The sequence below is a fragment of the Streptomyces sp. A 4/2 genome, from assembly GCF_940670765.1.
Classification (GTDB): domain Bacteria; phylum Actinomycetota; class Actinomycetes; order Streptomycetales; family Streptomycetaceae; genus Streptomyces.
The window spans coordinates 1-114385 of record NZ_CALNVW010000017.1 but is presented as its reverse complement, the minus strand read 5'-3'; the positions used below and the strand labels follow the sequence as shown (position 1 = coordinate 114385).

Annotated in this window: 102 protein-coding genes and 3 pseudogenes (1 of these 105 cut by a window edge); 58 read left to right on the top strand and 47 right to left on the bottom strand. The window is 71.1% G+C overall.

Going from position 1 to position 114385, the window contains the following annotated elements; translation table 11 throughout:
* The 10 genes from NBY69_RS11385 to NBY69_RS11340 all read left to right on the top strand — a co-directional run.
* Nucleotides 1-405, top strand: the 3' portion of a protein-coding gene (locus NBY69_RS11385; protein ID WP_250300604.1) for a phage tail protein. It extends 36 nt beyond the left edge of the window; only the last 405 of its 441 coding nucleotides appear in the window; the start codon falls outside the window, past its left edge; its stop codon occupies nucleotides 403-405.
* A 5-nt stretch (nucleotides 406-410) separates the two neighbouring features.
* Entirely contained in the window at nucleotides 411-1208 is a 798-nt protein-coding gene (locus tag NBY69_RS11380; protein ID WP_250300603.1) for a LysM peptidoglycan-binding domain-containing protein, read from the top strand.
* Complete coding sequence (locus tag NBY69_RS11375; protein WP_250300602.1) at nucleotides 1208-3133, top strand: VgrG-related protein; 1926 nt, start codon at nucleotides 1208-1210, stop codon at nucleotides 3131-3133. Before NBY69_RS11380 ends, NBY69_RS11375 begins: the two co-directional genes overlap by 1 nt.
* A 90-nt stretch (nucleotides 3134-3223) precedes the next feature.
* Nucleotides 3224-3502: a PAAR domain-containing protein gene (locus NBY69_RS11370; RefSeq protein ID WP_250300601.1), complete on the top strand. Its 279-nt coding sequence runs from the start codon at nucleotides 3224-3226 to the stop codon at nucleotides 3500-3502.
* A gap of 6 nt (nucleotides 3503-3508) precedes the next feature.
* Nucleotides 3509-3967, top strand: coding sequence for a GPW/gp25 family protein (locus NBY69_RS11365; RefSeq protein ID WP_250300600.1), 459 nt, complete (start codon nucleotides 3509-3511; stop codon nucleotides 3965-3967).
* Nucleotides 3964-5919, top strand: a complete 1956-nt coding sequence (locus NBY69_RS11360) for a putative baseplate assembly protein (RefSeq protein WP_250300599.1) — start codon at nucleotides 3964-3966, stop codon at nucleotides 5917-5919. Before NBY69_RS11365 ends, NBY69_RS11360 begins: the two co-directional genes overlap by 4 nt.
* Before the next feature lie 5 nt (nucleotides 5920-5924).
* On the top strand, nucleotides 5925-6521 hold the full coding sequence (locus tag NBY69_RS11355; protein WP_250300598.1) for a phage tail protein: 597 nt from the start codon (nucleotides 5925-5927) through the stop codon (nucleotides 6519-6521).
* A gap of 401 nt (nucleotides 6522-6922) precedes the next feature.
* On the top strand, nucleotides 6923-7717 hold the full coding sequence (locus NBY69_RS11350; protein ID WP_250300865.1) for a discoidin domain-containing protein: 795 nt from the start codon (nucleotides 6923-6925) through the stop codon (nucleotides 7715-7717).
* A gap of 117 nt (nucleotides 7718-7834) precedes the next feature.
* On the top strand, nucleotides 7835-10054 hold the full coding sequence (locus NBY69_RS11345) for an NADP-dependent isocitrate dehydrogenase (protein ID WP_250300597.1): 2220 nt from the start codon (nucleotides 7835-7837) through the stop codon (nucleotides 10052-10054).
* Nucleotides 10055-10217: 163 nt separating this feature from the next.
* Nucleotides 10218-11264 (top strand): lactonase family protein, encoded by a 1047-nt coding sequence (locus NBY69_RS11340; protein ID WP_250300596.1) that lies wholly within the window; start codon nucleotides 10218-10220, stop codon nucleotides 11262-11264.
* A 119-nt stretch (nucleotides 11265-11383) separates the two neighbouring features.
* On the opposite strand, the gene NBY69_RS11335 is transcribed toward NBY69_RS11340, so the two are convergent.
* From NBY69_RS11335 to NBY69_RS11320, 4 genes are all read right to left on the bottom strand, one after another.
* Nucleotides 11384-12310: a sirohydrochlorin chelatase gene (locus NBY69_RS11335; protein ID WP_250300595.1), complete on the bottom strand. Its 927-nt coding sequence runs from the start codon at nucleotides 12308-12310 to the stop codon at nucleotides 11384-11386.
* 86 nt (nucleotides 12311-12396) lie between these two features.
* Nucleotides 12397-13404 carry an N-acetylglucosamine kinase gene (locus NBY69_RS11330; protein WP_250300594.1) on the bottom strand — a complete coding sequence of 336 codons (1008 nt, stop codon included), beginning with the start codon at nucleotides 13402-13404 and terminating at the stop codon, nucleotides 12397-12399.
* Entirely contained in the window at nucleotides 13401-14078 is a 678-nt protein-coding gene (locus NBY69_RS11325) for a uracil-DNA glycosylase (RefSeq protein ID WP_250300593.1), read from the bottom strand. Before NBY69_RS11325 ends, NBY69_RS11330 begins: the two co-directional genes overlap by 4 nt.
* A gap of 48 nt (nucleotides 14079-14126) precedes the next feature.
* Entirely contained in the window at nucleotides 14127-15248 is a 1122-nt protein-coding gene (locus NBY69_RS11320) for a VPS10 domain-containing protein (RefSeq protein ID WP_250300592.1), read from the bottom strand.
* A gap of 208 nt (nucleotides 15249-15456) precedes the next feature.
* Between NBY69_RS11320 and NBY69_RS11315 the strand changes: the two genes are divergently transcribed.
* Both NBY69_RS11315 and NBY69_RS11310 read left to right on the top strand, forming a co-directional pair.
* Nucleotides 15457-17289, top strand: coding sequence for an ABC transporter ATP-binding protein (locus tag NBY69_RS11315; RefSeq protein WP_250300591.1), 1833 nt, complete (start codon nucleotides 15457-15459; stop codon nucleotides 17287-17289).
* Nucleotides 17286-19112 (top strand): ABC transporter ATP-binding protein, encoded by a 1827-nt coding sequence (locus tag NBY69_RS11310; RefSeq protein ID WP_250300590.1) that lies wholly within the window; start codon nucleotides 17286-17288, stop codon nucleotides 19110-19112. Before NBY69_RS11315 ends, NBY69_RS11310 begins: the two co-directional genes overlap by 4 nt.
* Before the next feature lie 42 nt (nucleotides 19113-19154).
* Here NBY69_RS11310 and NBY69_RS11305 read toward each other — a convergent pair whose 3' ends face one another.
* The 3 genes from NBY69_RS11305 to NBY69_RS11295 form a co-directional block, all read right to left on the bottom strand.
* Nucleotides 19155-19838: a GntR family transcriptional regulator gene (locus tag NBY69_RS11305; RefSeq protein ID WP_250300589.1), complete on the bottom strand. Its 684-nt coding sequence runs from the start codon at nucleotides 19836-19838 to the stop codon at nucleotides 19155-19157.
* Between the two features lie 118 nt (nucleotides 19839-19956).
* On the bottom strand, nucleotides 19957-20280 hold the full coding sequence (locus NBY69_RS11300) for an L-rhamnose mutarotase (protein ID WP_250300588.1): 324 nt from the start codon (nucleotides 20278-20280) through the stop codon (nucleotides 19957-19959).
* Nucleotides 20280-21143 (bottom strand): fumarylacetoacetate hydrolase family protein, encoded by an 864-nt coding sequence (locus NBY69_RS11295; protein ID WP_250300587.1) that lies wholly within the window; start codon nucleotides 21141-21143, stop codon nucleotides 20280-20282. The genes NBY69_RS11300 and NBY69_RS11295 overlap by 1 nt, the downstream gene beginning before the upstream one ends.
* Before the next feature lie 345 nt (nucleotides 21144-21488).
* On the opposite strand from NBY69_RS11295, the gene NBY69_RS11290 reads away from it, so the two are divergent.
* The 3 genes from NBY69_RS11290 to NBY69_RS11280 are packed head-to-tail and all read left to right on the top strand — an operon-like array spanning nucleotide 21489 to nucleotide 24294.
* The gene (locus tag NBY69_RS11290) at nucleotides 21489-22244 is read left to right on the top strand and encodes a (Fe-S)-binding protein (RefSeq protein ID WP_250300586.1); all 756 of its coding nucleotides are present in this window, start codon (nucleotides 21489-21491) and stop codon (nucleotides 22242-22244) included.
* Nucleotides 22241-23665 carry a LutB/LldF family L-lactate oxidation iron-sulfur protein gene (locus NBY69_RS11285; protein WP_250300585.1) on the top strand — a complete coding sequence of 475 codons (1425 nt, stop codon included), beginning with the start codon at nucleotides 22241-22243 and terminating at the stop codon, nucleotides 23663-23665. Before NBY69_RS11290 ends, NBY69_RS11285 begins: the two co-directional genes overlap by 4 nt.
* The gene (locus tag NBY69_RS11280) at nucleotides 23662-24294 is read left to right on the top strand and encodes a lactate utilization protein C (RefSeq protein WP_250300584.1); all 633 of its coding nucleotides are present in this window, start codon (nucleotides 23662-23664) and stop codon (nucleotides 24292-24294) included. Before NBY69_RS11285 ends, NBY69_RS11280 begins: the two co-directional genes overlap by 4 nt.
* A 161-nt stretch (nucleotides 24295-24455) precedes the next feature.
* Here the strand turns inward: NBY69_RS11280 and NBY69_RS11275 are convergent, their stop codons facing one another.
* Nucleotides 24456-25535 carry an NADH:flavin oxidoreductase/NADH oxidase gene (locus tag NBY69_RS11275; protein WP_250300583.1) on the bottom strand — a complete coding sequence of 360 codons (1080 nt, stop codon included), beginning with the start codon at nucleotides 25533-25535 and terminating at the stop codon, nucleotides 24456-24458.
* A 184-nt stretch (nucleotides 25536-25719) separates the two neighbouring features.
* Between NBY69_RS11275 and NBY69_RS11270 the strand changes: the two genes are divergently transcribed.
* The gene (locus NBY69_RS11270) at nucleotides 25720-26064 is read left to right on the top strand and encodes a helix-turn-helix transcriptional regulator (protein ID WP_250300581.1); all 345 of its coding nucleotides are present in this window, start codon (nucleotides 25720-25722) and stop codon (nucleotides 26062-26064) included.
* Between the two features lie 69 nt (nucleotides 26065-26133).
* Here NBY69_RS11270 and NBY69_RS11265 read toward each other — a convergent pair whose 3' ends face one another.
* The 4 genes from NBY69_RS11265 to NBY69_RS11250 form a co-directional block, all read right to left on the bottom strand.
* Nucleotides 26134-26772 carry a TetR/AcrR family transcriptional regulator gene (locus NBY69_RS11265; RefSeq protein ID WP_250300578.1) on the bottom strand — a complete coding sequence of 213 codons (639 nt, stop codon included), beginning with the start codon at nucleotides 26770-26772 and terminating at the stop codon, nucleotides 26134-26136.
* A 289-nt stretch (nucleotides 26773-27061) separates the two neighbouring features.
* Nucleotides 27062-27757, bottom strand: a complete 696-nt coding sequence (locus NBY69_RS11260; protein ID WP_250300576.1) for an HAD family hydrolase — start codon at nucleotides 27755-27757, stop codon at nucleotides 27062-27064.
* A gap of 60 nt (nucleotides 27758-27817) precedes the next feature.
* Entirely contained in the window at nucleotides 27818-28753 is a 936-nt protein-coding gene (locus tag NBY69_RS11255; protein WP_250300574.1) for a M56 family metallopeptidase, read from the bottom strand.
* A gap of 153 nt (nucleotides 28754-28906) precedes the next feature.
* Nucleotides 28907-29491: a DUF5134 domain-containing protein gene (locus NBY69_RS11250; protein WP_250300573.1), complete on the bottom strand. Its 585-nt coding sequence runs from the start codon at nucleotides 29489-29491 to the stop codon at nucleotides 28907-28909.
* A 155-nt stretch (nucleotides 29492-29646) separates the two neighbouring features.
* Between NBY69_RS11250 and NBY69_RS11245 the strand changes: the two genes are divergently transcribed.
* Nucleotides 29647-30207 (top strand): GNAT family N-acetyltransferase, encoded by a 561-nt coding sequence (locus tag NBY69_RS11245; RefSeq protein WP_250300570.1) that lies wholly within the window; start codon nucleotides 29647-29649, stop codon nucleotides 30205-30207.
* Between the two features lie 90 nt (nucleotides 30208-30297).
* Here the strand turns inward: NBY69_RS11245 and NBY69_RS11240 are convergent, their stop codons facing one another.
* Both NBY69_RS11240 and NBY69_RS37325 read right to left on the bottom strand, forming a co-directional pair.
* A complete protein-coding gene (locus tag NBY69_RS11240; protein WP_250300864.1) occupies nucleotides 30298-30948 on the bottom strand; it encodes a glycerophosphodiester phosphodiesterase family protein in 651 nt (216 codons plus the stop codon).
* 114 nt (nucleotides 30949-31062) lie between these two features.
* Complete coding sequence (locus NBY69_RS37325; protein WP_266644287.1) at nucleotides 31063-31188, bottom strand: hypothetical protein; 126 nt, start codon at nucleotides 31186-31188, stop codon at nucleotides 31063-31065.
* A gap of 299 nt (nucleotides 31189-31487) precedes the next feature.
* Here NBY69_RS37325 and NBY69_RS11235 point away from each other — a divergent pair, with 299 nt between their 5' ends.
* The 4 genes from NBY69_RS11235 (at nucleotide 31488) to NBY69_RS11220 (ending at nucleotide 35406) form a co-directional block, all read left to right on the top strand.
* Nucleotides 31488-32888 carry a DUF6421 family protein gene (locus NBY69_RS11235; protein WP_250300569.1) on the top strand — a complete coding sequence of 467 codons (1401 nt, stop codon included), beginning with the start codon at nucleotides 31488-31490 and terminating at the stop codon, nucleotides 32886-32888.
* A 26-nt stretch (nucleotides 32889-32914) separates the two neighbouring features.
* Nucleotides 32915-33661 (top strand): SDR family NAD(P)-dependent oxidoreductase, encoded by a 747-nt coding sequence (locus NBY69_RS11230; protein WP_250300566.1) that lies wholly within the window; start codon nucleotides 32915-32917, stop codon nucleotides 33659-33661.
* Entirely contained in the window at nucleotides 33658-34719 is a 1062-nt protein-coding gene (locus tag NBY69_RS11225; protein ID WP_250300863.1) for a low specificity L-threonine aldolase, read from the top strand. The genes NBY69_RS11230 and NBY69_RS11225 overlap by 4 nt, the downstream gene beginning before the upstream one ends.
* 87 nt (nucleotides 34720-34806) lie before the next feature.
* Nucleotides 34807-35406, top strand: a complete 600-nt coding sequence (locus NBY69_RS11220) for a transglutaminase family protein (RefSeq protein ID WP_250300564.1) — start codon at nucleotides 34807-34809, stop codon at nucleotides 35404-35406.
* Between the two features lie 46 nt (nucleotides 35407-35452).
* Here the strand turns inward: NBY69_RS11220 and NBY69_RS11215 are convergent, their stop codons facing one another.
* Nucleotides 35453-36175 (bottom strand): 1-acyl-sn-glycerol-3-phosphate acyltransferase, encoded by a 723-nt coding sequence (locus NBY69_RS11215; protein WP_250300562.1) that lies wholly within the window; start codon nucleotides 36173-36175, stop codon nucleotides 35453-35455.
* A gap of 255 nt (nucleotides 36176-36430) precedes the next feature.
* On the opposite strand from NBY69_RS11215, the gene NBY69_RS11210 reads away from it, so the two are divergent.
* From NBY69_RS11210 to NBY69_RS11190, 5 genes are all read left to right on the top strand, one after another.
* On the top strand, nucleotides 36431-36850 hold the full coding sequence (locus tag NBY69_RS11210; RefSeq protein WP_250300560.1) for a thioredoxin family protein: 420 nt from the start codon (nucleotides 36431-36433) through the stop codon (nucleotides 36848-36850).
* Between the two features lie 214 nt (nucleotides 36851-37064).
* Entirely contained in the window at nucleotides 37065-37586 is a 522-nt protein-coding gene (locus tag NBY69_RS11205; RefSeq protein WP_250300559.1) for a flavin reductase family protein, read from the top strand.
* A gap of 199 nt (nucleotides 37587-37785) precedes the next feature.
* Nucleotides 37786-38571, top strand: a complete 786-nt coding sequence (locus NBY69_RS11200; protein WP_250300557.1) for an electron transfer flavoprotein subunit beta/FixA family protein — start codon at nucleotides 37786-37788, stop codon at nucleotides 38569-38571.
* A gap of 71 nt (nucleotides 38572-38642) precedes the next feature.
* Nucleotides 38643-39605 (top strand): electron transfer flavoprotein subunit alpha/FixB family protein, encoded by a 963-nt coding sequence (locus NBY69_RS11195; protein ID WP_250300555.1) that lies wholly within the window; start codon nucleotides 38643-38645, stop codon nucleotides 39603-39605.
* A 152-nt stretch (nucleotides 39606-39757) separates the two neighbouring features.
* Nucleotides 39758-41056: a DUF6986 family protein gene (locus NBY69_RS11190; protein ID WP_250300553.1), complete on the top strand. Its 1299-nt coding sequence runs from the start codon at nucleotides 39758-39760 to the stop codon at nucleotides 41054-41056.
* A gap of 70 nt (nucleotides 41057-41126) precedes the next feature.
* Here NBY69_RS11190 and NBY69_RS11185 read toward each other — a convergent pair whose 3' ends face one another.
* Nucleotides 41127-42104, bottom strand: a complete 978-nt coding sequence (locus NBY69_RS11185; protein WP_250300862.1) for a LacI family DNA-binding transcriptional regulator — start codon at nucleotides 42102-42104, stop codon at nucleotides 41127-41129.
* Nucleotides 42105-42293: 189 nt separating this feature from the next.
* Here NBY69_RS11185 and NBY69_RS11180 point away from each other — a divergent pair, with 189 nt between their 5' ends.
* Nucleotides 42294-43253, top strand: coding sequence for an ROK family protein (locus NBY69_RS11180; RefSeq protein WP_250300551.1), 960 nt, complete (start codon nucleotides 42294-42296; stop codon nucleotides 43251-43253).
* Here the strand turns inward: NBY69_RS11180 and NBY69_RS11175 are convergent.
* Nucleotides 43243-45273, bottom strand: coding sequence for an NPCBM/NEW2 domain-containing protein (locus tag NBY69_RS11175; protein ID WP_250300549.1), 2031 nt, complete (start codon nucleotides 45271-45273; stop codon nucleotides 43243-43245). The two genes, NBY69_RS11180 and NBY69_RS11175, sit on opposite strands and share 11 nt — an antisense overlap.
* A 268-nt stretch (nucleotides 45274-45541) precedes the next feature.
* Between NBY69_RS11175 and NBY69_RS11170 the strand changes: the two genes are divergently transcribed.
* The 5 genes from NBY69_RS11170 to NBY69_RS11150 all read left to right on the top strand — a co-directional run bounded on the left by NBY69_RS11170 (nucleotide 45542) and on the right by NBY69_RS11150 (nucleotide 51643).
* Nucleotides 45542-46834 carry an ABC transporter substrate-binding protein gene (locus NBY69_RS11170; RefSeq protein WP_250300548.1) on the top strand — a complete coding sequence of 431 codons (1293 nt, stop codon included), beginning with the start codon at nucleotides 45542-45544 and terminating at the stop codon, nucleotides 46832-46834.
* Between the two features lie 23 nt (nucleotides 46835-46857).
* Complete coding sequence (locus NBY69_RS11165) at nucleotides 46858-47772, top strand: carbohydrate ABC transporter permease (RefSeq protein ID WP_250300546.1); 915 nt, start codon at nucleotides 46858-46860, stop codon at nucleotides 47770-47772.
* Nucleotides 47769-48686, top strand: a complete 918-nt coding sequence (locus tag NBY69_RS11160; RefSeq protein ID WP_250300544.1) for a carbohydrate ABC transporter permease — start codon at nucleotides 47769-47771, stop codon at nucleotides 48684-48686. Before NBY69_RS11165 ends, NBY69_RS11160 begins: the two co-directional genes overlap by 4 nt.
* A 111-nt stretch (nucleotides 48687-48797) precedes the next feature.
* Nucleotides 48798-50276, top strand: coding sequence for an FG-GAP-like repeat-containing protein (locus tag NBY69_RS11155; RefSeq protein WP_250300542.1), 1479 nt, complete (start codon nucleotides 48798-48800; stop codon nucleotides 50274-50276).
* Between the two features lie 329 nt (nucleotides 50277-50605).
* A complete protein-coding gene (locus NBY69_RS11150) occupies nucleotides 50606-51643 on the top strand; it encodes an NUDIX hydrolase (protein WP_250300540.1) in 1038 nt (345 codons plus the stop codon).
* A gap of 115 nt (nucleotides 51644-51758) precedes the next feature.
* On the opposite strand, the gene NBY69_RS11145 is transcribed toward NBY69_RS11150, so the two are convergent.
* Nucleotides 51759-53123, bottom strand: coding sequence for a dipeptidase (locus NBY69_RS11145; RefSeq protein ID WP_250300538.1), 1365 nt, complete (start codon nucleotides 53121-53123; stop codon nucleotides 51759-51761).
* A gap of 155 nt (nucleotides 53124-53278) precedes the next feature.
* Between NBY69_RS11145 and NBY69_RS11140 the strand changes: the two genes are divergently transcribed.
* A complete protein-coding gene (locus NBY69_RS11140; protein ID WP_250300537.1) occupies nucleotides 53279-54589 on the top strand; it encodes a geranylgeranyl reductase family protein in 1311 nt (436 codons plus the stop codon).
* 93 nt (nucleotides 54590-54682) lie between these two features.
* Here NBY69_RS11140 and NBY69_RS11135 read toward each other — a convergent pair whose 3' ends face one another.
* The gene (locus NBY69_RS11135) at nucleotides 54683-55144 is read right to left on the bottom strand and encodes a nitroreductase family deazaflavin-dependent oxidoreductase (RefSeq protein WP_250300534.1); all 462 of its coding nucleotides are present in this window, start codon (nucleotides 55142-55144) and stop codon (nucleotides 54683-54685) included.
* A gap of 131 nt (nucleotides 55145-55275) precedes the next feature.
* On the opposite strand from NBY69_RS11135, the gene NBY69_RS11130 reads away from it, so the two are divergent.
* From NBY69_RS11130 to NBY69_RS11120, 3 genes are read left to right on the top strand one after another with little or no spacing between them, the layout of a single operon-like run.
* A complete protein-coding gene (locus NBY69_RS11130; RefSeq protein ID WP_250300532.1) occupies nucleotides 55276-55971 on the top strand; it encodes a TetR/AcrR family transcriptional regulator in 696 nt (231 codons plus the stop codon).
* Nucleotides 55972-56030: 59 nt separating this feature from the next.
* A complete protein-coding gene (locus NBY69_RS11125) occupies nucleotides 56031-57377 on the top strand; it encodes a sensor histidine kinase (RefSeq protein ID WP_250300530.1) in 1347 nt (448 codons plus the stop codon).
* Nucleotides 57374-58039, top strand: a complete 666-nt coding sequence (locus NBY69_RS11120) for a response regulator transcription factor (protein WP_250300528.1) — start codon at nucleotides 57374-57376, stop codon at nucleotides 58037-58039. The genes NBY69_RS11125 and NBY69_RS11120 overlap by 4 nt, the downstream gene beginning before the upstream one ends.
* Here the strand turns inward: NBY69_RS11120 and NBY69_RS11115 are convergent.
* The 3 genes from NBY69_RS11115 to NBY69_RS11105 form a co-directional block, all read right to left on the bottom strand.
* Nucleotides 58000-58272 carry a DUF6332 family protein gene (locus NBY69_RS11115; RefSeq protein WP_250300526.1) on the bottom strand — a complete coding sequence of 91 codons (273 nt, stop codon included), beginning with the start codon at nucleotides 58270-58272 and terminating at the stop codon, nucleotides 58000-58002. The two genes, NBY69_RS11120 and NBY69_RS11115, sit on opposite strands and share 40 nt — an antisense overlap.
* A gap of 85 nt (nucleotides 58273-58357) precedes the next feature.
* Nucleotides 58358-59095 carry a maleylpyruvate isomerase family mycothiol-dependent enzyme gene (locus tag NBY69_RS11110; protein WP_250300861.1) on the bottom strand — a complete coding sequence of 246 codons (738 nt, stop codon included), beginning with the start codon at nucleotides 59093-59095 and terminating at the stop codon, nucleotides 58358-58360.
* Between the two features lie 40 nt (nucleotides 59096-59135).
* Nucleotides 59136-60401 carry an MFS transporter gene (locus NBY69_RS11105; RefSeq protein ID WP_250300524.1) on the bottom strand — a complete coding sequence of 422 codons (1266 nt, stop codon included), beginning with the start codon at nucleotides 60399-60401 and terminating at the stop codon, nucleotides 59136-59138.
* Nucleotides 60402-60488: 87 nt separating this feature from the next.
* Between NBY69_RS11105 and NBY69_RS11100 the strand changes: the two genes are divergently transcribed.
* Nucleotides 60489-61703 (top strand): ROK family protein, encoded by a 1215-nt coding sequence (locus NBY69_RS11100; protein ID WP_250300522.1) that lies wholly within the window; start codon nucleotides 60489-60491, stop codon nucleotides 61701-61703.
* Between the two features lie 275 nt (nucleotides 61704-61978).
* On the top strand, nucleotides 61979-62269 hold the full coding sequence (locus tag NBY69_RS11095; RefSeq protein WP_250300520.1) for an SHOCT domain-containing protein: 291 nt from the start codon (nucleotides 61979-61981) through the stop codon (nucleotides 62267-62269).
* An 85-nt stretch (nucleotides 62270-62354) separates the two neighbouring features.
* Here NBY69_RS11095 and NBY69_RS11090 read toward each other — a convergent pair whose 3' ends face one another.
* Together NBY69_RS11090 and NBY69_RS11085 are read right to left on the bottom strand one after the other, a co-directional pair.
* Nucleotides 62355-62849 carry an ATP-binding protein gene (locus NBY69_RS11090; RefSeq protein WP_250300518.1) on the bottom strand — a complete coding sequence of 165 codons (495 nt, stop codon included), beginning with the start codon at nucleotides 62847-62849 and terminating at the stop codon, nucleotides 62355-62357.
* A gap of 140 nt (nucleotides 62850-62989) precedes the next feature.
* The gene (locus NBY69_RS11085) at nucleotides 62990-63298 is read right to left on the bottom strand and encodes a hypothetical protein (RefSeq protein ID WP_250300515.1); all 309 of its coding nucleotides are present in this window, start codon (nucleotides 63296-63298) and stop codon (nucleotides 62990-62992) included.
* A 222-nt stretch (nucleotides 63299-63520) separates the two neighbouring features.
* On the opposite strand from NBY69_RS11085, the gene NBY69_RS11080 reads away from it, so the two are divergent.
* Entirely contained in the window at nucleotides 63521-64654 is a 1134-nt protein-coding gene (locus NBY69_RS11080) for a PLP-dependent cysteine synthase family protein (protein ID WP_284347920.1), read from the top strand.
* Nucleotides 64655-64708: 54 nt separating this feature from the next.
* Here the strand turns inward: NBY69_RS11080 and NBY69_RS11075 are convergent, their stop codons facing one another.
* Together NBY69_RS11075 and NBY69_RS11065 are read right to left on the bottom strand one after the other, a co-directional pair.
* Nucleotides 64709-65182, bottom strand: a complete 474-nt coding sequence (locus NBY69_RS11075; protein WP_250300512.1) for an SRPBCC family protein — start codon at nucleotides 65180-65182, stop codon at nucleotides 64709-64711.
* Nucleotides 65183-65487: 305 nt separating this feature from the next.
* Complete coding sequence (locus NBY69_RS11065; RefSeq protein WP_250300510.1) at nucleotides 65488-66324, bottom strand: DeoR/GlpR family DNA-binding transcription regulator; 837 nt, start codon at nucleotides 66322-66324, stop codon at nucleotides 65488-65490.
* Between the two features lie 207 nt (nucleotides 66325-66531).
* Between NBY69_RS11065 and NBY69_RS11060 the strand changes: the two are divergent.
* Nucleotides 66532-68876 (top strand): annotated as a pseudogene (locus tag NBY69_RS11060) (hypothetical protein); the annotation flags it as partial.
* Here NBY69_RS11060 and NBY69_RS11055 read toward each other — a convergent pair.
* The 4 genes from NBY69_RS11055 to NBY69_RS11040 form a co-directional block, all read right to left on the bottom strand.
* Entirely contained in the window at nucleotides 68849-71284 is a 2436-nt protein-coding gene (locus tag NBY69_RS11055) for a right-handed parallel beta-helix repeat-containing protein (protein WP_250300508.1), read from the bottom strand. The pseudogene NBY69_RS11060 and the gene NBY69_RS11055 overlap by 28 nt on opposite strands.
* Nucleotides 71285-71374: 90 nt before the next feature.
* On the bottom strand, nucleotides 71375-71980 hold the full coding sequence (locus NBY69_RS11050; RefSeq protein WP_250300506.1) for a hypothetical protein: 606 nt from the start codon (nucleotides 71978-71980) through the stop codon (nucleotides 71375-71377).
* Nucleotides 71981-72112: 132 nt separating this feature from the next.
* Nucleotides 72113-72946 carry an MOSC domain-containing protein gene (locus NBY69_RS11045; RefSeq protein ID WP_250300504.1) on the bottom strand — a complete coding sequence of 278 codons (834 nt, stop codon included), beginning with the start codon at nucleotides 72944-72946 and terminating at the stop codon, nucleotides 72113-72115.
* A 43-nt stretch (nucleotides 72947-72989) separates the two neighbouring features.
* Nucleotides 72990-73427, bottom strand: coding sequence for a DUF6643 family protein (locus tag NBY69_RS11040; protein ID WP_250300502.1), 438 nt, complete (start codon nucleotides 73425-73427; stop codon nucleotides 72990-72992).
* Nucleotides 73428-73710: 283 nt separating this feature from the next.
* Between NBY69_RS11040 and NBY69_RS11035 the strand changes: the two genes are divergently transcribed.
* Nucleotides 73711-75030, top strand: a complete 1320-nt coding sequence (locus tag NBY69_RS11035) for a TerD family protein (protein WP_250300500.1) — start codon at nucleotides 73711-73713, stop codon at nucleotides 75028-75030.
* A 4-nt stretch (nucleotides 75031-75034) separates the two neighbouring features.
* Here NBY69_RS11035 and NBY69_RS11030 read toward each other — a convergent pair whose 3' ends face one another.
* The gene (locus NBY69_RS11030) at nucleotides 75035-76261 is read right to left on the bottom strand and encodes a glycosyltransferase (RefSeq protein ID WP_250300498.1); all 1227 of its coding nucleotides are present in this window, start codon (nucleotides 76259-76261) and stop codon (nucleotides 75035-75037) included.
* Between the two features lie 58 nt (nucleotides 76262-76319).
* Here NBY69_RS11030 and NBY69_RS11025 point away from each other — a divergent pair, with 58 nt between their 5' ends.
* From NBY69_RS11025 to NBY69_RS11005, 5 genes are all read left to right on the top strand, one after another.
* Nucleotides 76320-77105 (top strand): glutamate racemase, encoded by a 786-nt coding sequence (locus NBY69_RS11025; RefSeq protein ID WP_250300495.1) that lies wholly within the window; start codon nucleotides 76320-76322, stop codon nucleotides 77103-77105.
* Between the two features lie 59 nt (nucleotides 77106-77164).
* Complete coding sequence (locus tag NBY69_RS11020; protein WP_250300493.1) at nucleotides 77165-77710, top strand: hypothetical protein; 546 nt, start codon at nucleotides 77165-77167, stop codon at nucleotides 77708-77710.
* 103 nt (nucleotides 77711-77813) lie between these two features.
* The gene (lnt, locus tag NBY69_RS11015) at nucleotides 77814-79427 is read left to right on the top strand and encodes an apolipoprotein N-acyltransferase (RefSeq protein WP_250300491.1); all 1614 of its coding nucleotides are present in this window, start codon (nucleotides 77814-77816) and stop codon (nucleotides 79425-79427) included.
* A gap of 20 nt (nucleotides 79428-79447) precedes the next feature.
* Nucleotides 79448-79927, top strand: coding sequence for an NUDIX domain-containing protein (locus NBY69_RS11010; RefSeq protein ID WP_250300489.1), 480 nt, complete (start codon nucleotides 79448-79450; stop codon nucleotides 79925-79927).
* An 80-nt stretch (nucleotides 79928-80007) separates the two neighbouring features.
* On the top strand, nucleotides 80008-80802 hold the full coding sequence (locus NBY69_RS11005; RefSeq protein ID WP_250300487.1) for a 3-hydroxybutyrate dehydrogenase: 795 nt from the start codon (nucleotides 80008-80010) through the stop codon (nucleotides 80800-80802).
* A 187-nt stretch (nucleotides 80803-80989) separates the two neighbouring features.
* Here the strand turns inward: NBY69_RS11005 and NBY69_RS11000 are convergent, their stop codons facing one another.
* The gene (locus NBY69_RS11000; RefSeq protein WP_374211261.1) at nucleotides 80990-81889 is read right to left on the bottom strand and encodes a PaaX family transcriptional regulator C-terminal domain-containing protein; all 900 of its coding nucleotides are present in this window, start codon (nucleotides 81887-81889) and stop codon (nucleotides 80990-80992) included.
* 199 nt (nucleotides 81890-82088) lie between these two features.
* On the opposite strand from NBY69_RS11000, the gene NBY69_RS10995 reads away from it, so the two are divergent.
* From NBY69_RS10995 to NBY69_RS10985, 3 genes are all read left to right on the top strand, one after another.
* Nucleotides 82089-82802, top strand: a complete 714-nt coding sequence (locus NBY69_RS10995) for a helix-turn-helix domain-containing protein (RefSeq protein WP_250300482.1) — start codon at nucleotides 82089-82091, stop codon at nucleotides 82800-82802.
* Between the two features lie 204 nt (nucleotides 82803-83006).
* Complete coding sequence (locus tag NBY69_RS10990; RefSeq protein ID WP_250300480.1) at nucleotides 83007-84233, top strand: EfeM/EfeO family lipoprotein; 1227 nt, start codon at nucleotides 83007-83009, stop codon at nucleotides 84231-84233.
* Nucleotides 84234-84448: 215 nt separating this feature from the next.
* Nucleotides 84449-86302: a phospholipase C gene (locus NBY69_RS10985; protein WP_250300479.1), complete on the top strand. Its 1854-nt coding sequence runs from the start codon at nucleotides 84449-84451 to the stop codon at nucleotides 86300-86302.
* A 64-nt stretch (nucleotides 86303-86366) separates the two neighbouring features.
* Here NBY69_RS10985 and NBY69_RS10980 read toward each other — a convergent pair whose 3' ends face one another.
* From NBY69_RS10980 to NBY69_RS10920, 13 genes are all read right to left on the bottom strand, one after another.
* Nucleotides 86367-87095: a hypothetical protein gene (locus NBY69_RS10980; RefSeq protein ID WP_250300477.1), complete on the bottom strand. Its 729-nt coding sequence runs from the start codon at nucleotides 87093-87095 to the stop codon at nucleotides 86367-86369.
* A gap of 170 nt (nucleotides 87096-87265) precedes the next feature.
* Nucleotides 87266-89173 (bottom strand): glycosyl hydrolase family 28-related protein, encoded by a 1908-nt coding sequence (locus NBY69_RS10975; protein WP_374211257.1) that lies wholly within the window; start codon nucleotides 89171-89173, stop codon nucleotides 87266-87268.
* A 127-nt stretch (nucleotides 89174-89300) separates the two neighbouring features.
* Nucleotides 89301-90275: an acetylxylan esterase gene (locus tag NBY69_RS10970; RefSeq protein WP_284347919.1), complete on the bottom strand. Its 975-nt coding sequence runs from the start codon at nucleotides 90273-90275 to the stop codon at nucleotides 89301-89303.
* A 4-nt stretch (nucleotides 90276-90279) separates the two neighbouring features.
* Nucleotides 90280-92676 (bottom strand): polysaccharide lyase 8 family protein, encoded by a 2397-nt coding sequence (locus NBY69_RS10965; RefSeq protein ID WP_250300474.1) that lies wholly within the window; start codon nucleotides 92674-92676, stop codon nucleotides 90280-90282.
* Nucleotides 92677-92684: 8 nt separating this feature from the next.
* A complete protein-coding gene (locus NBY69_RS10960) occupies nucleotides 92685-93836 on the bottom strand; it encodes an SGNH/GDSL hydrolase family protein (protein WP_250300472.1) in 1152 nt (383 codons plus the stop codon).
* The gene (locus tag NBY69_RS10955; RefSeq protein ID WP_250300470.1) at nucleotides 93824-94903 is read right to left on the bottom strand and encodes a right-handed parallel beta-helix repeat-containing protein; all 1080 of its coding nucleotides are present in this window, start codon (nucleotides 94901-94903) and stop codon (nucleotides 93824-93826) included. The genes NBY69_RS10960 and NBY69_RS10955 overlap by 13 nt, the downstream gene beginning before the upstream one ends.
* Nucleotides 94903-95538 carry a DUF624 domain-containing protein gene (locus NBY69_RS10950; protein ID WP_250300468.1) on the bottom strand — a complete coding sequence of 212 codons (636 nt, stop codon included), beginning with the start codon at nucleotides 95536-95538 and terminating at the stop codon, nucleotides 94903-94905. The genes NBY69_RS10955 and NBY69_RS10950 overlap by 1 nt, the downstream gene beginning before the upstream one ends.
* Before the next feature lie 3 nt (nucleotides 95539-95541).
* Nucleotides 95542-97518: a hypothetical protein gene (locus NBY69_RS10945; protein ID WP_250300465.1), complete on the bottom strand. Its 1977-nt coding sequence runs from the start codon at nucleotides 97516-97518 to the stop codon at nucleotides 95542-95544.
* Between the two features lie 3 nt (nucleotides 97519-97521).
* Nucleotides 97522-99309 (bottom strand): heparinase II/III family protein, encoded by a 1788-nt coding sequence (locus NBY69_RS10940; protein WP_250300463.1) that lies wholly within the window; start codon nucleotides 99307-99309, stop codon nucleotides 97522-97524.
* Nucleotides 99297-100061, bottom strand: coding sequence for an SDR family NAD(P)-dependent oxidoreductase (locus NBY69_RS10935; protein ID WP_250300461.1), 765 nt, complete (start codon nucleotides 100059-100061; stop codon nucleotides 99297-99299). Before NBY69_RS10935 ends, NBY69_RS10940 begins: the two co-directional genes overlap by 13 nt.
* Before the next feature lie 24 nt (nucleotides 100062-100085).
* The gene (locus tag NBY69_RS10930) at nucleotides 100086-100988 is read right to left on the bottom strand and encodes a carbohydrate ABC transporter permease (protein WP_250300459.1); all 903 of its coding nucleotides are present in this window, start codon (nucleotides 100986-100988) and stop codon (nucleotides 100086-100088) included.
* Nucleotides 100975-101949, bottom strand: a complete 975-nt coding sequence (locus NBY69_RS10925; protein ID WP_250300457.1) for a carbohydrate ABC transporter permease — start codon at nucleotides 101947-101949, stop codon at nucleotides 100975-100977. The genes NBY69_RS10930 and NBY69_RS10925 overlap by 14 nt, the downstream gene beginning before the upstream one ends.
* A gap of 12 nt (nucleotides 101950-101961) precedes the next feature.
* Complete coding sequence (locus NBY69_RS10920) at nucleotides 101962-103227, bottom strand: ABC transporter substrate-binding protein (RefSeq protein ID WP_250300455.1); 1266 nt, start codon at nucleotides 103225-103227, stop codon at nucleotides 101962-101964.
* A 226-nt stretch (nucleotides 103228-103453) separates the two neighbouring features.
* Here NBY69_RS10920 and NBY69_RS10915 point away from each other — a divergent pair, with 226 nt between their 5' ends.
* Nucleotides 103454-104584 (top strand): LacI family DNA-binding transcriptional regulator, encoded by a 1131-nt coding sequence (locus NBY69_RS10915; protein WP_250300453.1) that lies wholly within the window; start codon nucleotides 103454-103456, stop codon nucleotides 104582-104584.
* Nucleotides 104585-104599: 15 nt separating this feature from the next.
* On the opposite strand, the gene NBY69_RS10910 is transcribed toward NBY69_RS10915, so the two are convergent.
* Nucleotides 104600-106261, bottom strand: coding sequence for an IclR family transcriptional regulator C-terminal domain-containing protein (locus NBY69_RS10910; protein WP_250300451.1), 1662 nt, complete (start codon nucleotides 106259-106261; stop codon nucleotides 104600-104602).
* A gap of 139 nt (nucleotides 106262-106400) precedes the next feature.
* Between NBY69_RS10910 and NBY69_RS10905 the strand changes: the two genes are divergently transcribed.
* From NBY69_RS10905 to NBY69_RS10870, 8 genes and pseudogenes are all read left to right on the top strand, one after another.
* Nucleotides 106401-107156 carry a CoA transferase subunit A gene (locus NBY69_RS10905; RefSeq protein ID WP_250300449.1) on the top strand — a complete coding sequence of 252 codons (756 nt, stop codon included), beginning with the start codon at nucleotides 106401-106403 and terminating at the stop codon, nucleotides 107154-107156.
* Nucleotides 107156-107791: a CoA transferase subunit B gene (locus tag NBY69_RS10900; RefSeq protein ID WP_250300447.1), complete on the top strand. Its 636-nt coding sequence runs from the start codon at nucleotides 107156-107158 to the stop codon at nucleotides 107789-107791. Before NBY69_RS10905 ends, NBY69_RS10900 begins: the two co-directional genes overlap by 1 nt.
* A gap of 182 nt (nucleotides 107792-107973) precedes the next feature.
* Nucleotides 107974-108705, top strand: a complete 732-nt coding sequence (gene pcaH / locus NBY69_RS10895; protein ID WP_250300445.1) for a protocatechuate 3,4-dioxygenase subunit beta — start codon at nucleotides 107974-107976, stop codon at nucleotides 108703-108705.
* A complete protein-coding gene (pcaG, locus tag NBY69_RS10890; RefSeq protein WP_250300444.1) occupies nucleotides 108702-109277 on the top strand; it encodes a protocatechuate 3,4-dioxygenase subunit alpha in 576 nt (191 codons plus the stop codon). The genes pcaH and pcaG overlap by 4 nt, the downstream gene beginning before the upstream one ends.
* Nucleotides 109264-110607 (top strand): annotated as a pseudogene (gene pcaB / locus NBY69_RS10885) (3-carboxy-cis,cis-muconate cycloisomerase); the annotation flags it as partial. The gene pcaG and the pseudogene pcaB, both read left to right, overlap by 14 nt.
* Nucleotides 110608-110816: 209 nt before the next feature.
* Nucleotides 110817-111995, top strand: a complete 1179-nt coding sequence (gene pcaD, locus NBY69_RS10880) for a 3-oxoadipate enol-lactonase (RefSeq protein WP_250300442.1) — start codon at nucleotides 110817-110819, stop codon at nucleotides 111993-111995.
* Nucleotides 111992-113203, top strand: coding sequence for a 4-hydroxybenzoate 3-monooxygenase (locus NBY69_RS10875; protein WP_250300440.1), 1212 nt, complete (start codon nucleotides 111992-111994; stop codon nucleotides 113201-113203). Before pcaD ends, NBY69_RS10875 begins: the two co-directional genes overlap by 4 nt.
* Nucleotides 113204-113343: 140 nt before the next feature.
* Complete coding sequence (locus NBY69_RS10870) at nucleotides 113344-114111, top strand: class I SAM-dependent methyltransferase (protein WP_250300438.1); 768 nt, start codon at nucleotides 113344-113346, stop codon at nucleotides 114109-114111.
* 75 nt (nucleotides 114112-114186) lie between these two features.
* On the opposite strand, the pseudogene NBY69_RS10865 reads toward NBY69_RS10870, so the two are convergent.
* Nucleotides 114187-114385: pseudogene (locus NBY69_RS10865) on the bottom strand (chitinase); the annotation flags it as partial.

The following is a 114385-nucleotide window of genomic DNA, read 5'->3' as shown; positions in this document are numbered from 1 at the left end:
AGTGTCTGTTTCGTCGTGACGATCGACGACATCGAACTCGGGTCGTTCAACACATGTGACGGGCTGGGCTGCGAAGTGGTCCTCGAAACGCGTGAGGAGGGCGGCAACAACGGTCATCTGTGGCAGCTCCCGACCCGGCTGAAGTACTCGAACGTCAAGCTGTCCAGGCCGCTCACCCAGGAGACCGAGAAGGTCGCCCGCTGGTTCGCCACGATGACGACCGGCTTCAGCCGCAAGACCGCTCACATCGAGGCACGCACCGGCGACGGCCGCAAAGTGGCCCAGTGGGGGCTGCTCGAAGTCGTGCCCGTGCGCTGGACCGGTCCCTCGTTCACGCCCGAGTCGCCCAAGGTCGCGACGGAGACGATCGAGATCGCCCACCACGGCTACGTGATGGAGGGCTGAGCGGCATGAGCGGTGCGGGACCCATCGCCTTCAGCGCCGCCGGTACGTCCGGTGTGTCATCGGGTGCGAAGGGCGGATCGGCGCGGCCCAAGCTGGAGCACGCGTACCTGGAGCTGCGGACACCCCCGACCGGCGGTGGCCTCACTCCGGGCGGTCCCTGCGGGCGTATCGAATTCCAGTTCAATCCCAAGGAGTTGAGCCTCACCAAGGCCGCTTCCTGGAAGCGGAGTCCGGCCAAGGGTGCCAAGAGCTCGGGGCCGCCCGAGTACCAGGGGTCGCAGCCCAGCAAACTCACCGTCGAGATGTTCTTCGACGCCAGCGACACCCAGGACACCCGGGTGGTGACATCCGTCGAGCAGCTCTTCGCGTGCTGTGTGCCGACGAGCGAGACCCGGCAGCAGCAGCGCTCCTCGCCGCCCTGGGTCGTCTTCCACTGGGGAGGGCTCACCGGATTTCCCGGCTACGTCAGCCAAGTCCAGGCCAAATACACCCTGTTCACCACCTCCGGAGTGCCGATCCGGGCGGTCTGCCAGGTCACCATGGAGGAGATCAGCGGGGAGACACCGGGACAGAACCCGACCTCCGGCGCGCTGGCTGCCCGCCGGATCCACCAGGTGGACGCCGGGGACTCGCTGCCGTCCCTCGCGCAGCGCGAGTACGGGGACCCGGCCGCCTGGCGGGTGATAGCCGAGGCGAACGGCATCGACGACCCGATGCGGCTGGCGCCCGGCAGCCAGCTCCTCCTCCCCGCCCTCGACGAGCTGAGCCGGATCGAAGAGGCGCCGGACCGGGGGCGGTTCTGATGGCTCAGCAGGGCGTCGCCACCGCGCTGGTCGTGGAGTTCGACGGGACTCCGCTGCCGCCGAAGTTCGTGAACACCCTCGTCGAAGGCTATGTCGACGACAGTCGCACGCTCCCCGACCTCTTCGTCCTGCGCTTCCGCGACCCCGACCGGGTGCTCCTCGGCCAGGCCGGGATCAAGATCGGGAAGGAGATCCGGCTGCTGGCCCGCGCCGGCGGCGACACGGCACCGAAACCACTGCTCACCGGGGTGGTCACCGCGCTGGAAGTGGAGCTGGACGAGACCGGAACCTTCACCGTGCTGCGCGGACTCGACGAGTCGTACCGGCTGTTCCGGGGGCGCCGGGTGGCCAGCTACCAGAACATGACCCTCGCCGACATCTGCGCACAGGTCGCCCAGCGGGCAGGTCTGAAACCCGGCACCGTGGACGTGGCCGGGCCGGTCATCGAACACATCGCCCAGCCCAACGTCACCGACTGGGAGTTCGTCCGCGGCCTCGCGGAGGAGGCGGGCGCCCAGGCGTACGTGCGCGACGGGCAGTTGCACGTCACCAGGCCCGCCGAGGCGAGTGGCGCCCCGGACGGGTCGGCGCGCGCCGACCGGAACCCCCTGGTCCTGGAGATGGGCAGCAATCTGCTCCGCTGCCGCGCCGGGGTGTCGGCGGCCGAGCAGGTCTCCGAGGTCGAGGTGCGCGGCTGGGACATCCAGGGCAAGAAGTCGCTGGTCGGGCGGGCCCCGGCCGGAAAGTCGGCGACGCTGGAGCTGGGGGTGACCGCGGCGGACGTGAGCGCGCCGTTCGGCGAGGCACGGTTCGTCGTCACGGACACGGCGTACGGGAACCAGGCACAGGTGGACCAGGCGGCCAAGGCGCTGGCGGAGCGGATCGCCGGGTCGTTCGCGGAGCTGGAGGCGGTGATCCGCGGCAACCCGGAGGTGAGGGCGGGTACCGCGGTGGCGCTGAACGCCGTCGGGCCCCCCTTCGAGGGGCGGTACACGGTCACCTCGTCGCGCCATGTCTTCGACGCCGTACGCGGTTACGAAACGTGGATCACGGTCTCCGGGCAGCAGGAACGCTCGCTGTTCGGCCTGACCGGCGGCGGCGCCGGCGGGGCGGCCGGGCCCGGCAGCGGATCGCGCTGCCACGGACTGGTCAGCGGGACCGTCACGGACACCCAGGACCCGGAGGGCTCGGGGCGGGTGAAGGTCCGCTTCCCGTGGCTGTCCGACGAGTACGCGAGCGACTGGGCCCGCACCGCACAGTCCGGCGGGACGGGCGGGGGCGAGGCGTTCATCCCGGAGAACGGCGACGAGGTGCTGGTCGGCTTCGAGCACGGCCATCTGGACCGGCCGTACGTGCTCGCCGGTCTGTACAACGGGAAGGACCGGCCCTCGAAGGGCGGTGCGGGGGGCGCCGCCTCCGGTGCCGGGGCGGGGACTGCAGGCTCTCCGGCGGCCCCGGGCGGCGATCTCGTCGACCCCACCAGCGGGGCGGTCAACCGCCGCGCCTTCGCCTCCAAGGGCGGGAACCAGCTGGAACTGCTGGACGCCGCGAACGGGCCGCAGGGCGTCCGCCTCCTCACCGGCGACGGAAAACTGAAGATCGAACTCGACCGCAAGGACACGGTGATCGTGATCAACAGCGACGGCAGCGTGCACATCGAGGCCACCGAGCAGGTCTCCGTCAAGGCCGCCAAGGGGGTGGCCCTGGACGCCGGACAGGGAACGCTCGAACTCGCCGGGGAGAGCGTCACGTTGACCTCCAGGTCCGGCGTCCAGGTCGACGGCGGGACCGGGAAACTCAAGTTGTCGACGGGCGGCGCCGTCGACCTCCAGGGCGCCCAGGTGGCGGTCAACGGAACCCAGCGCACCGACATCAAGGGCGGCAGCTCGCTGTCCGTCAACGCCCCGATGGTCACGATCAATTGATGGCCGCGCCGATGGCCGTGCCGACCCGACAGACGGCTCCGCTGATGTTTCCGCGCACCCCGACGTGCTGACCGAGAGGAACGTACATCCATGTCTGCCGCAGCCGCACGGGTCGGCGACCCCACCGGCCACCCCGGGACGATCGGCCCGCCCGGCGTCCCGACGGTCCTCATCGGAGGCCAACCCGCAGCCACGGTCGGCACGGTGCACCACTGCACGTCCCCGGCCGCCCATCCGCCGTCCACGATCGCGCCGCCCGGCAGTTCCTCCGTGCTGATCGGGGGCCATCCCGCCGCCCGCGCCGGGGACCTGTCCGGGTGCGGTTCACCGATCGTGTCCGGCTGCGCGACGGTGCTGATCGGGGGCTGAACGGACATGGGCCAGGAGTTCATCGGCGCGGGCTGGGCCTTTCCGCCGCGTACCGACGCCACCGGTTCGATCGCCCTGGTGCGCGGCGAGCACGAACTGGAGGAATCCATCCGGCTGATCCTGGCGACCTCACCGGGGGAGCGGCCCATGCGGCCGGAGTTCGGCTGCGCCGTCAACGACTACGTCTTCGCGCCCGCCGACGCGGGAACGGCGGGGCAACTCGCGTACGAGGTACGGCTCGCGCTCGACCGGTGGGAGCCCCGCATCGAGGTGACCGAGGTGGCGGTCCGGTTCGACGAGGCGGACAACGGCGTGCTCTACATCGACATCGGCTACACGGTGCGCGGCGCCAACGACCCCCGGAACCTGGTCTTCCCGTTCTACGTCATCCCGCAGCACGACGAGCAGGCGCCCCACCACGGACAGGCGCCCCAGCACGAACAGGCCAAGGGAGACGGCGCGTGACACTGCCCAGTCCGCATCTGGACGACCGCCGCTTCCAGGGGCTGGTGGACGAGGCCAAGCGCCTCGTCCAGCAGCGCTGCCCGGAGTGGACCGACCACAATGTGTCGGACCCCGGAGTGACCCTCATCGAGGCGTTCGCGACCATGGTCGACCAGCTCGTCTACCGGGTGAACCGGGTGCCGGAGAAGAGCTATCTGACCTTCCTGGACCTGATCGGCGTCCAGCTCCACCCGCCGACGGCCGCCCACACCCGGGTGACGTTCCGGCTCTCCGCGCCGCAGCCGGAAGCCGTGGTCGTACGGGCCGGAACGGAGGTCGCCACCGTCCGCACCGAGACGGAGGAAGCGGTGGTCTTCACCACCAGCAGCGAACTCTCCGTCGAACCCTGCGAGTTCGCGCACCTCGCCACCTGGCCGGCGTCCGGGGACGCCGTCGACCGCACCGAGGAACTGTCGATCGGCCGGGACGTCCCGTGCTTCGGGACCACCCCCGCGCCCGGCGACGCCCTGTACATCGGACTCAGCTCGCCGGTTCCGGCCGGTGTGGTCGTGCTGCGGCTGGAGTGCCGGGTCGAGGGCGTCGGCGTGGACCCCTCGCGGCCCCCGCTGATCTGGGAAGCCTGGGACGGCAGCGCCTGGGCGGTCTGCGAGATCGAGAAGGACACCACCGGCGGGTTCAACCGGTCCGGCGAACTGATCCTCCACCTCCCCGGCACGCACACCGCGGCGCGGGTGGTGCGCCGGACCGGCGGCTGGCTGCGCTGTCGGCTGATCGAGGCCGCCGCCGACCAGCCGACCTACGTGGCCCCGCCCGTCGTCCGCCGGATCAGCGCGTTCACCATCGGAGCGACCGTCGACGCCGAGCACGCCGAGACGGTCACCGACGAGGTGCTCGGGCATGCCGAGGGCGTACCGGGCCAGACGCTCCGGGTCGCCCGGCCGCCCGTCGTCCCCGGCGACTTCGTCGTCGAGGTGGCGGACCCGGCCGCCGGACCCGAAGGCACCCACTGGACGCGGGTCGACGACTTCGCGCACTCGGGCCCCGAGGACCGGCACATCACCCTGGATCCCAACTCGGGACGCGTCGAATTCGGTCCCGCGGTCCGCGAACGGGACGGCAGCGTCCGGTACTACGGGGCGGTGCCGCCGAAGGGGGCCGCTGTCCGGGTGCGCTCGTACCGCACGGGCGGCGGCCTGCGCGGAAACGTCGCCCGCTCCACGCTCCGGGTGCTGCGCAGCGCCCTCCCGTACGTCGCCCGGGTGGAGAACCGCAGCCCGGCGCTGGGCGGGGTGGACGGTGAGACCGTCGAGAGCGCGCGGGTACGCGGCCCGATGACGCTGCGGACGCTGCACCGGGCCGTCGTCCCGCAGGACTACGAACTGCTCGCGCGCGAGGTCGCCCCGGACGCCGCCAGGGTCCACTGCATCCCCGGGGGAGACACGGACGCCGAGGCGGGCGGGGTGCGGCTGCTCGTCGTACCGTCCGGGCGCAGCGACGAGCAGGGCCGGATCGAGTTCGACGAGCTGATCCCGCCGCAGCACACCCTGGCCCTCATCGCGGGCCACCTCGACGAGCGGCGCCCGATCGGGGCCAGGCTGGTGGTGGAACCGCCTTTCTACCAGGGCGTCACCGTCGTCGCCTCGGCCCAGGCGCGGCGGGGGGCGGACGCCGAACGGGTGCAGGAGACGGCCCTGGCCGCGCTGTACGGGTACTTCAACGCGCTGACCGGTGGTCCGGGCGGGCAGGGCTGGCCGTTCGGCCGGCCGATCCAGTCGGGCGAGGCGTTCGCCGTGCTGCAGCAGGTGCCCGGCGTGGACCTGGTGGAGGACGTACGGCTCTACCCGGCGGACCCGGTGACCGGGGAGCGCACCGCGGCGACCACCCGCATCACCCTCGACCGGCACGCGCTGGTCTTCAGCTACGAACACCAGCTCCGGATCCGGGAGGCCTGAGCCCCATGTCCTCGCGCACCGGCGTTCCCGGGCTCCCGACCCCGCACCCGCTGATCGACCAGCTGCCCGCCGTCTACCTGGAGCAGGACTTCCTCCAGCGGTTCCTCGCCGCGCTCGACGACGTACTCGCTCCCGTCCTCCTCACCATCGACAACCTCCCGGCCCACCTCGATCCGCGCAGCGCCCCCGACGACTTCCTCGGCTGGCTGGCCCAGTGGGTCGCGGTCGAACCGTACGAGGACAGCCCCCTCCCGCAGCGCCGTGCGGCCGTACGCGGAGCGGTGTCCCGGCACAGCAGGCGGGGGACCCTGCGCGGGCTGGCGGACGCGGTGCGGCTGGAGACCGGCGCCGAGCCGGAGATCTCCGAGAGCGGCGGCACGGTGTGGTCGTCGCACCCCGGCACCGCACTGCCCGGCCGCCCCCGCCCCGGGGTGACGATCCGGGTCCGGGTGCCGGAACCGCACCGGATCGACCGGGTACGGCTGGAGGAACTGATCCTCACCGAGGTCCCCGCGCACGTGGGGTACGAGCTGGAGATCCTCGCGGGCGGTACCGGGCAGGGCGCCGGACCGCAGCCGCCGGAAGCGGGGGGTGGACGGTGATCTGTGAAGCCTGTGGGCATCGGAACGCGCCGGGGACGGCGTTCTGCGTGGCGTGTGCGGCGTTCCTGGAGTGGGAGGAACCGGAGGCGGAAGAGGGGGACCGGACGACGGCGCCCGCGCCCGGTCCGGGGCCCGTGCCTGCCCCGCCTCCGCAGTCGCCGACGCCTGTACGAGCCCAGCAGCAGCCGGGTCCGGGGCCTGCGCCTGTACCGCCTCCGCAGCTGCCCCCACCCGGCCCGGGTCCTGCACCTGTACCTGTACCGTCCCCGCCTGGCCCGGGGCCCGCGCCCGTACCGCCACCGCAGCCGCCCGTACCCCCGGTACCGGCGCCCCCGGCACCCGTCACGGCCGCTCCACGCCGCCCCGGGGACCTGCCCGACGCGCACGTTCCGGGCCCCGAGGTGCTGCCCGACCCCGCACCGGACCCGGCGCCCACCGCACCGGCCCGCACGGTCACCGGCACCGTCCGCTGCCCCAACTGCCGTACCGAGAACAGCCCGGACCGTACGCTGTGCTTCCACTGCGCCCTGCTCCTGAACCCCGGTCCGCCACCCGGGATCCCGCTCCCCTGGTGGCGCCGGATCTTCCGTCGCCGTCCCCGGCAGGCGCTCACCGCCGGGACCAGGCCACGCCGCCGTCTCTGGCGCCGCCCCAGCCTGGCGCTGCCCCTCACCCTCGTCGTGCTGGCCTGTGCGGTCTGGTTCGCGCTGCCGCATCTGCGGGCGGTGTTCGGATTCGCCGAGGACGAGACCGGGACCCCGGAGTCGATGCCGCCCGCGGCCTACCGCAGCTCCAGCGCCGAACGCGGACACCCGGCGGCTGCCGCGTTCGACGGATTCAACAACCGGTACTGGGCGCCGAAAGCCGTCGGCCCCGGCACCGGCGAATTCGTGGAGTGCGACTTCGACCAGCCGGTCCGGCTGCTCAAGGTGATCATCTTCTCCGGCACCTCGGCCAAACAGGACGAGTTCCTGGAGCAGGCCCGCCCGGCGAAGATCACTGTGCTGCTGACCACCCGGGAGGGGAAGCAGATCACCAAGAAGATCACCCTTGCCGACCAGCCGGGCCAGCAGACCTTCGACGTACACGGTTCGAAGATCGTCCGGGCCCGGCTGACCACCGACGCGGCCTACGGCACCGCGAAAGGCCACCGGCTGGCCATCGCGGAGATCGAATTCTTCGGCCACCGGTCCTGAGGCCCAGGCCCCGGCAAGACGTTTCGGCCTCAGGTGACGCGGGGCCCTGTCGAGAGGGGGCCGCTCAGGAGATATCTTGATGTCAAGCAATGTTGCAGACGTGGAGCGGAGCACCCGGTGACTGACTCGACCATCATCTATACACATACCGACGAAGCCCCGGCCCTGGCGACGTATTCGTTCTTGCCCGTGATCCAGGCGTACGCCTCCACGGCGGGTGTCACGGTGGAGAGCCGTGACATCTCCCTGGCAGGGCGCATCATCGCCAGTTTTCCCGACCGTCTCGACGAGAACCTGCGTGTCGACGACGCACTCGCCGAGCTCGGTGAGCTGGCCAGGACGCCCGGCGCGAACATCATCAAGCTGCCGAACATCTCGGCGTCGATTCCGCAGCTGAAGGCCGCGATCGCCGAGCTGCAGGCGCAGGGCTACGCGCTGCCGGACTACCCGGACGACCCGAAGTCCGACGAGGACAAGGACGTCCGCGCCCGGTACGACAAGGTCAAGGGCAGCGCGGTCAACCCGGTTCTGCGCGAGGGCAACTCCGACCGCCGGGCCCCCGCCTCGGTCAAGAACTACGCGAAGGCGCACCCGCACCGCATGGGTGCCTGGACCGCCGAGTCGAAGACGAACGTCGCCCACATGGACGCCGACGACTTCCGCTCCACCGAGAAGTCCGTGGTCATCGCCGAAGCCGGCACGCTCCGCATCGAGCTGGCGGGCGACGACGGCAGCACCACCGTGCTGCGCGAGTCGGTGCCCGTACTGGTCGGCGAGGTCATCGACGCCTCGGTGATGCGGGTCGCCGCGCTCCGTGAGTTCTTCACGGCGCAGATCGCCCGCGCCAAGGCCGAGGGCGTGCTGTTCTCGGTCCACCTCAAGGCCACGATGATGAAGGTCTCCGACCCGATCATCTTCGGTCACGTGGTGCGCGCCTTCTTCCCGAAGACGTTCGCCGAGCACGGTGCCGCGCTCGCGGCGGCCGGACTGACCCCGAACGACGGTCTCGGCGGCATCCTCAAGGGCCTGGACTCGCTGTCCGACGGCGCGAAGATCCAGGCGTCCTTCGAGGCCGAGCTCGCCGAGGGCCCCGCGCTGGCGATGGTCGACTCCGACCGCGGCATCACCAACCTGCACGTACCGAGCGATGTCATCGTCGACGCCTCCATGCCGGCGATGATCCGCACCTCCGGTCACATGTGGGGCCCGGACGGCCAGGAGGCCGACACCCTCGCGACCATCCCGGACAGCAGCTACGCCGGTATCTACCAGGTCGTCATCGACGACTGCCGTGCGCACGGTGCCTACGACCCGTCGACGATGGGCTCCGTCCCGAACGTCGGCCTGATGGCGCAGAAGGCCGAGGAGTACGGCAGCCACGACAAGACCTTCGAGATCCCCACCACGGGTACGGTGCGGGTCGTCGACGGTCAGGGCAACGCCGTGCTGGAGCACGCGGTGAGCGCCGGTGACATCTGGCGCATGTGCCAGACCAAGGACCTGCCGATCCAGGACTGGGTCAAGCTCGCCGTCACCCGCGCCCGCGCGACCGGTGTCCCGGCCGTGTTCTGGCTCGACGAGAGCCGGGCGCACGACGCCAGCCTGATCGCGAAGGTCAAGGCGTACCTCCCGGAGCACGACACCACCGGCCTGCAGATCGAGATCATGACGCCGGAGGACGCGATCGCGTTCTCGCTGGAGCGCATCCGCCGCGGCGAGGACACCATCTCGGTCACCGGCAATGTGCTGCGTGACTACCTGACCGACCTGTTCCCGATCCTTGAGCTGGGCACGAGCGCGAAGATGCTCTCGGTCGTCCCGCTCATGAACGGCGGCGGGCTGTTCGAGACCGGCGCCGGCGGCTCCGCGCCGAAGCACGTCCAGCAGCTCATCAAGGAGAACTACCTCCGCTGGGACAGCCTGGGCGAGTTCCTCGCCCTCGCGGTCAGCTTCGAGCACCTCGCTCAGACGACGGGCAACGCGCGCGCACAGGTGCTCGCCGACACCCTCGACCGCGCGACCGGCACGTTCCTCAACGAGGACAAGTCGCCGAGCCGCAAGCTGGGCGGCATCGACAACCGCGGCAGCCACTTCTACCTGGCGCTGTACTGGGCCCAGGAGCTGGCTGCGCAGACCGACGACGCGCAGCTCGCGGAGGCGTTCGCCGCGCTCGCCAAGACGCTGGGCGAGCAGGAGCAGACCATCGTCGACGAGCTGATCGCGGTGCAGGGTTCGCCCGTCGACATCGGCAGCTACTACCAGCCCGACGCCGCCAAGGCCTCGGCCGTCATGCGCCCGTCGGCGACCTTCAACCAGGCCATCGCCAGCCTGGGCTGAGGTTCCTGATCCCGTAACAGCTCCGCCCCGGCCGGTCGTCGACCAGCCGGGGCGGAGCTGCATCTGCCCCGGTGCCGGTCGGAAAAAGGTCTAGACCCCCTGCTAGCGTCTGCCCCGACACCGGCCAGGTACTGGCCGGGCACCAGCGGAGAGGGGTCGCACCGTGGGCACGACAGGCGCCGGGCGGGCATTCATAGGGTCGTTCACGTCGGGTGGGGGGCCGGGCCTCGTCGCCGCCTCCCTGGACCCGGAGACGGGGGCTCTGACCGTCCTGGGGGCGACCGATGCCGTGCCGAACCCCTCGTTCCTCGCCCCGTCCCCGGACGGCACGGTCCTCTACGCGGTCTCCGAGACGCCCGACGGCGCGGCGGCGGCCTTCGACGTGACCGGCGCCCAGCCCCGGCTGATCGGGACCGCGGTGCGGGTGGACGGTGCGGACCCCACCCATCTCGCCCTCACGGGCGGCCGTCTCGTCACGGCCAACTACAGCTCGGGAAGCGTCAGCGTGCTGCCCGTCCGCGCCCAGGACGGCGGCCTGGACGCGCTGTCGTCGGTACTGCACCACGAGGGCAGCGGTCCGCACCCGGAGCGCCAGGAGAGCGCGCACGCCCACCAGGTGAAGCAGGACCCCTCCGGACGCTGGGTGCTGAGCGTCGACCTCGGCACCGACTCCGTACGGATCTGCGCACTCGACGCGGCGACCGGCACGCTGCGGCTGCACGGGGAGACCGCGTTGCGGCCGGGGAGCGGACCGCGCCACCTGGCCTTCCACCCCGCGGGCACCCACGCGTACGTAGTCAACGAACTGGAGCCGACGCTCACGGTCTGCCGCTGGGACGCCGGAACCGGCACGCTCGAGCCGGTCGGTGAGACGGCGCTGCTGCCCGAGGGCACGGAGGGGGAGACCTATGCCTCCGCGGTCGTCGTCGCGGCGGACGGGCGGTTCGTCTGGGCGGCGAACCGGGGACACGACAGCATCTCGGTCCTCGCGCTCGACGAGAGCGGGGAGAAGCCCGTTCTGATCACCACGGTGGGCTGCGGCGGCCGGTGGCCGCGCGATCTCGCCCTGGACCCCTCGGGGCAGCGGTTGTACGCGGCCAACGAGCGCTCCGGGGACGTCACCTGGTTCGACATCGACGCCGCGACGGGCATCCCCGGCCGCGCGGGGGCCGTCGCGGTGGCTGCCGCCTCGTGCGTGGTCTTTGCCTGACGGGCTGACGGGCTGACGGGCTGACGACTGCGGGGCCGGTGGACCGCCTCCGCGTGAAGGGGCTCGCACCGGAACGCCGGTGCGAGCCCCTTCACACGCGCATCACGAGGCCCGCGCGGTCAGCCGACCGGAGCCCCCTGGGACGGCTGCTGCGGGGTGATGCCCAGCGCGGCCGTGTACTTCGAGAGGACCAGCTTGCCGACCGCCGGGTAGGCGCCGAGGGCCTCGGCAGCGGCGCAGCCCGCCTCCTTGGCGGCGCTGTCCAGCAACTCCTCCGTCACCTCGGGGCCGATCAGGTACGGCGCGAGCGCGAGCTGGAGCGAGCCCGAGCCACGCAGCTGCTCGGCGACCGACGTGATGGAACCGTCGACGTCCAGCGCGGCGGCCATCACCGGTACGGCCAGCCGGGCGGCCAGCAGCATCCCGGTGATCCCGGCGGCCTGCACGGCCTCCTCGCCGCCGACCGTCGCCAGGATGATGCCGTCGGCCGCGGTGGCGACCGTGAACAGCCTGGCCCGGTCGGCGCGGGACAGCCCGGCCTCCGACAGGCGGACGTGCAGCCCCTCCGCGAGCAGCGGGTGCGGGCCGAGCACCTCGGTCAGCTCCGCCGACGTGGTGCTGTCCATGACGGCCTGCCGTATGCGCCGCTCGGTGGCCGCGTCCGGACCCGCCAGCAGGGGCACCACGACGGCGGTCGGGCCGGTGGGCTCGGCGACCTCACGGCCGACCGCCTTCGCCTGCTCGTAGCGCGCCACGCGCTCCGTCGCGGTGTGGGAGAGGACGGTCTCCAGGGCGGGGAACTCGTCGTCGGCGCCGTCCAGGTAACCGATCCGGGCGTCCAGGCCGGGCAGCTCGGAACGGGCGATGGAGATGACTTCTTCCGCCAGACCGCGCACAGCGGCGGAAGGCGTGCCGGGAACAGCGAGAACCAGCGCGGGCGCGCCCTCAGGGGCCACCGCGGGTTCCGGGCGGCGGTGCCGTCCCGTCTGGCGAGGTCGCGGCATTCGTACGGGCAGGCCGGATGCGGGCCCATTGGGGGAGCTCATGGCGCCGCATGCTACTGGCTTTGCAGGCCGGACCGTTCGGGGAGGGTGCTTTCGTGCGACGTCTGTCCCCATTTATCCGTTGCAGGTCAACCGGATCCCTTATCCTGTTCCGCCACCACGCGCAAGAGCTTTGGGTGGTGCGGCAGTCGCAGACTTTCCGTGGCGAGTGCGGAAGCGATGAGCAGGGCCCCCGCCAACGGGTCCCCGACCGCGGGCACGGGCCGCGTGTACGGCAACTGCCCGGCGAACTCTTCACCCGTGGGTGTGAGAAGGGCATTCCCCATCTTGAACAGGCCACCGGTGAGGGCGACTTCGCAGGCTCCGTCCGACTCCGGCGGGCAGACCGCGGCGGCGGCCTCGACGATCTGCCGGGCCGCGTTCCGCAGAATCGTGCGCGCCACCGGATCACCGTCCCCGGCGCACCGAGCCACCTCCGGGGCGAACGACGCGAGGACCGCGGGCCGGTCCGAGCGGGGGTAGAGCCGGCCGGGCAGACCGGCTGCCGGACCGAACACCGCCTCGGCCCGCTCCAGCAGTGCCGTGGAGCCGCCGCGCCGTCCGTCGTACGCACGCATCGCCGCTTCCAGCCCCGCCCGGCCGATCCAGGCTCCGCCGCCGCAGTCGCCGAGCAGATGGCCCCACCCGTCGGCCCTGCGCCAGTCGGTGAGATCGGTACCCAGCGCGATCATCCCGGTGCCTGCCGCGACCACCGCACCGGGCCGCTGTCCCAGCGCCCCGGCATAGGCCGTCACCGCGTCGGCGGCCAGGGCCAGGCGCCGGACGCCGAGCGAACTCTCCAGCGCGGCCGGCAGTTCGGCGCGCAGGTCATCACCGAGCGTCGCCATCCCGGCGGCGCCGATCGCCACGGCCGACACCTCGACACCCCCGGCGCGGCCGAGCAGTTCACGGGCCATCGGCAGCAACTGGCCGAGCAGGTGCGCTGATTCGATCCCGGAAGCGCCGGTCCGTACGGGCTCACGCGAGGCGAGTGGCTCTCGGGCGGCGACCGGCGCGGTGCTGCCGTGCTCCGATGCCTCGGCGAGTGCGACCCGCAGCCCGGAACCGCCGGAATCCACCCCCAGCACCCAGGTCACGGCAACCGCCAGTCGACGGGCTGCGCGCCCTGGCGGATCAGCAGTTCGTTGGTCCGGCTGAACGGGCGCGAACCGAAGAACCCGCGGTCCGCCGACATGGGTGAGGGGTGCGCGGACTCGACCGCCGGCAGGTCGCCCAGCAGGGGCCGCAGGTTACGGGCGTCACGCCCCCACAGCACCGAGACCAGCGGCTTCCCCCGCGCCACGAGCGCCCGGATGGCCTGTTCGGTCACTTCCTCCCAACCCTTGCCGCGATGCGCGGCCGGTGTGCGGGGCGCCGTCGTCAGCGCCCTGTTGAGCAGCAGTACGCCCTGTGCCGCCCACGGAGTCAGATCGCCCGTGGAGGGACGCGGCAGGCCCAGATCCGCGTGCAGTTCGCGGAAGATGTTGTCCAGGCTGCCGGGCACCGGCCGTACCTCCGGTGCCACCGAGAAGCTCAGCCCCACGGCATGACCCGGTGTCGGATAGGGATCCTGGCCGACGATCAGGACGCGTACCTCGTCGAACGGCTGCTGGAACGCGCGCAGCACGTTCGCCCCCGCCGGGAGGTAGGTGCGTCCTGCGGCGATCTCGGCGCGCAGGAAGCCGCCCATCGCCGTGATCCGCTCGGCTGCGGGTGCGAGCGCCTGCGCCCACCCCGCCTCGACAATTTCATTCAACGGTCGTGCTGCCACGGGGCGTCACTCTACTGGTGCGGCGCACCGGGACGGTGCCGGGTACGGTCAGCCGATCACCGCCGCCCTGACGCAGAGCACGTCGGGCAGGTGCGAGGCGAGCTGCTGCCAGCTGTCGCCGTCGTCCGCACTGGCGTACACCTCGCCGTTGCGGTTGCCGAAGTAGACCCCGGCCGGATCCGCGTCGTCCGTGGTGAGTGCGTCGCGCAGCACCGTGCCGTAATGCTCCTCCTGGGGCAGTCCGGCGGACAGCGCCTCCCAGCTCGATCCCGCGTCACTCGTCCGGTAGACACGGCACTTGTGGTCCGCGGGGACCCGGTCCGAGTCGGCGGTGATGGGGAAGACGTACGCCGTGTCCGCGCGGTGCGGATGGGCGGCGACCGCGAAGCCGAAGGTGGACGGCAGGCCCGCGCCGATGTCCTTCCAGCTGGCGCCCGCGTCGTCGCTGCGGTAGACGCCCCAGTGGTTCTGCAGATACAGCCGGTCCGGGTCCCCGGCGTCCTGCGCGATCTTGTGGACGCACTGACCGAACTCCGGGTCGGGATCCGGCAGGAAGACCGCCGACACCCCCTTGTTGGACGGCTCCCAGTCCGCACCGCCGTCCAGGGAGCGGAACACCCCGGCCGTGGAGACCGCGACAGTCACCGCGTCGGCGCTCCGCCGGTCGGTGACGACCGTGTGCACCGCCTCGCCCCCGCCGCCGGGTACCCATTTCGACCGGGTCGGGTGCTCCCACAGGGGGCGCACCAGCTCGAACGTCTCGCCCCGGTCCTCCGACCGGAACAGCGCGGCCGGTTCCGTCCCCGCGTAGACCACATCGGGCGCTGCGGGGCCCGCCGGGTGCAGCTGCCACACCCGCTCCAACGAAGCCCCGGTGTCCTTCGGGAACGTGACCGCCGGCTTCTTCGCCTCGCTCCAGCTCGCCCCGAGGTCGTCCGAGTGGAACACCGACGGGCCCCAGTGCGCGCTGTCCCCGCCGACCAGGAGTCTCGGCGTGTCACGGCGCGTGTCGATGGCGATCGAGTACACGGCCTGCGAGTTGAAGTACGGCCCTTCGAACTCCCAGGATCCGGCCTTTCCCGGACCGGTTCCCGGACCGGTTCCCGGACCGGTTCTGCGGCCGATGAAGAGGCCCTTGCGCGTGCCTACGGTCAGGAGTACCTCGGTCATGATCAATACCTCCAGGACGTCCTTGTCACGGATACCTGTCAGTGTGCCTCCCGCCACTGACAGTGACCTCCGGGAGCGGTCCGTCCTGTGACCCGTGACCCGCCCCGCCCGCCCCGGCGGACGGTGCCGGAAGCCGGATTCGCCCCGGTGCCGTGCCGCACCGACCCGTCCTCGTAGGGCAGTTGAGGCCCCCAGTAGGGTCATGATCATGGCAGCGACGCAGCGGAATCCGGGAACCCCGGACAGTCGGAGCGCCGGGCGGTACCTGTGGTGGCTGATCACCAGCCAGCCCCGCAGGATCGCGACAGGCGCCCTCCTGGGCACTACGGCGACGGTCGGTCTCACCTTGCCGCCCTATCTGCTCCAACGGGCGATCGACGACGGACTCCAGCCCGGACATTCCGGTGCGCTGCTCGGCTGGGCCGCCGCACTGCTGGGCGTCGGCGTGCTGAACGCCTGGCTCAGCATCATGCGGCACCGCACGATGACCAAGGTCCGGATGGACGCGGCCTTCCGTACCGTCCAGGTCGTGGTCCGGCACTCGACCCGGCTCGGCGCGGTTCTGCCGCGCCGGGTCACGGCCGGAGAGGTCGCCACCATCGGCGGCAGCGACGTGGCACGGATCAGCGAGACCCTCACGGTCACCGGTCCGGGCATCGGAGCGGTCGTCGCCTACTGCGTGGTGGCAGGGCTGCTGTTCACCGTGTCCCCGCTGATCATGATCGTGCTGCTGCTCGGCGTGCCGGTGCTCGCGGTGCTGGTCGGCCCCCTGCTCGGACGCCTCCAGGGCGTCGAGACCACCTACCGCGAGCGGCAGGGAGAGCTCGCGGCCCGCCTCGCCGACCTGGTGGGCGGGCTGCGGGTCCTCGGCGGCCTCGGCGGAAAAGGGCTGTACGCCGACCGGTACCGGCGCGGCTCACAGGCACTCCGCGCGGAGGGCTACCGGGTCGGCGCGGTGACCAGCTGGATCCAGGCCCTCGCGGTGGGACTCCCCGCGCTGTTCCTTGCCGCCGTCACCTGGCTGGCGGCCCGGCTGGCCGTCGAGGGGACCATCACGGCCGGGCAACTGGTGGCCGTGTACGGCTACGTGGCGGTCCTCGTGGTACCGGTGGCTTACTTCATCGAGGGTGGCTACGGAATCAGCCGGGGGCTGGTGGCCGCCCGGCGCGTGGTGCGATTCCTGAACCTGGAACCCGGAGCGGCAACGGGCCCGTCCCCCGTGGACGCACCGAGCCGGCCCTCCGTACTGCGCGATCCGGTGTCGGGGGTCGAGGTGGCGCCGGGTCTGCTGACCGCGCTGGTCGGCGCGCGCCCCGCCGAGAGCGCCGAAGTGATCGACCGCCTCGGCCGGTTCACCGGATCGGACGCCACCTGGGGCGACGTACGGCTCGACGCGGTACCGCTCGCCCAGGTGCGTGCGCGGATCCTGGTCGCCGACAACGAGTCCGACCTGTTCGCGGCCACCCTCCGGCAGGCCGTCGAGGGCAAGACGGACCGGGACGACGACGCGATCACCCACGCACTGCACACGGCGGTGGCCCAGGACATCGTCAACGGGCTGCCCGACGGACTCGCCACACCGCTCGACGCGCAGGGCCGCAACCTCTCGGGCGGCCAGCGCCAGAGGATCCGGCTGGTCAGGGCCCTGCTGGCCGATCCCGAAGTGCTGCTTGCCGCCGAGCCCACATCGGCGGTCGACGCACACACCGAGGCCGCCGTCGCGGCCCGGCTCAAGGCGGCACGTGCCGGCGGTACGACGCTGGTCACCACCACGTCGCCCCTGCTGCTGGAAAGGGCGGACACCGTCTACTACCTGGTCGACGGGGTGACGGCCGCCGTCGGCGGCCATTTCGAGCTGCTGCGCGACGAGCCCGGCTACCGGGCCCTGGTCGTCCGCAGTACGGGCGAGGAGGCCCCCGAAAGTACGGGCGAGGAGGCCCCCGAAGAGGAGGGCACCACGGAGGACGGAGAGGGCGAGGGCATGGACGGTGCGCGAGGTACGGACACCCACGGGCCGGAGCCGAAGGCGGCCGTCCGATGACCGGCCGACTGCTTCCGGTCGCCGGGAAGCGCTCGGTCCGCAGGGCGGCCGGTCAGCTGATCCGCCAGGACGCACGGGCCTTCACCGCGGTCATCGTGCTCAACGCCCTGGCCGCTGCGGCCGGTCTCGCCGGGCCGTGGCTGCTCGGCCGCATCATCGACCGGGTCGGCGCGGGCGGCGGGGTCTCCACCGTCGACCGGCTCGCCCTCGCCATCCTGCTCTTCTCCCTGGCGGAGCTGCTGCTCACGCGCTACGCGGGCCACTTCGCGTACCGCTTCGGCGAGCGGACATCGGCGCGGGTCCGCGAGCAGTTCGTCGACCGTGCGCTCGCCCTGCCCGTCACGGTCGTGGAACGCGCGGGCACCGGCGATCTCACGGTCCGCGGGACCGTGGACGTCGCCAACGTGGGCACGACCCTGCGGGACGCCGCCCCGGACGTCTTCACCGCCCTCGTCCAGGCCCTGTTCATCCTCGGCGCAGTCTTCGCCGTCAACCCGCTGCTCGGCTGCTGCGGACTGATCGGCCTGGTGGGCATCTGGTGTGCGGGGCGCTGGTACCTGCGCCGGGCACGGACCGCCTACCTCGCCGAGGGCGCCGCCTACTCGGCCGTCACCGAAGTACTCACCGCCACCGCGTCCGGCGCCCGCACGGTCGAGGCGCTCGGCCTGGAACAACGGCGCATCGAATCCTGTGACGAGGCGATCGACAACTGGCGGCGCACCCGCCTGCGGACCCTGCAGCTGCGCAGCGTGCTGTTCCCGTCGGTGGACGTCTCACACGTACTGCCGGTGATCGCTGTCCTGCTCTTCGGCGGTGTCCTGCACGACCGGGGGGTGGTGACACTGGGCGCGGTCGTCGCCTCCGCGGTCTACCTCCGCCAGCTCGCCGCACCGCTGGACGTCGTCCTCCAGTGGATGGAACAGCTGCAGAGCAGTGGAGCCGCGTTCGCCAGGGTGGAGGGGCTGGCCCAGGCTCCGTCCGTCGCCGTTCCCGCGCCCACGGGTGCGCCCGCGGACGACCGTATCGAGATGGCAGGCGTCCGCTACGCCTACGAGAGCGGGCCCGATGTCCTGCACGGGGTCGACCTGACGGTGCGGCCCGGCGAACGGCTGGCCGTCGTCGGACCGTCGGGAGCGGGGAAATCCACCCTCGGCAGGCTCCTCGCCGGTGTCGACGCCCCGCACACCGGCACGGTCACGGTCGGTGGACTGCCGCTGGCCGACCTGGGTCCCGAGCAACTGCGCCGCCAGGTCGTCCTGGTCACCCAGGAACATCATGTCTTCCTCGGCACGGTACGGGACAACCTGCTGGTCGCCGCGGTCTCCGCGACCGACGACGAACTGACGGCGGCGCTCGCTGCGGTGGGCGCCGACTGGGTGGCGGACCTCCCCGACGGGCTGTCCACCGAACTGGGCGCGGGCGGGCAGCAGCTCGACGGAGCCCAGGCCCAGCAACTCGCCCTGGCCCGCGTCGTGCTGGCGGACCCGCACACCCTGATACTCGACGAGGCGACCGCCCTCCTCGACCCGACGACGGCACGGCACACCGAGCGCGCGCTGGCCGCCGTCCTCGAAGGCCGTACGGTCATCGCCATCGCGCACCGCCTGCACACCGCGCACGACGCGGACCGCGTCGCTGTCATGGCGGACGGCGCGCTGGCCGAACTCGGCACCCACGACCAGCTCGTGGCCGACGACGGGGCGTACGCCGCGCTCTGGAACACCTGGCACGGCGCGCCCCGGGACTCGACGAGCAGGGACTCCATGAACAGGGACTCCATGAACGTGGAGTCCACGAACAGGGACTCCACGAAAAGAGGGTGACCGGTCCGGGCGCGAGTCCCCGGGACCGGGCGCTCGCCGGCGTCAGCGCCGACTCTGCTGACGGCTGCGCTGACGTTGGATGCTGTGCTGCAGATGCTCCGTCATCGCCTCCGCGGCCCGCTCGGGACTGCGGCGCAGCACGGCGCGCAGGATGCGGTCGTGCTCGGCGAGGGTCAGGGCGGCGGCCCCGGGGATGCTGCTCAGGCGGAAGATGTGCAGATGGGAGTGGAGCCGCATCACCGCGTCCGCCAGCAGGGGACGGCCCGCGGCGCGGGCGATCGCGTCGTGGAAGCGCTGGTCGCCCGCGGCGAACTCGCGGTAGACGGCGTACCGTTCACCGGAACCCGGGCGGTCCCGCATCTCCTCCACCAGGCTCTCGATGCAGTCCAGCTGTTCGTCGTCCGCGTTCGCCGCGGCCAGCGCCGCGGCCCTCGGCTCCAGCAGCAGCCGCATCTCGAACAGCTCCTCCAGGCCCTGCGGGCTGAGCAGTTCGGTGGCCCGGTAGCCCGCGAGTGAGCGCTTGGTGACCAGCCCGTCCGCCTCCAGCCGGGCCAGCGCTTCGCGTACCGGGGTCGGGGAGACCTGGAGCGTACGGGCGAGGGCCTCGATGCCGACGCGAGCGCCCGGTTTGATCTGGTGGTCCATGACCATGGTCTGGACGGCTTCGTAGACGCTGTCGGCCAGGACCTGGCGCGGCGGCTCCGGGGCTTCCGCGTCCGACAGCATCCGGCCTCCTCTGGTCCCTCGGGGACGGCCCCGCAGCGTGAGCCGGGACCGTCCCCGCATCCTATAGGACTTGTACCGTGCGAGCCCGGGTCTCCGCCGCGCGCACCGGAGCGAGCGGCTACTCCATGAGGAAGACCTGCTCCGTCGGAGCCCACCAGTCGTCGGGCCCGGCCTCGGGGACGCGCTCCTGGCAGGGGTCCGTCAGCTTCCACCACGCGCGGGTCGCCTCGTCCTGCGCGATCTCCGCGAGATCCGCCGTCAGGTCATCCCCGTGGTACTCGAAGTAACTGAAGAGCCGGTCACCGAGCAGGTGGATCGAGTAGTTGGCGATGTGACTCGCCCGCAGCCGGGCGAGCACGGCCTCCGGGACCGCCCGGTGCAGCTCGCGGTACTCCGCCAGCTTCTCCGGGCGCACCCTGATCACCTGCGCGATCCGCTGCATCAGGCCGTCACCGCGTCCCGCATCGTCTGGCGCTGCGATCCCAGCCCTTCGATGTCGAGCTCGACCACGTCGCCCGCCGAGAGGTACGGGAAGCGGCCGGAGAGCGCGACGCCCTGCGGGGTGCCGGTGTTGATGACGTCGCCGGGCTCCAGCACCAGGTAGTGACTGAGGTGGCGTACGAGCTCGTGGACCCCGAAGATCATGTCCGCGGTGCTGGAGTCCTGCCGGGGCTCGCCGTTGACACGGCTGCGCAGATTCAGCGCCTGCGGGCCCTGGGGGAGGTCCTCGGCCGGTACCAGCCACGGGCCCAGGGGGTTGAAGGTCTCGCTGGACTTCCCCTTCGACCACTGGCCGCCCGATTCGTCGAGCTGGTACGTCCGTTCCGACACGTCGTGCGAGACCGCGTAGCCCGCGACACACGCAGCTGCGGCCTCCGCGGAGTCGAGGTAGCGGGCGGTACGGCCGATGACGACGGCGAGTTCGACCTCCCAGTCCACGGTCTTCGCGCCGGGCGGGATCAGGACGTCGTCGTACGGGCCGACCACGGTGTTGGGGTGCTTGAAGAAGATGATCGGCGCGGTGGGCGGTTCGCTGCCCGACTCGGCCGCGTGCGCCGCGTAGTTCTGTCCTATGCAGACGACAGCGGACGGCCGGGCCACCGGGGCACCGACGCGCAGCTGTTCACCCTCGGGGAACTCGGCGAGTGAACCCGCCCGCAGAGCTTCCCGCACCCGGGAGATGCCACCGTCGGCGAGGAAGCGTCCGTCGATATCGGCGGTCAGCGGGCCGAGGTCGTAGAGCACGCCGGCTTCCCGCACGGCGGGGCGTTCGCTGCCCAGCTCTCCCAGTCGCATGAGCTGCATACGGCAGCCTCCTCAATAGATCGGATGTCACTCGGATGGAACCTATAGGAAAAGCGGAACAGGGAGAACCCCCCACCTGCAGAAGTCTCCTCCGTACCCAGAAAATCGAGCGAGAAGGGTTGACGCGCGACCGGTCGGCAGGGCTACCCTCCGGAGGTCCTGTGCTTCCTATAGGAAACATCCGAACGCTCTGGAGATGGCATGGACGACTCCGCGACGTCAGTCCCCGCGGTGCGCCCCGGAGTAGGCGGAGCGGTGGCGCAAGGACGACGTGCCCACCTCCGTACCGACCGTCGCCCGACCCCCTGCCGCGGCTCCGGCCGTGCGTGACCCCGAGAAGGAACTGTGCGGGTAGCACTCTTCGTGACCTGTGTGAACGATGCGCTGTACCCACGAACCGGCCGTGCCGTGGTGACACTTCTGGAACGGCTGGGGGTGGAGGTCGCCTTCCCGGCCGCGCAGACGTGCTGCGGGCAGCCGCAGTACAACACCGGCTACCGTCGTGAGACCGAGCCGCTGGTCCGGCGGTACGACATGGCCTTCGCCGACTACGACTACGTGGTCACCCCGTCCGGCTCGTGCGCGGCGATGGTGCGCGACAACTATCCGCGGATCGGCAGGAAGGCGGCGGCGGAGGGGCGCGGCAGCGGCCTCGCCACTGCTGCGGCCCGCTCCGTGCCGAAGACCTATGAACTCACCGAGTTCCTGGTGGATGTGCTGGGGGTGACGGATGTCGGTGCGTACTTCCCGCACAGCGTCACTTACCACCCGACCTGTCATGGACTGCGGATGCTGGGCCTGGGCGACCGGCCGAGGCGGCTGCTGGAGGCGGTGCGGGGGCTGGAGCTGCGGGAGTTGCCGGGGGCGGAGGAATGCTGTGGTTTCGGTGGGACGTTCGCGGTGAAGAACGCCGCGGTCTCCTCGGCGATGGGTGAGGACAAGGTCCGTGCGATCACCGGGACCGGAGCCGCCGCGGTCTGCACCGTCGACAACTCCTGCCTGATGCACATCGGCGGGACACTGTCACGCCAGGGTTCCGAGGTGCACCCCCTGCATCTCGCGGAAATTCTTGCGTCGACCGAAGAGGAGCCTTGGGTATGAGCGGGACGTTTGTGGGGATGCCGTCGTTCCCGGTGGCCGCCGGGGTAGCGGTGACCGACGAGAGGCTGCGGGGGAATCTCCGCCGGGCGACGCACACGATTCGCGACAAGCGGGCTGTCGCGGTCGGGGAGCTGGCGGACTGGGGTGCGTTGCGGGAGGCGGGAAAGGAGATCAAGGACCGGACGCTGCGTGGTCTGGACGGGTATTTGGTGGAGTTGGAGGCCGCGGTGACGGCGGCCGGCGGGGTGGTGCACTGGGCGTCCGATGCCGATGAGGCGAACCGGATCGTGGTGGATCTGGTGCGGGCGACCGGTGAGCGTGAGGTCGTCAAGGTCAAGTCGATGGCGACGCAGGAGATCGGCCTGAACGAGGCGTTGGAGGCGGCGGGGATCGCTGCGTTCGAGACGGATCTGGCCGAGTTGATCGTGCAGTTGGGCGAGGACCGGCCCTCGCACATTCTCGTTCCGGCGATTCACCGGAATCGGGAGGAGATCCGGGAGATCTTCGTGCGGACGATGAGTGAGTGGGGGCGTCCGGCACCGGAGGGTCTGACGGATTCGCCCGCGGAGTTGGCCGAGGCGGCGCGGGTTCATCTGCGGGAGAAGTTCCTGCGGGCGAAGGTGGGGATCTCCGGGGCGAACTTCATGGTCGCGGAGACGGGGACGCTGGTGGTGGTGGAGTCGGAGGGCAACGGGCGGATGTGCCTGACCCTGCCCGAGACGTTGATCTCGGTGGTGGGGATCGAGAAGGTGGTGCCGTCGTGGCGGGATCTGGAGGTGTTTCTGCAGACGCTGCCACGTTCGTCGACGGCGGAGCGGATGAATCCGTACACGTCGATGTGGACGGGGGTGACGGACGGGGACGGTCCGGAGACGTTCCATCTGGTGTTGCTGGACAACGGGCGCACGGCGACGCTGGGGGACGAGGTGGGGCGTCAGGCGTTGCGGTGCATCCGGTGTTCGGCGTGCCTGAATGTCTGTCCGGTGTATGAGCGGGCGGGCGGTCATGCGTACGGCTCGGTGTACCCGGGGCCGATCGGAGCGATTCTGAGTCCTCAGCTGCGGGGGATCCGGAGTGAGGTCGACGCTTCGCTGCCGTTCGCTTCGTCGTTGTGCGGTGCGTGTTACGAGGTGTGTCCGGTGGCGATCGACATTCCGGAGGTGCTGGTGCATCTGCGGGAGCGGGTCGTGGAACAGGGGGGCAAGGGGCATCGGCTGGAGAAGGCAGCGATGAAGGCGGCGGGCTGGGTGTTGAACCATCCCGGAGCGCTGGGTGCGGGGGAGCGGTTGGCGTCGAAGACGCGGAAGGGGCATCCGAAGAAATTGCCGGGGCCTGGTGGGCGGCAGTGGGGTCAGAGCCGTGACCTGCCGCAGTTGCCGGCCGAACCGTTCCGTGACTGGTGGAAGAAGAACCGCGCATGACGTCCCGTGACCGTATTCTCGCCCGTGTCCGTACTGCTCTTGCCGGTGCTCCGCAGGCTCCTGAGATCTCGCGTGACTATCTGAGCACGCATACCGCCGACGATCCGGCGATCGTCCTCGATCTCCTCCACGAGAACCTCGCCGACTACCGCGCGATCGTCCACCGCACCCGGGCGGACGGCCTTCCGGGCCTGTTGGCGCGACTGCTGGACGAGCGCGGCTCACGGACCGTCCTGGCACCGGCAGGGCTTCCCCCGCAATGGCTGGCAGGAGCGACCGGTGTCCGGAAGGTCGAGGACACGCCGACGGCGACGGCGCAGGAACTGGACGCGGTGGACAGCGTGGTCACCGGCTGCGCGGTGGCGATCGCGGAGACCGGCACGATCGTCCTGGACGGAGGTGCTGATCAGGGGCGCCGCCGCATCACGCTCATCCCCGACCACCACATCTGTGTGGTGCGGGCTCTGGAGCAGGTGGTGGCGTCGGTACCGCAGGCACTCCCGCGCTTGGATCCCGGGCGTCCGTCGACCTGGATCTCCGGTCCGTCGGCGACCAGTGACATCGAGCTCGACCGTGTCGAGGGTGTTCATGGTCCCCGCACGCTCGAAGTCGTCCTCGTCGAAAGCTGACAGCGTCGAAGGCCGACGGCATCGAGGGGGCGAGAACGCCCTCGCGGTGTTGCCGGTCGCCCGACGGACCTGCCGGGCCGCGCTGGGAGGTGACCGCCGCGAATCGAGCGGCGGTCACCCTCCGGCACCTGGTCCGACCGGGCAAGGGTTGCTTCGTCAGGTCAGGCGGAGCGGTGGTACTGCTGCGGCACGTGCACCTCGTCGCCGAGCTCGCGGGCGGCGAGGCGGGCCCAGGAAGGGCTGCGGAGCAGTTCCCGGCCGAGCAGCACCGCGTCGGCCTCGCCGTTGGCCAGGATCTTCTCGGCCTGTTCGACCTCGGTGATCAGGCCGACCGCGGCGACGGCCAGCGGGGTCTCGGCCTTGACGCGCGCGGCGAACGGCACCTGGTACCCGGGGCCGGTCGGGATACGTACCCGGGTCGCGTTGCCGCCGGTCGACACGTCCAGCAGGTCCACGCCGTGCTCCTTGAGCACGGGGGCGAGGCGCACTGTGTCGTCCGGCGTCCAGCCGCCCTCGTCCAGCCAGTCGGTGGCCGAGATCCGGAAGAACAGCGGCAGTTCGTCCGGCCACACCGCCCGTACCGCGTCGACCACTTCGAGGGCGAAACGGGTGCGGTTCTCGAAGGACCCGCCGTACTCGTCGGTGCGGTGGTTGCTGTGCGGGGACAGGAACTCGTCCACCAGGTAGCCATGTGCGCCATGGACCTCGACGACCTGGAATCCGGCATCCAGCGCCCGCCTGGCGGCATCCGCGAACTGGCCGACGATTTCCTTGATCTGAGCCGTCGTCAGCTCCTCCGGTACGTGATGCCCCTCGTCGAAGGGGACCGCGCTGGGTGCGAGCGGCTGCCATCCGCCCTGGTCCGGACCCACCGGACCGCCGCCCTTCCAGGGGCGGTCGGCGGACGCCTTGCGCCCGGCATGGGCCAGCTGGATTGCCGGGACCGTGCCCTGACTCTTGAGGAACCCGGTGATCCGGCGGAACGCCTCGACCTGGGCGTCGTTCCAGATGCCGAGGTCGGCCGGGCTGATGCGGGCCTCGGGGCTGACGCCGGTCGCCTCGACGATGACCAGGCCCGTGCCACCGGCGGCACGGGCCGCGTAGTGCGAGAAGTGCCAGTCGTTGGCGACACCGGTGCCGGGCCCCGAACTGTCCGCCGAGTACTGGCACATGGGGGGCATCCATACGCGGTTCGGGACGGTCAGCGACCGCAGGGTGTACGGCTCGAACAAGGCGCTCACGACAGGCTCCACTCACAACGGCGTCGGGACTGCTCGTACGATACTCGTCGTAGTACGGTGAGTGTCAAACTACGAGAGATCTCGTACAATGAGTCACCGGGTCCGCTCGTTGCTGATCCTGATCCTGATCGCCCCGGCGCCGATCGCCCGGGTCGGTGAAGTGGAACCATGAGGTGGAGTCGTCGTGACAGTTGCAGCGAGCAACCGCGCCCTTGCCCATCCGGGGCGCGACGAGATCTGTCTGGAGGGGGTGCTCCATGCGCTGGCCGACCCGATGCGGATGCGCATTGTCCGCGAACTCGCGGCTGACGCAGGGGAATTGGCCTGCTCGCGGTTCGCGCTCCCGGTGACCAAGTCGACGAGCACGCACCACTTCCGGGTGCTGCGGGAGTGTGGTGTGATCCGGCAGATCTACCGGGGCACCGCGAAGATGAGTGTGCTGCGCGAGGACGATCTGGGTGCGCTCTTCCCCGGTCTGCTGGACGCGATCCTGGCGGCGGCCGACGCGGAAGCGGCACGGCGTTCCTGAACCGGCTTTGGATTCGGGGGAGTTGAGATGGCTCCCGGCCGGCCCGGCAAGGGGGCGGCCGGACCGTTTCTAGGAATCCCCGGCGAACTCATGGCGCGTGTCGCCGGGTGGCTCGCTGTCCGGCGGCACTCCGAGGTCCCAGTCGAGCCCGTACCGCTGGAACAGCTCGGCCCGCAGCCGCGCGGGTGGCATCGGGGCCCCGGGCAGCAGCTGGGCGAAGACGGCGCCCATGAGCAGGGCGCGCAGCAGCGGATAGTCGGCGTCGGGATCGGGCGATCCGTACCGTTCCATGGTCGAGTGCAGGACCTGGGCGAGCCGCTGCTGCTCCGGGCACTGCACGAACCCCTGCTCCTGCAGGATCCCGGCCATATGGGTGCGCATCAGTACGGGGTGATCGGTGGCCAGCCCCAGGATTGCATCGATGGCCCGTGCCAGCAGCTCCCGCCCGTCCCCGGTGCGCGGCGCGCGCTCGACGGCGGCGGTGAGCGTGCTGTGCATGAGCCGGTGCACGGCGGACTGCAGCAGATGACGCTTGCCCGGGAAGTAGTACGAGACGAGACCACGGGCAGATCCGGCCCGGTCGGCGATGTCCGCCAGGGTCGTCGCCTCGTATCCGCGCTCGCTGACAAGATCCACTGTGGCCTGCAGGAGCCGCTCGCGGGAACGTCGCCGCAACTCCTCATTGACCGATTGGCTGCGCGGGGACATGCTTACTCCTGCGTTGACTGGCTCTCAGCCAACTATAATCAGCGCATCCTGCAAAGGGCCCCGTCAGGGGCTGTTCTGCGGGATTTCGCCCGGACCGGGCGACGCGGGGGATCGTCCGGTCCGGGTGTTCAGGCTGCCGTTCCGCCTGTTGCCTGCTGCTCGCTGTTGCTGAACCTGCTGTCGCTCTGTCTGCTGTTGCTCTGTCTGCTGTCGCTCTGTCCGTGGTGAGGGCGTCGCACCGGGTCCCCGTTCCGTCCTCCGGCTCCGCCCCCGCGGTCGCGGTTCCGGGTCAGCCGGTGAGGTCCAGGACCGGGAGGAGCCCGTCCGGGCGGTCCTCGACCGGCAGATGGTCCACGAAGTGCACCGCACATCCCGCGTCCCGCGCGCCACCGTCCGCACGGCGGTCGTCGCCGACCATCAGGGCGTCGTGCGGATCCTGGCCGAGCGCCTCGCAGGCGGTGCGGAACAGCCGGGGGTCGGGCTTCTGGACGCCGTGCTCGTACGAGAGGGTGTAGGTGTCCACGTACGGATCGAGCCCGTGGGCGTGGAACACCGGCCGCAGATCCCACCCGATGTTGCTCACCACACCGACCGGGATGCCACGCCGGCGCAGCGTCTCCAGCACCTCGACGGTATCCGGGTACGGGCTCCAGGCGGCCGGGGTCATGTGCCGTTCGTAGAGCGCGTCGTACAGGGCCGGATCAGGCAGGCCGACCTGGCGTGCGGCACCTGTGAAAGCGGCGCGGTGGTGTTCCGCGGTACGGTCGCGCGAGGCCCACAACTCGGCCAGAGCAGACGGTACCTGGCGCGCCGCCGGGCCGCCCGGGAGCGCGCCGTAGAAGGTCAGCCCCTCCTCGTAGCGGCTGAATTCCTCCGGGCTCACGGCGATACCCGCCTCGTCCAGAACCGTCCGCAGCCATACGGCGACAGGCTCGATCCGGAAGAGCGTTCCGGAGAAGTCGAACAACACAGCTTTGATCGTCATGGCCGCATTCTTCCCCAGCGGCGCGTCGGCGGGGATGCGCGAAGGCCCTGACCGATCTCCCTAGCCGAGCGCCCGCAGTCCGGGCACGAAGGCCACCAGCAGGGGGACCACCGGCACCAGCGAGGCGGCGGCGGTGAGTCGCAGCCGACGGGCCGTGGTGAGGCGCGGCGCCGCGTTCAGCAGCCGGTCGACGCGTCGCGGCAGCTCCGCGCCGGGTGTCGGGCAGGGGCCGAACACCCCACGGTGTTCGTTGAGTTGGACCAGTGCGAGGGCAATGGTCAGCCGCCCGAAGCGGCGGGACGCCACATCGTCGGCAGCGAGCTCCACCAGCCGGTGCATCTCGTTGCGGAAGGCCGCGAAGACCGGGATCTGCGGGAAGCCCACCGCCAGCGCGGCCGAGCAGTGCAGCAGCCAGTCGTGACGGGCCCGCGCATGGCCCTGCTCATGGGCGAGTACCGCGTCGAGCTGACGGCCTTTCAACCCCCGCAGAGCAGCTGTGGTGATGACCAGCTGGGGAGCCGTACCAGGGAGCCACCAGGCGTCGGGCCGCTCACCCTCCAGTACGACGAGACGGTCGCTGCCGGGCTCCTCGCCCGGCAACACCGGTGCGCGCACCAGTAGTTCACGGCGGCTCCGGCGGCGAGAAGCCCGCGCCCGACGGATCTCGCGGGTGAGCATCGCCGCTGTCCAGATGCCACCGGCCGCCAGCACCATCGCTGTCGCCGCGGACCACTGGGCGTACGTACCGAGGGCGTAGGCCTCCACGACGGCATGCGGCGCGGGTGCGAAGAGATTCCCCCGTACCAGCTGCCAGGCCGCCGCCGCGCTGAACGTCATCGCCAGTGCGAAACAGAGCAGGACCGCGGCCACCACGCACTGCCACACCCACAGCGCCACCACCGGCTCCCGGTCCGGCCATTGAGCGCGCGCCAGAAGCCGCGGTGCCGCAACTGCAGCCACGGCTCCGAGTAGCAACAGCGCTAGGGAGACCACCATGGGCATCAGTTTATGAGCGCGGAACGGCGCCGGGGTATGGGCTGGCTCCGCAAGTGACGCAGGACACGGTCACGCAGGCCTCCCCCGAAGTTTGGATGCCGATTCGCCGGGTCTCGCCCCACCGGCTGCGAGGTCGCCGTGCCGAGACCGGCTTCACAGCGACAGGAGCATCGCGAACATGGCGATCCCCATCGAGAGCCGGCAGGCGAGTGCCAGTTCGGGGCGCGCGCCCCAGCCGCCGGCGCCACCGCCGTGGGCCCCGCTGTCCGGACCCCCGGCCGCGACCGGTGCGGCCACCGGCACCAGAGCGGCGCCGGTACGCAGCACGTACCCCGCGTAATAGGCCAGCAGCACCCCGGTGACCAGGGGTATCCCGCCTGCCGCATGCTCCATGTGTCCGCCGTGACCGCCGCTCCCGGGGGCCATCGTCACCGCCATGTAGACCATGGCCAGGGAACCGATCAGATGATGCAGATGGTGTGCGCCGGTACGGGCCAGCCACAGGGCCCGCAGCGCGCCGCCCCCGAACACCACGGCGAAGACCGCCCACCCCCAGGCGGGGGGTGGGGCCACCGCGGCGGGCAGGGCCATCGCCGCCATGCCGAACCCCATGACCGCCTCGCTCCCGGCCGCCGTCCGCGCCCCCGGTGAACTGCTGCGCAGCCGCAGCAGGCAGTAGGCCCCCGTCGCCGCGCTCAACGCCATCAGCAGCCAGCCGGGCGTTGCGGATCCGTGCACGGCGCACCTCCCCGTTCGACGTGTCGGCATCTCGACGCATCGATTCCCACCGTGGCCGGAGCGCACGCGAGCGCAGGGGGGTAAAGGGGGAGCGCGTCGCGGGCGCGTTACTGTCTGGGCATCGCAGGACCGCTTTCGACGGGAGACATCACCCCATGGACACCGCCCCCGACCAGCTCACTTTCCGGGACGCAGCCGAGTCCGACGTACCTGCGCTCGTCAGGTTGATCGAGTCGGCCTACCGCGGCGACGCCAGCCGCACCGGCTGGACCACGGAAGCGGACATCCTGGACGGGCAGCGCACCGACCCGGAGGGAGTGCGCGCCGTCATCGCGGCCGACAGCAGCCGGATGCTCCTGGTGGAACGCGACGGCGAGCCGATCGCCTGCTGTCAGCTGGAGCACCGGGGCCCGGCTGCGTACTTCGGCATGTTCGCCGTGCGCCCCGGCCTCCAGGGCGGCGGCCTCGGCAGGCAGATCATCACGGAGGCCGAGCGCCGGGTGCGCGAGGAGTGGGGCGTCGGGGAGATGCACATGACCGTGATCTCGGTCCGCGACGACCTGATCGCCTGGTACGAGCGGCGCGGCTACCACCGTACGGGAAAGATGACACCGTTCCCGTACGGCGACGAGCGCTTCGGCATACCGCTCCGCGACGACCTGCAGTTCGAACTGCTGGTCAAGCCGCTCCAGGACCCGCTTCCGGAAGGGCTGTGAGCCGTCTGCGTACCGGCTCCCGGCCGCTCCCGGGCTTCATGGGCCGCCCCCGGTCCGGCCGGGATCGCCACGGATCCTCAGGGCCGGTCCTCAGGCGGTGAACCGCCCGGTGCGCCTGATCTCCGGATAGTCGGTGGTCGCACCGTCCAGGTCCAGCGCACGCACGAGCCGGAGATGGTCCTGGGTGTTCACCACCCAGCCGAGCACCTTCAGGCCCTCCGCGTGTGCCCGCTCGACGATCTCCAGGGTCAGCCTGCGGATGTTCAGCGCCACCGTCGCGGCGCCGACGGCCTTCGCCCGGTCCACCACGTCGGCGCCCCAGCGGCTGGCGATGAGCACGGTCCGTACGCCCGGAACCAGTGCGGCGATCTCGGCGACCGCCTCGTCGTGGAACGAGGAGACCTCGACGCGGCCGACGAGATCGCGCCGCAGCATCACCTGCGCCAGTGCGCGCGCGGCGGCGGCGTCCTTGATCTCCGCCTGGATCGGTGAGCGGACGGCGTCGAGCACCTCCTCGAAGACCGGGATCCGCTCGCCCTGGCCCGCGTCGAGTTCCCGCAGTTCGGCGAGGGTCTTGTCGGCGATGGCTCCCTTGCCGTCGGTCGTGCGGTCCACTTCGGTGTCGTGCATGACGACGAGTGCGCCGTCCTTGCTCAGATGCAGGTCGAGCTCGATGGCGTCCATCCCCGCGTGTTCCGCGCGTACGAAGGACCGCAGGGTGTTCTCCGGCTCGACGCCCATGACCCCGCGATGTCCGATGATGAGGAGACTCAAGGTTCTCTCGCTTCCGTCGACGGCGGCTCTCGCGTGGCATTGCTGCCCACGGGATTGCTACCCACTGGGCAGGGCCGCAGCCTAACGGTCCGCCCGCGCTGTCGTCCCGGGCTCGCGGGGCGCGGCCGAGAAGCCGGCCCGGGCCCCCGCGATCCCCAGGATCAGGCCGGTGACGACAGCGGCGACAAGAACGGCTCGGATACTCACGCGCCAGGCTCCAGAGATGTCAGGACGGTCGGAACCCGTCCGTCCTACCTGTCGCGGACACCGTGGACGGTCTTCTTCACCCAGGGGTGGGCGCGGCTGGATCTCCGTTGACGGGTCGGATTTTCCCGCCCTGTATCCCGTCCTGTATGGGGAAAGCCGCCACCTGTTGCCCTTCCGGCGGGAAGATTCGCTGCGATCAAGGGGGCTGGGCGGGATAATTTATTGAGAGGACTCTTGAACGCATGATCCGAACCCGGATACGGTGTCTTGACGCTAGATTCTCCTGTGAGGGAAGTGACATGACGGAAATTCTTGTGCAGGACACGGTCGACGGCGGCATATCCGGTGCGCGTCGCGTAGTCGAGCACCCGGCCTGGCCCGTGCTCAAGAAGGCCGTCGAGGAGATCCGGCCCTGGCAGTCCCCGGACGGTTCCATCGACTTCGACGCCGAAGGCGCGCCCACCCGCGCCACCGCCGAGGCGACGCTCTCCCGCGTGACCGGCGCGGTCGACGCCCTCTCCCCGCTGCTGCCGCACGACGCCGCGTACCACCGGGCGCTCGTCGCCGACCTGCGGAAGTGGGCCGACAGCGGCTTCACGGTCCCGGACTTCCTGGACTCGCTGCTCGCCTTCCATCCGGCGGCCCGGCGTGCGGACGGCCTCCAGCACCTGGTCGTCTTCGCGATGTACACGCAGAACGGCAACCCGGACCGCAACCTCGAAGCGGTCGTGCTCCGCATGGTCTGGCCCGAGTGGCTCTCCGAGCTGGAGGCGACCCGCTACGACAACCCGCTGTTCTGCGGGATCACCTTCGAGGACTTCACCGCCGGATACGACACCAACTCCGCGGTGCTCTTCCCGGAGACCATCGCCGTCCGCGAAGCTCCCGACCGCTTCACCTGGGGCGGTATCTTCTGTGACCGCGAAGCCGCCCGGTTCCGCGCGGTCACGGAGGCCGCTGTGGACGTCCTCCGCCTCGAACTCCCCGACGACATCCGGGAGATGGTGGCCGACCAGGAGCGCTGCCAGCAGGCGTTCGTGCTGTGGGACATGGTCCACGACCGCACCCACAGCCACGGGGACCTGCCGTTCGACCCGTTCATGATCAAGCAGCGTCAGCCGTTCTGGATGTACGGCCTGGAAGAGCTCCGCTGCGACCTCACGGCCTTCCGGGAGGCGGTGAAGCTGGAGGCCGACGGGTTCGGACAGGGCCGCGACGTCCAGTACGCCGTGCTCTTCGACCGGATGTTCCGCTTCCCGGTGACCGGCGAGCGCGTACGCAACTACGACGGACTCGGCGGCCAGCTGCTCTTCGCCTACCTCCACCAGCACGACGTGGTGCGCTGGACCGACAGCACCCTGACGATCGACTGGGAGCGGGCCCCGCAGGTCACCAACCAGCTCTGCGCCGAGATCGAGGACCTCTACCGGGCCGGAATCGACCGCCCCAAGCTCGTCCACTGGTTCGCCGCGTACGACCTGGTCTCCCGCTATCTGTCCCCGCACCCCGGATCGCGCTGGGCCAAGGGTCCGGACGCCCTGGATCTGAGCCAGCCACCGCGTAAACTTGTTGATGACGTGCTTCCGGACGAGTTTCCGCTCAGCATGTTCTACGAGGCGCTCTCCAAGAAGCTGAAGACCGTGGTCGCCTCCACCAAGGGGATCACGGCGGCGGGTACTCCCGAGCGGGAAGCCGCGTGAGTGCTCGTACGGAGGAGGCGAAGGCAATGGGTAAGGGAATGTTGGACGGAGCCGTGGTCGCCGTGGCCGGCGCGGCAGGGCCCGCGGGCCGGGCCGCGCTGCTGAGACTGGCCGAGGCCGGAGCGACCGTGATCGGTGCCGACGCCGATGTGGGCCGCCTCGCCGAAGCGGTCGACGCGGCCCGTTACGCACACGGCGGGGCCACCGTCATCGGTGAGCCCGTCGACCTGCTCGATCTGGACGCGACCCGCGCCTGGGCCGACCGGACGGAGTCGGAGTTCGGCCGGATCGACGGTCTGGTGCATCTGGTCGGCGGCTGGCGCGGCAGCGCCACGTTCTCCGAGACGGACCTCCGCGACTGGAACACGCTGGAGCGGCTGCTCATCCGAACCGTGCAGCACACCTCGCTCGCCTTCCACGACGCGCTGTTGCGCAGCGACCGCGGTCGCTATGTGCTGATCAGCGCGGCCGGTGCCTCCAAGCCCACGGCGGGCAACGCCGCGTACGCGGCCTCGAAGGCCGCCGCGGAAGCCTGGACGCTGGCGCTCGGCGACGCCTTCCGCAAGGCGGGCGGCGAGGCCGGACCGCGGGCAGCCGCGTCCGTGCTGGTCATCAAGGCGTTGGTGCACGACGCGATGCGCGCCGAGCGCCCGAACGCGAAGTTCTCGGGCTTCACCGACGTCCTGGAGCTGGCCGAGGCCATCGCCGGTGTCTGGGAGCAGCCCGCCGGAGAAGTGAATGGAAAGCGCCTGTGGCTGACCCCCGCGCCGTGAAGACCGATGCCGTACGCCACCACGACCCGCAGGTGCGCGGCTTCGCCAGTGACAACTACGCCGGAGCGCACCCCGAGATCCTCGCGGCGCTCGCCGTGGCCAACGGCGGGCACCAGGTGGCGTACGGCGGCGACGCGTACACCGACCACCTCCAGCGGCTGATCCACAGCCACTTCGGGCCGGACGCGGAGGTGTTCCCGGTCTTCAACGGGACCGGGGCCAATGTGGTCGCCCTCCAGGGGCTCACCGACCGCTGGGGTGCGGTCGTCGCGGCGGAGACCGCGCACATCAACGTGGACGAGGGCGGCGCGCCGGAGCGGATGGCCGGGCTGAAGCTGCTGACCGTGCCGACGCCGGACGGCAAGCTCACCCCCGAGCTCATCGACCGGCAGGCATTCGGCTGGGACGACGAGCACCGGGCCATGCCGCAGGTCGTGTCGATCACCCAGAACACCGAACTCGGCACCGTCTACACACCTGACGAGATCCGGGCGATCTGCGACCACGCCCACGGCTACGGGATGAAGGTGCACCTCGACGGGGCCCGGATAGCCAACGCCGCGGCCTCGCTCGACGTACCGATGCGGGCGTTCACCAACGCCGTGGGCGTGGACATCCTGTCGTTCGGCGGCACGAAGAACGGCATGCTCTTCGGTGAGGCCGTCGTGGTCCTGAACCCGGACGCGGTACGGCACATGAAGCATGTGCGGAAGATGTCGATGCAGCTCGCCTCGAAGATGCGCTTCGTCTCGGTGCAGCTGGAGGCGCTGCTCACCCGCGACCTGTGGCTGCGCAACGCCCGCCACTCCAACGCCATGGCCCAGCGGCTCGCGGCCGGAGTGCGTGGGACGGACGGCGTGGAGATCCTCTACGACGTCCAGGCCAACGCCGTTTTCGCGCGGCTGCCGCACGACGTCAGCGAGCGGCTGCAGAAGCGGTACCGCTTCTACTTCTGGGACGAGCCCGCGGGCGACGTCCGCTGGATGTGCTCCTTCGACACCACCGAGGAAGACGTGGACGGGTTCCTGATGGCACTGAAGGAAGAGCTGGCCCGTTAGGGCGTGCAGCCGACTTTCCATGTATGAATATGCGGCCGACCGGAAATCAATTGACTCCGGTCGGCCGCACTCGTACCCTCGCCCGTCATGGAGCTGATCCAGGAAGTACCCGAACCCGCCGCGTACTTGGCCGCTGACGAGAGCATCGACCACGGGCACCCGCTCGTCCGGGAGACGGCGGCCCGGCTGCGCCGCGACGCCACCGACGCATACTCATACGCCAAAGCGGCGTTCGAATGGGTACGTGACGCGATTCCGCACTCGAACGACTCGGGCGATCCGCGTGTCACCTGGCGCGCCTCCGACGTCATCGGGCAGCGCACCGGCATCTGCTACGCCAAATCCCACGCCCTGGCGGCGCTGCTGCGCGCCGAGTCTCTTCCCGCGGCCCTCTGCTACCAGCGGCTCGCGGACGACGACGGAACACATCCGGTGATCCACGGCCTGGTCGCCGTACTGCTGCCCGGTCGGCGGAGCTGGGCCCGCCAGGACGCACGCGGCAACAAACCGGGTGTCGACGCGCAGTTCTGCCCGGACGGGAGCCGCACGGCCTGGACCGTGCGCCCCGAGCACGGAGAAGTGGACTACCCGACGCTGTACGCCGCTCCGCACCCGGCCGTACTGGCCGTGCTGCGGGCGGCGCCGGACCGTCCGTATCTCGCGCGTACGCTCCCCGCCGCGCTCTGAGGCGGGAGCGGGCCGTCCCGCTCCCGGGAGAGACGTTTCCGCTGGGTCAGCCGGCCTCGCGCACCTGCGCGGCGGTCGGCGCGGTGCCGCCGAGATGCGCCGGGACCCACCAGGTGTCCGCCGCGTTCTTCGGGCGTACCGGATAGGCGCGCTGGGCTGCTTCGAGCAGTTCCTGCACCCGCTCGCGCAGCCGGCGGGTGATCGCCCCGGCGTACTCGTCGGTGGGCGCCTCCATCGGCTCGCCGACCCGGATCGTCACCGGGATGTGGCTGCGCTTGAGGTTGCGCGGCCGACCCTTGGTCCACAGCCGCTGGGTGCCCCACAGCGCCATCGGGATCAGCGGTACGCCGGCGTCCTGGGCCAGCCGCGCGGCGCCCGACTTGAAGCTCTTGAGCGTGAAGGACTCCGAGATGGTGGCCTCGGGGAAGACGCCGATGATCTCGCCGGAGCGCAGCGCCGTGAGGGCGTGCCGGTAGGCGGCCTCGCCCTGCTTGCGGTCCACCGGGATGTGCTTCATCCCGCGCATCAGCGGCCCGGAGATCTTGTGCCGGAACACCGACTCCTTCGCCATGAAGCGGACCAGACGCTTCTGCGGGAGCGCGACGAGGCCGTCGAAGATGAAGTCCAGATAGCCGATGTGATTGCTGACGAGCACGGCCCCGCCGGAGCGCGGGATGTGCTCGGAACCCTGTGTATCGATCTTCAGGTCGAGCGCCTTGAACAGACCGCGAGCGGCGCCGATGACCGGTCGATAGACGAGTTCTGCCATCTGGAAAAGACCCTTCTGTGCCCGGGGATGTGTCCCCCGGCGGAAGTTACGCTGCCGTAGGTTTTCGGCATTGGGCAGATCGTGCCCCATGGCGTCCAGAGTAGCCACCCCTGGTGTCGCCGGGCCGCGAGATTCTTGTCACGTCGTCAAAAGAGCGCCCGCACCACGCCTCAACAGCGGATACGCGGTGCGGCCGGAGCCGGGGGCGGTTCTCCACGCGACCGCGGGAATCACCGTGGCCAGGTGGGTGCTGCAATGAGGCGACACGCTGAACCGCGGCGTGTGACGGTACGCGCGGACCCGCGCGCTGCCGGACCGGTACGGCGGCGAAGCGAACGGAGACCGAAGGTGCGCGCAGGCGACAGCGAAGTGCTGCTCAGCGCCCGCGAGTTGGGTGAACCGCTGGGGGAACGGGCGACGCTCGTCCAGTTCTCCAGCGCCTTCTGCCAGCCCTGCCGGGCGACCCGGCGGACACTGGAGGAAGTGGCCGCCATGGTCGACGGCGTCGCCCACGTCGAGCTCGACGCCGAGGCGCAGCTGGGCCTCGTGCGGCAACTGGACATCCGGAAGACCCCCACGGTGCTGGTGCTCGACGCGGACGGCCGGATCGTCCGCCGCGCCTCGGGCCAGCCGCGTCGCGCCGATGTCATCGCCGCTCTGGGACACGCGGTCTGACGCGCCGTGATCGATCTCCTACATTCCGCGACGCTCTTGACTGGGCGCTTCTCGTGTCGTCAATCTGACGCTATGTCGCAGCTGCTTCGCCCCTACGGCCGACTTCTTCACGGCTGGGCCCCCACGGGCCTCGCCCGCACCGCCGACGGGCGCTGTCCGGGTGTCTGAACACTCCGGGTCCCGTTCGCCGACACCGCAGAAGGAACACCATTCCATGACGGCTCAGACTTCTGAAGCAGCTCCGACGACTCCCACCGACCGGCCCGCCGCTTCCGCGCTGCTCCGCTCGGTCTTCCGCAGGCATGCCGCCGGTGTCGCGGTGATCACCGCGGCCGGTGACAGGCCTGTCGGTTTCACGGCCACCTCGCTCAACTCGGTGGCCGCCGAGCCGCCGCTCATCTCCTTCGGCGTCGGGACCGGCTCGTCGAGCTGGCCGGTGGTGGCCGAGGCCGAGCACGTCGGCGTGCACATACTCGGCGAGCACCAGCAGGAGCTGGCCGCCACCTTCGCGCGCAGTGGTGCCGACCGGTTCGCCGCACCCACCGATTGGCGCAGCGGCCCCGAGGGTGTGCCGCTGCTGGACGGCGTACTGGCCTGGCTGGTCTGCCGGGTGGTGGCGCGGATTCCCGCAGGGGACCACCGCATCGTGATCGCCGAGGCCGTCGCCGGGGACCCGGCCGGGGCAGGGCGCCCGCTGCTCTACCACCAGGGCCGCTTCACCGCGCTCCGGGACTGAGAACCTCCTGCGTGACCGGGCGGTCGGCGTTGCCCAGGTCACAGTTCAAAGCGCTTGCTCACTGGGTACATTCTGGATGTACTGACGAGTAATATTTTGGTGGGGGAGTCGGAACCCCCGACCGGAAATCGCCCCAACAGGCGCCTATGCTGCGAGCAACAAGGCAGCCCGGAAAAGACGATGCAGTAGGAGAGCCGGCGTGAGCTTGAGGATCGTTGTCTGTGTGAAGTACGTGCCCGACGCCACCGGCGACCGGCATTTCGCCGATGACCTGACGCTGGACCGTGACGATGTCGACGGTCTGCTGTCGGAGCTCGACGAGTACGCGGTGGAGCAGGCGCTCCAGATCGCCGGTGAGGCGGACGACGCCGAGATCACCGTGCTCACCGTCGGCCCCGAGGACGCGAAGGACGCGCTGCGCAAGGCGCTGTCGATGGGTGCGGACAAGGCTGTTCACGTCGAGGACGACGATCTGCACGGCACCGACGTGATGGGTACGTCGCTGGTTCTCGCCAAGGCGATCGAGAAGACCGGCTACGACCTGGTCGTCTGCGGCATGGCGTCGACGGACGGCACCATGGGTGTGCTTCCGGCGCTGCTCGCCGAGCGGCTCGGCGTCCCGCAGGTCACCCTGCTCTCCGAGGTCTCGGTCGACGGCACCACGGTCAAGGGCCGCCGGGACGGAGACACCGCCAGCGAGCAGCTGGAGGCTTCGCTGCCTGCCGTCGTGTCGGTGACGGACCAGTCGGGCGAGGCCCGCTACCCGTCCTTCAAGGGCATCATGGCCGCCAAGAAGAAGCCGGTCGAGGCCCTCGACCTGGGGGACCTGGACCTGGACGCGGACCTGGTCGGTCTCGAAGGCGCCTGGACCAAGGTGGAGTCCGCTACGGAGCGTCCGGCCCGCACCGCGGGCACGATCGTCAAGGACGAGGGCGAGGGCGGCAAGCGGCTCGCGGAGTTCCTGGTGAGTCAGAAGTTCATCTGAGGCTCGACGAGCCCCCTCCATCCGCCTGATCGCCCGCAGATTCTTCGTATTCGCAGCAGGAGAGCATTGTCATGGCTGAAGTTCTCGTCTACGTCGACCACGTCGACGGTGCCGTCCGTAAGCCCACCCTGGAGCTGTTGACGCTGGCCCGGCGGATCGGTGACCCGGTCGCCGTCGCGCTCGGCTCCGGCGCCGAGGCCACCGCCGCCGCGCTCGCCGAGCACGGCGCGGTGAAGGTCCTCACCGCCGACGCCCCCGAGTTCGGCGACTACCTCGTCGTGCCGAAGGTCGACGCGCTGCAGGCCGCCTACGACGCGGTCTCCCCGGCCGCGGTCCTCGTCCCCTCGTCCGCCGAGGGCAAGGAGATCGCGGCGCGCCTCGCGGTCCGTATCGGCTCCGGCATCATCACCGACGCCACCGACCTGGAGGCCGGTGACGAGGGTCCGGTGGCCACGCAGGCCGCGTTCGCCGCGTCGTTCACCACCAAGTCCCGTGTCAGCAAGGGCGTTCCGGTCATCACGGTCAAGCCCAACTCGGCTCCGGTCGAGGCCGCCCCGGCCGCGGGCACCGTCGAGGCCCTGACGGTCTCCTTCGGTGAGAAGTCCACCGGCACCAAGATCGTCTCGCGTACGCCGCGGGAGTCGACGGGCCGCCCGGAGCTGACCGAGGCCGCGATCGTGGTCTCCGGCGGCCGGGGCGTCAACGGCGCCGAGAACTTCCACATCATCGAAGCCCTCGCCGACTCCCTCGGTGCGGCCGTCGGCGCCTCGCGCGCCGCGGTCGACGCCGGGTGGTACCCGCACTCGAACCAGGTCGGCCAGACCGGCAAGTCCGTCTCGCCGCAGCTCTACATCGCCAACGGCATCTCCGGTGCGATCCAGCACCGCGCCGGTATGCAGACCTCGAAGACCATCGTGGCCGTCAACAAGGACGCCGAGGCCCCGATCTTCGACCTCGTCGACTACGGCGTCGTCGGTGACCTCTTCCAGGTCGTCCCGCAGCTCACCGAGGAAGTCACCTCGCGCAAGGGCTGACCAGCGTATTCCGTACGGCCGGGGGCCGCGTGGCGAATTTCGCCGCGCGGCCCCCGGCCGTTTCGGGCACCCATTGACGCAGATCATGACCGCCCATTAACTTCGCTGTACGGATTATTTATTCCGATGAGCGGAAAACAGGAGGATGCAGGATGGGTCAGCAGGAGAAGGTGGCGACGAGCCTGGCCGGCGCGGTCAGCGAGGACATCAGCGCTTCCCTCGTCGCCGTCGACGAGGAGCTCGCGCGCCACTACCCGGGGGACCCCGGAACCCGCCAGCCCGTCCATACGGTGTACGTACCCGGGGACGCGTTCGAGCCCCGGACCGTCCGCTCCTGGGGCGACCAGGCCCTCGCCTCGCTCGACGCACACGCGCCGGACGCCGGCTCCTTCGCCGCGCTCCTCGGAATCGGTACCGAACTGGCGGGCCCGGTGTACGAGCGGGTGCGCGCCAAACTGCAGCGCGAGCCCGTGGAGGACCTGCGCATCGACTTCGAGGACGGTTACGGCCCGCGCCCCGACGCCGAGGAGGACGCGGCGGCGGCCCGCGCCGCCCGACTGGTGGCCGAGGCGTACGCCGACGGCACGGCCGCCCCGTACATGGGCATCCGCATGAAGTGTATGGAGGCAGCGGTCCGCGACCGCGGAATCCGCACCACGGACATCTTCCTCACCGGGCTGATGCAGGCCGGCGGGCTGCCCGAAGGGCTGGTCCTGACCCTGCCCAAGGTCACCTATCCCGAGCAGGTCACCGCGTTCGTCCGGCTCCTCGAAGCCTTCGAGGAGGCCCACGGCCTGCCCGGCGGGCGGATCGGCTTCGAGATCCAGATCGAGACCAGCCAGTCCATCCTCGCCGCCGACGGCACCGCCGCCGTCGCCAGGATGATCACCGCGGCGGAGGGCAGGGCCACCGGACTCCACTACGGCACCTTCGACTACAGCGCCTGCGTCGGCGTCAGCGCGGCCCACCAGGCCAGTGACCACCCCGCCGCCGACCACGCCAAGGCCGTGATGCAGGTGGCGGCGGCCGGTACCGGCGTCCGTGTCTCGGACGGTTCCACCAATGTGCTGCCGATCGGGACGACCGAGCACGTCCACGAGGCCTGGCGGCTGCACTACGGCCTCACCCGCCGTGCGCTGGCCCGTGCGTACTACCAGGGCTGGGACATGCACCCGGCTCATCTGCCGACCCGGTACGCCGCCGTGTACGCCTTCTACCGCGAGGGCCTGGAGCCCGCCGCCGCCCGGCTCGCCGCGTACGTGGCCAAGGCCGGCGGCGACGTCATGGACGAGCCCGCGACCGCCAAGGCGCTCAGCGGTTACCTGCTGCGCGGTCTGGACTGCGGCGCCCTCGACTCCGCGGAGGTCACCGGGCTTACCGGCCTGACCCGCGCCGACCTGGACGGCTTCGCGAGCCCGCGCCGCGCGGACCTGACGGTGACGGCCCCTTGAGGCCTGCCCGGTCAGGGCCTGTCCGGCCCCCGTCGTCGACGACGGGGGCCGGACTGTGCCCGAACTGCCGTTATGCGGGCGGGATCTCGCCCGAGCCGCGCGCGATGAGCCGGGTCGGCAGCACCTTCTGGGACGGTGCGTCGTTCGCCCCGTCCAGTCGGCGGAAGAGCGTTTCGGCGGCGGTGCGTCCCAGCGCCGCCGCGTCCTGGGCGATCACGGTGATGCCCAGCAGGTCGGCCAGTTCGATGTCGTCGAAACCGACCAGGGCGACCGGCTGATCGCGCTCCGCCAGGACCCGTACGGCGGTGACCGTCACACGGTTGTTGCCCGCGAAGATCGCGGTGACCGGTTCCGGTCCGTCCAGCAGGGCCCCCACCGCGGCACGGACCCGTTCCGCCTCGGTGACGCCGAGCGAGACCCAGGCGTCCTCCACCGTCAGGTCCGCCTCGGTCATCGCCGCGTGGTAGCCGCGCAGTCGCTCGGTGGCCGTGTGGATGCGCGGCTGGTCCCCGATGAAGCCGATCCGGCGATGGCCCCCGGCGATGAGATGGGCGACGCCGTCGCGCGCGCCGCCGAAGCTGTCCGAGAGCACCATGTCCGCGTCGATCTTCCCGGCGGGCCGGTCGACGAAGACGGTGGCGACCCCGGCGGCGATCTCGGGTTCCAGATAGCGGTGGTCGTCACCGGCCGGGATCACGATCAGCCCGTCCACCCGGCGGGCGCACAGCGCGAGCACCAGTTCCTGCTCGCGCTCGGGGTCCTCCGCGCTCGATCCGTTGATGAGCAGGGCGCCATGGGCGCGGGCCACCTCTTCCACCGCGCGGTTCAGCGGCCCGTAGAACGGGTCGGCGAGGTCCTCCAGGACCAGGCCGATGCTGGCGGTACGGCCCTTGCGCAGCACACGCGCACTGTCGTTGCGGCGGAACCCCAGGGCCTCGATGGCCTCCTGCACCCGGCGCTCCGTGTCGGGCGTGACGCCCGGCTCGCCGTTGACCACCCGTGAGACGGTCTTGAGACCGACTCCGGCACGAGCGGCGACGTCCTTCATCGTCGGCCGGTTGCCGTATCGGGGCTCGGGGTGGCTGGCGGTGTGGGCCACGGTGCGCTGTCCTGTCGTCGGCTGGTGGAGCGGGAAGAGCTGTGGCGTCGAGCATAGGGCCTGGACAACGTTGTCAGGTGAATGGAGACTGGCCACAGCACTCTTCATTACCCCTTGTCACCTGGAGATCCGACACCGATGCACAACCACCTGGTAGCCGCGCTCGACATCGGCGGCACAAAGATCGCCGGCGCGCTGGTGGACGGCAGGGGGCAGATTCTCGTCCGCACACAGGCGCCGACGCCCGCCAAGGAGGACGGCGACACGGTGATGGACGCCGTCCGGACCGTGCTGGCGGCCCTCGCCGCCGACCCGCGCTGGGAGCGTACGACGGCCGTCGGGATCGGCAGCGCCGGCCCCGTGGACGCCTCGGACGGGACCGTCAGCCCGGTGAACGTGCCGGGCTGGCGCGACTATCCGCTGGTCGGCCGGGTGCGCGACGCCGTGGGCGGACTGCCCGTCACGCTCGTCGGTGACGGCGTCGCGATGACCGCCGCCGAACACTGGCGGGGCGCCGCCCGCGGTTACGACAACGCCCTGTGCATGGTCGTCTCGACCGGTGTGGGCGGCGGTCTGGTGCTGGGGGGTGTGCTGCGCGCGGGTCCCACCGGGAACGCGGGGCACATCGGTCACATCAGCGTGGACCTGGACGGGGACTCCTGCCCGTGCGGGTCACGCGGCTGCGTGGAGCGCATCGCCAGCGGGCCGAACATCGCCCGCCGGGCGCTGGCCGACGGCTGGCTGCCCGGCCCGGACGGCGACGCCACCGCCGCCGCGGTCGCCGCGTCGGCCCGCTCGGGCGACCCGGTCGCCACCGCCTCCTTCGAGCGCGCGGCCCAGGCGCTGGCCGCGGGGATCGCCGCCACGGCGACCCTCGTCGAGATCGACATCGCCGTGATCGGCGGGGGAGTGGCGGGCGCGGGCGAGGTGCTCTTCGCCCCGCTGCGGCGGGCGCTGCGGGACTACGCCACGCTCTCCTTCGTACAACAGCTGAAGGTGGCTCCCGCGCTCATGGGCAATGACGCGGGTCTGGTCGGGGCGGCAGCCGCCGCCTCGCTCGGCGAACCGGGCGGGGCGGCGGCGGTTGTCAGCAGCTGAGCTTCGCGTCCGCCCAGTCGGCGTGGTCGGAGTCGTTCCCGTCCCCGGCGTCGGTGACCACCAGACGTACCACCTGCGCACCGCTCACGTCGGCCGAGATCGAGTGCGCGAAGTCGACGTTGGTGAGGACGCCGGTCGACGCCACCTTCGTGCCGTCCGCCCAGATCTCGAAGGTGACCGTGCCCTTGATCCCCGTCTCGTCGTCGACACCCACCTGGGCGCTCACCTTGGAGCAGGCGCCGCCGGCGTAGTACTCGACAGCGCTCGGCGCGTGCACCCCGAGGCCCTTGGCGTAGACGATCCCGTTGATGGTGATCGGGCTGCCGTCGCCCGCTTTGGTCTCACCGTTGCTGGTGTCCTTCTCCACCGGGCCCCAGCCGTTGCTGGACGACACCGCGGGCAGATCGCTGAGATACGAACTCCCCGACGGCGGCGCCACGACGACATGGGCCTGGACGGGCAGCTCGGTCGTGACGCGTGCCCCGGTGAGGGAGCGGTACGTCGAGGTCAGCTTCAGGTCGTACGAGCCCGTGGCGGCCCCTGCGGGCGGCGTGAGCCGCCAGGAGGTCCGCAGGGACTCCCCGGTCGGCACGGATGCCGCCGTGGCCTTGGAGAGGGCCTTCACACCCCAGCCGGCCGGAGCGGAGAGCGAGGCGCCCGCCTGGAGCGCCGGGGTACGGCCCTGGTCGGTGACCGTGGTGGTCAACGTGCTCGCCTTGCCCGCCTGGACGAGCAGGGAGCCGCTGATGCCCGACTCGACGGCCGACGGGTACGCGGCCCACTTGGGGTCCTGTGCGACGCGCAGCAGCACCGTGCCGTGCGCCGGGACGGTCGCCGAGAGGCTGCCCGCCGTGTTGTAGGTCTTGTGCTGCCAGAGATCGCGCTCGGTGTACCCGGACGCCTCGGGCAGCCCGACCGCGCTCGCCGTGGTGGAGACGCGCTGCGGACTGTCGCTCTCGTTGAAGAGCGCGACGGCGCGGCTGCCGTCCGCCATCTCCTTCGCGACCACCCAGCGACCGCCCTCGGAGGACAGCACCTTGCCCTGCTTGCCGAGCGGGTCCTGGTCGACGGCGATGACTTCCTTGTTGGTCACGATGTCGTACGTCTCGGCCGATGCCTTGCGCAGGTCGGTGCCGATGAGCAGCGGCGACGCCATGATCGACCACATCGAGAAGTGCGTGCGGTACTCGGTGTCGGTCATACCGCCGTTGCCGACCTCCAGCATGTCCGGGTCGTTCCAGTGCCCGGGGCCGGCCGCCGCGTCGAGCGGCAGGTTCTGCTTGAGGATCGACAGCATGGACGACCAGCTGTCGCTGATGTCACCGGTGGTGCGCCACAGGTTCCCGACGTCCCCGGCCCACTCCCAGGGCTTGTTGGAGCCCCATTCGCAGATGCTGTAGACGATCGGGCGGCCGGTCGCCGCGAGCGCGTCACGCATCGTCTTGTAGCGCTGCACCGCGTCGATGCCCAGGTTGTTGCAGTTGTCGTACTTGAGGTAGTCGACGCCCCAGTCGGCGAACTGCTGGGCGTCGCTGTACTCGTGGCCGAGCGCTCCGGGCAGCCCCACGCTGTCGCACGTCTTGGTGCCGGCGCTCGTATAGATGCCGAGCTTCAGGCCCTTGGAGTGGACGTAGTCGGCAACTGCCTTGATCCCGTTGGGAAATCGCACGGGATCGGGGACCAACTTGCCGTCGGCGTCCCGCTGCGGCTTCGCCCAGCAGTCGTCGAGGTTGACGTACTGGTAGCCGGCCGCCTTGAGTCCCTTGTCGACGAAGATGTCGGCGATGCCCTTCACCATCGTCTCGTTGAAGTCGGCGCTGCAGCCGGTGGAGTTCCAGTTGTTGAAGCCCATCGGAGGTGTCAGTGCGAGACCGTTGCCGAGATGCGGGGACACACTGTCCGGCGCGGTGCTCGCGACGGCCGGGGAGGCTACCCCGCCGGCACACAGCAGGGCTGTGACCAGTGCTCCGAGGACTCTTCGGCGGGTTCCGGTGGTGGTGCGGGCTGGAAGGTGACGCATCGATACGTTCCTCCGTACGTTCCCGTGATCGGATGTCTGCATGTACGTGTCAGTGACGAGCGTTTACGGTAGGGCTTGTTCGACTCTGTTGGAAGAGTCGCGGTAACGGTTGTTCGATATCTCGCTAAAACCCTTGACTGGCACGTCAGTTGAGGGTGAGATCCAATCCTCGCGTTCGTTTGTGTTGAGTTTCACCCTGGAGGAGGGGGACATGGCGCAGTCTTCGTACAACGGTTCAGTCGTGCCTGGGAGTGTGGCTGGACATCGGATGTCCCGGCGGGGCCTTCTGCGTGGCGCGGCGGCCGGTGCCGGCGCCGTGGCGCTGCCTTCGCTCCTCACGGCCTGCAGCAGCGGCCCCGGAGGAGACTCCAAGACCATCAAGCTGGGGTCGAATTCCTCGGACGCGGTGCCGAAGAAAGCATTTGCCGACGCCTTCGCCGCGTACGAGAAGCAGTCCAAGGACGGCCGGAAGATCAAGGTCAACACGGTTGACCACAACAGCTTCCAGGAGAACATCAACCGGTATCTGCAGAGCGATCCGGACGAAGTCTTCATGTGGTTCGCCGGAAACCGGATGCAGTACTTCGCCAAGAAGGGCCTGCTGTACGACATCAGCGACCTCTGGCAGGAGTACAAGGGCTTCACCCCCGCGCTGAAGGCCCAGTCGACGGGAGCGGACGGCAAGCAGTACTTCACGCCGTACTACTACTACCCGTGGGCGGTCTTCCATCGGAAGAGCCTCTTCACCAAGTACGGCTACGAGGCGCCGAAGACACTCGACGAGTACGTCGCGCTCGCCAAGCAGATGCAGAAGGACAAGCTGGACCCCATCGGCTTCTGCGACAAGGACGGGTGGCCCGCGATGGGCACCTTCGACTACCTCAACATGCGGACCAACGGCTACGACTTCCACAAGTCCCTGATGGCCGGGGAGGAGGCGTGGACCGACAAGCGGGTCAAGGACGTCTTCGACACCTGGCGGCGTCTCCTGCCGTACTGCCAGAAGGGCGCCAACGGCCGTACGTGGCAGGAGGCGGCACAGAGCCTGCAGAAGCGCGAGATCGGCATGGTGGTCCTCGGGATGCCGCACCCGGGCCAGCAGTTCCCGGCGAACGAGCGCCCCGACATCGACTTCTTCGCGTTCCCCGAGATCAACCCGGAGCACGGACAGGACGCCGTCGAGGCACCCATCGACGGATTCCTGCTGGCGAAGAAGTCCAAGGAACTCAAGAACAAGAAGTCCATGGAGAGCGCGAAGGACCTGCTCAGGTGGCTGGCCACGCCGAAGGCCGAGGACGTCTACCTCGCCGGTGACCCCAACAACATCGCGGTCAACAGCGGGGCGGACCTCTCGAAGTACACCCCGCTGCAGAAGAAGTCCGCCGAACTGATCGCCGGTGCCAAGCAGATCTCGCAGTTCATGGACCGTGACACCCGCCCCGACTTCGCCTCGACGGTGATGATCCCGGCCATCCAGAAGTTCATCTCCAGCCCGAACGATGTCGACGGCCTGTGCAACGACATCGAGCGTCAGAAGAAGTCCATCTTCGCTTCCGAGTGATCAGCCCCCTGGAGTAAAGACCCGTGGCGCTCAACACCGCGCGGCGCTCCGGACGACGAGGCCGCCGCCGTTTCACCAGGCGCGACCTCGTCGTCCTCGGGGTGCTGCTGGGCATACCCGTCCTGCTCGACGTCGCCATCGTGTGGGGGCCGACCCTCGCTTCGGTGGTGCTCTCCTTCACCAGCTGGGACGGCATCGGATCCATCAAGTGGGTGGGGACGCAGAACTACTCGAACCTCTTCACCAACTACCCGCCGTTCTGGCCCGCCGTGCGGCACAACCTGCTGTGGCTCGCCTTCCTCGGGCTCGTTGCCGTGCCGTTCGGCCTGCTGCTCGCCGTACTCATCGACAGGGGCGTGCGGTTCAGCCGCTTCTACCAGTCGACCCTGTACATGCCGGTGGTGCTCTCGCTCGCCGTGGTGGGCTTCATCGCCCAGCTGATCTTCTCCCGCGACCAGGGCGTACTCAACGCCGTGCTCGGGAACACGAAGAATCCCACCGACTGGCTCGGCGATCCGAACCTCAACATCTGGATGATCCTGCTGGCGGCGGCCTGGCGGCACACCGGCTACGTGATGATCCTCTACCTGGCCGGACTCAAGGCCGTCGATCCCTCGCTCAAGGAAGCGGCGTCCATCGACGGCGCGAGCGAGGCGCAGACCTTCTTCAGGATCGTCTTCCCGACCCTGCGGCCGGTCAATGTGATCGTCGGCGTCATCACCGTCATCGAGTCGCTGCGCGCCTTCGACATCGTCTACGCGGTGAACCACGGCCGCAACGGCCTGGAAGTGCTCTCGGTGCTCGTCACCGACAACATCATCGGCGAAGCCAGCAGAATCGGCTTCGGCTCCGCGATCGCCGTGGTGCTGCTGGCGGTCTCCATGGGCTTCGTCGTGACGTATCTGGTGCAGGAGATCCGAGGAGAGAAGTCCCGATGACCGTAGGCACCGCCCCGCCCCGCGCCGTGGCCCCGGCGTCCGTGCCCACCGCCCGCCGGCGGGGGACGCGTCCGGGCCGGATCGGCGTACACGTCTTCCTGATGGGCGTCTCGATCGCGTTCCTCGCGCCTCTGCTGCTCGCGGTCTACGCCTCGCTCAGGCCGTACGACGAGACGTCCAAGTACGGGTACTTCTCGCTGCCGAAGCACCTCTCCTTCCACTACTACAAACAGGCGTTCAGCGACTCGGGGATGACGAAGTACTTCGTCAACACCCTGATCATCGCGGTGCCCGGCGTCATCGTCACGCTGTTCCTCGCGTCCTTCGTCGCCTTCGCCGTCTCCCGGATCCGGCTGCGCGGCGGCATCGTGCTGCTGATGCTCTTCACCGCGGGCAACCTGCTGCCGCAACAGGTCATCGTCACCCCGCTGTACGTCGTCTTCAACCGCATCCCGCTGCCGTACTGGATGTCCGACTCGATGACGATGTTCGACTCCTACTGGGCCGTCGTCCTGGTACAGGTCGGATTCCAGATCGGCTTCTGCGTCTTCGTCCTCGCGAACTTCATGCGGACCCTGCCCGAGGAGATCCTGGAAGCCGCGATCGTCGACGGGGCTGGCGTCTGGACCCAGTTCTGGCGGATCACGCTGCCCCTGTGCCGCCCGGCCATCGCCGCGCTCGCCACCCTCGAATTCACCTGGATGTACAACGACTTCCTGTGGGCCCTGGTCTTCATGTCCGACGGGGACAAGCTGCCCATCACCTCGGCGCTGAACAACCTCCGCGGTCAGTTCTTCACCGACTACAACCTGCTCGCCGCGGGATCGGTGATCGTCGCGCTCCCCACGCTGGTGGTGTTCCTGCTGTTGCAGAAGCACTTCATCGCGGGACTGACGCTCGGTTCGACCAAGTGACGGACGAAGTCGGTGGGTTTGCGCTTCTGCCCGCCCCATTGCCTGTGCAACCATTCCGCGCTCACGCGTGTCAGGGGAGGTGAAGCAACCATCTGAAAGAGCGGAGCTCGTGTGTCTTCCCGAACCCTGGGTACTGGTGTGGCCCTCGCCGTCGCCGTCGTGTCCGCCGTCGTCGTCGCACCGGCGGCCCGAGCCGGATCCCCGTCCGCCACGACCGCCGGCGCCGTCGCGGCGGTCGAGAAGGCGGACTTCAACGGCGACGGCTATGCCGATGTCGCCTTCGCGGCGCCGTCCGCCACGGTCGACGGGAAGAAGGGCGCCGGTTACGTCGGGGCGATGTACGGCTCCAAGTCCGGTGTGAACCGGGCCTCCAGGCAGGTCATCACCCAGAACTCCGAGGGCGTGCCCGACTCCGCCGAGTCCGCCGACGCGTTCGGCAGCGCACTCGCCTCCGCCGACCTCGACGGCGACGGCTACACCGATCTCGTCGTCGGGGCCTCGGGGGAGGACGCGGGCGTCGGCAAGCTCGGCACGCTCACCGTGCTCTGGGGGAGCCCCACGGGCCTCTCCGGCGGTGCGGTGATCGCCAAGGGGGAGACCGACACCGGAGGCATCGGCGACAAGCTCGCCGTCGGGGACTTCAACGGTGACGGCAGCCAGGACGTGGTGACCACCGCGAGCGGGATGCATCTGCGGCTGCTCTCCGGGCCGTTCGGGCGCGACGGCTCCGCACACGGCACGACGGTCGTCCGGGACATGGACGACACCCGGTACCTGGACATCGCCGCGGGAGACATCACCGGCGACGGCATCACCGACCTCGTCGGTACGGTCAACGACGGTGACGAGTACGACGCCCGGCGGGTGCGCTTCCTGCGCGGTACGCCCGACGGGTTCGCCGCCGCCACGACCGTCACCAACTCCAAGGGGGGCCGCGTCCAGGGCGGCGAACACGTCACCACCGGGGACGTGAACCACGACGGATTCGCCGACATCGTTGTCGGCCGCCCGGTCGAGGGGTACGACAGCGATGTCGATCTGCCCCTCGCCAAGGGCGGCATGATCATGTACATCCCGGGTGGCTCGACCGGGCCGCAGGGCGACGGGGCGAAGGCCTTCAGCCAGGACTCCCCGGGCGTCCCCGGGGCGTCGGAGGTGGGCGACGGCTTCGGAGCCGCGGTCTCCGTCGGTGACACGAACGGCGACGGGTACGGCGACATCGTGGTCGGTGTTCCCGGCGAGGCCCTCGGCACCAAGGCGCGGGCGGGGCAGGTGATCGTGCTGCGGGGCAGCGCCACCGGCCCCACCGCCACCGGTTCCAAGGCGTTCCACCAGGACACCCCGGGCATCGAGGGGGTCGCCGAACCGAAGGACGAGTTCGGCGGGGCGACCTCGCTGGCGGACGCCGATTCCGACGGCCGGGCCGAGCTGATCGTCGGCGCCCCCGGTGAGAACGAGAACGCGGGATCCGTCTGGGCGCTGCCGGGCACCGCCGACGGCACGACGGGCACCGGCTCGATGACCTTCGGCAGCGGCACGCTCGGCACCGACCCGGCGAACGCGCGGCTCGGGTCGTCCTTCAACCGCTGACACCTGACCCGGCACGATCCGTCGGCCCGGCGCATCCACCTGCCCGCGGGCCGACGGATACGCCGGGCCCGATCCGCTCCGCCGTTCTTCCCCGATGTCAGCACGCGGGTTCATGGGCGATACCTGTGAGTATCCCGAGGGACGACGAGGGTGACGAGCACCATGCCGCACAACGGGGTTTCCGTGGCAGGGTGTTGCGGGCAAGCCACTGAAGGCCAGGGCCTGTCCGGCGGATCGGGGTCGGACAGGGCGCGGCGTCGGGGCAACGCGGCGAGGTGCCGTGCCCCGGCCATGATCTGCCGGACAGGTCTGAGGGAAGAGGGGGAACCGTGATCGTCTGGGTCAACGGTGCGTTCAGCGCGGGGAAGACCAGTGCCGCGCGAGAACTGATCGATCTGATCCCGAACAGCACCTTCTACGACCCCGAAGTACTCGGCGGGGCGCTGCGGTTGCTGCTGCCGCCGAAGAGGCTGGCCGAGGTGAACGACTACCAGGACCTGCCGATCTGGCGGCGCATGGTCGTCGACGCGGCCTCCGCGCTCCTCGCCGAGATGGGCGGGGTGCTCGTCGTGCCGATGACGCTGCTCAGACAGGAGTACCGCGACGAGATCTTCGGAGGACTGGCCTCCCGCCGCATCCCGGTCTGTCATGTGCTCCTGGCACCGGAGGAAACGATCCTGCGCGAACGGATCGCCGGCCGCGAGGAGTTCCCGGACGATCCCGAGGGCAGCGCGCGCACAAGACAGTGGGCGTACGAACACATCGAGCCCTACCGGACGGCGCTCGGCTGGCTCACCACGGACGCCCATACGCTCGACACCAGCGCCCTCACCCCGGCCGACACCGCGCGGCAGATCGCCGAGGCGGTCCGTACCGGGGCCGCGCGGGCCTGCGAGATCGTCCAGACCCCCGAGCCGACCGCGGAGACACTCGCCGCGGGCGTCCTGCTCTTCGACGAGCAGGACCGGGTGCTGCTCGTCGACCCGACGTACAAGCCCGGCTGGGAGTTCCCCGGCGGAGTGGTGGAGAACGGTGAGGCCCCGGCCCGCGCGGGCATCCGCGAGGTCGCCGAGGAGATAGGGATACAACTGGACCGCGTGCCCACGCTGTTGGTGGTGGACTGGGAGCCGCCGAACCCCCCGGGATACGGGGGCCTGCGGCTGCTCTTCGACGGTGGCCGCCTCGACAGCGGCGAAGCGGAACGGCTGCTGCTGCCCGGTTCCGAGCTGCGCGGCTGGCGGTTCGTCAGCGAGCAGGACGCGGCGGAGCTGCTGCCGCCCGTCAGGTACGAGCGGCTGCGCTGGGCCCTGCGGGCCAGGGAGCGGTCGGTCGTCCTGAACCTGGAGGCCGGTGTCCCGGTCGGCTGACACCTGCGGTACGGCTGCGGCGACCCCGTGACGGGACCGCCGCAGCCGGCGCGGGCCGTGGCCGCTACCGCGCAGCGCCGCCCGGTGACGGGCGGTCCGGGCGTGCGGCGTGCGGTCAGCTCTGCTTGGACCTGGCGTAGTTGACGAGGAAGTGCGCCTCGGCGACCGAGAGCCGCTCCAGCTCCTCGGGGGACACGCTCTCGTTGACGGCGTGGATCTGCGCCTCCGGCTCGCTGAGTCCGATCAGCAGGATCTCCGCCTCCGGATAGAGCGTGGCCAGTGTGTTGCACAGCGGGATCGAGCCGCCCATGCCCGCGGACTGCATCTCCTCGCCGGGGTACGCGATTCGCATCGCCTCGGCCATCGAGGTGTACGCGGGGCTGCTGGTGTCGGCGCGGAACGGCTGCCCCTGGCCGACCTGCTCCACCGAGACCCGCGCGCCCCACGGGGTGTGCGCCTCCAGGTGCGCGGTCAGCAGCTTGGTCGCCTCCGCGGCGTCGGTGCCCGGCGGCACCCGCAGGCTGACCTGGGCCCGTGCGCTCGCCTGCACCGACGGAGTGGCGCCCACGACGGGCGGGCAGTCGATTCCGATGACCGTGACTGCGGGGCGGGCCCAGATCCGGTCGGCGACCGTTCCGGTGCCGATCAGCGCGACCCCGTCGAGGACCTTCGCATCCTGACGGAACTCGGCCTCCGGGTACTGGAGCCCCGCCCAGCTCGCGTCCGCGGCCAGGCCGTCGACGGTCGTTGAGCCGTCCGCGGCGCGCAGCGAGTCCAGCACGCGGATCAGCGCGGCGAGCGCGTCGGGCGCCGCGCCGCCGAACTGGCCGGAGTGCAGATTGCCTTCGAGGGTGTCCAGCTGGACCCGGAGCATCGTCATGCCGCGCAGGGTGGCGGTGACGGTGGGCAGGCCGACCCGGAAGTTCCCGGTGTCCCCGATGACGACGGCGTCGGCGGCGAGCAGTTCGGGGTGTGCCTCCGCGTACCGCTCCAGGCCGCCGGTGCCCTGCTCCTCCGAGCCTTCCGCGATGACCTTGACGGAGACGGGGACGCCTCCGCCGGCCTTGAGGGCGCGCAGCGCGAGCAGGTGCATGATGAACCCGCCCTTGCAGTCGGCGGCGCCCCGCCCGTACCAGCGGCCGTTCCGCTCGGTCAGCTCGAACGGCGGGGAGAGCCAGGCGTCCTCGTCGAGCGGCGGCTGCACGTCGTAGTGCGCGTAGAGCAGCACCGTCGGGGCGTCGGCGGGGCCGGGCAGGAAGCCGTAGACCGACTGGGTGCCGTCCGGAGTGTCCAGCAGGGCGACGTCCTGGAAGCCCTCGTCACGCAGCGCACCGGCAACCCAGTTCGCCGCGTCCTCGCACTCGCTCCTGGGGAAGAGCGCCGGATCCGCCACCGACCGGAACGCGACCAGCTCGGTCAGCTCCGCCTGGGCGCGGGGCATCAGCGAGGCGATGGTCTCGGCAATCGGAATCGCGGTCATGGGCACGCTCCTCGTGGGTGCGACGTTGAAGTACGTGTACGTGTGTGTACAACGAAGGTGCGATCGATCCTCCCACAGCGGGATAGGGCGACATCGCGCCGTAGTATGCCGTCGACAGCACGGGCCACTGGTCGGATCAGGAGCAGCAGCACATCGTGAGCAGCGAGAACGCAGACGCGAGCACGGAGAACGACCGGCCGGTATGGGATGTGGTGGTGGTCGGCGCAGGTCCTGCCGGGGCCTCTGCGGCATATGCCGCGGCGGTGGCGGGACGCCGGGTCCTCCTTCTGGAGAAGGCCGAGTTGCCCCGCTACAAAACATGCGGGGGCGGCATCATCGGCCCGTCCCGCGACTCCCTGCCACCGGGGTTCGAACTGCCCCTGCGCGACCGGGTGTACGCGGTGACGTTCTCGATGAACGGCAGGATGACCCGGACCCGGCGCTCCAAGCAGATGCTCTTCGGGCTGATCAACCGCCCGGAGTTCGACCAGGGGCTGGTCGAGGAGGCGCAGAAGGCGGGCGCCGAGATCCGTACGGGTGCGGCGGTGGCGAGGGTCGAGCAGCACGGCTCCGCTGTCCCGGACCGGCGCACCGTCGCCGTGGTCCTCTCCGACGGGGAGACGGTGCTGGCGCGCGCGGTCGTGGGCGCGGACGGCAGTGCCAGCCGCATAGGGGCACATGTCGGTGTGAAGCTCGACCAGGTGGACCTCGGCCTGGAGGCGGAGATCCCGGTGCCGCCGACGGTCGCCGAGGACTGGGCGGGCCGGGTGCTCATCGACTGGGGCCCCATTCCGGGGAGTTACGGATGGGTGTTCCCCAAGGGCGACACGCTCACCGTCGGTGTGATCTCGGCACGCGGCGAGGGCGCGGCCACCAAGCGCTATCTGGAGGACTTCATCGCGCGGCAGGGTCTGGCGGGCTTCGAGCCGTCCGTCTCCTCCGGACATCTGACACGGTGTCGCAGCGAGGACTCACCGCTCTCCCGGGGGCGCGTGCTGGTCTGCGGGGACGCGGCCGGTCTGCTGGAGCCCTGGACGCGTGAGGGGATCTCCTTCGCCCTGCGTTCGGGCCGGCTCGCGGGGGAGTGGGCGGTCCGGGTGTCGGAGGCGCACGACGCGGTGGACGCCCGCCGTCAGGCGCTGAACTACGCCTTCGCCATCAAGGCCGGACTCGGTGTCGAGATGGCGGTCGGGCGCCGGATGCTCAAGCTGTTCGAGCGCCGCCCGAAGATGCTGCACGCGGTGATCACCGGATTCCGGCCCGCCTGGAAGGCGTTCGCCGGGATCACCCGCGGTTCGACCTCACTCGGGGAGCTGGTCCGTACGCATCCGATGGCCCAGCGTGCCCTGGGCGCTCTGGACCGCAAGGAGCCCGACAAGGCGACGGGCAAGGCCGCCGGTCCCGGTGAGAACGCAGCCGAGGACACCGGCGAGGACGTGGGCAGGGAAGTCAGCCCGGTCGAGTAGTCGGTCGTCGGCCGGGTGTCCGGTCAGCCGGGTGCCCGGCCGACCGCGCGTCCGGTCGGCCAACTGGCCGGGTTGGCCGGTCCGGCCGGTCGGTCAGTGTGCCGCGGTGATCCGGAAGACGGGGTGGTCGGGGGCGATCCGCCGGAGTTCCTCGGTGGTCGATTCGGGGCCGACGCCGCCGAAGAACGTCCCGACCTCCGCCTTCCAGCGCTTCAGATAGGCGCGCAGGATCTCGGGCTTCTCGTCGTCGGGCACCTCGACCGCGGTGAAGGGCTGCTGCTTGCCGCCGAGCCCGAGTTCGCCGCCTCCGGCCACGCGCATGTTGTGCGTCCACTGGACGTGGCCGCGGGCGGCGATCAGATACTGTCCGCCGTCCAGCGTCAGCGGGTTGACCGGAGTGTGGCGCCACTCGCCGCTCTTGCGTCCGCGCACCGCCAGGATGCGTGAGCCCCGGACGCTGATGCCGCGCCGGGTCAGCCCGCCGACCACCCGGTTGAAGACGTTGACCGTGAGCCAGCCGGGCTTCTTGACGTAGGTGGGGGCGGTGGCAGTCATGGGTTTCTCCCTCTGAACAATGTGAGCACTGCTCTCTCTCCTGGGACCAGTCTGCATCGGAACAGTGATCTAAAGCAAGAGCAGTGCTCACGTTGTTGGTCACTGATCTGATATCTGGCAGACTGGCTGCCATGAGTGCTGTCCGAGGAGCCAGGGAACGGGCCCGTGTCGAGGTCACCGCAGCTATCAAGGACGAGGCGCGCAGACAGCTCGCCGACCAGGGGGCGGCCAAACTCTCCCTGCGTGCGGTGGCCCGTGAGCTGGGCATGGTCTCCTCCGGCCTCTACCGCTACTTCCCCAGCCGGGACGACCTGCTGACCGCGCTGATCATCGACGCCTACGACGCGATCGGGGAAGCCGCCGAAGCCGCCCTCGCCCCTGCGGGCCGGGCCACCGACCACGACCGATGGGTCATGGTCTGCGCGGCGGTACGCCGGTGGGCGCTCGCCCACCCCCACGAGTACGCCCTGATCTACGGCTCTCCGGTCCCCGGCTACGCGGCCCCGCAGGCGACCGTCGGTCCCGCGTCCAGGGTCGCGCTGGTCCTGATATCCGTCACCCTCGACGCGAACCGCACCGGCGGACTGGCCCTCCCCCCGCTGCCTGAAACACTGCGGCCGGAGGCCGGGCGTCTCGCCGCGGATGTCGCCCCGGAGCTCCCGCCCGCGGTCGCCGTGGCCCTCGCCGCGGCCTGGGCGCAGCTCTTCGGGCTCATTTCCTTCGAGCTCTTCGGCCAGTTCCACAAGGTGGTGACGGACCGCGAAACCTTCTTCGCGCACGCCGCCGGGAACCTCGCGGAGTCCGTCGGTCTACTCCGCAGGGAGTAGGCCTGACCGCCACGCCGGGCTGACGCTTCCGGCGCGGTCCTCGGTCTAGCGTTGCCCGCATGGACCAGCCCGGCACCGATGAGCAGCGCGTACGCGGACGCGGTGGCCCGCCCTGGGCACAGGGCGGGCAGGGGCGGTGGCAGCCACCGTGGGCCTCGCCGTCCGAGGGCCGGTTGCCCTGGCGCTCCACGCTCGTCACCACGGTGATCGTCCTGGTGGGCAGTAATTTCGCCGCGCACGGGCAGGCCGGCCACCGCGTGCCGCTCGACATCTACGCCCGGCTCCTGCTGCTGCTCGGCCAGGCTCTCCTGCTGCTGCGGATCAAGCACCCCGTACTCGTCGCCTTCGGTACCGCCGCCACCACGATGATCTACCTCGGCGCGGGATACCCGTACGGACCGGTCTTCGTCACGGTCGCCGTCGCCTGCTTCTCCGCCGTGGTGTCCGGCCACCGCTACGCCGCCTGGTCGGCCATCGGCATGCTCTGGGCGGGGCATGTGCTGACCGTCCACTGGTTCTACCGTTGGCTTCCGCCGGCCGGTGACCATGCCGCGCCCTGGGGGCAGGAACTGGTCGTCACCGCCTGGGTGGTGGCCGTGCTCGCCGCAGCGGAGCTGGTTCGGGTACGGCGTGAGCAGTGGGCCCGCGAGCGGGCCGAGCGCCGGGCCGCCGAGAAGCGCCGCACCGACGAGGAACGGCTCCGGATCGCCAGGGAACTCCACGACGTGCTGGCCCACAGCATCTCCGTCATCAATGTGCAGGCAGGGGTCGGGCTCGCGCTCCTGGACTCGGACCCCGAGCAGGCGCGCACCGCCCTGACCACGATCAAGGCCGCGAGCAAGGAAGCCCTGGGCGAGGTCCGGCAGGTACTGGACACGCTGCGCGCCCCGGGCGCCGCGCCCCGGGCGCCCGCGCCCGGACTCGCCCGGCTCTCCGAAGTCGTCGAGCAGGCTTCGGCCGCCGGTCTGACGGTGGGGACCACGACGGAAGGGGCACGCAGGGAACTCCCGCCCGGCGCGGACCTCGCAGCCTTCCGGATCCTGCAGGAGGCCCTGACCAATGTCGTCCGCCACTCCGAGTCCCGTACCGCCCACATCACGCTCACCTATGCCCCGGAGCGGCTCGCGCTGCGCATCGACGACGAAGGTCCCGCCAGTCACGGCGAAGCGGGCGGCAGCGGCAACGGCCTGGTGGGCATGCGCGAGCGGGCAGCGGCCCTGGGCGGCACGATCGACGCGGGCCCACGCCCCGGAGGCGGCTTCCGGGTCGAGGCCTTCATCCCGCTCTCCGCCGGCCGACGGTCGGCCACGCCATCCTCGTCGCCGTCGCCGTCGCCGTCGCCGTCACCGGAACAGTCGTCCGAACAGGCCGCCGGTCCCGCCGCCGCACCGAAGGAGTCCCCGTGATCCGCGTACTGCTCGCCGACGACCAGTCCCTCGTCAGAGCCGGATTCCGGGCGCTGCTCGGGGCCCAGCCGGACATCGAGGTGGCCGGTGAGGCCGCCGACGGCGCCCAGGCGCTGCAACTGGTGCGCGAACTGCGCCCCGACATCGTGCTGATGGACATCCGGATGCCCGTGCTGGACGGTCTGGCCGCCACCCGGAAGATCACCGACGACCAGGACCTCGACGGGGTCAAGGTGGTCATGCTCACCACTTTCGAGCTCGACGAGTACGTCTTCGAGGCGATCCGCTCCGGCGCGTCCGGGTTCCTGGTCAAGGACACCGAGCCGGAGGAACTGCTGCGCGCGGTACGGGCGGTGGTCGACGGCGACGCGCTGCTCTCGCCGGGGGTGACACGCAGACTCATCGCGGAGTTCGCCGCCCGTTCCAAGGAACCGGCGGCTCTCTCCGACCTCGGCGGACTCACCGACCGGGAGAGGGAGGTGATGGCCCTGGTCGGCATCGGGCTCTCCAACGACGAGATCGCCCGCAGGCTCGTCGTCAGCCCGCTGACCGCCAAGACGCACGTCAGCCGGGCCATGGTGAAACTCGGCGCCCGGGACCGCGCCCAACTGGTCGTGCTGGCCTACGAGTCGGGCTTGGTCCGGCCCGGTTGGCTGGGCTGAGCGACACCGCGGAAGCGCCACAGGACATGGACGACGCGGGCGAGGAACGCGACGGTGGCCGCCGAGGCCGCCGCCACGAACAGGACATGCGCGACGCCGGACGGCACGTCGAGGAAGAAGAGCGGGCAGACGACCCCGACGAAGGTGGCAGCTGCCACGAAGCCCGCAGTGACCAGTGCGTAACCGATCTCGACGGTGATGGCATCGCGCTCGGACCGAGACCTTGTGCCCATACGGCAAGTCTCACACGCCGCGCCCGGCCCGGGGCGGTTTCCCGGGGTACGCGGCCGGACGGCCCGATGACGGCGGCTGCCGCGATCAGATCCCGGCCGTCTCCCGCCAGAGCCGCGCGAGCGCCGCGTCGCCCGTGACGGACACGGCGGTGAGCGGCAGGCGGTTCCACAGCGTCGCGTAGAGCAGCGTGGCGGTCGCGCTCAACTCGACGTCGGCGACGTCGGTATCGGTGGTGTCGGCCTGCGGCGGCCCGTCGGACAGCCGGACCGTCCACACGTCACCGGTGTCGGTCGCCCGGACCCGGAGGGTCTTCGGTACGTCCGTACGCATCCGGCTCCTGGGCATCGACTGGAGCCCGCGGAGCAGTTCGTCGACACCGTCCGCGGCGAACTCCGGCTCGGACGCGGTGATCTCGGTGCCCAGCGCCGATTCGGCGTCCATCCGGTGCACCGCCGTCTCGTGCGCCTGCCGCCGCGCCCAGAACGTGAGCGGGGAGTCCGCGGGCAGGATGGTCCAGGACTTCAGGTCGTCCGGCGCTGCGCGCAACGCGGCGACCAGCGTCCGGTGTCCGTCCCTGAACCAGTCCACCAGCGCGGTCCCGTCCAGGCCGGGCGGGGCGTCCGCGGGGGGCTGGTACTGCGAGAGGCCCTCCACCACGTACGCCGTCGACCAGCGGTGGGTCCGGCCGGTGTGCGCCAGCAGGTCCCGTACCTGCCAGTCCGGACAGGTCGGCACGTCGGCCCCGGGGCCCGCCTGCGCGGCGGCCTCGGCGAGCCGACGGCCCTCCTGGTCCAGGGCGTCGATGAACTCGGCGGTTCTCAGATGCTTCACAGGTGCTCCCATACGGGGATTGTGGCAGCGGTCAGGTGGTGGGTGCGGCGGAATCGACGGACGGGGTGCCGGGCGCGGACGTCGTGGCCGACGACGCGTTGCGCGTGGCGTACCCGATGAGCGCGGCGGTCGCGGCCAGCAGCGCCATCGTGGTGAGGGCGACGGGCAGGGTCAGCGCGTCCGCGAGGAAGCCGATCACGGGCGGTCCCAGGAGCATGCCTCCGTAACCCAGGGTGGACGCGGTGGCGACGCCGCCGGGGCCGGCGAGCGCGCCCGCGCGGGCCATCGCCACGGGGAAGCTGTTGGCCAGGCCGAGCCCCGCCATCACGAAGCCGATCAGCGCGAGCCAGGTGGTGGGCGCGAGGGACCCCAGCAGCATTCCGGCCGCGGCGAGGGTCGCGCCCCCGACCAGGACGCGCGTCTGGCCCAGGCGTTCGAGGAGTGCGGTGCCGGTGAGCCGGCCGAGAGTCATGGCCAGCGCGAAGAGCGAGTAGGCGGCGGCTGCGACACCCGGGTGCGTGTGCAGGTCCTGCTTGAGGTGCAGTGCGCTCCAGTCGGCCATGGAGCCCTCGCCGTAACTGGTGCAGAGCGCGATCGTGCCGAACACGAGGACCAGGCGGCGGCTGCGGGCGTCGAGACGCCGTGTTCCGGGCTTCCGAGGGGTGCTGTTCTCGGCCGCCGGGGCCCGGTGGCGCAGCAGTTCACGTCCGGCGACACCGGTCACCAGCAGTCCGACGACGGTCAGGCCCAGCAGATGGGTGGCGGCGGAGAGGCGGCCCGCGACCAGACCGCCGACGCCTGCTCCGACCATGCCGCCGAGGCTGAACGCGGCGTGGAAACTCGGCATCACGGGGCGGCGGAGCGCGGCCACCAGGTCGACGGCCGCGCTGTTCATCGCGACGTTGACGCCGCCGTACCCGGCGCCGAAGACCAGCAGGACCAGACCCAGGGTGAGGGCCGAATGCGTCTGCGGCGGCAGCGCGATGCTCAGCGAGAGGAGCACTCCGCAGACCACGGTGACCACGTGATTGCCGAAGCGCCGGCAGAGCCGTCCGGTGAGCATCATCGTGATCACGGCCCCGACGGACACACCCAGCAGCGCGAGGCCGAGGGCGCTCGACGACGCACCGGTCTGCGACTTGATCGCGGGGATGCGGACCACCCAGCCGGCGAAGAGGAAGCCGTCGAGGGCGAAGAACACGGTGATGGTGGCGCGGAGACGGAGCAACGAGGGTGCGGCGCTGTTTTCGCCGGGTCCCCCCGAGAAGGCCGTTCGTACTTTGTTTAGATTCGGCACAAAAGAAGGATAGGGGCAGTGGCGGCCGGGGACAAGGGCGGTACCGGATCGTCTGCCACCGCCCGGGATCATGGGAGACTCGCCCCCATGAACGGCAAGGTGACGACCCACCGGACGAAGCTGGAACGTGGCCGCAGCGCGCTGGGACCGGCGCTGGAACTGGTCCACACGGGCCGCGCGCCCACCCGCGCCGTCCTCACGGCGGAGCTGGGCGTCACCCGCGCCACCGCGGGCGCGGTCGCCGCGGAACTCGAAGCGCTCGGACTCATCCAGGTCGACTCCCGGCCCGGCGCCGCGGCCGGATCCCAGGGGCGGCCGTCGCACCGGCTGTCGGTCAACGGCAACGGCCCCGTCGTCCTCGCGGCCCAGGTGCACGCCGACGGATTTCGCGCCGCACTCGTCGGGCTCGGCGGCCGGACCGTGATGACCTCGCCCGGCTGCGTCACCGTCTCCGCCGACCCCGCCCAAGTGCTCGGCGCCGTGGTCGACGCGGGGGCCGCGCTGCTGCGCGACAGCGGTCTGCGCTGTGTCGGCGCGGGACTCGCCGTGCCGTCGGCCGTCGCCGAACCGGAAGGGACCGCCCTCAACCCGCTGCATCTCGCCTGGCCCGCGGGTGCGCCGGTCCGCGACATCTTCGCCGACCGGGTACGCGCCGCGGGCATCGCGGGCCCCGCCTTCACCGGCAACGATGTCAACCTCGCAGCCCTTGCCGAACACCGTCACGGAGCGGGCCGCGGCGCCCAGCACCTGCTCTGCGTGGCGACCGGCCACCGCGGCGTGGGCGGGGCGCTGGTCCTCGACGGCCGTCTGCACACCGGGAGTTCGGGCCTGGCCCTGGAGGTCGGCCATGTCACCGTCAACCCCGAGGGCCGCCCCTGCTACTGCGGGAGCCGGGGCTGTCTCGACGTCGAGACCGACCCGCTGGCCTTCCTGACCGCCGCCGGACGCACGCCGGGCCCCGAGGTCTCGCTCCTCCAGCAGTCCCGGGACATTCTCCGTACGGAGTACGGCGATCCCGGTGTCCGGATCGCCGCCCAGGAGGTGGTCGACCGCCTCGGTCTCGGTCTCGCCGGGCTGGTCAACATCCTCAACCCGGACCGCATCATCCTCGGCGGCCTGCACCGCGAACTGCTCGACGCCGACCCGGAGCGGCTGCGCGCGGTGGTCGCCGACCGCAGCCTGTGGGGGCGCAGCGGCGGGGTACCGATCCTGCCCTGCACCCTGGACCACAACAGCCTGGTGGGAGCAGCCGAGTTGGCCTGGCAGCCGGTGCTCGACGACCCGCTGTCCGTCATCGGCTGAGGAGCCGCGCGAGGGAGCCGTGCGAAGGAGTCGCACGAGGGGGTCGCGCAGGGCAGACGAGGGGGCCGCGCAGGGAAGACCCGCGCAGGGAAGCCACGGACGGGACGCCCGCAGGCGGAGCCGCGCACCGAAGCCGCGTCGGGAGCAGCCGCACCGTCGCCGCGTACTCCCGCTGGGGTAGTCCCGGAGCCGCTGGCCGTACGACGCCCGCGGCCCCCTCGCGGAGGGAGGCTCGATATCGGAAAGGGCCATTCCCACCGAGGAGCTGAACCGATATGAACACCCTGGCGTTCGCGGGACCCGGACCGTGGATCCTGTTCTTCCCGTTCTTCTGGGCAGCCGTCGTCATCACGGTCGTCACGGTGCTGCGCCGCACCGTGTGGCGGGGCCGGCGCGGCCCGTGGCAGGGGCCCGGCCGGCCGCGCACCGGGCACGGCGAGCAGTCGCCGATCGAGATCCTCGGACGCAGGTTCGCGACCGGTGAGATCGATGAGGACGAGTACTGGCGCAGGCTGTCCGTGCTGGACGAGCAGTTCGGTCCGCCGTCCAGGAGCGGGCCCGCCTGACCCTCCCGTCACGACGGCAGGACGCCCCCGGCGCACGCGCGGCGGGGGCGCCCTGCCGCCGTGACGCCCCCGGGGCGCCGTCCGGTCAGCTGACCAGCACCGGCCGGGTGGCCGGATGCGGTTCGGCGAAAGGGCCGGGGGTCGTTGCCCCGTAGAGCAGTTCGCAGTCCAGGGCCGCGGCCGAGGACGGCGCGGGAAGCGTGAACCACACGATCTTCCCGGTCGCCCCCTGCGGCCGTACGCCCCAGCACTCACTGACCGCGGCGATCATCGAGAGGCCGCGTCCGCAGGTGGCGAACTGGTCGGCGTCGCGCACCGTGGGCATCCGGGGATCGTGGTCGTGGACCGACACGGTGAGCCGGTCGAGCAGCAGATCCATCTCGACCGTGCACAACTTGTCCGGTTCGGCATGGCGGTGGACATTGGTGAGCAACTCGGTGACGCCCAGCGCTGCTTGGTCGATCAGCGGATCGAGATGCCAGTAGCGCAGTTGCGCCGACACAATTCTGCGGACCTGTCCGATGCGGGACGGCAGGGCCTGAAGTTCTACTGTGCAATGCCTGGTTGGCTGGCTGATCACGGCTGCGACTCCCCGAAATAGGTCCGGAAGAAGACGAAGTGGTCCGGCGGGGGGCTGTTCTCAGCGTGACCGCCGGTGAACCGTTAGTGATGTGAGTCCAGGGTCGCCCAGGGGGTGCGGCTTCGCAACTCGCGTTCCGGTCAGCGGCGGCTCCCGCGTACGGCGTCCAGGAAGCGGGCGGCGGCCTTCGAGCTGTCGAGCGGCATGTTCCGCTGCCCCATCGTCAGCCGGTACCGGGTGCCGTTGACGGTCGCCACCATGCGGCCGACCCTGGCGAACCACGGCCGTCCGGCGCTGACCGCGCCGAGCGGGGCGCTGTCGATCTCGCGTCCGTTGCTGGTCAGCAGGGCAAGCCTGCCGTCCTTGATCAGTACTTGTCCCGCCCGGGTGAGGGAGCGGGTCCATCGCTCGATCCGTACACCCGTCGCAGTGAATTCGGCCTCTGACATGGCTCGCCCCGCCCTCTTCGAATTGATCCCCTCCGGGAAGTGTGCCGGGCGGCGGGCCCTCGCACCAGTCCGCAACGGCCGCCGGGCGGCATTGGCATGTGCCTTTCCTGGGCGGCGCCCCACAAGTCAGCCCTATGGACGGTCAAAGTGAACGTTTGTGCAGGTGGGGTGCCTATGGTTACGACCGGGGGCCGGAGTTCAGAACAGCGAGGAGCAGGGCGCGTGAGCACGAGTGAGCGGGATCCGGACGCCGGGGCCGCAGTGACCGTCGATGTCGATCGCAGCGACCCGGAGTACCGGGCCTGGCTGAAGGAGGCGGTGCGCAAGGTGCAGGCCGACGCGAACCGTTCCGCCGACACCCATCTGCTGCGCTTTCCGCTCCCCGAGGAGTGGGGCATCGACCTCTACCTCAAGGACGAGTCCACCCACCCGACGGGCAGCCTCAAGCACCGGCTCGCCCGCTCGCTCTTCCTCTACGGGCTGTGCAACGGCTGGATCCGGCCCGGCAAGCCGGTGATCGAGGCGTCCAGCGGCTCCACGGCGGTCTCCGAGGCGTACTTCTCCAAGCTCATCGGCGTCCCGTTCATCGCCGTCATGCCGCGCACCACCAGCCCGGAGAAGTGCCGGCTGATCGAATTCCACGGCGGCCGGTGCCACTTCCTGGACGACTCCCGGAGGATGTACGAGGAGGCCGCCGCGCTCGCGGCCTCGACCGGCGGTCACTACATCGACCAGTTCACGTACGCGGAACGGGCCACCGACTGGCGCGGTAACAACAACATCGCCGAGTCGATCTACCAGCAGCTGAAACTGGAGCGGTACCCCGAGCCCGCCTGGATCGTCGCCACCGCGGGGACCGGCGGCACATCGGCGACCATCGCGCGCTATGTGCACTACATGCAGCACGACACCCGGATCTGTGTCCCGGACCCGGAGAACTCCTGTTTCTTCGACGGCTGGACCCGGAACGACCCCCTCGCGACCAGCGACTGCGGGTCCCGGATCGAGGGCATCGGCAGGCCCCGGATGGAGCCGAGCTTCGTGCCGGGCGCCATCGACCGGATGATGAAGGTGCCGGACGCGGCCAGCGTCGCCGCGATCCGCGCCCTCGACCGGGTCATCGGGCGCAAGGCGGGGGGATCCACCGGTACGGGACTGTGGAGCGCGCTGAAGATCGTCGCCGAGATGGTGGCAGAGGGGCGCACCGGCAGCGTGGTGACGCTGCTCTGCGACCCGGGCGACCGCTATCTCGACAAGTACTACTCCGACAGCTGGCTCGCCGTACAAGGGATCGACATCGCGCCCTGCACCGAGGTGATCGAACGGTTCCTGGCCACCGGCGACTGGACCGAGTGACCGGGATTGCCTGAACGCGGCGCCACGACCGGCGGGTTCGGGTCCGGCGCGGTACTACGCGGGGGCCGTGGCGAGCCGTTCGTCCAGCTTCTGCACGGCCTGGCGGAAGGCCCGCCCCATTCCGGCCCGGCCCAGCCGCATCCCGGCGAGCAGGGGGGCGGGGCCGTCGGCCGCGAAGGTCCACTGGACCCGGGTCCCCGATTCGGTGGTGGTCAGCCGCCACTCCTCCAACAGGGCCCGCAGGCCAGGAGCGTTGGTCTCGTCGACCCGGTAGGCGTACCGGATCGAAGGCTCCGCCGCCAGGATCGATTCGTCCATGCGGACGCCGCCCTTGAGCCGTACCGAACGGCCGCCCTCGGTGTGGCGGGCCTGGGTAACGGCGCTGAACCAGGTGGGCATGGCCTCCAGGTCCTCGGCGAGCGCACCGTAGACGGCCTCGGCGTCGGCGGCGACCCCGGCGGCGTAGACCAGGCGCAGGGGGGCGGACTCTATGAAGTCGAGGCCGACGGGGCGGAGTCGGTGAGCCATCGGGCCGCACCTCCTGGGGAGTCTGGGGCGTACGGGCCCGCACACCATAGCTGACGGCCTGTCAGCTGTCTGCCCCGCCGACCCGGGCGCCCGAACCCCGCGCTATCTCACACCCGTTGGGGTCGTGAGTGACCACCTGAGGCAGCGGGGCGCTCTCCAGCAGGCCGGCTGGGCGCATCCGGAACCCGGGCAGGTTCCACGGCGGAGGCGGCTCAGGACCGTCGGTCCGGCCACCGTGGAGCAACGGCACCGCAGCCCCGCGGTGACGCGCGGCACCGGGTGAGTACGAGGGCGGGCGGAAGACCTCAGGACAGGTCCTGGCCGCCCTCGCCCGCGACGACCAGCCGCGGCAGGCACTCGGCGATCTCCTCGCGGGCCTCCGCGGACAGCCCGGCGTCGGTGACGAACGCGTCCACGTCCTCCAGTGTCGCGAAGGAACTCAGCCCCACCGTGCCCCACTTGGTGTGGTCGGCGACCACCACCACCCGGCGCGCGGACCGGACGAACCGGCGGTTCGTCTCCGCCTCCGCCAGGTTCGGCGTGGACAGCCCGGCCTCGGCCGATATCCCGTGCACCCCCAGGAACAGCACATCGAAGTGCAGCGAACGGATCGCCTGGTCGGCCACCGGACCGACCAGGGAGTCCGACGGCGTACGCACGCCGCCGGTGAGCACCACGGTCGCCGCCCCCGGACGCGGCCCGCTCCCGGCGGTCACCCGGTGCGCCGAGTGGAAGACATCGGCGACCCGTACGGAATTGGTCACCACCGTCAGGTCCGGCACGTCCAGCAACTGGTGGGCGAGGGCGTAGGTCGTGGTCCCGCCGGACAGGGCGATGGCGCTGCCCGGTACGGCCATCGCTGCGGCGGCCCGCGCGATGTCCTCCTTGGCGCTGAGTTCCAGCCCGGACTTGGCCTCGAACCCCGGCTCGTGCGTCGACGCCTCGACCACCGGCACGGCGCCGCCGTGCACCTTCTCGATGACACCCTGACGCGCCAGCGCGTCGAGGTCCCGGCGGACCGTCATGTCCGAGACCTTGAGCTTGCGGGTGAGTTCGTTGACACGGACGCCGCCCCGCCGCCGGACCTCGTCGAGGATCAGAGCGCGACGCTGCTCCGCGAGCAAATTCTGGTTGTCGCTCACCGCAGTCTCCGATCCTTCCGCATCACGACACGGCCCCGGCCCGCCTGATCGCCGAGGATCCCTCATCCTCGCACGCAGAGTTCCGGAGTGCCCCACCGGTTGCCGGGCCCGGTCCACGGGGAGATTCAGTGAGAGCCGCGCGGCCGGCGTCCGGGATTCCGGACACCGCGCCGTCGAGCGTCCCCACCACGAGAGCGAGCCACCGCAGTGTCACCAGCCCCGCCTTCCCGCCCGAGCGGCGAACCCGCCCTCGAACTTCTCGTCCACGGCGTCGGCGGGGCCACCCCGCAGGAGATGCTCGGCGACTCGTGCCCGGTCCGCGTCAGCGGCGACGAGACGGCCGCCGTCTACCGCCGCACCGAGGACGTCGACGCCGAATCCCACCCGGAGCGGTACCAGGACGGCCCGGTCCCCGAGGCGTACGTCTGGTCCAACCTCACCTCGGGCAACAGCGCCCGCGCCCTGTGGCTGCTGCTGCTCCCGTTCATGGTGGTCAACCTCGCCCACTGGATGCTGCCTTCCGCCCACGGAGCGCGCCGGACCGCCCGCCTGTACGGAGTGCTGGTGCGGCTCGTCGCCCTCAGCCTCACCGTGCTGCTGGTCGCCGCGGCCTGCGAGGTGGCACTGGACCTGACGGCCTGGCAGTGCGCGGGCTCGCCCGCCTGCTCCGACGGCAAGTCGTGGCTCGGCTTCCTCTCGGCCGCACGCGGCGATTGGTGGGCACAGCCCGGCCGCAGGCTGGCCGCCGCCGCGCTGGTGCCCAGCGGCCTCACCACGCTGCTCTGGTACCTCTCCAACCGCACCTGGAGCGCGTACGAGTCCCAGCAGCCGCTGGGGGAGGAGTTCCACACCGACCCGGAGGACGCCGAGCCGTCCGCCCGCCCGGCGCTCGGCAGGCCCGGATTCTGGTACGGACGCCGCCTCGTCGCCCGGCTGCGCGCCGCCCACACCGCCGCCGGGTTCCTGACCGTGGCCGCGGCGCTCACCGTCGCCACCGCCACCTTCGACCGCCGTGCCTCGGGGACGCTCCTGGAGGCCATCGGCTGGCTCCTGGAGGCAACGCTGCTGGTGGCCGGGGGAGTTGTCCTCTGGGTCGTCTGCCGCAGGGGCCGTACCGAGACCCGCCTCGACGACGACCTGGACCAGGCCGTCGTCACCCTCCTTCCGGGCGCCGCACTGGTCCTGCTCGCCCTGTCCGCCGTGTACGCGGCCTGGTCCCGGCCCGGCTGGGAGTCGCACGGCACCCTGCCCGGCGACCGTACGTTCGGCATCATCACGCTGTCCCAGCTGGGCCTCGTCGTCGTGCTCGCCGTCGTGGCCCTGGCGCTGTACCGCAGGGCGCCCCACGGCCGTACCGCGCTGCGCGGCCTCGGCGGTCCGGCCGTCGCCCTGCTGGCCTGCGCGCTGGGCGGGGTGATGACCGGCGGTGTCGCCCAGCGGGTGGCCGACTGGCTCGACGGGTCCGGCACCCCCGGCATGGGCCGGAAGAGCGCCATCACCGGGCCGCCGGTCCTGCTCAGCTGGCAGGCCTCGGTGATCCCGGTGCTGCTGCTCGTCCTGCTGCTCCCGGCCGCCTACTACGCGGCCCGCACGGTACGCCGCCGACGCCGCATCGCCCGGACCCTCATGGCCGACTACCCGGGGGAGAGGGCCGACACCGTCCGCACCAGGCAGATCGCCGGAGTCCGGGCCCGCGCCCAACTCACCGACGCGGCGCCGCCGTTCCTCGGCGCCGTGTCGGCCGCCACCCTGCTGCTCGGGGCCGGCGCGCTGCTCGGCTCCTGGTTCAGCGAAGAAGTACCGGGCCGCGCGGCCCAGGTGGCACCGGGCTTCATCGCGTCCGCCGCCCAGGCGGTGCAGGCGCTCGGCTCCTGGCTGATCGGCCTCGGCTTCATACTGTTCGTCACCTGGGGCAGGCGCGCCTACCGCGACGCCTCGGCCCGGCGCAGCGTCGGCATCCTCTGGGACGTGGGCACCTTCTGGCCGCGCGCGGCCCACCCGTTCGCGCCGCCCTGCTACGCCGAGCGAGCCGTCCCCGACCTGACCTGGCGGATGTTCACATGGACCGACCTCACCGGGGGCAGGCTGGTGATCTCCGGGCACTCCCAGGGCAGCGTGCTGGCGGCGGCAGCGGTCTGGCAACTTCCCGCCCGCACCCGGCGCAGAGTCGCCCTCCTCACCTACGGATCCCCGCTGGAGCGGCTGTACGGCCGGTGGTTCCCGGCGTACTTCGGCCCCGACTGTCTGTCCGGCCTCCACCAGGAGGTGCGCTGCTGGCGCAATCTGTGGCGCCTGACCGACCCGATCGGCGGCTGGGTGATCCCCGCCGGTGACGTGGACCGGGGGCCGCTGCTCGACCCGTCGGCGTACGGCCGAACGCGCCGGCACCCGCTGCCCGAGGCGGTGCTGGGGCACTCCGACTACCAGGCCGACCCCGCCTTCGCCGAGGAGCGTGCGGGGCTGCTGACCCGGCTCGCCGCCGCGGTGCCACGACAGGCACCGCAGCGGACGACGGACAGCCGGGTCAGGGAAGTTCCGGCAGATCCTCGGCGAACAGCAGACTGAGATCGTCGGTCGACATCTCGGAGAACTGCGCGACCCGGCCGGCGTGCCGCTCCACCATCGACTCGAAAGTCTGGCGGGCGGTACGGCCGTTGCCGAACGCCGGGCCCTTCGGCAACTCGGTGAAGTACTTCAGCAGCGCGTCCGGCGTGCCGTCGCCGAGCCGGTACTCGTGCTCCTCGGCCTGCTGTTCCACGATCCGCAGCAGTTCCGCCGGCTCGTAGTCGCCGAAGGTGATGGTCCGTGAGAAACGGGAAGCGACACCGGGGTTGACGCCGAGGAAGCGCTCCATCTCCAAGGTGTACCCGGCGACGATCACCACCACGGCGTCGCGGTGGTCCTCCATCAGCTTCACCAGGGTGTCGATGGCTTCCTTGCCGAAGTCCCGGCCGGAATCCTCGGGGGAGAGGGCGTACGCCTCATCGATGAACAGCACGCCGCCGCGCGCCCGGTCGAACGCCTCCTGGGTACGGATGGCCGTCGAACCGATGTGCTCGCCCACCAGGTCGACACGGGAGACCTCGACGAGGTGTCCGCGCTCCAGCACTCCCAGCGAGGCCAGGATCTCGCCGTACAGCCGGGCCACCGTCGTCTTTCCCGTGCCGGGGGAGCCGGTGAAGACCAGATGGCGGCGGGCCGAGGCCGCCTTGAGCCCCGCCTCGCGACGGCGGCGGCCGATCTCGATCATGTCCGTGAGGGCGCGCACCTCCCGCTTGACGCTCTCCAGGCCCACCAGGGTGTCGAGTTCACCGAGGACGTCCTCCGACGACCGTATGGGCTCGGTGACGGCCGGGGCGGCCGGGACGGCGGGTGTCCCGGTGGGGCGCTGGGCGGGGACCGCGCCGAGCAGCCCGGCGGTCTGGGTCGCGGTCGCCACGGCAGGAGTCTCCGGCGGCTCCGTCAGCAGACCGCTCTCGTCACTGGTGCAGTCCTCCACGACCGGACCGCCCGCGCCGCCGTCGCCGTGGGCGCCGTCGGCGAACTCGTAGCCACCGCGCGCGCACCGCTCGGTCCGGCAGCGGGTCAGGGTGGTGCGGCAGCCGTCTATGACGTGGAACCCGTACCCGCCGCTGCCGGTCACCCGGCAGTTGTGGAAGGTGCCGCGGCCCTCGGCCGAGACGTAGAAACCGGCCTCGGCGGGCGTGGTGACCGTGCACCGCTCGATCCGCGGGTCGGCGCCCTTGGTGACGATGACCCCGGTCTGCGCGGCGTCTATGGTGCAGCCGCTGAGCGTGCCGCCACTTCCGTGGTCGCGGAACCAGGCGCCGGTCGCGGCCTCCCTGATACGGCAGTCGTCGAGCTGCGCGGTGGCGCCGTCGCTCACCGACACGGCCGTGTTGCGGACCTGGGAGAGGTCGCTGTCGACGACATCGGCACGTGAGCCGCGGTCGAGCACGAAGATCGCGTCGGGCACGTCGTGCACCCGGCAGGAGTCCAGCACGACCGTCGCACCGTCGCTGACCCAGACGGCCGGGTAGTCGCCCGTACTGTCATGGATCTCACACTGGTTGGCGTCCACCCGGGTGCCCGGGTCCCAGACGGACAGGCCGTTGCGTCCGAAGCGCCGGACGGTCGAACGCGTCAGGGTCAGCACCGAACGGGACCGCAGATCGACCGCGTTCTCCGGAATGTCATGGATGTCGCAGTCGGACAGCGTCAGCACCGCATCGGTGTCCAGCGTGACCCCGTCGGCCGAAGTGCGGTGCACCGTGCAGTCGGTGAGGTGCGCCGACGCCCGCGCGGCGACCTGCACACCGGTGCCCTTGACCTCGTACACCTCGCAGCCGAACGCCTCCAGACCGCTGCCCTCGCCGGTGATGCTCAGCCCGGCCCCGGACGCGTGATGCACCCGGCACCGCTCGATCCGCGGATGCGCGCCGCCGTGCACCGAGATGCCCGACTGCCCGGCCGCGACGACCTCGCAGTCCTCGAACACCCCTCCGGCGCCGTCGAGTACGCCGATCCCGACCCCGGCCGGGTTGTCGACGGTGCAGCGGCGCACGGTGGGCCGCGCCGCTCCGCGTACCTCGATGCCGACGGCGGACCGGGTGACGATCCGCAGATCCAGCAGCTCCGGCGTGCCCTCCTCGACGAGCAGCGCGGGGGCCGACGAGTCCTGGCCCTCGATCTGGAGATCCTGGACCACCGCCGACGCCCGTACGGTGAGCGGGATCCCGTCGGCGGGAGCGATCCGCACCGAGCCGGCCGCACCTTCACTGCCGCGCAGGGTGACGCCGTGCTGCACGACGAGATTCTCGCGGTACGTGCCCGGCGCGACGGTGAGGACATCGCCGTCGCCTGCGGCCTCCAGGGCCGCGGAGAGTGAGGCGTACTCGCCTGTGCGGCGCCGCCACCTCGATGTTCCGGTGTACGTCACCTGGACCGTGCCCTGTGCCATGGCGGTGTTGTGCCCCCACCTCGTGTGCCCGACGGATGTGGCCCCACCGTAGCGCGCGTGGGACGCGGGAGTTGACGCGAGGAGCCGGTCTCAGCTGCCTGTGCCGGTGCGTCCCCAGTCGGGACCGGCTTTCGCCCAGGCGCGGTCGAGCCTGACGTACCGTCCCCGTACGAGCCGCCATACGACGAACCGCCGGCCGAGCACGATGAGCCCGGCCGCCGCCGCAGCCGCGCCCGTCCCGGCGAGGACCGCGTGGGCCCGCGCCGTGGACGCCTTCATGGGCCTGCTGACGATCCGTCCGCGGTCGTCCGTCCAGATGCGCAGGTGGGCGCCCGGGAGGTCGTCGCGGTCGAAGGTGGAGAGCGGCCCGCTGTGCCTGCTGCCGTCCACACCGGTCCAGACGGCGGCGACCCGGCCGCGGGGCACCGCGTCGGCCACCCCGTCGGGATTGGCGACCACCGAACGGTCGGCCAGCGCCCGCACCACCGTGGCCGTCGTCGCGTGCCGGTGACGGCGCTGCTCCTGCGCCGCGTCCTGCAGCGCGCTGTCGGTGAGCGCACCGCACAGCCACCCGACCACCGGGCTCACGACGGCGATCAGCAGCACCGCGGCGAGCGCCACCCACGCCTCGGCGAGGTCGGTCCCACGGCGCAGCGGATTGTGCCGCCAACGCCACACACCGGAAGCGGTCCGCACGGTCCCGCACCCCCTTCCGTATCCGCCCTCACCCCACTGGGCACGGCAGGCGCACGGGTGGAGCGCCGGGAGGGCGGTCCCCCTCCGTCCAACGCGCCTGCTGTATCTGTGAGTTCCCTGGGAAGCGGGAACTCATTCGAGGATGTGCACCGGATCACCGACGTGCAGGACGCCGGTCCGTTCGGGGACGAGATTCTGGCCGAACAGCAGATCGTTGTCCACGCGGCGATGGCGCGCGAGCGTGCGCAGCGGTTCCCTGCCGCGCTCGGACGTCCGCTGGTCGGTGGTGGTCACGACACACCGGCCACTGGGTTTGGCCACCCGGAAGGTGACCTCACCGATCGCGATACGGGTCCAGCCGTCCTCCGCCCACGGCCGGACGCCCGACACGACGACACTTGGCCGGAACCGGTCCATCGGCAGCGGACCCTCCTCGGGGAGTTCCCCCTGTGCGATGAGGGAGTTCAGGGCATCGAGCGAGGAGACGGTGGTCAGCAGCAGCGGATAGCCGTCGGCCAGGCTGACGGTCTCACCGGGCCGTGCGTACCTCGGGTCGACCGGACGCCGGTGCGCCGGATCGTCGAGATGCACGAGCCGTACGGGAGCGCCGAGGTACGAGCTGAACCAGGTGTCCGCCGCCGGACCGGCGGGCACGACCTCGACCCTGTCCCGGAAGAGCTGCACCCCGATGGTCCCCACCGGTCCGGGCACCGCGACCGTCAGGGCCGCGCTGCCGGGCGCGGACAGCCTGATCCCACCGTCCGGCAGCGGTTCCGCACCCGCCAACGTCAGGCGTGGCTGCTGGCGTTGGGTGACGGCCTTCCCGTGTTCGTCCACGACCATCCACCGGCGGTCTCCGGCCAGCCCCCAGGGCTCGACCACCGCCGAGCCCGGCGCACACCCCGTGAGGGACTTGACCGGATGGACATGGATCTCGTGCAGGACTGCGTGGATGGGCTGCGACACAGCAGCCATCCTGCCACCCGGTCCTGACGGGCTGTCGGGTGGATCAGTATCCGCGTCCCTGGTACGGGCGGTTGTACGGGTCCTCGTACGGCGCGGGCCTCGGCGCCGCGGGGCGCATCGCCTCGTATCCGGCGCCACCCACCGGCCGCTGCGGCTGCTGCTGCGGCCCCGGGTAGCCGCGGGGCGCCGCGGCCTGCTGCGGGATGTACGGGGCCGGAGCGTGCTGCATCGGCACCGGCTGCGCCATCGGCTGCGGATAGCCGTACGACGGCGCGTGCTGCGAGGGGCCCGGCGGCAGCGCCGGCAGGGCCGAAGGCAGCGCGGGCAGGTAGCTGTTGCCGGTGTCGTACGCCGAGGGCACTCGGATCGGCGCGATCTGAGGGGTGCCCCGCTCTGCGACAAGAGAATCGTAGATAGGGGTGTCCGGGAAGGACGGCGCGGAGTAGTAACCGCCGCCGTAGGTCGCACGGGGGGACGTCATGGCACATAAGTTAAGCCCACGATGTGCTGATTGGGGAGCCCGATAAGAGGGTTCTTTTGCGTGTTGAGAGTGACTGTGGATCCCCAATGCGAGCGAACTTGGCAAAAACGGTCGTCCAACTGCGTCAAGATGGGGTAGTGACCTGCTCGGGAGTTGGTTACCAGTGAGTTGCCAGAACGTTGCGTGACGATCTTCCCGTGCCCCTCGGGAGCGCACCGCGGTGCCTGCGATTAGGTTGGCCGTACGGAAATCTTCGGCTTCGCGACGCCAGTTGGGGGCGAGCATGTCAATGCTTAAGGGAACCAATGTTCCGGTGTCGGCTCAGGCCGTGCGGGTCGAATTGGGGTGGCGGCAGGGGCCGGGGGTGCCGGATGTCGATGCGTCGGCACTGTTGCTGGTGTCGGGAAAGGTGCGCTCCGACGCGGACTTCGTCTTTTACAACCAGCCCGAGCACGCTTCGGGAGCCGTGCGCCACGAAGGGAAAAAACCCGCGGGCGACACCGTGACCGACACACTGTCGGTCGATCTCGCCCGCGTGGAACCCGCCATCGAGCGGGTGGTCCTCGCGGCCTCGGCCGACGGGGGCATCTTCGGACAGGTCCCCGGGCTGTACATCCGGTTGACCGACGCGGCGGACGGCACGGAGATCGCACGCTTCGACAGCCAGGACGCGACCGTCGAGACGGCCTTCCTCCTCGGTGAACTCTACCGGCGCCAGGGCGCCTGGAAGTTCCGTGCGGTCGGGCAGGGGTACAGCACCGGCCTCGGCGGGCTGGCCACCGACTTCGGGATCAGTGTGGACGAGCCGCAGCAGGCCGCCCCGTCGGCGGCTTCCGCTCCGGCGCCCGCCCCGCCGAGCGCGCCCGCCCCGCCCGCCTTCCCGCCGCCGCCCGCGGTCGCCGCGCCGTACACCGCCCCCGTACCGCCCCCGCCGCCCGTCGCACCCCCGGCCGCGCCGGCCCCCGTGCGGCTCAGTAAAGTCACTCTGACGAAGGACGCGCCGACCGTCTCCCTCGCCAAGCAGGGCGGCACGTCGGGCGCCATGCGGGTGAATCTCAACTGGGAGACGCGCAAGCAGTTCAAGGGCTGGGGCGCCAAGCTCAGCAGAGCCGTCGCCGTACACTCCGATCTCGACCTGGATCTTTGCGCGCTCTACGAACTGGCCGACGGGCGTAAGGGTGTCGTACAAGCACTGGGTAATGCTTTCGGTTCGCTGAACCAGCCGCCGTACATCCATCTCGACGGCGACGACCGCACCGGATCCGTTTCGGCCGGAGAGAATCTCACGGTCAACCTCGACCAGAAGAACAGAATCCGACGGGTTCTCATCTTCGTGACGATCTACGAGGGCGCCAGGAGCTTCGCCGATCTCCATGCGACGGTCACCCTTCAGCCCCAGAACGGCGCGGCGATCGACTTCTCGCTCGACGAATGCACCGTGCCGTCCACGGTCTGCGCACTCGCGCTGCTCACCAACGACGGCGGTGATCTCGTCGTCCAGCGCGAGGCCCGCTATCTGGTGCCCGCCCGCGGGGTCAGCCCGCAGCGCACCGTCGACCAGGCGTACGGCTGGGGCATGAACTGGACGCCCGGCCGGAAGTGAACGTTCACCGCTCCGGCGCGGTTCCCGGACCGGCCTCGCTGCCGGGAACCGCGCCGGAGCCCGGGTGGGCGTCGGGTTCCGGGCGGGCGTACGTCCGCCCCTTCCAGGCAGCGCCGCGTCCCCGGTAGTGCTGCACCGCCGAGTCGACCGTCATCAGGAGGTAGAGCAGCGCGGTGAACGGCAGCAGCACGGCGAGCCAGAACGGCTGCCGGTAGTAGCGCAGCATCGGGAGATACGTCCCCGCCATCACCAGCCAGGCGAGACCGCCCGCCCACGCGGCCGGGGCGTTGTGCGACAGCAGCCCGGCCACCAGCGTGGCGGGCGGCGCGAGATAGATCAGGGCGAGTCCGAGCACCGTACCGGCGAGCAGCGGAAGACTGTGGCGCAGCTGTGCGTACGCGCTGCGCGAGACCATCCGCCACAGGTCGCCCAGGCGCGGATAGGGGCGCACGCTGTCCACCCGCTCGGCGAGCCCCAGCCAGATGCGCCCGCCGCTGCGCCGTACGGCGCGGGCCAGTGACACGTCGTCGATCACCGCCTGCCGGATGGAATCGGGGATGCGGGCCCGTTCGGCGGCCTCGGTGCGCAGCAGCACGCAACCGCCCGCCGCGGCCGAGGTCCTCGACCCCGGCCGGTTGATCCACCGGAACGGATAGAGCTGCGCGAAGAAGTACACGAACGCGGGCACCACCAGCCGCTCCCAGACGCCGGCGACCCGCAGCCGCGCCATCTGGGACACCAGATCGAGCCGGGCCGTCCCGGCGGCGGCCACCAACTCGCGCAGGCTGTCCGGCCGGTGGGCGATGTCGGCGTCGGTGAGCAGCAGATACTCAGGGCCTCGCGCGCGGGCCAGCTGCATTCCGCACCGCAGCGCCCAGAGCTTCCCGGTCCAGCCGGGCTCCGGCTCGCCGGGGGAGACCACGGTCAGCGTCAGCCCGCCGTGCCGTGCGGAGAGGTCCCTGGCCAGTTGCCCGGTGCCGTCGGAACTGCCGTCGTCGACCAGGAGGATCTCGGCGTTCCCCGGGTAGTCCTGGGCCAGCAGCGACGGCAGGCTCAGCGGAAGTACTTCGGCCTCGTCCCTGGCGGGTACGACGACGGCGACGTCCGGCCAGTCGGCGGGCTCGGTACGTGCGGGCAGGCGCTGGTCCGTGCGCCAGAAGAAACCCTGCCCCAGCAACAGCCACACCCATGCGGCCAGCGAACAGACGGCGATCCAGGCAATGGTGGTCATCCGCCGAAGTCTGCCGCACCACCGCGGCCCGGCAGGGCCGGTCGACTAAGGTGACCGGGTGAAGATCGCACTGATGGATTCCGGAATCGGCCTGCTCGCGGCGGCTGCCGCGGTACGCCGGCTGCGGCCCGACGCGGAGCTCGTCCTCTCCTGCGACCCCGACAACATGCCCTGGGGGCCGCAGACGTCCGCCGACGTGACGTCGCTCGCGCTGACCGTGGCGCGCGCCGCGGCCGTACACCGGCCGGACGTACTGATCGTCGCCTGCAACACGGCGTCCGTGCACGCCCTGCCCGCGCTCCGGGCCGAGCTGGAGCCGGACATCCCGGTCATCGGTACGGTGCCCGCCATCAAGCCGGCCGCCGCGGACGGGGGGTCCGTCGCCATCTGGGCGACCCCGGCGACCACCGGCAGCGCCTACCAGCACGGTCTGATCCGTGAATTCGCCTCCGGCGCGGATGTCACCGAGGTGCCCTGCCCGGGACTCGCGGACGCCGTCCAGTACGCCGACGAGGATGCGATCGACCGTGCCGTGGCCGCAGCCGCAGCCCTCACCCCGCCCGGCGTAAGGGGCATCGTCCTGGGCTGCACCCATTACGAGCTGGTCGCGGAGCGGATCCGTGACGCCGTGCGACGGCCGGACGGACCTCCGGTCGAGCTGTACGGATCGGCCGGTGCGGTGGCCGCACAGGCGCTGCGCCGCATCGGTGCCGGGCCCGCGCCCGACGCCGACCCGAGCGCCTCGCTGACCGTGCTGCTGAGCGGTCGCCAGGCACCGCTGCCGGGCTCCGCGCTGGCGTACGCCGAAGGGCGTCTGCTCCCGGCCGTCAGCCCCGCGCACTGAGCGGCGCATCCGCCGCGCGGTCACTGCCGCACCCGTGGAACGTGAGTAGGCTGCTGCGCATGAGGGACCACAGGCACAGCGAGTCCGCTCCTCCGGTCTGGCACGGCCACGCGACCAACCGTGTGCAGTGGCCGCTCTCGGCCGTCGGCGCGGCCTGCCTGGCGCTCGGCATCCAGCTGGCCGTCGACTCCGCCTGGACCACGGGCCTCGCACCGCTGGCGATGTCCGTGGTCGGCTGTGTGCTCGTCGGCCTGATGATGCTCTACGGCACACTCGCCTTCGTACACGTGTCGGTGAAGGTCGATGAGCACTCCTTCGAGGTCCGCTGCGGCTACATCGGTCTGCCGCGCCGCCGCATCCTGCTCGAACATGTGGTGGGCGCCGAGTTCGCACCGACGGTGACCCCGCGCCAGTGGGGCGGCTGGGGGTACCGGTGGCGCCCGGAGAAGGGCACCGCGGTGGTGGTGCGGCGCGGGGAGGGCCTGGTCCTCACACTCGGGGACGGCCGGAGCTTCACCGTCACGGTCGACGACGCCGAAGCGGCCGTACGCGTCATCCGGGACCGGCTGCGGCTCCCCGGCACCGGCAAGCCCGCCGGGGCATGAGACACGCGTCCGGGTAGGGCCTTCGTTTGGATCAGGCCGCGCGCCCCGGCGTCCGGGGGCCGCGCTTGCCCGACGCACAGCAGGCCACCGTAGACTCCGCCTGGTGAGCGCCCCCACCACCCTTGACGAGCCCGCGCCCGACTCCGGGCCCGAGCAGTTCGCCCAGCAGCCCGCCGTTCCGTCGCGCGGCCGGCGGCTCGCCCGCGCGCTCGTGCGACCGGCGGTGGCGGCCCTGTCCGGCCTGCTGCTGTACGCCAGCTTCCCGCCGCGGCCGCTGTGGTGGCTCGCCCCCTTCGCTTTCGCCGCACTCGGGTACACCCTGTACGGCCGCCGGGCCAGGGCCGGTTTCGGCCTCGGCTACCTCGCGGGCCTCGGTTACCTGCTGCCGCTCCTGGTATGGACGGGGGTGGAGGTCGGCCCCGGCCCCTGGCTGGGACTCGCGGCTGTCGAAGCGCTCTTCATCGCCGCCGCCGGCGCCGGGATCGCCTACGTCTCACGGCTGCCGCTCGCGCCGCTCTGGGCAGCGGGGGTGTGGATCGCCGTCGAGGCGGCCCGTGCGCGAGTGCCGTTCGGCGGCTTCCCCTGGGGGAAGGTCGCCTTCGGGCAGCCCGAAGGGGTGTTCCTGCCGCTGGCCGCCGTCGGCGGCACGCCACTGCTCGGCTTCGCCGTCGTCCTCTGCGGCTTCGGAATCGCCGAAGCGGTACGGCGCTGGGCCACCCTGCGCAGCGTCCTGAACCGCAGGGTCGCGACCGCCGCTGTCCTGGCCGTCGCACCCGTCGCGGCGGGCTTCGCCGCCCTGCCGCTCGTCGACACCGGCGCCCAGGACGGCACGGCGACCGTCGCCCTCATCCAGGGGAACGTGCCCAGGATGGGCCTCGACTTCGCGACCCAGCGCCGCGCGGTGCTCGATCACCACGTGCGGGAGACGCTGAAGCTGGCCGCGGACGTCAAGGCGGGCCGGGCCGCACAACCGGACCTGGTGCTGTGGCCGGAGAACTCGTCGGACATCGACCCGTACCTCAACGCCGACGCCTACGACGCCATCGACAAGGCCGCCAAGGCGATCAAGGCGCCCATCTCGGTCGGCGCGGTCGTCACACCGGACAACGGCAAGGGCGCCCCGCTCAACCAGCAGATCCTCTGGGACCCCGTGAAGGGCCCGGTCGACACGTACAACAAGCGCCAGCTCCAGCCGTTCGGCGAGTACATGCCGTACCGGTCCTTCTTCCGCCTCTTCAGCTCCGACGTCGACCTGGTCCGCCAGGACTTCGTGCCCGGCCACAAGGCGGCCGACTTCGACATGCGGGGGACCAAGGTCGGCCCCGTCACCTGTTACGAGGCCGCATTCGACTGGGCCGTACGGGACCAGGTGAAGGCCGGTGCGCAGATCATCTCGGTACCGAGCAACAACGCCACCTTCGACCGCAGCGAGATGACCTACCAGCAGCTCGCGATGTCGCGGGTGCGGGCGGTGGAGCACAGCCGGGCCGTGATGGTCCCGGTCACCACCGGTGTGAGCGCGGTCATCCGTCCGGACGGCTCGGTCGCGCAGAAGACCAAGATGTTCACCGCCGACGCCCTGGTGGCCGAGGTGCCCAAGCGTTCCTCGCTGACCCCGGCCACCCGGCTCGGCACCCTCCCCGAGTGGCTGCTCGTCGCACTCGCCGCGGGCGGGATCGGCTGGGCAGTGACCCGTACGGTGAAGACGCGCAGGTGAGCGGCCGATAGGGTCGGCGCATGGGCACTCCCGACTTCATCCGAGAAATCAGGGCCACCGCGGGCCATCAGCTGCTTCTGCTGCCGGGGGTGAGCGCCGTGGTCCTCGACGACGAGGGGCGGGTACTGCTCGGACGGCGCGCCGACACCGGCACGTGGTCGATCATCGGCGGCATCCCCGAACCGGGTGAGCAGCCCGCCGACACGGCTGTGCGTGAGGTGTACGAGGAGACGGCCGTACGGTGTGTGCCGGAGCGGGTGATCCTCGTCCAGGCGCTCAAGCCGATCCAGTACCCCAACGGGGACCACTGCCAGTTCATGGACACCAGCCTGCTCTGCCGGGCGACCGGCGGTGCGGCCCGGGTCAACGACGACGAGTCCCTTGAGGTGGGCTGGTTCGCGCCGGACGCGCTTCCCGAACTGGCGGAGTTCGCGCTCACCCGGATCAAGCGGGCGCTCACCGACGAGCCCACCTGGTTCGCACCCGCCACCTTCGAATGAAGGGCGGGCACGGCCCCGCAGGAGAGCGGTCGCGCCCCGGTGCGTGAGGGCGGGCGGACCGGGTGGTTAGGCTGCGCGGCATGACGACGCCTCGTTCCGCACCTGCCCCTCTCGGCCTCGATCTGCGGGGCCGTACCGCTCTCGTCACCGGCGCCGCGGGCGGCATCGGCAGTGCCTGCGCACTGCGGCTGGCCGCCGCCGGCGCCACGGTCCGGGCCGGTGACCGCGACGCGGCGGGGCTCGAAGCACTCGTCGGCCGCGCCGGTGACCTGCCCGGGGCCGTCGAGCCGTACGTCCTCGACCTGACCGATCTCGACGCGGCGGAACGGGCGGCGGCGGGCACCGACATCCTGGTCAACAACGCCGGGCTGCAACTCGTCCGGCCCATCGAGGAGTTCCCGCCCGACGTCTTCCACACCATCCTCACCGTGATGCTGGAGGCGCCCTTCCGGCTGATCAGGGGCGCCCTGCCGCACATGTACGAGCAGGGCTGGGGCCGGATCGTCAACCTGTCGTCCGTGCACGGACTGCGTGCCTCCGCGTTCAAGTCGGCCTATGTGTCCGCCAAACACGGGCTCGAAGGCCTCTCCAAGACCGCGGCCCTCGAAGGCGCCCCGCACGGGGTGACCTCCAACTGCGTCAACCCCGGATACGTACGCACCCCGCTCGTCGAGCGGCAGATCGCCGACCAGGCGGCCGCCCACTCCATCCCGGAGGAGCGCGTCCTCAACGAGGTGCTGCTGAAGGACTCGGCGCTCAAGCGGCTCGTCGAACCGGACGAGGTCGCGGAGGCGGTCGCCTATCTCTGCACCCCGCAGGCCGCGTTCATCACCGGCACGTCACTCGCCCTCGACGGCGGCTGGACCGCCCACTAAGGTCTTTCGTTTGGATCACGCCGGGTCAGGGAGCGGGGTGTGGTGCGTGCGATCGCAAGGCGGAGGATTGAGGCAATGGGGTCTCCCCTGGCCCTTAAGGCCTTGGGGAAGGAGCCATGGTGATTGACGACAACGCGGCGAGCGTGCGCACCACACCCCGCGAGCCCGGCGTGATCCAAACGAGGCCCTAGGCCCCGTGCGGTTCCGGTGCGGCCGTCCCGGGCGGGACCCCGCGGACGAGCCCCCGGGCGGCGTACGCCCGCGCACCGTCCGCCAGCTGTGACTGGAGTGCGAAGAAGAGGTCCGCGGCGCGGATACCGATCCACTTCTCCGGAAGCAACTCCTCCGGGAGGCCCGGGTCCAGATAGGGCAGTTGCCGCCAGTCGGTGAGTACCCGGACGTAGTCGACGAAGGCGTCCCGCGCCGCGGCGTCCGCCGTGCCCGGCTGCGGGCGCTCCAGTACGGCGGCGTGCTTGCGGACGAACTCGCCGTACAACTGCTCCAGTTGGCCGAGGTCCCACCACTGCCGCACTTTTTCGGCCGGGTCGGCGAAGGCCAGGTGGTCGGCACGGAAGAGGTCCGTGTATCCGTCGAGTCCCAGGCGGCGCAGCATCTCCGCCGTGGTGTCGTACAGGTGGGCCGGGGCGATGTAGACGCCCGACGAGACGGTGCCGAACCCCAGCCGGGTCAGCCGGGAGCGCATCAGATGCCGCTTGCTGCGCTCGGACTCCGGCACCGAGAACACCGCGAGCAGCCAGCCGTCGGCAGGCGTCGCGCGCTCCCGCCGGAAGATCCGGTGGTCTCCCTCCCGCAGTACCGACAGACCCTCGTCGGAGAGGGCGTAGCCCGCCGCGCCGTCCCGCCGTTCGGCCCGCAGGATGCCGCGGCGCTTGAGCCGGGAGATGGAGGACCGGACAGCCGGAGCGTCGATGCCCAGATCCGAGAGCAGGGCGATCAGGGACGCGACCGACAGCCAGCCGCCCTCGGTCCTGGAGTACAGGCCGTACACCGTCACGATGAACTGGCGCGGCTGCGCGGAGGCTGCCGAGGAGTCGCCCTCCGCAGGGTCGTGCGCCTCTGCTGCGATCGTCACATGAGCAGGCTATCAATCACCCGGCAGGCGGTCGGAACGTCCTCTCCGCTGGTCACGGCCGCCTGCCTGCTGTGCGCTGTCGTCCAGAACCCGCGCGCGGCTCCCGCTCCGGCCGGTCTCCTCCTCCGCTAAGAGCGCTCTGCCGCTGCTCCACTGTTTGACAACAGCTGTTGCCGAGGTGGCAAATGGAGAGATGACAGATCGGGAGAGCGCGAATCGACAGGGCGACGGCGCGGAGGGTGCGGGCGGAGAGGGTACGGACGACGACGGCTTCGCGGCCGTTCTGACCGCGGTGGGCCCCCGGCTGCGAGCCCTGCGGCAGGACCGTGGCATCACTCTCGCGCAGCTGAGCGAGACGACCAGGATCTCTCTCAGTACCCTTTCCCGGCTGGAGTCCGGCAGGCGCAAACCGACCCTGGAGCTGCTGCTGCCCCTGGCGAAGACGTTCGGCGTGCAGCTCGATGAACTGGTGGACGCGCCGCTGACCGGGGATCCCCGCATCCACCCCCGCCCCTTCAACCGGCACGGCATGACCATCATCCCGCTGACCCGCCATCTCGGCGGGCTGCACGCCTACAAGCAGGTGATTCCCGCCGGGCAGCAACGGCTGGGGAAACTGGAGCAGCGGGTGCACGAGGGGTACGAGTGGCTCTACGTCCTGGCCGGGCGGCTGCGGCTCGTGCTGGGCGAGCACGACCTCGTCCTCACCGCGGGTGAGGTCGCGGAGTTCGACACCCGTACCCCGCACGTCTGGGCCAGTGCGGGCCCCGAGGCGGTGGAATTCCTCAGCCTGTTCGGACAGCAGGGCGAGCGGATGCATGTACGCGCCCGTCCCCTCGACAAGAAGCCGACGGACGGGGACGGGAACGGGGAAGCCGGGGGCGCGCCCCGGCTGACGCGGGCCTGACGCCGGTCAGCGCCGCCGCGGCTCTCCGTACCAGCTCCATCGGGTGAGCCGCGTGCGGCCGGGAGCCGGAACCGTAACGCGCGCCCAGGGCGCGGACCAGGGCGGAACCTGCCGGCAGCCCGGCAAACCGCTCCGGAATCCGCTCCGTTGATCGCCGGCGTCTACCATGAGCCTCGCCGTCGAGCGCTGCGTCAGGAGGCCGGTGTGCCGGACAGGACCGCCCCACGTTCCCCGCGGCGCTTCTCGCGGCGCACGCTGATCACGGGCGGGGTGGCACTGGCCGCCGCGCTCGCTCTCGCCGGCACGGGAGCGGCGGGACTCCTGCACGGCCCGGGCCATCCGGCCGAGCCCTCCGACGGCATGCCGCACACGCGCGTCGAGGCATCGGCGGGCAGCTGTGGGAACGGCTGGCGGAATCCGCGCCCCGGCACCCAGGTCTTCGAGGTGCGCAACACGTCCGCCACGCCCGTCGAGGTGTACCTGAAGGACGTGTCCAGCGGCGCCGTGTACGGCGAGCTGGAAGGACTGGGTCCGGGCAGCAGCCGGGCGCTGACGGTGGACCTCGCCGCCGGTTCGTACGCCTTCGCCTGTTTCCCCGACGACGCCGCTTCCGTCACCGGCCCCACGGTCCGGGTGCGTGGCGGGAAGGGGGGCGGCGGCCCGGCCGCCCTGCCGGTGAGCAGCCACGACCTGATTCCGCCGACGCTGAGCTATCAGAAGTGGGTGACCGGCCGGACGGGCGACCTCGTCGCCGCCACGCAGCAGCTCGACTCCGCACTCCGGTCCGGCGACACGGGACGGGCCCGGAAGGCATGGCTCACCGCGCATCTCGTGTACGAACGGATGGGCGCCGCCTACGGGACGTTCGGCGACGCGGACACGGCGATCAACGGAACCACCGCGAGCCTGCCCGGCGGGGTCCACGACAAGGACTTCACCGGATTCCACCGCATCGAGTACGGCCTGTGGCACGGTGCGCCGGTGTCCGGCCTGCGCCCGTTCGCCGACCGGCTGCTCAAGGACGTACGGACCCTGCGCGCGGACTGGACACGGGCCCGGATGGACCCCCTGGACCTCGGCCTGCGGGCGCACGAAATCCTGGAGAACACCGTGCAGTTCGAGCTGACCGGCCGCACCGACTACGGCAGCGGCAGCAACCTCGCCACCGCCCGCGCCAACCTCGACGGCACCCGGGTGGTGCTCGCCCGGCTGCGCCCGCTGCTCACCGGCCGCTACCCCGGGCTGGCGCGGCTGGACAGTGAACTGGACCGGACGCAGCGGGTTCTGGACCGCCAGGACCACGACGGCCGCTGGACGCCGCTCGACCGGCTCGGCCGCGGACAGCGCGAGCAGGTGAACGCCGCAGTCGGTGGAGTCGTCGAGCGGCTGGCGGACGTCGCGGCCCTCTGCGACGTGCGCAGGACGTCCTGACGGTCCTGACGGTCCTGACGGGCTGACGTGCGCAGGACGTCCTGGCGGACCGGGCGGGCCCGGGGCGGCGCCTGACAGTGCGTCGAACGGATGGTTGGTCAACTTTTTGTTGTCGCGCCGTACACCGGGTGTTCACTCTCGTGACATGGTGATGGATCGTGTCGCGTTGAGTGGTGCATGACAGATGCGCCGGTCGGAGTGAAGGGCGGAACCGTATGGGCAGCACCGGAAGGAAGACGGGCGCGCGGCGCTGGGGAGCACTGGCCGGAGCCGCCGCGCTCACCGTGCTCGGCGGGGCGGCGCCCACCTGGGCCGCGGCGCCCGCCGGGCATCACTCCGGCAGTGCCACGGCCACCCCCGTCAAACATCTGGTGGTTCTCTTCGACGAGAACATCTCCTTCGACCACTACTTCGCTACCTATCCGCAGGCTGCGAACACCGACGGGACGAAGTTCACCCCGTCCCCGCGCACCCCCCGCGACATCGACAACCTGCGCACCGCCGGGCTGCTCGACAAGAACCCCAATCAGTACCTGCCCAAGCGCCTCGGCCCGGACCAGGCCATGACCTGCGACCAGAACCACTCGTACGGTCCGGAGCAGTACGCGTACAACGGCGGCAAGGCCGACAAGTTCGTGGAGAACACCGACTCGGGCAAGTGCTCGGGCCATCTCTTCGGTGAACCCGGGCTGGCCATGGACTACTTCGACGGCAACACCGTCACCGCCATGTGGAACTACGCCCAGCACTACGCACTCAACGACAACTCCTTCGGTTCCGCGTACGGCCCCTCGACGCCGGGAGCGATCGAGCTGGTGTCGGGGCAGACGCACGGTGTGGTGTCGACCGACCCGAAGTCATCGACCGAGCACCCGGTCCGGACCGACAAGCCCGATCCCGCGGCGGTCGCCTCGCCGGATGCGCACGGCGTCGGCACCATGATCACCGACCCGGACCCGGCCTACGACGACTGCTCGGGCAACGATCACACCAGCACGTCCTCCCTCGCCGAACTCGGCGGCAAGAACATCGGCGACCGGCTCAACGAGAAGAACGTGAGCTGGGGCTGGTTCCAGGGCGGCTTCCGCCCGAGCACCGCCTGGAACGGCAAGTCGGACGACCTCGCCAAGTGCGGCGGCACCACCCACGCCAACGTCGGCGGCGAGCAGGTCGTGGACTACAGCCCGCACCACAACCCCTTCGCGTACTACAGCTCGACCGCGAACCCGCACCACCTGGCTCCGAAGTCCGTCGCCGAGATCGGCCACGCGGGCCGGGCCAACCACAACTACGACCTCACGGACTTCAACGCGGCCCTCAAGTCCGGTCACCTCCCCTCGGTGAGCTTCCTCAAGGCCCCCTCCTACCAGGACGGGCACGCCGGATACTCCGATCCCACCGATGAACAGGACTTCCTCATCGGCCAGATCAACAAGATCCAGCAGGCTCCGCAGTGGAAGGACACCGCGGTCGTCCTCGCCTACGACGACTCGGACGGCTGGTACGACCACGTCTACGCCAAGCCGCTGAACGGCTCCGACGACACCACGAAGCAGACGAACGGCAAGACCGTCGACTCGCCCGCCTGCCAGAACGGCCCGAAGGCCACAGGCGGTTACGCCGACCGGTGCGGTCCCGGAGCGCGGCAGCCGCTGATGGTCATCTCCCCCTACGGCAAGGTCAACCGGGTCGACCACACCAGGACCGAGCAGACCTCGATCATCAAATTCGTCGAGGAGAACTGGCACACCGAACGCATCGGTGACCACTCCTTCGACACCCGGGCCGGTTCGCTGGCCGGGATGCTCGACTTCAAGCACCCCAACGGCAAGCAGGTGCTGCTGAACAAGGACGGGTCGGTCAAGTCGGTCGGCCCGATCCGGCCCGTCGCACCCGTCACCACGGAGATCTCGCACCCGCAGACGCGGAGCGCCGCGGTCCAGGAGCTCGCCGCGGAAGGATCCGATCAGCCCGTCCTGCTCACCGGGGCCGTCCTCGGCGTGGTCGTGCTGGGCGGCGCGGGGGTCGCTGTGGCGATCCGCCGCCGCTCGGGACGCGGGACGGTCTGAGCAGCGCCCCAGGAGCGGTCCGAGGGCCCCACCGCGGTCGGTGGGGCCCTCGGACACGGCCGGCTCATGCTGCGTTGGCCGGTCCCACCTGTTCGCGCAGCTTCGACAGGTCGACCGTCTGGTCGGGCGTCGGCGTACTCGTCGGCACCGGCTTGTCGAAGTCGGAGAAGCCGACGGTCGCGTGGGCGGTGTTGCCCTGCACGGAGAGCCGGACGGGATACGCCTTCCCGTGCGCCGCGACGTACAGGATCTCCTTGCGGCCGTTGCGCTCGCTGCTGAGCGGGATGACGGCGACTCCGTCGACCGTGGTCTCCTTGCCCTTGGTCAGTGCGTTCGGCGAGTCACCTGTGTCGTCCTTGGTCGCGCTGAGGAAGGCGTTCAGATCGCAGACCTGCGCGATGTCCTCCAGTGGGGATTCCTTCGCGGAGCCTCCCAGGTAGCGCCCGTGCAGCACCGCGGACGTCGCGTTGCCACCCGGAACCTGGTTCTTCCAGAACGTCGCGTCCGGCTTGATCCAGACGGAGTTTCCCCGCTTGACGATCTGGATGGAGCCCTGCCCGCCCACGCTCACCGAGCCCTTGCAATTGGCCTGCTTGTCGAGCGTGAGGTCGATGGACGAGGCGTTGCCCGACTCGTCGAAACTGCCCTGGACCTTGAGGTGCAGCGATGTCGACGAGAAGAGGGCGTCGTGTGCTTTCTGGCCGATCTGCTGAGCCGACAGCGAGCCGGTGCCGCTGTCCGCGCTGGCCGAGCTGCCCGCTGCGATCGTCAGAACGACTGCTGCTGAGCACACTGCCAGAGGCTTGGCCGTACGGTGTCCGGTCAACGTCGCCTCCTTGAGATGTACCTGGTCAAGGGCGTGCGAACTGTGCACGAAGAGCCTACGCCCGCTGCGCGCAGGTCGCCTGGTGGGGACAGACCGGTGCCCCGCCGGCCCTCTCGGGGACAGGCGGGGCACCGGTCTCAAGGAGCCATGGGCAGATCCGCCCGGGTGGTGCCGCCCGGCACACCACCGTTGGTCCACACGGGAGCGGGCCACGTCCCGGGGCAGGCCGGTGGGTCGGCGTACCATCCGGAGTTGCCCGCTCCCCGGGTGATCTCGAAGCCGGCCCCGACACAGTTGTGGATCGGGTTCGACTGTGCGATGTGGGTGGCGGTGACGCCGGTGAACGACGCGGTGCCGGGAGCCTGGATCTGGAGCGCGTAGGTTCCGGCCCCGTCGATCCTGACGTTCGTGAAGTGCAGCCCGTTCGTCGCATGGTCGATGAGCATGATCGCGGCGTAGGAGCTGTCCAGGATCTCGCTGTCGGTGATGTCGATATTGCCGTTGACCGGTTCGTTGAGCCCGCTGAACCAGATGGCCCCGACGCCGAACTGCCAGTTGAAGTCGTTGTTCCCGGCCCGGATCAGGGTGTTGCGCGCGGCTGTCGTGGTACCGGAGACCGCCGTGCCGTGAGCGGAGTCGACCCCCGGATAGCGGTTGGCGACATGCAGTCCGCCGCCATTGGTCACGGTGTCCGCCATGACGTTGTCCGAGAGGGTGATGTCCTTGCCGCCGTACGTGGCGATGTTGTTCGCCAGGACCGGCAGGACCACCGTGTCGAACGTGAACGTGTCGTTGACGTTCGGGACGTTCTCCGCCCACATCGCCAGACCGTCGTCACCGGTGTTACGCACAAAGGTCTGGGTGACCGTGGAATTGGTGACGCCCGTGTGGAAGTTGACGCCGTCCGCGGTCTGATCGAGGATGCGGCTGTTCTTGATGGTGAAGTTGTTCATCGGGCCGTCCATCCACGCCCCGACCTTGGTGTGCTGCATCCATACGTCGTCGACCGTGGAGTCGGAGAGCGCGCCTCCGATGGCATTGACCTGAGCGTTGTCCTCCCGCTCGCGGATGTCGCCCATGACGGCGAAGTCCTTGAGGGTGACGCCGCTGCTGCCGCCCGCCGCTGCGTACTTTCCGTACACCCCGACGGCCTTGCTCCGGTCGGTCGGATCGCGCCCGGTCAGCACGCTGTACCAGGGGCCCGCCCCGGCCAGGGTCACCTTGTCGACCACGATGTGGTCCCGCACCTGGAAGGTGCCCTGCGGGATGTAGACCGTCCTGCCCTGTGCCGTGCCCGCGTCGACCGCCGCCTGGATCCTGGCGGTCGAGTCCGCGGCCCCGGTCGGGTCCGCGCCGAAGTCGCTCACCACGTCCAGGGCGCCGGAGGGCTTGCCGATCGGCGCGGCCACCTGCTCGAAGTCGGCGAGATCGATGGTGAACGTCGGCGACTGGGCGGTGGACGAGACCTGGAGGCGGACCTTGGTGCCGGCCGCCAGCGTCGACCCGAACAGGGTGCGTGTCTCGTCGTAGAAGTGGTGCGGGTCGGCGTCGCCCGGGTTGTTGTTGAAGGGATAACTGCCGTAGTACCAGCTGTACTTGGATGTCACCGGCACGCTCTTGAGCTGGTTGCCGTCGACCTTGAGGTCGATGGACGCGTCGCGACCGGCACCGTCCGGACTGTCCGGCAGCGAGTAGCGGAACGACATGGCGTCGGCGGGAGCCGTGAGGGTGAACTCCACGTACTCGCCGGGGGCGTCGAGCGTCACGGCCTGACGTCCCGATGCCTCGGACGCGAGGTGCCCGTAGAGGCGGTCGGGGCCGATCGGAGTGCCGTTGGTGGCGGCGTACTCGGCCTCCTGCTCCTTGAACGGCACGGTGGCACCGCGGCCGGAGATCCCGACGGGGGAGGGGGCGGGCACCCCCGCCGCCTGAGCGGCGGGGGCGGCGGACAGGACCACTGCGGCGGCCGTCCCGGCCACGGCGAGAGCCATGGTGAGCGAGGCGGACAGGCCGCGGCGGAGCAGTCGGTGTGGGGGAGGTGTCACAGACGTACGTCCTTGCGGCTCGTGAGGAACTCTGCGGACGTCGAAAGGCTAGAAGTCGGGCCGCAGGCAGTCCATGAGTCCACGCAAGAAACCACGATCTGTATGAAAACGTACGACAGGGAGGCGGCTACTGGTCGAACACCCCGCGCAACGCCGCTATCTTGCGCGGCAGGTCGTACTCGGCACCGCCCTCGTGGCCGTTGTACGGGAACACCTCGATCTCGGCCGGGCCCGCATAGCGGTGGTACGCCGCGAAGACCGTCGACGACGGGCAGACCCTGTCCATCAGCCCCACCGAGAACCACCCGGGGACGGTCGCCCGCGCCGCGAAGTTGACCCCGTCGAAGTACGAGAGCGTCTCCATCGCCTCCTCGATCCGGAACCGGTGCCCGGAGAGCCACCGGGCGATCTCCGCGTACGGACCCGAGTCGGTGATCTGTGAGGCGCGCCGGTAGTGACAGAGGAACGGCACGTCGGCGACGGCCGCCACCACGTCGTCCCGCAGCCCGGCCACCGCCAGTGACAGCCCGCCGCCCTGGCTTCCGCCGAGCACCGCGACCCGGGTGGCGTCGACGGCCGGATGCGCCTTCGCCGCGTCCACCGCACGGACCGCGTCGGTGATCAGACGCCGGTAGTAGTGCAGGTCCGGGTTCTCGATGCCACGGGTGAGGAAACCGGGGGACGACGAACCGTGACCGTCGGGGCCGATGTCCGGGGTGTCGGCGGTCAGCTTGCCGCCGCCGCCCTGGCCCCGGTTGTCCATCACCAGATGGGCGTAGCCGAGGGCGCTCCAGGTCAGCCAGGAGTACGGAACGCCCCGGCCGCCGTTGTAGCCGATGTACTGCACCACGGCGGGCAGCGGCTCGGCACGGCCGCGGGGCAGCAGCAGCCAGGCCTTGACCGGCTGCCCGCCCCAGCCGCCGAACGTCACGTCGAACACGTCGACGGTCGCGAACCCGGCGTCGTACGGAACGAACTCCGCGCCCAGGGGACAGCGGGCCGCCTCGGTGAGCGTCCTGGCCCAGAAGGCGTCGAAGTCCGCCGGTTCCTGCGGCTCGGGACGGTACTCGCGCAACCGTTCCAGCTCCATGTCGAACAGCAAGGGTCTAGCTCCTCTTCAGGGTGAGACCGAGGGGCGCGCCATGGCGGCCCGAGGTGTCGGCGGTGATCCGGATGCCCTCCGTGGTGGGCGCTGTCCGCACCCCGGGATCGGCGGAGACGACCGTGAGACCGCGCTGCGCCAGATCGAGGACGACGGAGGAACGCAGCTGGGTGGGATCGGAGAGCGAGACGGTGACCGTGCTGCCCTCCGGCCGTACGAGCACCGACGCGGCGCCGTCCGACGCGAGGTCCTGGGCGGTGCCCGCGGTCCAGAAGTTCGCGGCGAGCAGCCCGTCCGTCGGGCGCCGCACCGCGTGGACCGCGGTGGAGGCGGCGACCAGCTCGACCGGCGGCGCGTCCGACCAGAGTTCGGTGCGCTCGGCCGAGGCGGCCGGGGCCTGGAGCCAGAAGTACCCCGCACCGTCCGGAGTCGTCCCATGGTCCTGCCACAGCGTCAGGTACGGCCGCGTCACCGGGGTGTCCGTGCCGTACTTGGTGTTGATCTCGCGCCAGGTCGCCGTACGTTCCTCCCGCAGCGCCCGTACGGTCGCGGCCCGCGGGAACACATAGCCGCCGGTCCCCTCCAGATGCAGCCAGCGCACCTCGCCGAGCTCCGCCGACCAGCCCGCGTCGGTGGCGGCCGGCTCCCCGTTGACGAGCAGCGCCGCCTTCGGATCGCGCAGCTTGCGGTTCTCCACGACCGTCTCGACGGTGCCCGCGCCGGCCGAGATGCCCGAGCCGACGCAGGCGATCACATCGTCCAGGCAGAACCAGCTCTTGAGCCCGGTGAGCGTGGAGCCGTACGCGCGCAGCTCCATGCCGTACGCGCCGAGCGTCGTCCCGGGCAGCGCGGTCCCGCCCGCCCAGTCCGACGTACTGGTGGTGCGCTGTCCGGCCGCGTCCGCGGGGCGGCCCGCGACGACGGTGGTACCGGGCAGCCGCGCCGGGTCGACCGTGGGCCAGTAGTCCTCGCTGTAGTGACCGAGGTCGTCGGTGTACAGCAGCACCATGCCGTCGGAGAGGTGCCAGCCGTGCAGGTTCTCGTTCTGGATCGACTCGTAGTTGTAGACGCGTGTCGAGTACGCGGAGATGCCCAGGGCGAACGACGGCCGGTGGTGCGCCGCCTTGTCCATCCGCGGGTGCTGCTTGTGGGCGACCAGCCGGCCGCGCGCCGGGACCGCGGAGGCGATGACCTGCCGGGCGGCGACGAGCGAGGCCAGGTCGGTCACGGCCAGGAAGTCCCGGTAGGTGTCCTCGGCGATCCACTGCTTGACCAGAGCGGTGAACCGGTCGGCGGTCGCACCGGGGAAGGTGGGAACGAGACGTACCACCGCCTCGATGACGGTCTGGGCCGACACATGCCCCTGTTTGCTGGGCCGGGCGATCTCGCGCCCGCAGACCGAGGCCATCACATCGCCACGGGCGATCAGCGGGTCGAACCCTTCGTCGACCCAGCCGCGGACGTTGTCCAGATCGGGATCGGTGACCGACCAGTTGGTACCGGCGAGCAGATTCAGCAGCCGGGAGAGATTGTTCAGCAGCTCCTTGCCGTAGCCGCCGTTGTACGGGTGCTTGTAGTGCTGGAGGAACGAACCGTCGGAGTAGAACCCTTCCCCGGTGCCCTCCGCCGCCGCGCTCACGTCGTTGAAGGCCAGCACGCTGTTGGCGCCGGAACCCTCGACGTCCGAAAGAGCGTCGCGCACCCGGCCGAGATCGTCGCCGTCGTCCCGCAGCACCGCGTGGACGGCCACCACGGTGGACACCCACACCCGGTTGGCACCGGTCGCGATCTGCCGGTCGGCCCGCCACAGATTCGGGTCCGGGGTGTAGTCCCGCACCGCTGTGGTGATCCGGGTCAGCCGGTCCGTACCGAGTACGTCGTACAGCAGCACCGACGCGTCGTTGAGGGCGAGCGCCGAGCCGATCTCCCAGTCCCAGTCGTTGTCGTACCGGGCATGCCCCGGCCCGTAGCGATGGGCCAGCATCCAGTCGACCCCGGCGAGCAGCAGATCGCGGAGCGCCGTGTCGCCGTGCTGCGGGGTGCCGGGGACGGCCCAGGCGGTCGCGATCGTCGCGAGCCGCTTGAACGCGGTCGTCACCTGGTTGGAGAGCGTCGTGCCGGTCAGGTCGGGGAACAGGCCGTCGGTGCGCGTCGGATCGAGCCCGGCCGCGGCGGTGGTGGCCGCCTTGCCGATCCGGGCGACGGCCGCCGCGATCTGCGGGTCCGTCAGGTCCAGATCCGGGCCGCCGGTCAGCAGGGTGTGCCAGCGGGAGCGCAGCGCCGCCGCGTCACCGGTCGCCGCCCGCGCCGGGGCGGACGCGAACGTGACCGGCAGCGCGACGGCCGCGCCGACCGCTGCCGCTCCGGCGAGGACGGTGCGCCTGGTGGTGCCTCGGTTCATGGTGGCCCTCACAGGAGGTGACGGCGGTCGACGGCCGCGGCGAGCGCGGCATGACCGGATGGATTGGGGTGCAGACCGTCACCGCTGTCGAAGGCGGGCAGGATCCGTGACGGGTTCGCGGGGTCGCGCAGCGCGGTGTCGAAGTCGGCCACGGCGTCGAAGATCCGCCCCGTGCGTACCGCCCGGTTGACGCTGCCCCGGACCGTTTCGAGCTCCGGTGTCCAGCGGGTCCAGCCGCCGAACGGGGTGACGGTGGCGCCGACCACCCGCAGACCCGCGTCGCGCGCCCGCAGCGCCAGCTGCCGGTAGGCCGCGAGGAAGAGCGCCGGATCGGTCTGGGAGGGCGCTTGCTGGAGGTCGTTGACCCCGAGGGCGATGACCAGGGTGCGCAGCCCCGGCAGCGACCGCACGTCGCGGTCGAACCTGGACTGCCCGCCGGGGCCGAACTTGACGTCGTCCAGCAGCAGCCGGTTGCCGCTGACCCCGAGGTTGGCGACGGCCGAACCGGGCAGCCGCCTCGCCAGCTGGTCGGGCCAGCGCAGATCGGCGTCGTCCGGGGTGCCGACGCCCTCGGTGATGGAGTCGCCGAGCACCGCGACGACCGGCCCGTGCGCACCGGTCACCTCGACGCCGGTCAGCAGGAACACCGAGGTGGTGGGTACGCCGTCGACCGTGTGCGTGGCATGGGTGTTGCGGTGGAAGGACAACGGCCCGGTGGGGCCGGGCAGTCGGGTCTCGACGGTGAGCGCGGCGCCCTCGGCGGTCCGGAGGCCGTCGACCGGATCGCTGGTCAGCGAGGCACCGGCGGCCAGCCAGGCCTGCCGCCGCCCGCCGAAGGTCACCGGGCGCCCGCCCGCCGTGACCGGGCCGATGAGGACCGGTACGGAGCCGAAGGCGTGTCCGTAGCGCAGCCGTACCCCGCCGCCGGCCGACAGCCGGACCGTGGCACGGAAGACACCGTTCGTCAGGCCCTTGCTCGCCACCGTGTCGGCCTCCATCGGCGCGGTCTGCGCCGTGGCCCAGGAGACCGTCCAGCCGGAGCGGCGCTCCCCGGGCTCCGCCGCCCGCGCGCCGGTCGTCGTGGCGGCGACCGCTGCCAGTGAGGCCGCCGCCGTCAGCACCCCGCGTCTCGCGGGTCCCCGCCCGGTCACTGCGGGCACGCGCCGGTCGGCAGGTACGCGCTGCCGTAGGTGCCGACCGCGTCCCCGCCGGTGTTGCCGCTCATGGTGTTGGCGCACACCGGGCCCTGCGGGGTCTGCATGAACTTGATCCCGCCGCCGGCGTTCCCGGTGATGGTGTTGCCGTACACGCTGGTCCCGGTGCCGTCGGTCGCGGTGTCGCCGCCGAGCCTGATACCCGAACCGACGTTGTCGTGCAGGGTGTTGTACCGGAGGATGTTGCCGCTGCCGCGCGCGTCGAGCCCGCCCGAACCGGGGTCCTGCTGGGCGCTGCAGTCGTTGTGCTCGACGTAGTTGTGCGTCGAGTTCTCCTTGATGTCGACGCACTCGTTGCCGTGGGTGGCGATGGTGTTGTCGTGGATGCGGTTGTTCTGGCTGATGTCGGGGGCGGCGTCGGGCGCGCCGTTGGCTCCCTGCTGCTCGGGGGCGGTGCCGAGGTAGATGCCCTCGCCGTTCTTCCCGCCGCCGCCGAACCTGAAGTCGTTGACACCGCAGTTGCTGATGGTGTTGCCGGAGATGTCGGCGCCGGTGACGAGATAGCGCAGCCGTACGCATTCGTCCGCCGCGTTCTTGAGTGTCATACCGGTGAGGTGCAGCGCGCCCACACCGTTGCCCGGGGTGGTGCTCATCGCGTAGACCAGCTTGGCCCGGTAGCCCGACACGGTGTCGGCGGAGCCGTGCAGTCCGTCGACGGTGAAGCCGCTCAGCGTCACCGAGTCGTGCCGCACCTGGATGATCCTGCTGTCCCCGGCGCCCTTGACCACGGCGTCGGAGGGGCCGGTGAGGGTGACGCCGGCGCGCTCGGTCACCACGTCCTGCCGGTAGGTACCGGCCGCGAGGTGTACCACCGCGCCCGTCGGCGCCAGATGCACCGCTCGCTGGATCGTGGCGAGCGGGGCGCCCGCCGACGTACCGGAGTTGGTGTCGCTGCCGGACGGCGAGACGTAGTACGCGGTCGCGGTATCGGCGGCCGTGGACGGCAGCGGGAACGCGAGCGCCCCGCCGGCGGCGAGTGCCGCGACCAGGGTGGTGCGCAGTAAGCGGTGCATCAGATGTGCCTCCTGTTGTCGGTGAGCCGGTCGGTGAGCCGGTAGGTGAGTCCGTCGGCGAAGGACAGGGCGAGCAGTACGGGAATGCTGGGGCCGAGCAGCAGCGGTCCCAGCGGCACGACGAGGGAGAGGAGCACGGCGGAGACCACCGCGCCGAGCAGCGCGGTACCACGCGCGGCCGACCCGAAGCCGAGCGCGAGCGCGCCCCGGGTCCACGTGCCGACCGTCCCGCCGGGCACCCGGCCCGCCTCGGCCGCGAGCGCCACATGGTGGATGACGGCCGCCGCGGCGATGCCCACCTGCGCGGCGAGCACCACGAACGTCCAGGGCTCGGAACGGCCCAGCACATGAAGGATGTTGGCCGTCAGCATGCCCGCGACGACCGTGGACACCAGCGCGTGCCGCCACAGGGCGCGCCAGTACCGGGGGAACGCGGTGAAGGCGTTGACGAAGCACCGGCTGTCACCCTCCGCGCGCCACCGCTGGAGCCCGTACGCCATAGCCGCCAGCGCGGGGAGCCAGGTCACCACGCCGAGCGACAGCACGACGAACGCGGCCCCGCCGGCCGCCGGGTAGGCGAGGAACTCCAGCCGGCGCAGCAGCGTCGGCCAGCTGGACGAGAGACGTGCCTGCATGATTCAGCCGACCCTTCCTGTGTACGGCTCCGCACGGTCGAGCAGCACCCGGCCGTCCAGCTCCACCCGCCGGGCGGCGACCACGTACGGCTCCGCGCCGTCGGCGAGCAGCACGGCCGCCGCGTCGGCCACCACCCGGGAGGTACGGATCCGGCGGGCGGCGGGGGAGAGGAGCACGGTCTCGCCCGCGAAGGCCACACCGTGTCCGGCGTCGCACGGCACGGCTTCGGCCGACCGGGCCGCACCCGGCTCGATCGTGGTGAGGAACAGCCCAGACGCGGTGCGCGCGGTCGACGACCGCAGGGTGTGCAGGGTGCGGGTGAGTTCCAGCCCCGGCGTGCTGGACGTCGGGTTCGCGGCGACCTCCGTCACCTCCGAGGTCACCGTGGCATCAGGAGGCGCGAACTGCCGTACGTGCGCGGTGACTTCACTCGACCGGATCAGCCGGGTGCCGTCCGGCAGGGCCTCGGTCGGCCGGTCGCTCTGGAGCAGGAACGTCCACTCCCGCTCACCGTCCGCCTCGGCCAGGTCCAGCAGCACCAGCCGCCCCGCAGGGGTGAATACCAGCGTCCTGTCGAGCCGGCGCACCCCGAGTGCCGGGTCGTACATCGCGGCGATCTCCGCCGTGGCGTGCGCCCAGCCGCCGTCCGCCACCAGCACATCGCGCTGCCGGGCCTGCCGCTCGTGGGGAATGTCCTGGTAGACGTGGTAGCGGTCCTCGTCCGCGTACCCCTGCCCGTCGACCAGCAGCAGATTGTGGTGCGCGGCCCGCTTGCGGTTGCTGTACCCCTCGTCGACCGCGAGGAACGCACCCCCCGAGACCAGCACGAAGGACCCCGAATCGGGGTGGTGGTGCCCCTGGTCGAGGGTGTCCCAGCCCAGCTCGGCCCGGTGTTCCGCAGCGGTGTCCCACGCCTTGTGGCCACCACCCGGACTCGCCTTGAACGACACCAGCGTGGCACCGTCGTCCCAGCCGGTCCGGGCCGCCAGCAGGCCCAGGTCCGGGAAGAACGCCCGGGTTTCGGTCGGGCGGACCGGGGTCACCGACGGGTCGTACCAGAGGTACTCCAGATACGCCTCCGGAAGGATCCCCGGCCGGACCCCGCTCTCCGCGGCCTCCAGGGCGAGGAGTTCACCCGAAGCCAGATCGCCCAGCCACTGGGCCTCGCCGATGCCGTACCGCGCGGCGAGCCGGTAGTACAGCCCGGCGCTGTGCCCGCTGCGCCGGTCGTGGCAGTCGCCGTGGTCCACGTTGAGCGCGAAGCCCGGCGCTGTCTGGTGCAGCCGGAACCGGAAGGTACGGGACAGGAAGCCGCCCCGCTCCCACCAGTCGACGCCCTCGGCCTCCTGGAGCAGATCCAGGTGGATCGCCAGCCAGGGCACCCCGTAGCGCCAGTAGACGACCCCCTCGGCGTGCGAGCCGTCGTCCGGCAGCAGATCGAGGACCCGGCCGAGGTTGTCCTTGGCCCGCCGGGTCCACTCCTCCTTGCCGAGCACGTAACCCGCGGTGGCCAGGCCCGCGTAGCAGATCCAGTTGTGGTTCTGCCAGTACGACGACGACCACCAGCGCCCCTCGCTCGCCACCGCGAACTCGTACAACCGCCGCCCCTGGAGCAGCAGTTTGTACCGCAGCAGCGCGCGCACCTCGTCGGGCAGGTCGTCCCCGATCCAGCGGAGGGCGAGCGAGAGATGGTGCAACAGCCAGCCCGCGTCCAGATCGTGGTCCGGCATATGGGCCCGGCCCCAGTGCGGCAGCCGCACCGCCGCCTCGATCCAGCGCCGGCTCTCCGCGAGATGCGCGGGGTCGCCGCCGACGCGGTACGCCAGCGCGGGGTTGGACGCGGCCGGCCCCAGCCAGGTGATGCTGGCCAACGGGTGCCCGGTGGGCGGGGCCAGCCCGCGGTGGCGGGCGGCCTCCTCGTACAGCCGCGCCTCCCGCGCGGGACGCGGACCGGGCGGCGGCGTCGCCGAGAGCAGCACGCGTCAGCCCTCCGTCCGGAACCGTGCGGTGGAACCGTCGGCCAGCTCGACCGTCAGCACGTCACCGTCCAGCCGCACGCCGACGACCGCGGGGCCCGCGGAAGCCGCCTGGTACACCGAGGCGAACGTGACGCGCTCCGCCCCGGCGGTGAAGTCCACCCGGGTGCGCGTCCGCTGCGGATCGTCGGCCGGGCCGGGACCCGGCACGGCCACCGGACGTACCGGCACCCCCGGCGTACCGGTGTGCCAGCCGTGCAGTGTCTCGTCGCCGTACCAGGTGGTGCGCACCGGCCCCGCCGCCTGGAGCTGGATGTCCAGCGCGGTGCCGGGGCGCAGCTGGGCGGTGATCCGGCGCTCACCGGCGGCGCTCACCGTCAGCAGGTCGACCAGATAGCAGTCGCCGACAGCGATCCGCCGCACCGCGCGCACCCCCTCGTACGCCTCGGTCACCTCGGCCGTGACCGAGGCGCCGTCCGTGCCGAGCAGGGATCCCGTGCACTCGGCCTGCTCCGCGCCGTCGACGCGGAAGGCGGGATGGGCCTCGGTCGACGCGTACAGATCCCGGAACTCCAGGTGTGCGTACGGTACTTGACCGGGGTCCGGCTGCCACGGCGTGCTGTCCCCGTACAGATACAGCGACAACTTGTCGCGGTGCCCGTGCGAACCGCCGTGCGGGCCGAAGTCCAGCAGGGCATGGATCCCGGCGGCGCGCAGCACCGCATGGCCGGTCTGCGGGAAGACGGTGACGGCGCCGGGCCCGGGACGCTCCGGCAGTGGAGGCCCGGCGAACCAGCCGTCCAGCTCCCGGTCGAGCCCGTCGTCCTGCGCGCCGAGCTCGGCCCTGGCCCACGTCGCGACCGCGACGAGCGCCGGTGACGGCACCAACTGCTGTGCCAGTGCGACTAGTTCGAGCCACTCCAGGGCGAGCGGGTGCCGTCGGTACGGGCCGTCGTGCAGGGCGGGCAGGATGCCTCCCGGGGTGGCGATGGCCGCCAGGACGTCCGTCATGCCCGCCAGGACACCCACGACGTCGGACGGGATGGCCGCGGGGTCGGCGGAGCGCAGGGCCAGCAGCGCCGCACGCAGCACGAACCCGTGGTAGTACGTGCTGCCTTCCCACTCCCAGCCGTCGTCCGCGACGGCGACCCGCAGGTGTGCGTACAGGCCGTGCTCACCCTCCAGCCACTGTTTCGCGCCGTCCCACTCCTGGCCGCGCACCATGGCCGCCGCCGGACCGGTCGCGGCGCCCGCAGCGTTCAGCCAGGCCGTGTAGTTGGACGCCAGGAGGCCCTGGCCGGTGAGCACCCCGCGGGCGTCGAGCGCCGCCTGCTCCAGGGAGTCGAGCAACGGCAGCAGCGGGGCCAGGTCGTCCGTGCGCTGCCCGGCCAGCGTGGTGACCGCGTGCCCGATGTTCACCGCCCAGATCGCGTCGGTGAGCGCCTGGTGGAAGAGGCGCCCGCGCAGCATCCATTCCTGGGCCTCGCCGTGCGAGTCGCTCGCCAGTTCCGCGTAGAGCCCCGCGTACTCGGTGAGCCGGGCGACGGCCTCCGTGCGCTCCCCGCGGTGCGCGAGCAGCCGCAGCCGCCGCGCCCACGCCTGGTGCGACAGCACCAGCCAGGCGCCGCGCACCTTCTCGTCGTCCACCCGGCAGCCGTGCGCGCAGCGCGCACCGCCCTCGGGAAAGACACCGGTGAACAGGTCACCGTGGTCGAGCTCCACGCCGTGCGCCGGACAGACGTACGCGTGCCACCAGCCGCCCCGCTCCCGGGCGATGCCTTTCAGCGGGGCCATACGCCACCGTCGATGTCCACCGTGGTGGCCGTGAGGAATCCGGACGCCGGGGACGCCAGGTGCACCACGGCGGCGGCGACGTCCTCGGGGGTGCCGGCCCGGCCGACCGGGATGCCCGCCTCCATGGCCTGCTGCGCGGCGGGCGCGGTGAACGTGCCGTGGAACGCGGTGCCCTTGATGAAGCCGGGCGCGACCGCGTTCACGGTGATCCCGTCACCGGCGACCTCCTTGGCCAGCCCCTTGGTGAAGCCCCGTACGCCCGCCTTGGCCGCGGCGTACGCCACCGAGCCGGGTCCGCCGCCGTTGTGCGCGGCGAGCGAGGACATCGTGATGATGCGGCCGGCCGACGACCGGGCGAGGTGCGGCAAGGCGGCCCGGCAGGTGCGGAACGTCGAGCTGAGATTGGTGGAGACGACCTGGTCGAAGTGCGCGTCCGTCATCTCCGCGATCGTCGCGCGGCCGATCAGATGACCGGCGTTGCAGACCAGGACGTCCAGGCCGCCGAGGAAACCGGTCGCCTCGTCCACCAGTTGGTCCACATCGGCGGTGACGGTCACGTCCGCCCGGAACGCCTTCGCGCGGCGGCCCAGCGCCTCGATCGCGGAGACCGTCTTCGCGGCTTCGTCGCCGGAGGAGTGGTAGTGGACAGCCACATCGGCGCCCGCCTCGGCAAGAGCGACGGCGATGGCCCGGCCGATGCCGTGGCCCGCTCCCGTCACCAGAGCGCGGGAGCCGTTGAGATCAGCAGACATGGATGAAACCCTTTCTGGAGCCGGTCACTTGAGACCGGCGGTGGCGAAGCCCTGCACGAAGTAGCGCTGGCCGATGAGGAAGAGAACGACCATGGGAAGGGTGGCCAGGGTGGTGCCGGCCATCAGGAACTGCCACTGGGTGCCGTTCTCCGTCTTGAAGACGGAGAGCCCCACCTGGATCACCCGGAGGTTGTCGCTGCGGGTCACCAGCAGTGGCCAGAGGAAGTTGTTCCACGACGCCTCGAAGGTCAGCAGCGCCACCGTGGTGAGGGCGGGTTTGACCTGCGGGGTCATGATCTGGGCGTAGATGCGGAACTCGCTCAGCCCGTCGAGCCTGGCCGCCTCCTCCAGCTCCACCGGCAGGTCCAGGTAGAACTGCCGGAAGAGGAAGACGGCGAACGGGGTGACGGCGCCCGGGACGATCAGCGCCCACCAGGTGTCCAGCCAGCCGCTGCCGCCCTGGCCGAAGAGGTCGTTCCCGCCGGCCAGCGGCATGAAGCGGACGATCAGGAACTCCGGCAGCACCTTGGTGTACGTCGGGATCATCAGCGCGGCGACGAAGAGGTAGAAGATCGTCTCGCTGCCGCGGAACCTGATGCGCGCCAGGGCGTACCCGGCCATCGACGCGACCACCACATTGAGCAGGGTGTGGCTGAACGCGATGATGAAACTGTTCCGGGCGTACGTGGCGAACGGCGCGGCCTTCAGCGCGTCCGCGTAATTGCTGAACTGCCAGTGTTCCGGCAGCAGTCCGGCATGCTGCGAGGCGATCTCCACCGGGCTCTTCAGCGAGGTGAGCACCATCCAGACGAACGGCACCACCATCAGCAGCGAGATCGCGCTCAGCGTCGCGTAGAGCGCGATCCGGCGGGCCGGGACCGGCCTCCGGGCCCGCGCCTTCGGCTTGCGGAGCTCAACTGTGGCCACGGGTGCCTCCCATGATCCGCCGGTTGACCAGGGTGAAGCCCATCAGTAGGACGAAGAGCACCAGCGACTGGGCGCTGGCGTATCCGACGCGGAACTCCCGGAAGGCGGACTTGTAGATCTCGTACGTCATCATCGTGGTGCTGTTGGCCGGACCGCCGTCGGTCAGGACGTAGATCTGGTCGAAGGCCTGGAACGCGTTGATCATCGACGTGATCAGCACGAAGAACGTCGCGGGTTTCAGCAGCGGCAGGGTGATCGAGAAGAACTGCCGCACCCTGGACGCGCCGTCCACCGACGCCGCCTCGTACAGCTCCTTCGGCAGGGACTGGAGCGCGGCCAGATAGATGAGCATCTTCATGCCGATGCCCTGCCAGATGCCGACCAGGATGACCGAGGGCATGGCCCAGGCCGTCGAGGACAGCCAGGCCGGACCGTTGATCCCGACGAGCGAGAGCAGGGTGTTGAAGAGGCCGTTGTCCGGCTTGTAGATCCACAGCCAGACCAGCGCGATGGCCACCGTGGCCGTCACCTGCGGCAGGAAGACCGCGGTGCGGAAGATGCCGCGGGCCTTGAGCCCGGTGTGCAGGGCCAGGGCCATCAGCAGCCCCAGCACCATGCCGAACGGCACGGTGAAGAAGGTGTAGACGACGGTGTTGACGATGGACTTGCGGAAGACCGCGTCGCCCAGCATCTCCCGGAAGTTCTGCAGGCCCACGAACTGCGGTGCGGTCAGCACGTCGTACTTCGTGAAGGCCAGCACCACCGAGGCGAGGACCGGCAGACCGATCCAGAGTGAGGCGTGCAGCAGCGCGGGCGCCACCATCAGCATTCCGGCGCGGCGCCGGCGGCGGCCCGGCCCCGTCGGGGGGCGGCGGGCGCGCCGGGTGCGCCGGGGCGCGGTGTCGTCGGGCGGGGAAGGCGGCCGGGTGGGCCGTGCCTTCAGTACGGACGTTGCTCCCACAGTGACGCGTCCTTACATCCGGCCGATGGCGGCTTCGGCGAGCCGGCCGAGTTCCGCGATGGCGTCCTTCGCGGACTGGCCGCCCACGATGGCGGGTTCCAGCGTCGGCTTGATCTTTTCCCGGATCTCCATCCAGGCCGCGGTGCCGCCCTCCGAACAGGCGGAGCCCATGTTCTTCAGCGAGATGTCGACGAACTTGTTCTCCTTGGCGTAACCGGAGTCGTCGAGATCGCTGAGTCCGGGCACCGAGCCGCGCTGTTCGGCGGCGCCGAGGACCGAATCGGGGGTCGCGAGGTACTCGACGAGGGCGCGTGCCGCCGCCGGGTGCTTGGAACTGGCGGACTGGGTGACGAGGGTGCCGCCCTGGAGCATCGCGGGCCTGCGGTTGGCGAGAATGAACGCGCCGACCTTGTCCTCCTTGATGAGCTCCGGATTCTGGACCTCCAGCTGGTGCCACAGCCCGCTGGTCGTCATCATCATCGACGCCTTGCCGGTCTGGATGTTCGTAGGGGCGCCGAGATCCGTCTTCTTCGTGTAGTCCGCGGAACCGTCGGCGCTCAGGTCCTTGAAGAACTGCAGCGCCTCTACCCCGCGGGCGTCGGTGAACCGCACCTTCTTGCCGTCCGCGCTGAACAGCGAGCCGCCGTTCGCGTACAGGAACGCCTCCCAGCACTGCCGCAGTTCGATGGAGAACGGGTCGAAACCGGTTCGCCCGTGCCCCGTCAACTGCTTCGCCACCGCGCGGAGTTCCTGCCAGTTGGCCGGAGTCTTCCGGATTCCGGCCGCCTCGAAGTGGTCCTTGCGGAAGACGACGATCCGGGTGTCGAGGACGACCGGCAGGGCGTACAGCTTGCCGTCGTAGCGGGACGGCTCCAGGACCCGCTTCTGGTAGTCGTGCGCGGTGGCCAGCTCCTCCGGGAGCGGGGCGATCGCCTTCTTGGCGGCGAACGGGGGGATCCAGCCGACACCCATCATCATGACGTCGGGCAGCAACCCGCCCGCGAGGCCGGTGGTGATCTTCTCGTTGAGCTGGGTGTACGTGGTGTAGTCCACGTTGACCTTGACGCGCGGGTGCTTCTTGCGGAACCCGCCGAGGATCTCCTGCTCCAGGAGCTTCTTGCCGTCGGATCCTTCGTAGATCGGGGTGAGGAGGGTGATCTCGCCCTCGGCGGGGCCGTCGGCCGAGCCGGCCGTGGTGCTGCCGGCGCCGCATCCGGTGAGGGCGACGGCGGTCCCCGCGCCGATGACAGTGAGCATCGATCGTCTGCTGAGTTCCATGGGGCACCCCTTTTGAGGTGAAGGCGATGGATCGATCCAGTCATTGCACCCCAGAGATGGCTGGGAAGTGCTTGTAAATCGATGCACTGAGAGTAGGAACGTCTCCGGAGGGACGTCAACAGCTGGTACGCAAGAATCTTTCAGGGAAGTTAACGGATGTATCGGTGAAGAGAGTTCAGTAAATCGGTACACTGAGTTCGCTAGTGCGGTCCGAACCGGAGGTGGCATGAGCCAGGTAACGATCCATCAGGTCGCGGAGGCCGCAGGGGTCTCCGCAAGTACGGTCTCCAACGTCCTCAACGGGCGTACGGACCGTATGCAGGCCACGACGCTCGCCCGCGTGGAGCAGGCGATAGAACGGCTCAGCTACCGGCCCAACCGCGCGGCCCGCATGCTGCGCACCGGCCGGATCAAGGTCATCGGCCTCATCGTGCCGTCGGTCGCCAACCCCTTCTGGGGTTCACTCGCCCGCGAGTTGGAGGCCATCGCCCTCGCCGATGGGTACCACGTACTGCTCTGCAACAGCGAGCGTGATCCCGCGCGTGAGCTGAAGTACGGGGAGGAACTGCTCGCGGACGGGGTGAGCGGTGTGGTGCTCTGCTCCTCGCTGCCCACGCTCGACCATGTGACTCCGCTGCTCAGCCGCGGCCTCAAGATGGTCGCGTTCGACCGCACCGCGCAGGCGGGCGACCCGCCCTCGCTGGCCAGTATCAGCGTGGACAACGCGATGGGCGCCGAACTGGCGACCCGTCACCTGATCGAACTCGGCCATCGCAGGCTGGCGTTCGTCTCGGGCTCCGTGCACAGCGTCAACCGCCGCGAACGGCTGCGCGGCTTCCACGCCGCGCTGGAGGCGGCCGGGCTCGACCCCGGGGACGCCGTGGTGTGGCCGGGAGCCGTCACCACGGAGTTCGGGGACAAGGACGCCGCCGAGCTGGGCCGGAACGCTGCCCGGGAACTCCTCACCGGGGACCGTCCGCCCACCGCGTTCGTCGCCATCAACGACATGTGCGCGATCGGCATCTGCCGGGGGGCGAAGGACGCGGGCCGCAGGGCCGGACACGACATCTCGGTGGTCGGCTTCGACGACATCCTGCTCGCCGACCTCTTCGAACCGCCGCTCACCACGGTCCGTCAGCCACTGCCCGAGATGGCGGCCGAGACCTTCCAGCAGCTGCGTGCCTGCATCGAGTCGGCGCCCGCGGCCGGACGGTCCCTGCTCATCCGGCCGCGCCTGGTGGTCCGGGAGTCCACCGCTGCCGCACCCCGTACGCCGGAACCAGGTCCTGTCCGGCCGGTCTTCGCCGACAGCCCGGCGGAGGCTGCCCTGCCGTCCACCGCCGGAGGTTCCCGCTGACCGGCCGATCGCTGGTCAGTCGATCCGCAGTGGCTGCCGGTCGGAGACCAGGGCGACATCGCCGGTGATCCGGGCGCCGCACTCCCGCAGGGCCGGCAGGATGCCGGTACGTGCTGCGTCCGCCGAGGTGCGCCCGGCGTGCAGGGAGACGTTCACCGCGGCGATCACCGAGCCGTTCCGGTCCCGCACCGGTACCGCGAGCGACCGCAGCCCCTCCTCCAACTCCTGGTCGACCATGGCATATCCGGACTCCTCCGTGGTGTCCAGGACGGCGCGGACGGCGTCGGCGCCGGTGAGTGTGTGCGGTGTCAGCGGGCGCAGTCCGGCGCTGCCGAGCCGGGCGGCTCGCTCAGTGGGGGGCAGCCCGGCGAGCAGTACCCGGCCCATCGACGTGGCGTACGCGGGGAAGCGGGTGCCGACCGTGATGTTCACGCTCATGATGCGCCCGGCGGCGACGCGCGCCACGTAACGGATGTCGTCACCGTCCAGGACCGCCACCGATGCCGACTCGTGGACCTGTGCCACCAGGGCGGCCAGGTGCGGCTGGGCGAGCTCGCCGAGGGTGAGCCCGGACAGGACGGAATAGCCGAGTTCGAGCACCCGCGGGGTGGGGGAGAAGAGCCCGTCGGCCGACTCGGCGTACCCCTTCTGCTGCAGTGTCAGCAGCGAACGCCGGGCGGTGGCACGGGAAAGCGCAGTGGTACGGGCGACCGCGGCGAGCGGCAGCCCGCCCTCGGTGGAGCCCAGGGCCGCGAGCACCGAGAGGCCCCGGGCGAGCGACTGGAGGTACGCGGGCCCCAGCTCCTCCTTCGGGTCCCGTGAGGCGTCACGGTCCGGGACGTCCGGGGCCGGGCTCCGCGGGGTGTGCGCCGCGAGCGCCGCCGTCATGGCCCGCGCCGTGTGCCGCATCCGGTCCAGCGCGAAGCCGCGCAGCGAGTCGGCGGAGTGACGGCTGGTGTGGCTGACCACGCTCAGCGCGCACACCGTACGACCGGTGGCGTCGGCGACCGGTACGGCCAGCGCCACCAGGCCCGGCTCGACCAGTTGATCGTCCACGGACCAGCCGCGCTCCCGTGTGAGCGCCGCACGCCGCACGAGCCCCGCCTCGGTGGCGCGGACATCCGTGCCGGCCGGCAGCGGGACCGCGAACGCCGTACCGCCCCCGTCGTCGCGCCGCTCGCGCCAGACCGTGTACTGCTCGGGCCCCCAGTCCGCCGCGAACAGTGCGCCCGGGGCGCAGGATTCGGCCGGGAGCGCGTCACCGGTCCGGAAACTCACGGACAGGGTGCGTCTGCGGGTGGCCTGCGTGACGAAGCGGACCGCGTCCACGTCCGGCACCGCGAGCGAGACGGATTCGTCGAGGGCGTCGGCCAACTGCTCGGCGAGCGGCCCGAGTACGTCCGCCAGGGGGGCCGCGCGCAGGTAGGCGCCGCCCAGTTCCATCGAACGCGGGGCGAGCGCCAGGTCCCGGCCGTCGGCCCGCAGGTGTCCCAGATGTACGAGCGTGGTCGCGATGCGGTCGACGGGCGAACGGGCCAGGCCGGTGGCGCGGGCCAGTTCGCTGGCGCTCAGCCGCCCGCCCGGCGCCGCGGCGAGCGTGCGCAACACGGTGAGGCCCCGCTCCAGCGGGCCCGCGGGGGCCTCGTCGGCGGCGTCGGTGGTGCTGATCTGCGGCATCGGTCTCCTCCTCGTGCTCGGAACGGTACCGGTCGGGCCGGTCGGCACGCGCACCGTTGACAACCGGGCCGGTACGGGCGGAGACTCGCCGACACAATTTGAACAATAGTTCATCAGGCGAACGCGATCGGACGGACGGATGGACAAGACAGTTCCCACGGCTGCTGAGGCGGTCGCCGGCATCGGCGACGGATCCTCGCTGGCCGTGGGCGGCTTCGGCCTCAGCGGAGTGCCCGATGTGCTGATAGCCGCCCTCCACCGGCAGGGCGCGCGCGGGCTGAGCGTGGTGTCCAACAACTGCGGCGTGGACGGCGGTGGGCTGGGCATCCTGCTGGCGGCCGGACGGATCGTCAGGGTCACCGGCAGCTATGTCGGCGAGAACAAGGAGTTCGCCCGCCGCTACCTGGGCGGCGAACTCGAACTGGAACTCACCCCGCAGGGCACCCTCGCCGAGCGGCTCCGCGCGGGCGGCGCCGGTATTCCGGCCTTCTTCACGCCCGCGGGCGTCGGCACCCCGGTCGCCGAGGGCGGACTGCCCTGGCGCTACGCCCCGGACGGCACGGTGGCGCTGGGCTCCCCCGCCAAGGAAGTACGCGAGTTCGACGGCGCCGAGTACGTCCTGGAGCGTGCGATCACCACGGACTTCGCCCTGGTCCGCGCCGCGCGGGGCGACCGGCACGGGAATCTCGTCTTCCGCCGGGCGGCCCGCAACTTCAACCCGCTGGCCGCGATGGCCGGGCGGATCACCGTCGCCGAGGTGGAGCAACTGGTCGAGCCCGGCGAGCTGGACCCGGACGAGATCCACGTACCGGGGGTGTTCGTGCAGCACGTACTCGAACTGACCCCGCAGCAGGCGGCGGACAAGGGAATCGAGAAGAAGAAGGTGCGCGGCTGATGGCCTGGTCCAGGGACGAGATGGCGGCCCGCGCCGCCGGTGAACTGCCGGACGGCAGTTACGCGAACCTCGGCATCGGTCTGCCGACACTGATCCCCAGCTTCCTGCCCGACGGCGTGGACGTGGTGTTCCAGTCCGAGAACGGGATCCTCGGCGTCGGCCCGTACCCGACCGAGGCGGAGGTGGACCCCGATCTGGTCAACGCGGGCAAGGAGACGGTCACCGTCGTACCGGGCGCCTCCTTCTTCGACTCCGCGCTCTCCTTCGGCATGATCCGCGGCGGTCACATCGATGTCGCGGTGCTCGGTGCCATGCAGGTGTCCGCCCGCGGCGACCTGGCCAACTGGATGATTCCCGGAAAAATGGTCAAGGGCATGGGCGGCGCGATGGACCTGGTGCACGGCGCCCGCCGGGTCGTCGTGCTGATGGAGCACAACGCCAGGGACGGCAGCCCCAAACTCCTGGAGGAGTGCACCCTGCCGCTCACCGGCAGAGCGTGCGTGCACCGGATCATCACCGACCTCGGCGTACTGGACGTCACGGCGGACGGCCTGCTGCTGGTGGAGACCGCCCCCGGCGTGAGCCCGCGGGAACTGCGCGACCGCACCGCGGCGAAGGTCCTTCAGGCACCGTGACCGCCCCGGCCATGTGGCCGACCCGTACCCCTGCTTCCACGTGGCCGACCCGTACCCGCGCTTCCACACGGCGCACCGGTCCCGCCGTTCCCACGCGGTCCACCGGTACTCCCGTTCCCACGCGGCATACCACCGCTTCCGCACGACACACCCCTACCGCCGTTCCCACGAGGAGAGCTCGGATGACCGAACAAGCAACCGTCGACGCGGAGATGGCGGCCGTCGTCCCCGACGGCCGGGCACACCCGGCCCGCGACTACGCCCCGTACCGCAGCACCGCCCTGCGCCACCCCCGGCAGTCGCTGGTGGTGGTCGAGGACCCGGAAGCCGTCGAACTGACCGGACCCGTCTTCGGCGTCACCGACGTCACGGACCTGGACGCGGACCTGACCCGGCAGCACACCGGCGAGCCGCTCGGCGAGCGGATCACCGTCACCGGCCGCGTCGTCGACCGTGACAACAGGCCCGTACGCGGGCAGCTCGTGGAGATGTGGCAGGCCAACTCCTCCGGTCGCTACGCCCATCTGCGCGACCAGCACCCCGCCCCGCTCGACCCCAACTTCACCGGTGTGGGGCGGTGCCTGACGGACCAGCAGGGCAACTACAGCTTCACCACCGTCAAGCCGGGCGCGTATCCGTGGCGCAACCACCTCAACGCCTGGCGGCCCGCCCACATCCACTTCTCCCTCTTCGGAACCGCCTTCACCCAGCGTCTGGTCACCCAGATGTACTTCCCCGGCGATCCGCTGTTCCGCTACGACCCGATCTTCCAGTCCGTGACCGACCCGGCAGCCCGCGACCGCCTGGTCGCCGAGTATGTCCACGACCTGTCCCGGTCCGAGTGGTCCCTCGGCTACCGCTTCGACATCGTGCTCGACGGCCCGCAGGCGACCTGGACGGAGGACGCACAGTGACCGTCCCGCCCCTTCCCACCCCCTCGCAGACCGTGGGCCCCTTCTACGGATACGCCCTCCCCTTCACCGGCGGCGGCGAGATCGCACCGGCCGGCCACCCCGACGCGGTCACCGTGCACGGCCGGGTCCTCGACGGCGACGGCAGCCCCGTGCCCGACGCGCTGCTCGACTTCTGGCAGGCCGCCCCCGACGGCTCCCGCACCGGCGCCCCCGGCTCGCTGCGCCGCGATCCGGTGACCGGCGCGGTACTGGGCCGCCACGGCGTGGACTTCACCGGCTTCGGCCGCGTCGCCACCGACGCCGACGGCCACTGGGCGCTCCGCACCCTGCTGCCGCGCCACGACACCCCGTACCTGTCCATCTGCGTCTTCGCCCGCGGACTGCTGCACCACCTCTACACCCGTGCCTATCTGCCCGTGCCCGGGTACGAGCCGGACGCGCTGCTCGTCTCGCTCCCCGCCGAGCGGCGCGCCACGCTGGTGGCCGACGAGGAGCGCAGCGGGGTCTACGGTTTCGACATCAGGCTCCAGGGGGGAACCACCGAGGAGACGGTCTTCCTTGACTTCCACTGACTCCGGCACCCTCCCCGGCCCCTCTGACGTCGGACTGCTGGGCCCCGGCTGGGCCGGTTCGCCGGTCGAGGAAGCGACCGGCGACCAGGCGTTCCTCCAGGGCATGCTGGACGCCGAGGCGGCGCTGACGCGCGCGCAGGCAGCCCTCGGCCTGGTCCCCGCCGAGGCCGCCGACGCGGTCGGCCGGGCGGCGCGGGCCGCAGATTTCGACCTGCGGGCGCTGGCGGTGAGCGCCCGCGCGGGCGGCAACCCGGTGATTCCGCTGATCGCCGCACTCACCCGCGCGGTACCCGAGCGGTACGCGGCCCACGTCCACCGCGGGGCCACCAGCCAGGACATCCTCGACACGGCGGCCATGCTGGTCGCCCACCGGGCGAGAGTGCTGATCACGGCGGATCTGGACCGCGCGGCGGAAGCACTCGCCCGGCTGGCGGCCGAACACCGCGCCACTCCGATGCCCGGCCGGACCCTGACGCAGCAGGCCGTCCCCACCACCTTCGGCCTCAAGGCCGCAGGCTGGCGCGAGCTGGTACTCGACGCCCGCGACCGGCTCGGCGCCGTCCCACTCCCCACCCAACTGGGCGGTGCCGCCGGGACATTGGCGGCCTTCGGGGAGCACGCCCTGCCGCTCGCCGCGCGCTTCGCCGCGGAGTGCGGCCTCGCCGAGCCCGTGCTGCCGTGGCACGTGCTGCGCACGCCCGTGGCCGAGCTGGGCGGCGCGCTGGCACTGACCGGCGGGGGGCTCGGCAAGATCGCCGCCGATGTGCTGGTGCTGTCGCGTACGGAGATCGCCGAAGTGGCCGAGGGCTCGGGCGGCGGCTCGTCCGCGATGCCGCACAAGGCCAACCCGGTGCGCGCCACCCTCATCGCCGCCGCCGCACGCCAACTCCCCTCTCTGGCAGCTGTGTTGTACGGATCGATGGTGGCTGAGGACGAACGCCCGGCAGGGGCCTGGCACGCCGAGTGGCAGCCCCTGCGCCAGGCACTGCGGCTGGTCGGGGGAGCGGCACGGGACGCGGTCGAACTCGCCGCCGGGCTGCGGGTATCACGGCGCACGATGCGCGAGCATCTCGATCTGACCTCGGGCCTGATCGTCTCCGAGCGGCTGGTCGCCGCATTCGAACCGCTGGTGGGACGCGGCGAAGCGCGGCGACTGCTGACCCGCGCCTCGCGCCGGGCCGCCGCCGGGGCGCTACCGCTGGCAGAGGCGCTCGCCGGTGAACCGGCACTCGCCGGGGCGCTCTCCGGAGCGCAGTTGAAGGAACTGCTCGACCCCACCGGCCATCTCGGCGCGGCCACCGCGCTGACGGACCGCGCCCTGCGGCACCGACGCACCGCCCCGCCCGGAGTCACCGCACCCACGCGGGCCGCAGGGGCGCACACCGCACTCACGCCGGCCGCACCCACGCACACCGCACCCACGCCGGCCGCACCCACGCGGGCCGCACCCACGCGGGCCGCACCCACGCCCGCCGCACCCCCGCACACGTACGACGCCACATCCGTACCCGACGATGTCACCCCAGAGGACCACCGCTCATGACCCCTCTCCTGCACCACCGGGCCGACGGATCCGCCGACGCGCCCGCGCTGCTCCTCGGCCCCTCGCTCGGCACCTCACTCGCGCTGTGGGACGCGCAGGTGCCCGCGCTGGCCCGGCACCATCACGTCGTCCGCTGGGATCTGCCCGGTCATGGCGGCACCCCGGTGGATGCCCTGCCCACCTCCGGCACCACGACCGTCGCCGATCTGGCCGGGCTCGTGCTCGCCCTGGCCGACAGCCTCCGCATCGACAGGTTCGCCTACGCGGGTGTGTCCCTGGGCGGCGCGGTCGGCGCCTGGCTCGCCGTGCACCATCCCGCACGGGTCACCTCGCTGGCCCTCGTCTGCTCCTCGGCGCGCTTCGGCGAACCAGCCGGCTGGCACGAGCGCGCCGCCGAGGTACGCGCCCACGGCACCGAAGCCGTCGCATCCGGCGCCGCCACCCGCTGGTTCACCCCGGCCTTCGCCGGAACACCCACCGCGAACGCCCTGGTCGACGACCTACGGGCCACCGCCCCCGCCGGATACGCGGCCTGCTGCGACGCCCTCGCCGCGTTCGATCTGCGGGGAACGCTGGCCCGGATCGAGGCGCCCACCCTCGTCGTCGCCGGACGCGACGACCCGGCCACCCCGGTCGCGCACGCCAGGGAACTGGCCGACGGCATCCCCGGCGCCGCACTCGTCGAAATCCCGGAAGCGTCCCATCTCGCCGCCGCCGAGCAACCCGACCGGGTACTCGCCGCACTGAACGGGCACCTGGGCGGAGCCCCGGGCGGGCAGCCGGCCGACGATGGGCGGGCGGCCGTCCGCGCCGCAGGGACGGAAGTACGCGGGGCCGTGCTCGGCGCCGCGCACGTGGCACGGGCGTCCGCCGCCACCAGCGCGTTCACCGCCCCGTTCCAGGACCTGATCACCCGCTACGCCTGGGGCGAGATCTGGACCCGCCCCGGCCTCGACCGCCGTACGCGCAGCTGCATCACCCTCACCGCGCTGATCGCCCGCGGACACCACGACGAACTCGCCCTGCACATCCGCGCCGCGCGCCGCAACGGACTCACCCACGAGGAGATCCAGGAAGTGCTGCTCCAGTCGGCCGTGTACTGCGGTGTACCCGCGGCCAACACCGCGTTCGCGATCGCGGACCGGATCCTGCAGGAAGAGGAGAACGACCGATGACCGGCACCACCACCCGTTCCGCCCGGACCACCGGCCGTACGACCGTCGGCATAGTCGGCGCCGGGCCGGCCGGGCTGCTGCTCGCCCGGCTGCTGCACCAGGCCGGTGTGGAGTGCGTGGTCCTGGAGAGCCGCGACCGGGCCTACGCCGAACAGCGCCAGCGCGCCGGGATCCTGGAACAGGGCACGGTGGACGCGCTGCGCGCCTGCGGCGCGGCGGACCGGCTGGACCGTGAGGGACTCGCCCACGACGGCATCGAGCTGCGCTGGGGCGGACGCGGTCACCGCATCGACCTTCCCGCCCTGACCGGCGGTCGGAAGGTCTGGGTGTACGCGCAGACCGAGGTGGTCAAGGACCTGATAGCCCTCCAGCTCGCCGACGGCCCCGAGCTGCTCTTCGAGGCCACGGTCACCGCGGTCACCGGAGCGGACACCGACCGGCCCGTCATCCACTACACCCACCAGGGCCGCGATTCCACGCTGGCCTGTGACTACGTGGTCGGCTGCGACGGATTCCACGGGGTGACCCGCACCGCCGTCCCGGAAGAACACCGGCGTAGCTACGAGCGGGTGTACCCCTACTCCTGGCTCGGCATCCTCGCCGATGTGCCCCCGTCCGTCGACGAGTTGGTGTACGCCCATTCGGAGCGGGGATTCGCCCTGCACAGCATGCGCTCGGAGACCGTCAGCAGGCTCTACCTCCAGGTACCCAACGGAACGGACCCGGCGCAGTGGTCCGACGAACGGATCTGGGACGAACTCGACGCCCGCTTCGCCGTCGCCGGTGACTGGAAGCTGCGGCGCGGCCCCATCACCTCGAAATCGGTGGTGCCCCTGCGCAGCCAGGTGACCGAACCGATGCGCTGGGGCCGGATACTGCTGGCCGGAGACGCCGCTCACATCGTGCCGCCGACCGGTGCCAAGGGACTCAACCTGGCGGTTTCCGACGTCGTCGTCCTCGCCCGTGCCTTCGCCCGGCTGCAGAGCACGGGGAACGACGATCTTCTCGACGCCTATTCGGACACCTGCCTGCGTCGCGTCTGGCGTGCCGAGCACTTCTCCTGGTTCATGACCACCACCTTGCACGTCGATCCGGAACAGGACGAGTTCACCACCCGGCTGCAGGTCTCGCAGCTGGACAGAATCGCCGGGTCCGGCCACGCCGCAGCCGAACTGGCGGAGAACTACGCGGGGTTGCCCATCGGCTGACCGGCTGCGGGGATCGTCTCGGTGCCGGAGTGCGGCCTGCCGGTGGCGGGAGGCCACACTCCGCCTACGTAGTCTGTGGACAAGGAGACCCACCCGGCGCGGACCGCTGGTGTGGAGCCGAGTACGAAGGTGGTAGTTGGATGTTCGCGCAGGCCAAGGCAGTGCTCTTCGGCGACCGGGGACCGCTCGCCCCGAAGGGCCCCACCTTTCGTGAGCTGACCGTGCAGGCGCTCTCGTCGATCGAGCACGGCTACGACCTGCTGGCGCCGAAGTTCGACGTGACCCCCTTCCGTACCCCCGACCGCCTCCTCGACGCGGTCACCGGGACCCTGCGGCCCCTCGGCCCGTTCACGGCGGGTGTCGACGTCTGCTGCGGCACCGGGGCAGGGATGCGGGTGCTGCGCCCGCTGTGTACGGAGCGGATCACCGGAGTGGATTTCAGCGCCGGCATGCTGGCCGCGGCCCGGCAGAACGACGCGGGCGCACCACCGCCTTCCGCGGAGTGGGTACGGGCCGACGCCCGCGCCCTGCCCTTCGACGAGGCCTTCGACCTGGCGGTGAGCTTCGGGGCGTTCGGGCACTTCCTGCCCGCCGAACGGCCCGGCCTCTTCGCCGGGGTGCACCGCGCGCTGCGCCCCGGCGGGGTCTTCGCCTTCCCCGTCGGCGCACCGCAGACCCTCCGCGATCCGCTGTACTGGACGCTGCTCGGCTTCGACGCGGTGATGCGCGTACGCAATCTCGTGTGGCGGCCACCGTTCGTCATGTACTACCGGACCTTCCCGCTGGGCGGGGTACGGGAGGACCTGACCGGGGCGGGGTTCTCCGTACGGCTGCTGCCGCTGGAGGAGTTCGGCCGCCGCGCCGACGGGAGCCCGAACTGGCGGCTCGTGGTCGCGCGCAAGGAATGACCGGCCGAAGCAGCGCCACCGGGGGAGCGGTGGCGCTGCTTCGCGTCTGCGGAGGACGTACCAGGAACTACGGAACTACGGCAGCGCGTGGACGTGCGGTCCGACCGCACGTGACCAGGCGTTGCCCGATGTGGCGTCCCAGTTGGTCGACCAGGTCATGGCGCCACGCAGTCCCGGGTAGGTCTTCGAGGGCTTGAACGAGCCGCAGCCCGTTCCCTTGGTGAGACAGTCCAGCGCGTTGTTGACGACGCTCGGTGACACGTAGCCGCTGCCT

Excerpts from the sequence above, each read along its gene's own strand:
- NBY69_RS11380 (WP_250300603.1), top strand. The coding sequence starts at position 411 with ATGAGCGGTGCGGGACCCATCGCCTTCAGCGCCGCCGGTACGTCCGGT.
- NBY69_RS11375 (WP_250300602.1), top strand. The coding sequence starts at position 1,208 with ATGGCTCAGCAGGGCGTCGCCACCGCGCTGGTCGTGGAGTTCGACGGG.
- NBY69_RS11370 (WP_250300601.1), top strand. The coding sequence starts at position 3,224 with ATGTCTGCCGCAGCCGCACGGGTCGGCGACCCCACCGGCCACCCCGGG.
- NBY69_RS11365 (WP_250300600.1), top strand. The coding sequence starts at position 3,509 with ATGGGCCAGGAGTTCATCGGCGCGGGCTGGGCCTTTCCGCCGCGTACC.
- NBY69_RS11355 (WP_250300598.1), top strand. The coding sequence starts at position 5,925 with ATGTCCTCGCGCACCGGCGTTCCCGGGCTCCCGACCCCGCACCCGCTG.
- NBY69_RS11335 (WP_250300595.1), bottom strand. The coding sequence starts at position 12,310 with ATGAGCTCCCCCAATGGGCCCGCATCCGGCCTGCCCGTACGAATGCCG.
- NBY69_RS11320 (WP_250300592.1), bottom strand. The coding sequence starts at position 15,248 with ATGACCGAGGTACTCCTGACCGTAGGCACGCGCAAGGGCCTCTTCATC.
- NBY69_RS11315 (WP_250300591.1), top strand. The coding sequence starts at position 15,457 with ATGGCAGCGACGCAGCGGAATCCGGGAACCCCGGACAGTCGGAGCGCC.
- NBY69_RS11310 (WP_250300590.1), top strand. The coding sequence starts at position 17,286 with ATGACCGGCCGACTGCTTCCGGTCGCCGGGAAGCGCTCGGTCCGCAGG.
- NBY69_RS11305 (WP_250300589.1), bottom strand. The coding sequence starts at position 19,838 with ATGCTGTCGGACGCGGAAGCCCCGGAGCCGCCGCGCCAGGTCCTGGCC.
- NBY69_RS11300 (WP_250300588.1), bottom strand. The coding sequence starts at position 20,280 with ATGCAGCGGATCGCGCAGGTGATCAGGGTGCGCCCGGAGAAGCTGGCG.
- NBY69_RS11295 (WP_250300587.1), bottom strand. The coding sequence starts at position 21,143 with ATGCAGCTCATGCGACTGGGAGAGCTGGGCAGCGAACGCCCCGCCGTG.
- NBY69_RS11285 (WP_250300585.1), top strand. The coding sequence starts at position 22,241 with ATGAGCGGGACGTTTGTGGGGATGCCGTCGTTCCCGGTGGCCGCCGGG.
- NBY69_RS11280 (WP_250300584.1), top strand. The coding sequence starts at position 23,662 with ATGACGTCCCGTGACCGTATTCTCGCCCGTGTCCGTACTGCTCTTGCC.
- NBY69_RS11265 (WP_250300578.1), bottom strand. The coding sequence starts at position 26,772 with ATGTCCCCGCGCAGCCAATCGGTCAATGAGGAGTTGCGGCGACGTTCC.
- NBY69_RS11260 (WP_250300576.1), bottom strand. The coding sequence starts at position 27,757 with ATGACGATCAAAGCTGTGTTGTTCGACTTCTCCGGAACGCTCTTCCGG.
- NBY69_RS11255 (WP_250300574.1), bottom strand. The coding sequence starts at position 28,753 with ATGGTGGTCTCCCTAGCGCTGTTGCTACTCGGAGCCGTGGCTGCAGTT.
- NBY69_RS11245 (WP_250300570.1), top strand. The coding sequence starts at position 29,647 with ATGGACACCGCCCCCGACCAGCTCACTTTCCGGGACGCAGCCGAGTCC.
- NBY69_RS11240 (WP_250300864.1), bottom strand. The coding sequence starts at position 30,948 with ATGGGCGTCGAGCCGGAGAACACCCTGCGGTCCTTCGTACGCGCGGAA.
- NBY69_RS11235 (WP_250300569.1), top strand. The coding sequence starts at position 31,488 with ATGACGGAAATTCTTGTGCAGGACACGGTCGACGGCGGCATATCCGGT.
- NBY69_RS11230 (WP_250300566.1), top strand. The coding sequence starts at position 32,915 with ATGGGTAAGGGAATGTTGGACGGAGCCGTGGTCGCCGTGGCCGGCGCG.
- NBY69_RS11220 (WP_250300564.1), top strand. The coding sequence starts at position 34,807 with ATGGAGCTGATCCAGGAAGTACCCGAACCCGCCGCGTACTTGGCCGCT.
- NBY69_RS11215 (WP_250300562.1), bottom strand. The coding sequence starts at position 36,175 with ATGGCAGAACTCGTCTATCGACCGGTCATCGGCGCCGCTCGCGGTCTG.
- NBY69_RS11210 (WP_250300560.1), top strand. The coding sequence starts at position 36,431 with ATGAGGCGACACGCTGAACCGCGGCGTGTGACGGTACGCGCGGACCCG.
- NBY69_RS11205 (WP_250300559.1), top strand. The coding sequence starts at position 37,065 with ATGACGGCTCAGACTTCTGAAGCAGCTCCGACGACTCCCACCGACCGG.
- NBY69_RS11195 (WP_250300555.1), top strand. The coding sequence starts at position 38,643 with ATGGCTGAAGTTCTCGTCTACGTCGACCACGTCGACGGTGCCGTCCGT.
- NBY69_RS11190 (WP_250300553.1), top strand. The coding sequence starts at position 39,758 with ATGGGTCAGCAGGAGAAGGTGGCGACGAGCCTGGCCGGCGCGGTCAGC.
- NBY69_RS11185 (WP_250300862.1), bottom strand. The coding sequence starts at position 42,104 with ATGAAGGACGTCGCCGCTCGTGCCGGAGTCGGTCTCAAGACCGTCTCA.
- NBY69_RS11180 (WP_250300551.1), top strand. The coding sequence starts at position 42,294 with ATGCACAACCACCTGGTAGCCGCGCTCGACATCGGCGGCACAAAGATC.
- NBY69_RS11175 (WP_250300549.1), bottom strand. The coding sequence starts at position 45,273 with ATGCGTCACCTTCCAGCCCGCACCACCACCGGAACCCGCCGAAGAGTC.
- NBY69_RS11170 (WP_250300548.1), top strand. The coding sequence starts at position 45,542 with ATGTCCCGGCGGGGCCTTCTGCGTGGCGCGGCGGCCGGTGCCGGCGCC.
- NBY69_RS11160 (WP_250300544.1), top strand. The coding sequence starts at position 47,769 with ATGACCGTAGGCACCGCCCCGCCCCGCGCCGTGGCCCCGGCGTCCGTG.
- NBY69_RS11145 (WP_250300538.1), bottom strand. The coding sequence starts at position 53,123 with ATGACCGCGATTCCGATTGCCGAGACCATCGCCTCGCTGATGCCCCGC.
- NBY69_RS11135 (WP_250300534.1), bottom strand. The coding sequence starts at position 55,144 with ATGACTGCCACCGCCCCCACCTACGTCAAGAAGCCCGGCTGGCTCACG.
- NBY69_RS11130 (WP_250300532.1), top strand. The coding sequence starts at position 55,276 with ATGAGTGCTGTCCGAGGAGCCAGGGAACGGGCCCGTGTCGAGGTCACC.
- NBY69_RS11125 (WP_250300530.1), top strand. The coding sequence starts at position 56,031 with ATGGACCAGCCCGGCACCGATGAGCAGCGCGTACGCGGACGCGGTGGC.
- NBY69_RS11115 (WP_250300526.1), bottom strand. The coding sequence starts at position 58,272 with ATGGGCACAAGGTCTCGGTCCGAGCGCGATGCCATCACCGTCGAGATC.
- NBY69_RS11100 (WP_250300522.1), top strand. The coding sequence starts at position 60,489 with ATGAACGGCAAGGTGACGACCCACCGGACGAAGCTGGAACGTGGCCGC.
- NBY69_RS11095 (WP_250300520.1), top strand. The coding sequence starts at position 61,979 with ATGAACACCCTGGCGTTCGCGGGACCCGGACCGTGGATCCTGTTCTTC.
- NBY69_RS11085 (WP_250300515.1), bottom strand. The coding sequence starts at position 63,298 with ATGTCAGAGGCCGAATTCACTGCGACGGGTGTACGGATCGAGCGATGG.
- NBY69_RS11075 (WP_250300512.1), bottom strand. The coding sequence starts at position 65,182 with ATGGCTCACCGACTCCGCCCCGTCGGCCTCGACTTCATAGAGTCCGCC.
- NBY69_RS11055 (WP_250300508.1), bottom strand. The coding sequence starts at position 71,284 with ATGGCACAGGGCACGGTCCAGGTGACGTACACCGGAACATCGAGGTGG.
- NBY69_RS11040 (WP_250300502.1), bottom strand. The coding sequence starts at position 73,427 with ATGACGTCCCCCCGTGCGACCTACGGCGGCGGTTACTACTCCGCGCCG.
- NBY69_RS11035 (WP_250300500.1), top strand. The coding sequence starts at position 73,711 with ATGTCAATGCTTAAGGGAACCAATGTTCCGGTGTCGGCTCAGGCCGTG.
- NBY69_RS11030 (WP_250300498.1), bottom strand. The coding sequence starts at position 76,261 with ATGACCACCATTGCCTGGATCGCCGTCTGTTCGCTGGCCGCATGGGTG.
- NBY69_RS11020 (WP_250300493.1), top strand. The coding sequence starts at position 77,165 with ATGAGGGACCACAGGCACAGCGAGTCCGCTCCTCCGGTCTGGCACGGC.
- NBY69_RS11010 (WP_250300489.1), top strand. The coding sequence starts at position 79,448 with ATGGGCACTCCCGACTTCATCCGAGAAATCAGGGCCACCGCGGGCCAT.
- NBY69_RS11005 (WP_250300487.1), top strand. The coding sequence starts at position 80,008 with ATGACGACGCCTCGTTCCGCACCTGCCCCTCTCGGCCTCGATCTGCGG.
- NBY69_RS10995 (WP_250300482.1), top strand. The coding sequence starts at position 82,089 with ATGACAGATCGGGAGAGCGCGAATCGACAGGGCGACGGCGCGGAGGGT.
- NBY69_RS10985 (WP_250300479.1), top strand. The coding sequence starts at position 84,449 with ATGGGCAGCACCGGAAGGAAGACGGGCGCGCGGCGCTGGGGAGCACTG.
- NBY69_RS10965 (WP_250300474.1), bottom strand. The coding sequence starts at position 92,676 with ATGAACCGAGGCACCACCAGGCGCACCGTCCTCGCCGGAGCGGCAGCG.
- NBY69_RS10955 (WP_250300470.1), bottom strand. The coding sequence starts at position 94,903 with ATGCACCGCTTACTGCGCACCACCCTGGTCGCGGCACTCGCCGCCGGC.
- NBY69_RS10950 (WP_250300468.1), bottom strand. The coding sequence starts at position 95,538 with ATGCAGGCACGTCTCTCGTCCAGCTGGCCGACGCTGCTGCGCCGGCTG.
- NBY69_RS10940 (WP_250300463.1), bottom strand. The coding sequence starts at position 99,309 with ATGGCCCCGCTGAAAGGCATCGCCCGGGAGCGGGGCGGCTGGTGGCAC.
- NBY69_RS10935 (WP_250300461.1), bottom strand. The coding sequence starts at position 100,061 with ATGTCTGCTGATCTCAACGGCTCCCGCGCTCTGGTGACGGGAGCGGGC.
- NBY69_RS10920 (WP_250300455.1), bottom strand. The coding sequence starts at position 103,227 with ATGGAACTCAGCAGACGATCGATGCTCACTGTCATCGGCGCGGGGACC.
- NBY69_RS10915 (WP_250300453.1), top strand. The coding sequence starts at position 103,454 with ATGAGCCAGGTAACGATCCATCAGGTCGCGGAGGCCGCAGGGGTCTCC.
- NBY69_RS10910 (WP_250300451.1), bottom strand. The coding sequence starts at position 106,261 with ATGCCGCAGATCAGCACCACCGACGCCGCCGACGAGGCCCCCGCGGGC.
- NBY69_RS10905 (WP_250300449.1), top strand. The coding sequence starts at position 106,401 with ATGGACAAGACAGTTCCCACGGCTGCTGAGGCGGTCGCCGGCATCGGC.
- NBY69_RS10900 (WP_250300447.1), top strand. The coding sequence starts at position 107,156 with ATGGCCTGGTCCAGGGACGAGATGGCGGCCCGCGCCGCCGGTGAACTG.
- pcaH (WP_250300445.1), top strand. The coding sequence starts at position 107,974 with ATGACCGAACAAGCAACCGTCGACGCGGAGATGGCGGCCGTCGTCCCC.
- pcaD (WP_250300442.1), top strand. The coding sequence starts at position 110,817 with ATGACCCCTCTCCTGCACCACCGGGCCGACGGATCCGCCGACGCGCCC.
- NBY69_RS10875 (WP_250300440.1), top strand. The coding sequence starts at position 111,992 with ATGACCGGCACCACCACCCGTTCCGCCCGGACCACCGGCCGTACGACC.
- NBY69_RS10870 (WP_250300438.1), top strand. The coding sequence starts at position 113,344 with ATGTTCGCGCAGGCCAAGGCAGTGCTCTTCGGCGACCGGGGACCGCTC.